Annotated in this window: 101 protein-coding genes, 2 tRNA genes and 1 pseudogene (1 of these 104 running past the window's edge); 43 read left to right on the top strand and 61 right to left on the bottom strand. The window is 62.0% G+C overall.

All coding sequences use genetic code 11. The features are described from left to right. The 8 genes from AC57B1_RS03555 to AC57B1_RS03520 form a co-directional block, all read left to right on the top strand. Window positions 1–2,286, top strand: the 3' portion of a protein-coding gene (locus tag AC57B1_RS03555; RefSeq protein WP_091797295.1) for a sensor histidine kinase. Its footprint begins 129 nt before the window's first position; the window shows 2,286 of its 2,415 coding nt (coding positions 130–2,415); its start codon lies beyond the left edge, outside the window; the stop codon is at window positions 2,284–2,286. Beyond that, entirely contained in the window at window positions 2,287–2,976 is a 690-nt protein-coding gene (esaR, locus tag AC57B1_RS03550; protein ID WP_091797292.1) for a response regulator transcription factor EsaR, read from the top strand. A gap of 116 nt (window positions 2,977–3,092) precedes the next feature. After that, window positions 3,093–3,168, top strand: a tRNA-Phe gene (locus AC57B1_RS03545). Between the two features lie 401 nt (window positions 3,169–3,569). After that, a complete protein-coding gene (queC, locus tag AC57B1_RS03540) occupies window positions 3,570–4,304 on the top strand; it encodes a 7-cyano-7-deazaguanine synthase QueC (RefSeq protein ID WP_408479348.1) in 735 nt (244 codons plus the stop codon). 63 nt (window positions 4,305–4,367) lie between these two features. After that, entirely contained in the window at window positions 4,368–5,000 is a 633-nt protein-coding gene (queE, locus tag AC57B1_RS03535) for a 7-carboxy-7-deazaguanine synthase (RefSeq protein WP_091797286.1), read from the top strand. Between the two features lie 9 nt (window positions 5,001–5,009). Continuing rightward, on the top strand, window positions 5,010–5,453 hold the full coding sequence (gene queD / locus AC57B1_RS03530; protein ID WP_091800899.1) for a 6-carboxytetrahydropterin synthase QueD: 444 nt from the start codon (window positions 5,010–5,012) through the stop codon (window positions 5,451–5,453). A 245-nt stretch (window positions 5,454–5,698) separates the two neighbouring features. Continuing rightward, window positions 5,699–6,481 carry an HpcH/HpaI aldolase family protein gene (locus AC57B1_RS03525; protein WP_496416575.1) on the top strand — a complete coding sequence of 261 codons (783 nt, stop codon included), beginning with the start codon at window positions 5,699–5,701 and terminating at the stop codon, window positions 6,479–6,481. Then, window positions 6,478–7,179: a tetratricopeptide repeat protein gene (locus AC57B1_RS03520; RefSeq protein ID WP_408343818.1), complete on the top strand. Its 702-nt coding sequence runs from the start codon at window positions 6,478–6,480 to the stop codon at window positions 7,177–7,179. Before AC57B1_RS03525 ends, AC57B1_RS03520 begins: the two co-directional genes overlap by 4 nt. Window positions 7,180–7,256: 77 nt before the next feature. Here the strand turns inward: AC57B1_RS03520 and rodA are convergent, their stop codons facing one another. The 5 genes from rodA to AC57B1_RS03495 all read right to left on the bottom strand — a co-directional run bounded on the left by rodA (window position 7,257) and on the right by AC57B1_RS03495 (window position 13,685). After that, window positions 7,257–8,405, bottom strand: a complete 1,149-nt coding sequence (gene rodA, locus AC57B1_RS03515; protein WP_091797276.1) for a rod shape-determining protein RodA — start codon at window positions 8,403–8,405, stop codon at window positions 7,257–7,259. A 10-nt stretch (window positions 8,406–8,415) separates the two neighbouring features. Then, complete coding sequence (gene mrdA, locus AC57B1_RS03510) at window positions 8,416–10,728, bottom strand: penicillin-binding protein 2 (RefSeq protein ID WP_408343816.1); 2,313 nt, start codon at window positions 10,726–10,728, stop codon at window positions 8,416–8,418. 141 nt (window positions 10,729–10,869) lie between these two features. Further along, window positions 10,870–11,382, bottom strand: a complete 513-nt coding sequence (mreD, locus tag AC57B1_RS03505) for a rod shape-determining protein MreD (protein WP_408183993.1) — start codon at window positions 11,380–11,382, stop codon at window positions 10,870–10,872. After that, window positions 11,379–12,488 carry a rod shape-determining protein MreC gene (mreC, locus tag AC57B1_RS03500; RefSeq protein ID WP_496416574.1) on the bottom strand — a complete coding sequence of 370 codons (1,110 nt, stop codon included), beginning with the start codon at window positions 12,486–12,488 and terminating at the stop codon, window positions 11,379–11,381. Before mreC ends, mreD begins: the two co-directional genes overlap by 4 nt. Before the next feature lie 153 nt (window positions 12,489–12,641). Further along, window positions 12,642–13,685, bottom strand: coding sequence for a rod shape-determining protein (locus AC57B1_RS03495; protein ID WP_004189550.1), 1,044 nt, complete (start codon window positions 13,683–13,685; stop codon window positions 12,642–12,644). Between the two features lie 381 nt (window positions 13,686–14,066). Here AC57B1_RS03495 and gatC point away from each other — a divergent pair, with 381 nt between their 5' ends. The 5 genes from gatC to AC57B1_RS03470 all read left to right on the top strand — a co-directional run bounded on the left by gatC (window position 14,067) and on the right by AC57B1_RS03470 (window position 19,328). Next, on the top strand, window positions 14,067–14,366 hold the full coding sequence (gene gatC / locus AC57B1_RS03490) for an Asp-tRNA(Asn)/Glu-tRNA(Gln) amidotransferase subunit GatC (protein WP_496416573.1): 300 nt from the start codon (window positions 14,067–14,069) through the stop codon (window positions 14,364–14,366). A gap of 193 nt (window positions 14,367–14,559) precedes the next feature. After that, window positions 14,560–16,047, top strand: coding sequence for an Asp-tRNA(Asn)/Glu-tRNA(Gln) amidotransferase subunit GatA (gene gatA, locus AC57B1_RS03485; RefSeq protein WP_091797260.1), 1,488 nt, complete (start codon window positions 14,560–14,562; stop codon window positions 16,045–16,047). Window positions 16,048–16,052: 5 nt separating this feature from the next. Then, complete coding sequence (gatB, locus tag AC57B1_RS03480; protein ID WP_496416572.1) at window positions 16,053–17,528, top strand: Asp-tRNA(Asn)/Glu-tRNA(Gln) amidotransferase subunit GatB; 1,476 nt, start codon at window positions 16,053–16,055, stop codon at window positions 17,526–17,528. 134 nt (window positions 17,529–17,662) lie between these two features. After that, window positions 17,663–18,502 carry a PPK2 family polyphosphate kinase gene (locus AC57B1_RS03475; protein ID WP_496416571.1) on the top strand — a complete coding sequence of 280 codons (840 nt, stop codon included), beginning with the start codon at window positions 17,663–17,665 and terminating at the stop codon, window positions 18,500–18,502. A gap of 46 nt (window positions 18,503–18,548) precedes the next feature. Continuing rightward, window positions 18,549–19,328 (top strand): exodeoxyribonuclease III, encoded by a 780-nt coding sequence (locus AC57B1_RS03470; RefSeq protein WP_496416570.1) that lies wholly within the window; start codon window positions 18,549–18,551, stop codon window positions 19,326–19,328. A 98-nt stretch (window positions 19,329–19,426) separates the two neighbouring features. Here the strand turns inward: AC57B1_RS03470 and AC57B1_RS03465 are convergent, their stop codons facing one another. The 7 genes from AC57B1_RS03465 to argB all read right to left on the bottom strand — a co-directional run bounded on the left by AC57B1_RS03465 (window position 19,427) and on the right by argB (window position 26,803). Continuing rightward, window positions 19,427–20,704, bottom strand: a complete 1,278-nt coding sequence (locus tag AC57B1_RS03465; protein ID WP_496416569.1) for a M48 family metallopeptidase — start codon at window positions 20,702–20,704, stop codon at window positions 19,427–19,429. Continuing rightward, window positions 20,701–22,095 carry an AmpG family muropeptide MFS transporter gene (locus tag AC57B1_RS03460; RefSeq protein WP_091797246.1) on the bottom strand — a complete coding sequence of 465 codons (1,395 nt, stop codon included), beginning with the start codon at window positions 22,093–22,095 and terminating at the stop codon, window positions 20,701–20,703. Before AC57B1_RS03460 ends, AC57B1_RS03465 begins: the two co-directional genes overlap by 4 nt. Before the next feature lie 14 nt (window positions 22,096–22,109). Then, window positions 22,110–22,718 (bottom strand): methionine biosynthesis protein MetW, encoded by a 609-nt coding sequence (metW, locus tag AC57B1_RS03455; protein WP_007179691.1) that lies wholly within the window; start codon window positions 22,716–22,718, stop codon window positions 22,110–22,112. Continuing rightward, complete coding sequence (gene metX, locus AC57B1_RS03450) at window positions 22,715–23,860, bottom strand: homoserine O-succinyltransferase MetX (RefSeq protein WP_496416568.1); 1,146 nt, start codon at window positions 23,858–23,860, stop codon at window positions 22,715–22,717. Before metX ends, metW begins: the two co-directional genes overlap by 4 nt. A 293-nt stretch (window positions 23,861–24,153) precedes the next feature. Continuing rightward, complete coding sequence (slmA, locus tag AC57B1_RS03445) at window positions 24,154–24,855, bottom strand: nucleoid occlusion factor SlmA (RefSeq protein WP_496416567.1); 702 nt, start codon at window positions 24,853–24,855, stop codon at window positions 24,154–24,156. Next, complete coding sequence (locus tag AC57B1_RS03440; protein ID WP_408298389.1) at window positions 24,822–25,625, bottom strand: pyrimidine 5'-nucleotidase; 804 nt, start codon at window positions 25,623–25,625, stop codon at window positions 24,822–24,824. Before AC57B1_RS03440 ends, slmA begins: the two co-directional genes overlap by 34 nt. Before the next feature lie 278 nt (window positions 25,626–25,903). Continuing rightward, window positions 25,904–26,803: an acetylglutamate kinase gene (argB, locus tag AC57B1_RS03435; protein WP_007179687.1), complete on the bottom strand. Its 900-nt coding sequence runs from the start codon at window positions 26,801–26,803 to the stop codon at window positions 25,904–25,906. Window positions 26,804–27,068: 265 nt separating this feature from the next. On the opposite strand from argB, the gene AC57B1_RS03430 reads away from it, so the two are divergent. Continuing rightward, entirely contained in the window at window positions 27,069–27,287 is a 219-nt protein-coding gene (locus AC57B1_RS03430; protein WP_496416566.1) for a cysteine-rich CWC family protein, read from the top strand. Between the two features lie 63 nt (window positions 27,288–27,350). Here the strand turns inward: AC57B1_RS03430 and AC57B1_RS03425 are convergent, their stop codons facing one another. Continuing rightward, entirely contained in the window at window positions 27,351–28,988 is a 1,638-nt protein-coding gene (locus tag AC57B1_RS03425) for a hypothetical protein (protein WP_496416565.1), read from the bottom strand. 129 nt (window positions 28,989–29,117) lie between these two features. Between AC57B1_RS03425 and AC57B1_RS03420 the strand changes: the two genes are divergently transcribed. Together AC57B1_RS03420 and AC57B1_RS03415 are read left to right on the top strand one after the other, a co-directional pair. After that, a complete protein-coding gene (locus AC57B1_RS03420; RefSeq protein WP_091797227.1) occupies window positions 29,118–30,428 on the top strand; it encodes an ATP-binding protein in 1,311 nt (436 codons plus the stop codon). Next, window positions 30,425–30,967 carry a response regulator transcription factor gene (locus AC57B1_RS03415; RefSeq protein ID WP_007179684.1) on the top strand — a complete coding sequence of 181 codons (543 nt, stop codon included), beginning with the start codon at window positions 30,425–30,427 and terminating at the stop codon, window positions 30,965–30,967. Before AC57B1_RS03420 ends, AC57B1_RS03415 begins: the two co-directional genes overlap by 4 nt. Window positions 30,968–31,084: 117 nt before the next feature. On the opposite strand, the gene hslU is transcribed toward AC57B1_RS03415, so the two are convergent. The 9 genes from hslU to AC57B1_RS03370 form a co-directional block, all read right to left on the bottom strand. Continuing rightward, window positions 31,085–32,431 (bottom strand): ATP-dependent protease ATPase subunit HslU, encoded by a 1,347-nt coding sequence (gene hslU / locus AC57B1_RS03410; RefSeq protein ID WP_091797224.1) that lies wholly within the window; start codon window positions 32,429–32,431, stop codon window positions 31,085–31,087. Window positions 32,432–32,440: 9 nt separating this feature from the next. Continuing rightward, window positions 32,441–32,977 carry an ATP-dependent protease subunit HslV gene (gene hslV, locus AC57B1_RS03405; RefSeq protein WP_091797221.1) on the bottom strand — a complete coding sequence of 179 codons (537 nt, stop codon included), beginning with the start codon at window positions 32,975–32,977 and terminating at the stop codon, window positions 32,441–32,443. Between the two features lie 406 nt (window positions 32,978–33,383). Beyond that, window positions 33,384–33,803 carry an RNA polymerase-binding protein DksA gene (gene dksA, locus AC57B1_RS03400; RefSeq protein WP_012431412.1) on the bottom strand — a complete coding sequence of 140 codons (420 nt, stop codon included), beginning with the start codon at window positions 33,801–33,803 and terminating at the stop codon, window positions 33,384–33,386. Window positions 33,804–34,475: 672 nt separating this feature from the next. Beyond that, complete coding sequence (locus AC57B1_RS03395) at window positions 34,476–35,564, bottom strand: CobW family GTP-binding protein (RefSeq protein WP_091797218.1); 1,089 nt, start codon at window positions 35,562–35,564, stop codon at window positions 34,476–34,478. Between the two features lie 189 nt (window positions 35,565–35,753). Then, a complete protein-coding gene (locus tag AC57B1_RS03390) occupies window positions 35,754–36,956 on the bottom strand; it encodes a class I SAM-dependent rRNA methyltransferase (protein WP_496416564.1) in 1,203 nt (400 codons plus the stop codon). Between the two features lie 88 nt (window positions 36,957–37,044). Continuing rightward, window positions 37,045–37,968: a tyrosine recombinase XerC gene (gene xerC / locus AC57B1_RS03385; RefSeq protein WP_091797214.1), complete on the bottom strand. Its 924-nt coding sequence runs from the start codon at window positions 37,966–37,968 to the stop codon at window positions 37,045–37,047. 29 nt (window positions 37,969–37,997) lie between these two features. Continuing rightward, the gene (locus AC57B1_RS03380; RefSeq protein WP_408183981.1) at window positions 37,998–38,717 is read right to left on the bottom strand and encodes a DUF484 family protein; all 720 of its coding nucleotides are present in this window, start codon (window positions 38,715–38,717) and stop codon (window positions 37,998–38,000) included. Between the two features lie 57 nt (window positions 38,718–38,774). After that, window positions 38,775–39,662, bottom strand: a complete 888-nt coding sequence (dapF, locus tag AC57B1_RS03375) for a diaminopimelate epimerase (RefSeq protein ID WP_496416563.1) — start codon at window positions 39,660–39,662, stop codon at window positions 38,775–38,777. Between the two features lie 92 nt (window positions 39,663–39,754). After that, window positions 39,755–40,639, bottom strand: coding sequence for a lipid A biosynthesis lauroyl acyltransferase (locus AC57B1_RS03370; protein ID WP_091797208.1), 885 nt, complete (start codon window positions 40,637–40,639; stop codon window positions 39,755–39,757). A 277-nt stretch (window positions 40,640–40,916) separates the two neighbouring features. Here AC57B1_RS03370 and metK point away from each other — a divergent pair, with 277 nt between their 5' ends. Continuing rightward, window positions 40,917–42,107 carry a methionine adenosyltransferase gene (metK, locus tag AC57B1_RS03365; protein ID WP_132376386.1) on the top strand — a complete coding sequence of 397 codons (1,191 nt, stop codon included), beginning with the start codon at window positions 40,917–40,919 and terminating at the stop codon, window positions 42,105–42,107. A 184-nt stretch (window positions 42,108–42,291) separates the two neighbouring features. Here metK and AC57B1_RS03360 read toward each other — a convergent pair whose 3' ends face one another. Beyond that, entirely contained in the window at window positions 42,292–42,657 is a 366-nt protein-coding gene (locus AC57B1_RS03360) for a hypothetical protein (RefSeq protein ID WP_496416778.1), read from the bottom strand. Window positions 42,658–43,118: 461 nt separating this feature from the next. Here AC57B1_RS03360 and AC57B1_RS03355 point away from each other — a divergent pair, with 461 nt between their 5' ends. Further along, window positions 43,119–43,880: a phytanoyl-CoA dioxygenase family protein gene (locus tag AC57B1_RS03355; protein ID WP_496416562.1), complete on the top strand. Its 762-nt coding sequence runs from the start codon at window positions 43,119–43,121 to the stop codon at window positions 43,878–43,880. 70 nt (window positions 43,881–43,950) lie between these two features. On the opposite strand, the gene AC57B1_RS03350 is transcribed toward AC57B1_RS03355, so the two are convergent. After that, the gene (locus AC57B1_RS03350) at window positions 43,951–44,157 is read right to left on the bottom strand and encodes a DUF3185 family protein (RefSeq protein ID WP_091797202.1); all 207 of its coding nucleotides are present in this window, start codon (window positions 44,155–44,157) and stop codon (window positions 43,951–43,953) included. A 215-nt stretch (window positions 44,158–44,372) separates the two neighbouring features. On the opposite strand from AC57B1_RS03350, the gene mgrA reads away from it, so the two are divergent. Continuing rightward, entirely contained in the window at window positions 44,373–45,416 is a 1,044-nt protein-coding gene (mgrA, locus tag AC57B1_RS03345) for an L-glyceraldehyde 3-phosphate reductase (RefSeq protein WP_496416561.1), read from the top strand. Between the two features lie 64 nt (window positions 45,417–45,480). Here the strand turns inward: mgrA and AC57B1_RS03340 are convergent, their stop codons facing one another. Both AC57B1_RS03340 and AC57B1_RS03335 read right to left on the bottom strand, forming a co-directional pair. Next, a complete protein-coding gene (locus tag AC57B1_RS03340; protein WP_091797197.1) occupies window positions 45,481–45,666 on the bottom strand; it encodes a hypothetical protein in 186 nt (61 codons plus the stop codon). Between the two features lie 268 nt (window positions 45,667–45,934). Then, on the bottom strand, window positions 45,935–47,137 hold the full coding sequence (locus AC57B1_RS03335; RefSeq protein ID WP_496416777.1) for an MFS transporter: 1,203 nt from the start codon (window positions 47,135–47,137) through the stop codon (window positions 45,935–45,937). A gap of 265 nt (window positions 47,138–47,402) precedes the next feature. Between AC57B1_RS03335 and AC57B1_RS03330 the strand changes: the two genes are divergently transcribed. Further along, entirely contained in the window at window positions 47,403–47,639 is a 237-nt protein-coding gene (locus AC57B1_RS03330; RefSeq protein WP_496416560.1) for a hypothetical protein, read from the top strand. Window positions 47,640–47,916: 277 nt separating this feature from the next. Here the strand turns inward: AC57B1_RS03330 and AC57B1_RS03325 are convergent. Then, a pseudogene (locus AC57B1_RS03325) lies at window positions 47,917–48,114 on the bottom strand (efflux RND transporter permease subunit); the annotation flags it as partial. A gap of 434 nt (window positions 48,115–48,548) precedes the next feature. Here AC57B1_RS03325 and AC57B1_RS03320 point away from each other — a divergent pair. Both AC57B1_RS03320 and AC57B1_RS03315 read left to right on the top strand, forming a co-directional pair. Continuing rightward, complete coding sequence (locus AC57B1_RS03320; RefSeq protein WP_007179664.1) at window positions 48,549–48,761, top strand: hypothetical protein; 213 nt, start codon at window positions 48,549–48,551, stop codon at window positions 48,759–48,761. Between the two features lie 104 nt (window positions 48,762–48,865). Further along, the gene (locus tag AC57B1_RS03315) at window positions 48,866–49,894 is read left to right on the top strand and encodes a serine/threonine protein kinase (protein ID WP_091800889.1); all 1,029 of its coding nucleotides are present in this window, start codon (window positions 48,866–48,868) and stop codon (window positions 49,892–49,894) included. A gap of 42 nt (window positions 49,895–49,936) precedes the next feature. On the opposite strand, the gene AC57B1_RS03310 is transcribed toward AC57B1_RS03315, so the two are convergent. Then, window positions 49,937–51,838, bottom strand: coding sequence for a DUF3857 domain-containing transglutaminase family protein (locus AC57B1_RS03310; RefSeq protein ID WP_496416559.1), 1,902 nt, complete (start codon window positions 51,836–51,838; stop codon window positions 49,937–49,939). A 326-nt stretch (window positions 51,839–52,164) separates the two neighbouring features. On the opposite strand from AC57B1_RS03310, the gene AC57B1_RS03305 reads away from it, so the two are divergent. Next, on the top strand, window positions 52,165–52,905 hold the full coding sequence (locus tag AC57B1_RS03305; RefSeq protein WP_496416558.1) for a PepSY-associated TM helix domain-containing protein: 741 nt from the start codon (window positions 52,165–52,167) through the stop codon (window positions 52,903–52,905). A gap of 86 nt (window positions 52,906–52,991) precedes the next feature. Here the strand turns inward: AC57B1_RS03305 and AC57B1_RS03300 are convergent, their stop codons facing one another. The 17 genes from AC57B1_RS03300 to AC57B1_RS03220 all read right to left on the bottom strand — a co-directional run bounded on the left by AC57B1_RS03300 (window position 52,992) and on the right by AC57B1_RS03220 (window position 72,926). After that, complete coding sequence (locus AC57B1_RS03300) at window positions 52,992–54,014, bottom strand: XdhC family protein (protein WP_408298410.1); 1,023 nt, start codon at window positions 54,012–54,014, stop codon at window positions 52,992–52,994. Then, window positions 53,987–54,583, bottom strand: a complete 597-nt coding sequence (locus AC57B1_RS03295) for an SRPBCC family protein (RefSeq protein ID WP_496416557.1) — start codon at window positions 54,581–54,583, stop codon at window positions 53,987–53,989. Before AC57B1_RS03295 ends, AC57B1_RS03300 begins: the two co-directional genes overlap by 28 nt. Continuing rightward, on the bottom strand, window positions 54,574–55,851 hold the full coding sequence (locus tag AC57B1_RS03290; RefSeq protein ID WP_496416556.1) for a vWA domain-containing protein: 1,278 nt from the start codon (window positions 55,849–55,851) through the stop codon (window positions 54,574–54,576). The genes AC57B1_RS03295 and AC57B1_RS03290 overlap by 10 nt, the downstream gene beginning before the upstream one ends. 5 nt (window positions 55,852–55,856) lie before the next feature. Next, window positions 55,857–56,744, bottom strand: coding sequence for an AAA family ATPase (locus AC57B1_RS03285; RefSeq protein ID WP_496416555.1), 888 nt, complete (start codon window positions 56,742–56,744; stop codon window positions 55,857–55,859). 213 nt (window positions 56,745–56,957) lie between these two features. Further along, complete coding sequence (locus AC57B1_RS03280) at window positions 56,958–57,755, bottom strand: FAD binding domain-containing protein (protein WP_091797181.1); 798 nt, start codon at window positions 57,753–57,755, stop codon at window positions 56,958–56,960. Between the two features lie 22 nt (window positions 57,756–57,777). Next, window positions 57,778–60,159, bottom strand: a complete 2,382-nt coding sequence (locus tag AC57B1_RS03275; protein ID WP_408479365.1) for a xanthine dehydrogenase family protein molybdopterin-binding subunit — start codon at window positions 60,157–60,159, stop codon at window positions 57,778–57,780. 10 nt (window positions 60,160–60,169) lie between these two features. Further along, on the bottom strand, window positions 60,170–60,700 hold the full coding sequence (locus AC57B1_RS03270; protein WP_496416554.1) for a (2Fe-2S)-binding protein: 531 nt from the start codon (window positions 60,698–60,700) through the stop codon (window positions 60,170–60,172). A gap of 913 nt (window positions 60,701–61,613) precedes the next feature. Then, window positions 61,614–63,005 carry a branched-chain amino acid transporter BcaP gene (gene bcaP, locus AC57B1_RS03265; protein WP_496416553.1) on the bottom strand — a complete coding sequence of 464 codons (1,392 nt, stop codon included), beginning with the start codon at window positions 63,003–63,005 and terminating at the stop codon, window positions 61,614–61,616. A gap of 295 nt (window positions 63,006–63,300) precedes the next feature. Beyond that, window positions 63,301–63,957 carry a response regulator transcription factor RqpR gene (gene rqpR / locus AC57B1_RS03260; RefSeq protein WP_496416552.1) on the bottom strand — a complete coding sequence of 219 codons (657 nt, stop codon included), beginning with the start codon at window positions 63,955–63,957 and terminating at the stop codon, window positions 63,301–63,303. Window positions 63,958–63,967: 10 nt separating this feature from the next. Then, window positions 63,968–64,828, bottom strand: a complete 861-nt coding sequence (locus AC57B1_RS03255) for a sensor histidine kinase (RefSeq protein WP_496416551.1) — start codon at window positions 64,826–64,828, stop codon at window positions 63,968–63,970. A gap of 444 nt (window positions 64,829–65,272) precedes the next feature. After that, window positions 65,273–66,043 carry a ferredoxin--NADP reductase gene (locus AC57B1_RS03250; protein ID WP_091797169.1) on the bottom strand — a complete coding sequence of 257 codons (771 nt, stop codon included), beginning with the start codon at window positions 66,041–66,043 and terminating at the stop codon, window positions 65,273–65,275. A 156-nt stretch (window positions 66,044–66,199) separates the two neighbouring features. Then, window positions 66,200–66,421, bottom strand: coding sequence for a hypothetical protein (locus tag AC57B1_RS03245; RefSeq protein ID WP_496416550.1), 222 nt, complete (start codon window positions 66,419–66,421; stop codon window positions 66,200–66,202). 295 nt (window positions 66,422–66,716) lie between these two features. After that, window positions 66,717–67,676, bottom strand: coding sequence for an ABC transporter permease (locus tag AC57B1_RS03240; protein ID WP_091797167.1), 960 nt, complete (start codon window positions 67,674–67,676; stop codon window positions 66,717–66,719). Between the two features lie 30 nt (window positions 67,677–67,706). Continuing rightward, the gene (locus AC57B1_RS03235) at window positions 67,707–68,678 is read right to left on the bottom strand and encodes an ABC transporter permease (protein WP_091800883.1); all 972 of its coding nucleotides are present in this window, start codon (window positions 68,676–68,678) and stop codon (window positions 67,707–67,709) included. A gap of 55 nt (window positions 68,679–68,733) precedes the next feature. Continuing rightward, complete coding sequence (locus tag AC57B1_RS03230; RefSeq protein ID WP_496416776.1) at window positions 68,734–70,308, bottom strand: sugar ABC transporter ATP-binding protein; 1,575 nt, start codon at window positions 70,306–70,308, stop codon at window positions 68,734–68,736. A 431-nt stretch (window positions 70,309–70,739) separates the two neighbouring features. Next, window positions 70,740–71,759 (bottom strand): ABC transporter substrate-binding protein, encoded by a 1,020-nt coding sequence (locus AC57B1_RS03225; RefSeq protein WP_496416549.1) that lies wholly within the window; start codon window positions 71,757–71,759, stop codon window positions 70,740–70,742. 114 nt (window positions 71,760–71,873) lie between these two features. Further along, a complete protein-coding gene (locus AC57B1_RS03220) occupies window positions 71,874–72,926 on the bottom strand; it encodes a LacI family DNA-binding transcriptional regulator (RefSeq protein ID WP_496416775.1) in 1,053 nt (350 codons plus the stop codon). A gap of 399 nt (window positions 72,927–73,325) precedes the next feature. On the opposite strand from AC57B1_RS03220, the gene AC57B1_RS03215 reads away from it, so the two are divergent. After that, on the top strand, window positions 73,326–74,258 hold the full coding sequence (locus tag AC57B1_RS03215) for an aldose 1-epimerase (RefSeq protein ID WP_496416774.1): 933 nt from the start codon (window positions 73,326–73,328) through the stop codon (window positions 74,256–74,258). Between the two features lie 16 nt (window positions 74,259–74,274). Here AC57B1_RS03215 and AC57B1_RS03210 read toward each other — a convergent pair whose 3' ends face one another. Both AC57B1_RS03210 and AC57B1_RS03205 read right to left on the bottom strand, forming a co-directional pair. Continuing rightward, window positions 74,275–75,072, bottom strand: coding sequence for an endonuclease/exonuclease/phosphatase family protein (locus tag AC57B1_RS03210; protein ID WP_408343768.1), 798 nt, complete (start codon window positions 75,070–75,072; stop codon window positions 74,275–74,277). Window positions 75,073–75,160: 88 nt separating this feature from the next. After that, window positions 75,161–75,751, bottom strand: coding sequence for a hypothetical protein (locus tag AC57B1_RS03205; protein WP_496416548.1), 591 nt, complete (start codon window positions 75,749–75,751; stop codon window positions 75,161–75,163). A 269-nt stretch (window positions 75,752–76,020) separates the two neighbouring features. Between AC57B1_RS03205 and AC57B1_RS03200 the strand changes: the two genes are divergently transcribed. From AC57B1_RS03200 to AC57B1_RS03185, 4 genes are all read left to right on the top strand, one after another. After that, window positions 76,021–76,998 carry an AAA family ATPase gene (locus tag AC57B1_RS03200; protein WP_091797152.1) on the top strand — a complete coding sequence of 326 codons (978 nt, stop codon included), beginning with the start codon at window positions 76,021–76,023 and terminating at the stop codon, window positions 76,996–76,998. A 385-nt stretch (window positions 76,999–77,383) separates the two neighbouring features. Further along, window positions 77,384–78,490 (top strand): NAD(P)/FAD-dependent oxidoreductase, encoded by a 1,107-nt coding sequence (locus AC57B1_RS03195; RefSeq protein WP_408343764.1) that lies wholly within the window; start codon window positions 77,384–77,386, stop codon window positions 78,488–78,490. Window positions 78,491–78,770: 280 nt separating this feature from the next. Further along, complete coding sequence (locus AC57B1_RS03190) at window positions 78,771–79,082, top strand: high-potential iron-sulfur protein (protein WP_091797150.1); 312 nt, start codon at window positions 78,771–78,773, stop codon at window positions 79,080–79,082. Window positions 79,083–79,336: 254 nt separating this feature from the next. After that, entirely contained in the window at window positions 79,337–80,629 is a 1,293-nt protein-coding gene (locus AC57B1_RS03185) for an MFS transporter (protein WP_496416547.1), read from the top strand. Window positions 80,630–80,722: 93 nt separating this feature from the next. Here the strand turns inward: AC57B1_RS03185 and AC57B1_RS03180 are convergent, their stop codons facing one another. Beyond that, a complete protein-coding gene (locus AC57B1_RS03180) occupies window positions 80,723–82,243 on the bottom strand; it encodes an amidase (RefSeq protein ID WP_496416546.1) in 1,521 nt (506 codons plus the stop codon). Window positions 82,244–82,512: 269 nt separating this feature from the next. Continuing rightward, on the bottom strand, window positions 82,513–83,211 hold the full coding sequence (locus tag AC57B1_RS03175; RefSeq protein WP_408187046.1) for a dienelactone hydrolase family protein: 699 nt from the start codon (window positions 83,209–83,211) through the stop codon (window positions 82,513–82,515). A gap of 252 nt (window positions 83,212–83,463) precedes the next feature. On the opposite strand from AC57B1_RS03175, the gene AC57B1_RS03170 reads away from it, so the two are divergent. From AC57B1_RS03170 to AC57B1_RS03160, 3 genes are all read left to right on the top strand, one after another. After that, the gene (locus AC57B1_RS03170; RefSeq protein ID WP_496416545.1) at window positions 83,464–84,567 is read left to right on the top strand and encodes an NAD(P)H-dependent flavin oxidoreductase; all 1,104 of its coding nucleotides are present in this window, start codon (window positions 83,464–83,466) and stop codon (window positions 84,565–84,567) included. 444 nt (window positions 84,568–85,011) lie between these two features. Then, complete coding sequence (locus AC57B1_RS03165; protein WP_408343758.1) at window positions 85,012–86,157, top strand: branched-chain amino acid ABC transporter substrate-binding protein; 1,146 nt, start codon at window positions 85,012–85,014, stop codon at window positions 86,155–86,157. A 146-nt stretch (window positions 86,158–86,303) separates the two neighbouring features. Next, entirely contained in the window at window positions 86,304–87,320 is a 1,017-nt protein-coding gene (locus AC57B1_RS03160; RefSeq protein ID WP_496416544.1) for a cupin-like domain-containing protein, read from the top strand. A 162-nt stretch (window positions 87,321–87,482) separates the two neighbouring features. Here AC57B1_RS03160 and AC57B1_RS03155 read toward each other — a convergent pair whose 3' ends face one another. Further along, a complete protein-coding gene (locus tag AC57B1_RS03155; protein ID WP_496416543.1) occupies window positions 87,483–88,976 on the bottom strand; it encodes a collagen-like triple helix repeat-containing protein in 1,494 nt (497 codons plus the stop codon). A 260-nt stretch (window positions 88,977–89,236) separates the two neighbouring features. Further along, window positions 89,237–90,448 (bottom strand): MFS transporter, encoded by a 1,212-nt coding sequence (locus tag AC57B1_RS03150; protein ID WP_091797135.1) that lies wholly within the window; start codon window positions 90,446–90,448, stop codon window positions 89,237–89,239. 285 nt (window positions 90,449–90,733) lie between these two features. On the opposite strand from AC57B1_RS03150, the gene AC57B1_RS03145 reads away from it, so the two are divergent. The 3 genes from AC57B1_RS03145 (at window position 90,734) to AC57B1_RS03135 (ending at window position 93,643) form a co-directional block, all read left to right on the top strand. Next, on the top strand, window positions 90,734–91,396 hold the full coding sequence (locus AC57B1_RS03145; RefSeq protein ID WP_496416542.1) for a HugZ family pyridoxamine 5'-phosphate oxidase: 663 nt from the start codon (window positions 90,734–90,736) through the stop codon (window positions 91,394–91,396). A 395-nt stretch (window positions 91,397–91,791) separates the two neighbouring features. Continuing rightward, window positions 91,792–92,094: an H-NS histone family protein gene (locus tag AC57B1_RS03140; RefSeq protein ID WP_091797130.1), complete on the top strand. Its 303-nt coding sequence runs from the start codon at window positions 91,792–91,794 to the stop codon at window positions 92,092–92,094. Window positions 92,095–92,401: 307 nt separating this feature from the next. After that, entirely contained in the window at window positions 92,402–93,643 is a 1,242-nt protein-coding gene (locus AC57B1_RS03135; protein WP_496416541.1) for a cation diffusion facilitator family transporter, read from the top strand. A 54-nt stretch (window positions 93,644–93,697) separates the two neighbouring features. Here AC57B1_RS03135 and AC57B1_RS03130 read toward each other — a convergent pair whose 3' ends face one another. The 3 genes from AC57B1_RS03130 to AC57B1_RS03120 all read right to left on the bottom strand — a co-directional run bounded on the left by AC57B1_RS03130 (window position 93,698) and on the right by AC57B1_RS03120 (window position 95,517). Then, complete coding sequence (locus tag AC57B1_RS03130; protein WP_006050474.1) at window positions 93,698–94,156, bottom strand: Lrp/AsnC family transcriptional regulator; 459 nt, start codon at window positions 94,154–94,156, stop codon at window positions 93,698–93,700. Window positions 94,157–94,246: 90 nt separating this feature from the next. Then, on the bottom strand, window positions 94,247–94,876 hold the full coding sequence (locus AC57B1_RS03125; protein WP_496416540.1) for a 3'-5' exonuclease family protein: 630 nt from the start codon (window positions 94,874–94,876) through the stop codon (window positions 94,247–94,249). Then, entirely contained in the window at window positions 94,873–95,517 is a 645-nt protein-coding gene (locus AC57B1_RS03120) for an MBL fold metallo-hydrolase (RefSeq protein ID WP_496416539.1), read from the bottom strand. The genes AC57B1_RS03125 and AC57B1_RS03120 overlap by 4 nt, the downstream gene beginning before the upstream one ends. A 636-nt stretch (window positions 95,518–96,153) precedes the next feature. Between AC57B1_RS03120 and AC57B1_RS03115 the strand changes: the two genes are divergently transcribed. Further along, window positions 96,154–96,756 (top strand): septal ring lytic transglycosylase RlpA family protein, encoded by a 603-nt coding sequence (locus AC57B1_RS03115; protein WP_408298617.1) that lies wholly within the window; start codon window positions 96,154–96,156, stop codon window positions 96,754–96,756. A 122-nt stretch (window positions 96,757–96,878) separates the two neighbouring features. Here AC57B1_RS03115 and rsmI read toward each other — a convergent pair whose 3' ends face one another. After that, window positions 96,879–97,763 (bottom strand): 16S rRNA (cytidine(1402)-2'-O)-methyltransferase, encoded by an 885-nt coding sequence (gene rsmI / locus AC57B1_RS03110; protein WP_091797120.1) that lies wholly within the window; start codon window positions 97,761–97,763, stop codon window positions 96,879–96,881. A 37-nt stretch (window positions 97,764–97,800) separates the two neighbouring features. On the opposite strand from rsmI, the gene AC57B1_RS03105 reads away from it, so the two are divergent. The 7 genes from AC57B1_RS03105 (at window position 97,801) to AC57B1_RS03075 (ending at window position 102,203) form a co-directional block, all read left to right on the top strand. Next, a complete protein-coding gene (locus AC57B1_RS03105; RefSeq protein ID WP_496416538.1) occupies window positions 97,801–98,265 on the top strand; it encodes a YraN family protein in 465 nt (154 codons plus the stop codon). Between the two features lie 217 nt (window positions 98,266–98,482). Further along, entirely contained in the window at window positions 98,483–99,070 is a 588-nt protein-coding gene (locus AC57B1_RS03100; protein WP_496416537.1) for a phosphoheptose isomerase, read from the top strand. Window positions 99,071–99,096: 26 nt separating this feature from the next. Further along, on the top strand, window positions 99,097–99,891 hold the full coding sequence (locus AC57B1_RS03095) for a BON domain-containing protein (protein WP_408298443.1): 795 nt from the start codon (window positions 99,097–99,099) through the stop codon (window positions 99,889–99,891). Beyond that, window positions 99,888–100,238, top strand: coding sequence for a c-type cytochrome (locus AC57B1_RS03090; protein WP_408187036.1), 351 nt, complete (start codon window positions 99,888–99,890; stop codon window positions 100,236–100,238). Before AC57B1_RS03095 ends, AC57B1_RS03090 begins: the two co-directional genes overlap by 4 nt. A gap of 64 nt (window positions 100,239–100,302) precedes the next feature. Continuing rightward, window positions 100,303–100,378, top strand: a tRNA-Ala gene (locus AC57B1_RS03085). Between the two features lie 440 nt (window positions 100,379–100,818). Next, window positions 100,819–101,169 carry a helix-turn-helix transcriptional regulator gene (locus AC57B1_RS03080; RefSeq protein ID WP_496416536.1) on the top strand — a complete coding sequence of 117 codons (351 nt, stop codon included), beginning with the start codon at window positions 100,819–100,821 and terminating at the stop codon, window positions 101,167–101,169. A 98-nt stretch (window positions 101,170–101,267) separates the two neighbouring features. Next, window positions 101,268–102,203: a replication protein RepA gene (locus tag AC57B1_RS03075; protein ID WP_496416535.1), complete on the top strand. Its 936-nt coding sequence runs from the start codon at window positions 101,268–101,270 to the stop codon at window positions 102,201–102,203. Window positions 102,204–104,091: 1,888 nt separating this feature from the next. Here the strand turns inward: AC57B1_RS03075 and AC57B1_RS03070 are convergent. Next, on the bottom strand, window positions 104,092–105,543 hold the full coding sequence (locus AC57B1_RS03070; protein WP_496416534.1) for an IS1182 family transposase: 1,452 nt from the start codon (window positions 105,541–105,543) through the stop codon (window positions 104,092–104,094). Window positions 105,544–105,951: 408 nt separating this feature from the next. After that, a complete protein-coding gene (locus AC57B1_RS03065) occupies window positions 105,952–106,671 on the bottom strand; it encodes a hypothetical protein (protein ID WP_496416533.1) in 720 nt (239 codons plus the stop codon). Between the two features lie 491 nt (window positions 106,672–107,162). Between AC57B1_RS03065 and AC57B1_RS03060 the strand changes: the two genes are divergently transcribed. Beyond that, on the top strand, window positions 107,163–109,886 hold the full coding sequence (locus tag AC57B1_RS03060) for an NB-ARC domain-containing protein (protein WP_496416532.1): 2,724 nt from the start codon (window positions 107,163–107,165) through the stop codon (window positions 109,884–109,886). A 612-nt stretch (window positions 109,887–110,498) separates the two neighbouring features. Here the strand turns inward: AC57B1_RS03060 and AC57B1_RS03055 are convergent. The 4 genes from AC57B1_RS03055 to AC57B1_RS03040 form a co-directional block, all read right to left on the bottom strand. Further along, the gene (locus AC57B1_RS03055; protein ID WP_496416531.1) at window positions 110,499–111,530 is read right to left on the bottom strand and encodes a winged helix-turn-helix domain-containing protein; all 1,032 of its coding nucleotides are present in this window, start codon (window positions 111,528–111,530) and stop codon (window positions 110,499–110,501) included. 986 nt (window positions 111,531–112,516) lie between these two features. After that, a complete protein-coding gene (locus tag AC57B1_RS03050; RefSeq protein ID WP_496416530.1) occupies window positions 112,517–112,915 on the bottom strand; it encodes a hypothetical protein in 399 nt (132 codons plus the stop codon). Window positions 112,916–112,961: 46 nt separating this feature from the next. Then, window positions 112,962–114,173, bottom strand: coding sequence for a S1 family peptidase (locus AC57B1_RS03045; RefSeq protein WP_496416529.1), 1,212 nt, complete (start codon window positions 114,171–114,173; stop codon window positions 112,962–112,964). Next, a complete protein-coding gene (locus AC57B1_RS03040; protein WP_496416528.1) occupies window positions 114,170–114,634 on the bottom strand; it encodes a hypothetical protein in 465 nt (154 codons plus the stop codon). Before AC57B1_RS03040 ends, AC57B1_RS03045 begins: the two co-directional genes overlap by 4 nt. Window positions 114,635–114,762: the final 128 nt, after the last annotated feature.

The raw sequence follows: 114,762 nt of genomic DNA, 5'->3' as shown, positions 1-114,762 counted from the left end.
TTCGACCGCTATTACCAGTGGCTCTACGCCGCCAACCTCGCGGTCGCGATGATCTTTTTGCTGGTGGTCGCGACGCTCGTCATCATCATCATTGCGCGGCTGCGAAAGGGTAAGTTCGGCACAAGGCTATTGGCGAAACTGGCGTTCTTCATGGCGCTGGTCGGCGTGGTGCCGGGCGGGATCATCTACGTCGTGTCGTATCAGTTCGTGTCGCGCAGTATCGAGTCGTGGTTCGATGTGAACGTCGAAACCGCGCTCACGTCCGGCCTGAATCTCGGGCGCGGCATGCTCGACGCGTCGCTGTCCGATCTGCAGACCAAGGGCCGGTTGATGTCGGAACAGTTGGCGAGCGCGGACGCCGCCGGCACCACGCTCACGCTGCTGCGTCTGCGCGATCAGTTCGGCGTGCAGGATGCGACGATCGTCGAACCTACGCGCAGCATGTCCGGTGCGACGCCCGATATGCACGTGGTCGCGCAGGCATCCGGCAACTACGCGACGCTCGTGCCGAACGATCTGCCCACGCCGCTGATGATCGATCAGGCGCGCGGCCGCGGCTACGCGGCGATCGAAGGCGAAGTGGACGGCGATCCTCATGCGCATGGCAGCAAAGGCGTGCTACGGCTGCGCGTGGTGCAGCGCATTCCCGACTCGAACGCCTCGTTGCTGCAACCCACCGAACGCTTCCTGCAACTCACGCAGCCGGTGTCGCCCACGCTCGCGCGCAACGCCGACGCGGTGCAGCGCGCCTATCGCGAGTATCAGGAGAAGGCGCTTGGGCGCACGGGTCTGCGCAAGATGTATATCGGCACGCTGACGCTCGCGCTCTTTCTCGCCACCTTCATCGCGATGATGCTCGCGCTCGCACTCGGCAATCAGCTTGCGCGGCCGCTCTTCCTGCTGGCGCAGGGCACCAAGGAAATCACGGAAGGCGATTACACGCCTAAGCGGGAAATCAAATCGCGCGACGAACTGGGCTTTCTCACGCAGTCGTTCAACGCCATGACGCGGCAGTTGTCCGAAGCGCGCGCGGCGGTCGAGAACAACCGCATTGCGCTCGAACATTCGAAGGCGTATCTGGAAAGCATTCTCGCCAACCTGACCGCGGGCGTGTTCGTGTTCGACCGTCAGTTCAGGCTGACCACCGCGAATCGCGGCGCCGAGCGGATTTTCCGTCAACCGTTCCAGGCATTGATGGGTTCGGCGCTGGATCAGATCGGCGTGCTGAGCGAATTCGGCGGCATGGTCCGCAAGGCGTTTGCCGATCGCGAAGCGGCTAGCGGCGACGGTCACGACGATCGCGGCCACTGGCAGCAGCAGTTTTCGGTGCAGGTGCCCGGCGAAACCGAGCCGCTCACCTTGCTTGTGCGCGGCGCGCGGCTCGTCTCGGCGACGGACCGCGACGCGGAAGACATGCAGACCTCCGGCTATGTCGTGGTATTCGACGATATCTCGGACGTGATCTCCGCGCAGCGTTCGATCGCATGGGGCGAGGTCGCACGGCGGCTCGCGCACGAGATCAAGAATCCGCTCACGCCGATCCAGCTTTCCGCCGAGCGTTTGCAGATGAAGCTCGCCGACAAGCTGTCGCCATCCGACGCGGATGTGCTGAAGCGCGGCGCGACCACGATCGTCAACCAGGTCGCCGCCATGAAGCAGATGGTCGACAATTTCCGCGACTACGCGCGTACGCCCCCGGCAGTGCTCGCGCATTTGCAGCTGAATGATCTGGTCAGCGAAGTGCTCACGCTGTACGGTATCGAAGAAGGCAAAGGCGCGATCCAGGTCGAGCTCGCCACCCTGCCGGCGATTCGTGGCGACGCGACGCAATTGCGTCAGGTGATTCACAACCTGCTGCAGAACGCGCAGGATGCGGTGGCGGACCTCGAGCATCCGCGTGTATTGCTCGAGACGAGGACAGTAGAATACGGAGACCCCGACGCGGAAGGCAAAGTCCATGTCGCGGTGCGTCTGACCGTGACGGACAACGGACCGGGCTTCCCCGCGCGTATCCTCACACGTGCATTCGAACCTTACGTGACGACCAAGGCCAAAGGTACGGGCCTGGGTCTTGCGATGGTCAAGAAGATCGTCGACGAACACGGCGCGCGCATCGACATCCGCAATCGTATGAAAGCGGGCGACGTGATCGAGGGCGCGCAGATTTCGATCCTCTTCCTTCAACTGGCAGACGATGCCGCGACACCTGGAACAGGGCCGCGTCCGGCGCACGGCAGTGCGTCGCATGGAAAGACAAAAGCAACAGTGCAGACAAGGGCAGCGTAAATGGCAACCATCCTGGTGGTAGATGATGAAATGGGCATCCGGGAATTGCTCTCGGAGATCCTGAGCGACGAAGGGCATGTCGTGGAGGCCGCGGAAAACGCGCAGGAAGCGCGCGAATTCCGTTTGCGCCAGGCACCCGACCTGGTGCTGCTCGACATCTGGATGCCCGACACCGACGGCGTGACCTTGCTCAAGGAATGGGCTGCGCAAGGGCAACTGACCATGCCGGTGATCATGATGTCCGGCCACGCCACGATCGATACGGCCGTTGAGGCAACCAAGATCGGTGCACTCAATTTCCTCGAGAAGCCGATTGCTTTGCAAAAGCTGCTGAAGGCTGTCGAGCAGGGCCTCGCGCGTGGTAACGCGGCGAGTGCGCCGGGCGGCGCGGCGGCCAAGCCGGTGTTGCCGGTGAGTGCTTCGGCAGTGGCTTCGGCGGCGTCACTGCCGATGCTTTCCACCGACGGCCTCGGCAGCGGCGCGCTGGCGGCGCAAACGGCCTCGATTTCGTTCGATATTCCGCTGCGCGACGCACGCGACGCCTTCGAGCGCGCGTACTTCGAATATCACCTCGCGCGTGAGAACGGCAGCATGACGCGTGTGGCGGAGAAGACCGGCTTGGAGCGCACGCACCTGTATCGCAAGCTCAAGCAACTCGGTGTCGATCTCGGTAAAAACAAGGGGGAGTGAGCTTGGTGACGAGAGCAAGTGAGCCCGTGCTTTGCGCTCAGATCCCACTTTCACAGATTTTTTCGAGAAGGGGCTTGCCCTGCTGCTGACCCTTTGATATCATTTCGTTCTTCGTTGGCCCGGTAGCTCAGTTGGTAGAGCAGCGGATTGAAAATCCGCGTGTCGATGGTTCGATTCCGTCCCAGGCCACCAGGATTCAGCCCCAGGAAATCGCAAGATTCCTGGGGCTTTTCCTTTTTGCGCCCCTAATGTGTGACGGGCTTGAAGGACATCACGCGTGTCCGCTGCTTCGCCTTGCGCGCGCCGCGTGGCAGCACGCACTCGGCGGTGTTCGGCGCTGCATGATAAAATCGCGCCAGTTCAAGGACTTGCACAGTGAGTGCAGCGCCTGCGTGCTGTGCGGCAACGCCGCCACCTGCACCGAACCCTTCGCCCGACGATTAACGGTATAAGCGCCCAGCGACTCTGCATGCGGAAGGCGCGGCCTATACTGCTTTGGGCCGGCAGCAGTGCCGGCACGCGTCGCGCCGCGTTGCTTGCATGGCGCACCTCGCGCAGCGCGACGTGGCACTCTTCATTCACGGAGTTTCACGGTGATCCGCAACGACGCTAAACGTAGCGCTCTGGTGCTGTTTTCCGGCGGCCAGGATTCCGCCACGTGCCTCGCCTGGGCGCTCGAACGTTATGAAACGGTCGAGACACTGGGCTTCGATTACGGTCAGCGGCACCGCGTCGAACTGGAATGCCGCGAGGGGTTTCGCAACGCTGTCGCGCGTGCATTTCCGCAGTGGGCCGAGCGCCTCGGCGACGATCATATGATCGACCTGTCGGTGCTCGGCGCGATCAGTGACACCGCCATGACGCGCGAGATTGAGATCGAAGCCACGGCGAACGGTTTGCCGAACACGTTCGTGCCGGGCCGCAATCTGATGTTCATGACCATCGCTGCGGCGATTGCGTATCGGCGTGGCCTGCAGGTGCTGGTGGGCGGCATGTGCGAGACGGATTTCTCAGGCTATCCCGATTGCCGCGACGACACGATGAAGGCGTTGCAGGTCGCGCTGAACCTCGGCATGGACACGCGCACGCTGCTCGAAACACCGTTGATGTGGCTCGACAAGGCCGACACGTGGCGCCTCGCGCACGAACTCGGCGGCGACGAACTCGTCGAGCTGGTACGCGTCGAGACGCATACGTGCTACGTCGGCGAACGCGCCGAATTGCATGCGTGGGGCTTCGGTTGTGGCGAATGCCCGGCGTGCCGCTTGCGCAAGCGTGGCTACGAAGCCTATCTGTCGGGTGAGAAGGTCACCGAGGCGCCGGTCTGATAACGCTCGGCAGGACAGCGCACCTCAGGCAATCATTTTCAGGAACATAGGGCACACAGCAGCATGACTTACGCGGTCAAGGAAATCTTCTACACGTTGCAGGGCGAGGGCGCGAATGCCGGGCGTCCGGCTGTCTTCTGCCGGTTTGCCGGCTGCAACCTGTGGTCGGGCCGTGAAGAAGATCGTGCCGAAGCGGTGTGCCAATTCTGCGATACCGATTTCGTCGGCACGGACGGCGAGAACGGCGGCAAGTACCGCACGGCGGAAGATCTGGTGCAGATGATCGCGTCGCAATGGCCGCAAGGCGAGGGCGAGCGTTTCGTCGTGTGCACGGGCGGCGAACCGATGCTGCAGATCGATCAGCCGCTGGTCGACGCGCTGCATGCCGCCGGCTTTGAAATTGCGATTGAAACCAACGGCTCGCTGCCGGTGCTCGAGACGATCGACTGGATCTGCGTGAGCCCGAAGGCCGACGCGCCACTCGTCGTGACGAAAGGCAACGAACTGAAGGTCGTGATCCCGCAGGACAACCAGCGCTTGTCCGAATATGCGAAGCTCGACTTCGAGTATTTCCTCGTCCAGCCCATGGACGGTCCGTCGCGCGACATCAACACCAAGCTCGCGATCGACTGGTGCAAACGCCATCCGCAATGGCGCCTGTCGATGCAGACCCACAAGTATCTGAACATTCCCTGATTTGCCGTGCTGACGATTACACGAAAACTCGAATTCGACGCGGGTCACCGCATTCCTGATCACCGCAGCCAGTGCCGTAATCTGCACGGTCATCGCTACGTGCTCGAAATCACGCTGCAAGGCGATCTGGTCGACACCGAAGGCGCGCCCGATCGCGGCATGGTGATGGACTTCGCCGACGTGAAGTCGCTCGCAGTCGAGCATCTGGTCGACAAGTGGGACCACGCGTTTCTCGTCTATGAAGGCGACGCGCAGGTGCGTGGTTTCCTGGAAACGATGGCCGGCCACAAGACGGTCGTGCTCGATCGCATTCCCACGGTCGAAAACCTTGCCGCCGTGGCGTTCGAGATTCTCGCGAACGTCTACGACGCGCACTACGGCGTGAATCTGCGTTTGCACAAGCTGCGTCTGTACGAGACGCCGAATTGCTGGGCCGACGTGGTCCGCGACTAAATCGAACGCCGCCGCGCGGCTCGCAAAAGTCCCCTTGGGGACCGTCCAACCCTCGCGTTATTGTCACGGTATGATCGCTCCGATAACCACACGGAGCGAGACATGCCGGTCACCGCATTGCGTCGCAGCAGGCATCCGGGCCGCCTCGGCCAGAGCCAACCTCTTTGTTTTTTCCCAGCCCATCGCGCCGGTAGTGCGCACTGCGGTTCAGGCGATGCATTTCATCGCCGCCACGGAGCGCCGCGATGAGCAGCCTGACCAATCCCCTCAAGTCACGCCTCAAGGAAACCGATCCGCTGTTCGGCCTGTGGCTTTCGCTCGGCAGCGACGCTGCGGCCGAAGCGCTCGCGCACGCCGGCTACGACTGGCTGCTGATCGACATGGAGCACGCGCCGAACGATAGCGGCGACGTCGCCTCGCAATTGCGTGCGATCGCCGCCGCGCATCTGCCGAGCGAGCCGGTGGTGCGCGTGCCCGCCAGCGAGGCGTGGCTCGTCAAGCGCGTGCTGGACGCCGGCGCGCGTACGCTGATGTTTCCGAATATCGAGTCCGCGGAAGAGGCGGCGCGCGCCGTGCGTCTCACGCAATATCCGAGCGCCGGAGCGCTCGACGGTGAGCGTGGTGTCGCCGGCGTGGTGCGGGCTGCGGCCTACGGCATGCGGCGCGACTACGTGCAGACGGCCAACGCGCAGATCGCGACCATCGTGCAGATCGAGTCGGCGCGCGGCTTGCAGGAGGTGGAAAAGATCGCGGCGACGCCGGGTGTCGATTGCCTGTTCGTCGGGCCGGCCGACCTTGCCGCGAGCCTCGGTCATCTCGGCGATTCGAAGCATGCCGACGTGCAGGCCGCGATGGCGCGCATCGTCAGCGCGGCGGACAAGGCGGGCATTGCCGCCGGTATTTTTGCCATGGATGTCGCGAGCGCCAAACAGCATCGCGACGCCGGATTTCGTTTTATCGCTCTGGCCGCGGACGTCATGTGGATGTTGCGCGCGACTCGCCAGGCGTTGCAGGAGGTGAGGTCATGAAAGGGATGGTGCAGTGCGTCGTGGTGCGTCTGGCGGTCACGGCGGCGTTGATGGCGAATGTGGCGGCGTATGCGCAGGACCGCGTGGCGAAGTCGAACGATCCGCAGACGCAAACCGCGGTCGCCGACTACAACGCCGGCAATCTCAGCGCGGCGCTGGCCGAGTTCCGCAAGGCCGCGGAGCGCGGCAGCCGGCTCGCCGAGTTCAACTACGCAATGATGCTGCTCAACGGCGAAGGCGGCCCGGCCAATGTGGATGAAGGCAAGAAATGGCTGCGCAAGGCCGCCGACGCCAACATGTCGCACGCGCAATACGTGTACGGCAAGATGTACGACGATGGCGAGTTCGTCGGGCGCGATCCGGTCGAAGCGCACCGCTGGTTCCTGAAGGCGGCGCAGCAAGGGCACGTGCAGGCGGAGTTGGCGCTCGCCAATCAGTTCCTCGACGGACGCGGCACCGAGCGCGACAACAAGCAGGCGTTCTTCTGGTACAAGAAGGCGGCGGAAGGCGGCGACATGACCGCGCAGTACGTGGCGGGCTCGTTTTACGAGCGCGGCGGTGACGGCGTAGACAGGAATCTCAACGTGGCGCGCGCTTATTACGCTGCCGCAGCGGCGCAGGGCGATCCGGCGGCGCGGCTCAAGTATCAGCAACTCAGCGCGCAGTTGCGGGATCAGAAGGAAGTGAAGCCGCAATAAATAAAGAAGGGGCGCTCCGTGATGATGGTGCGCCCCTTCTTCGATTTGCAGCCTTGTTCGCTGACAGCCTCGCCGCGCTAACTCTGCATCAACCGCTTTTGCCGCGCGACGCTCATGATGAGCCCGATGGCCACACCCAGCGTGGTCAGTGCGGTGCCGCCGTAGCTCATGAACGGCAACGGCACGCCGACCACCGGCAAGATGCCGCTCACCATGCCGATATTGACGAATGCGTAGGTGAAGAACGCCATGGTCAGCGAGCCGGCCAGCAAGCGTCCGAACAGCGTCGCACCATTGGCCGCGATATACAGCCCGCGCGCGATCAACAGCATGTATAGCGTGAGCAGCACGACGCCGCCCGCCAGTCCGAACTCTTCGGAGAACACCGCGAAAATGAAGTCGGTGTGCTTCTCGGGGATAAACTCCAGATGCGCCTGCGTGCCCTTCAGCCAGCCTTTGCCAAGCGGACCGCCGGAGCCGATCGCGATGACCGCCTGGATCGTGTGGAAGCCCTTGCCGAGCGGATCGGAGGTCGGGTCGAGCAGCGTGCAGATACGGTGTTTCTGATAATCGTGCATCAGCGGCCATTGCACTTCGGGCTGACAGATCTTGTCCTGAAAGGCGGCGATCGAAGCGACCGCTATGACGCCTGCAATCAGCACCGGCACGATCAGCTTGAAACTCAGGCCCGCAAAGTAAATCACGAAGAAGCCGGCCGCGAACACCAGCACGGCCGTACCGAGGTCGGGCTGCTTGGCGATCAGGCCGACCGGCACCGCGAGAATCAGCAGGCCGACCAGATAGTCGTACCAGCGCATCACGCCTTCGCGGCGCTGGTAGTACCACGCGAGCATGAGCGGCGTGGCGATCTTCAGGATTTCCGACGGCTGGATCACTACCCCGACATTGATCCAGCGCTTCGCGCCCTTGCGCGTGAGGCCGAATAGCGCCACCGCGACCAGTAACGCGATCCCGAACGTGTAGAGCGGGACCGCGAAGCGCATCAGCGTGGTGGGTGGAACATTGGCGAGCGCCCACATCAGCACGAACGTGAGCATGATGTTGCGTAACTGGTCTTCCACGCGGCCGGGGACGTCCAGACTCGCGCTGTACAGCGTGACGATGCCGACGCACAGCAGCAGAAACACGATCAGTGCGAGCGGGCGGTCGAAGCCCGCGAACATCCGCTTGATGCGGTCGAGCCAGGCGCGCTTGTCGAATTGCATGCCTTTCTCCTTACTCGTCGATGCCGCCGGAAACCGGCTGGCGTGGCGACGTGCCCTGAGTGCCGTCTTCGCGCGACGGTGCCGCGGCGGTCGGCACCGGCTCGCTAGCCGGGCGGGGTTTATGCGGGACGCCGGATTTACGCGACGCTGAATTCTTTGCGGCAGAAGTCGCGGACGTCGAGGCGGCCACCGGTGCCGATGCAGCCGCCGGCACGGAAGCCGCGGCCGCAGCAGATGCCGCTTTCGCAGCCGCCGCAGCGGAGGCCGCCGCTGCCGCCGAAGCCGCACCGGGAATCGGCAGGGCAGTGAACCCCGCCGCGACCTTGACCGGCTGCGCCGCATCCTGTGGCGACGGCGCATCGCCGACTTCGGGCGCGGACGCATCCTGGGTCGCCGACGCCGCCGCCTCGATGGCCGCCGCCTGAGCGCCCGGCTTGTTCTTGCCGACGAGGTAGTAGTCGAGCACCTTTCGCGCGATCGGGCCCGCCGATTCCGCACCCCAGCCGCCGTTTTCGACGATCAGCGCGAGCGCGATCTTCGGCTGCTCGGCGGGTGCGAAGGCGATGAAGAGTGCGTGGTCGCGCAAATGCTCGGCGATTGCGTGGCCTTTGTAGTTCGCGCCTTGCAGCGAGTAGACCTGCGCCGTCCCCGTCTTGCCGGCCGCCAGGTACTGGGCGCCGATGAACAGTTTCGACGCCGTCCCATTGGTCACGACGCCTTCCATCGCGCGCTTGATGATGTCGATATCCGATTGCTTGACCGCGATCTTGTCGCTCGGATCGCGCACGACTGCGCGGGTGTCTTTCGTGATCGGGTTTTCGATGTCGCGCACGAGGTGCGGCTTCATCACGACGCCGTTGTTCGCGAGCGTGGCCGTAGCGTGAGCGAGCTGGAGAATCGTGAACGAGTTGTAGCCCTGGCCGATGCCGAGACTGATCGTTTCGCCTTCGTACCAGCGCTGCTGTTCGGGCTTGCGGTATGCCTTGCGCTTCCATTCGGTGGAGGGCAGGATGCCACGCGCCTCGCCCGAGATGTCGATGCCGGTGATCTGGCCGAAACCCCACGGCTTCATGAAGTTGGCGATATTGTTGACGCCGAGATCGTGCGCGAGCATGTAGAAATACGTGTCGTTCGACACCACGATCGCGCGGTTCATGTCGACCCAGCCTTGGCCCGAACGCACGTCGTTGCGGAACGTGTGGCCGCCGAAGGTATACGAGCCCGGATCCTGAAAGCCCCAGCCCGGCGTGCGCTTATGCAGTGTGAGCGCGGCGAGCGCCATGAACGGCTTGTAGGTCGAACCCGGCGGATAAGTGCCGTGCAGCGGCCGGTTGAGCAGCGGGTGGTCGGGCGAATTGTTGAGATCGTCCCACGTCTGCTGATCGATACCGTCGACGAACGAATTCGGATCGAAACTCGGCGCGGACACGAACGCGAGCACGTCGCCCGACGATGGTTCGATCGCGACCAGCGCACCGCGGCGGCCGGCGAATGCCTGCTCGGCGACCTGCTGCAAGCCGATATCCAAAGACAGCACAAGGTTGTTGCCAGGCGTTGCCTGCGTACGCGACAACGTGCGCACGGGGCGGCCGCCGGCCGTCACTTCCACTTCCTCGAAACCGGTCTGGCCATGCAGTTCGGTCTCATAGCTCTGCTCGACGCCGATCTTGCCGATGTAGTCGGTGCCCTTGTAGTTGTTCGCGTCCAGCCGCGGATCGTAGTGGTCCGGATCGCTGTCGTTCTGGTCGCTGGCGTCGTCGATACGGTCCTGATCGCGCTGCGAAATCCGCCCGATGTAGCCGATCACGTGCGCCGCCGTCGGCCCGAGCGGATATTGGCGGAACAGGCGCGCGCGCACTTCCACGCCGGGAAAACGGAAGCGCTGCGCGGTGAAACGCGCGACTTCGTCGTCGGTCAGGCGGGTGCGGATCGGCAGGCTCTCGAAGTTCTTCGAGTCTTCCTGCAGCTTCTTGAAGCGGCGGCGGTCGCGCGCGTCGATCGAAACGACCGTGGCCAGGTTGTCGATCACGTTTTCGAGCGAGTCGTTCAGCTTCGAGGGCGTAATTTCGAGCGTGTAGGCCGAGTAGTTCTTCGCCAGCACGACGCCGTTGCGATCGGTGATGATGCCGCGGTTCGGCACGATCGGCGCGACGGAAATGCGGTTTTCATCGGCCTGCAGCGAATATTTGCTGTAGTGCCAGACCTGCAGAAACAGGAAGCGGAAACCGATCAGCCCGAAGCACACGAACACGAACAGACCCGCCGCCGCGACGCGCAGGCGGAACTTCGAGAGCTGTTGCTGAGTGTCCTTGAATTCGGTCATGCGATTCTGCAAAAGGCCGGTTGACGGCCATCATGAGTGTGCGCCTTTTCCGGCCGGAACCGGAAGGCATGAACAGCGATGCGCGTCGAGCGGGCCGGCAAAGCGGGTTCCATCAGAATGGCCGGCGGGCCCGATGCGTGATCAAATTGGCCGGGTATCGTCCGGGTCGGCCGGGCGGCGCTGCGGCATCAGCAGCAGCACGCTGGTGACCGGCCACAGCGCGGCTTCGACGAAACCGTCGATCAGATAACCCCAACCCGGAAACGCCGCGCCCGTCAGCAGACGGATCACGAACGGCACCAGTTGCGCGACCACAAGCAGCGGCATGACGGCGAAGGTCTGCACGCCGAGCGACATCCACAGCACGCGGCGGTGGATGGTGATCGCGCCGTACGACAACAGCGTGTACGCCAGCGCGTGCTCGCCGAGCAGGCTGGCGTTGTGCACGTCCATCAGCAAACCGAGCGAAAACGCGATACCCATGCCGACTTTGCGCGGCTGGTGCACGTTCCAGAACAGCAGCACGAGCGCCACGAAATCCGGCACGCCGACAAGGCGCCCCCACGGCATCAGATTCAGCAGGAACGCGGCAGCGAGACTGAACGAGATGAAGTACGGGTTGACCGGCTGCAGAATGTATTGCGGACGGTTCATGGCTGTGCCCCCGGCGTGGCTTGCGGCTTCGCGTTCTTCTCAGCGGCCGGTTTCTTTTCGGTGGCGGACTTCTTGTCCGCGGCTGCCGGTTTGGCGGGCGCCTTTTCGGCGGGCTTGGCCGCTGCGGGCTTCTCGGCCGCGGATTTTTCCCCCACCTTTGCCGGCGATTTGTCCGTCGCAGCTTTACCGTCTGCCGGCTTGGCGCCCTTCTTCGCTTTCGCCTCCTTCGCGGCCGTGGCTGCGTCGGGTACTTCGGCGGGACGCGGCGGCACATTGTTCACGTAGTGCAGCACCAGCAACTGACGGGCGCCGCGCACCGGTGCGATCGGCAGGCAGATCACGCGCGCGAACGCCGTATCGGCCTGTTTGTCGACCCGCACCACCTTGGCGACCGGCAACCCCGGCGGATAGACGCCGTCGAGTCCGCTCGTGACGAGTTCGTCGCCGGACTGGATGTCGGCGCTGATCGGCACGAAGCGCAGATCGAGCGTGTCGCCCTTCGGCGTGCCGTAAATCACACTGCGCAAGCCGGTGCGCACGATCTGCACGGGCACCGCCTGGTCCTTGTCCGTGAGCAGGGTCACTTCCGCTTGCAGCGGGAAGACGCGCGTCACCTGACCGATCACGCCGTCTTCGTTGACGACCGGCGAACCATTCTGGATGCCTTGCTGCGCACCGCGGCCGATCACCACCTTCTGCGTGAAAGGATCGCGTGTGTCGTACTGGATCTCGGCGGGCAGAGATTCGGTGGTGGAGCGCTGCGACAGTTGCAGCAGCGCGCGCAAATGGGCGTTTTCGGCGGCCAGCCCGGCTGCCGTATTGGCTTGCTGCGATAGCTGCAGGTCTTTGGTGCGCAGCTTGTCGTTTTCGCTGCGCAGCGTGGCGCTGGTCACGGCCAGGTCGGCGGCGCCCACGAACATGTCGCGAGGCACGAGTGCCGCGCGTTGCAACGGATAAAGACCCGCGCCGAGCACGCCACGCACGATTTCGAGCGTTTTGAAGCGAGCGTCGGAGATCAGCAGGGCGAGCGCCAACACGACGAAAAACACGAGTCGTGCGAGAGCGGACGGTCCTTGCTTGAACAGGGGCGGCGGACTGTATTCCATGGTCGGCGCCGGGGGCGTGAGCGGTTGGGTGAGACGGCGGCGCGCGAGGAACGCGCGTTCAGCGAGCGGAGGCTGGCAGGTCCAGCCAACGGCAAACCGGCCCGCAAGGGGCCGTCTGCCAGATCCGCGCTACTGACATGGAGACGGGCTCGCTTACTCGTACGAGAAGATGCTGCCCAGCTTGTCCATGCGTTCGAGCGCCATGCCCGAGCCGCGCACAACGCAGGTCAGCGGGTCTTCGGCGACGAGCACCGGCAGGCCGGTTTCTTCGGCGAGCAGGCGGTCCAGATCGCGCAGCAATGCGCCACCGCCCGTGAGCATCATGCCGCGCTCGGCGATGTCGGCGCCCAGTTCCGGCGGCGTTTGTTCGAGCGCGATCTTTACCGACGACACGATCTGGTTCAGCGGATCGGTGAGGGCTTCGAGAATTTCGTTGCTGGAGATCGTGAAGCTGCGCGGAATGCCTTCCGACAGATTACGGCCCTTCACTTCCATTTCCTTGACTTCGGAACCCGGGAAGGCGGAGCCGATTTCCTTCTTGATGGCTTCGGCGGTTTGCTCGCCGATCAGCATGCCGTAGTTGCGGCGGATGTAGTTGACGATGGCTTCGTCGAACTTGTCGCCGCCTACGCGCACGGAGCCTTTGTACACGATGCCGCCGAGCGAGATCACGCCGACTTCGGTCGTGCCGCCGCCGATGTCGACGACCATCGAACCGGTGGCTTCCGACACCGGCAGGCCGGCGCCGATCGCAGCAGCCATGGGTTCTTCAATGAGGTAGACCTGCGAAGCGCCCGCACCGTGCGCGGCTTCCTTGATCGCGCGGCGTTCGACCTGGGTCGAACCACAGGGCACGCAGATGATGATGCGCGGCGACGGCGAGAACATGCGCGATTCGTGAGCAGTTTTGATGAACTGCTTGATCATCTGCTCGGTGACGGTGAAGTCGGCGATCACGCCGTCTTTCATGGGGCGGATCGCTTCGATGTTGCCCGGCACCTTGCCGAGCATCTGCTTGGCTTCCTTGCCGACTGCCTGGATGGTTTTCTTACCGTTGGGACCGCCTTCCTGGCGGATCGAGACCACCGACGGTTCATCAAGAACGATACCCTTGCCACGCATGTAGATGAGCGTGTTGGCCGTGCCGAGGTCAATGGCCAGATCGTTGGAGAAGTAGCTGCGCAAAAAACCGAACATTCAAAATCCTGTCTCGCTTGGGGCCGGGCCTCGCAACGTATGCGCAGGGCGGCAGCGGAAAAAATAACAGCTTCAACCGGGCGGAAGCGGCGCCACAGGAACTTGAAGCTGCGAGGGAGTCTACCGGAGGCCGGTGCAAAGCCAGGTCAGAAAAATCCGAACGATCTTGGGGAATAGTTCAGAAAGGCCTTGGTAAGTCGGTCCGGGTTTGGGTCGAACGCGTAATGATACCTTATAATTTTGGATGTTTTGAAGGAAACGGACGGCACTTTTTGCCGCCGCTGGCCCCTTTTTCGAGGGCTTCCTCCAGCGTCGTAACTCGCTGTCGCAGCGCTGTTTTTTGGCGTGCTGCGGCGGTCCACCACATTTTCCGGTGACTGCATGGCTCTGACCCTGACCGATGTAAAACGTATCGCGCATCTTGCGCGGCTCGAACTGGCCGACGCCGACGCTGAGCACACGCTCGTTCAGCTCAACGATTTTTTCGGCCTCGTCGAGCAGATGCAGGCGGTCGATACCACCGGCATCGCCCCGCTTGCCCACCCGATCGAGCAGATCGAAGACGTCGCGCTGCGTTTGCGCGACGACGCGGTGACCGAAACGGTCGACCGCGAAGCTTTCCAGCGCCCGGCGCCGGCCGTGCGGGAAGGCCTGTACCTCGTGCCCAAGGTGATCGAGTAACACCCGCTTTGCGAGCTTGGCGCGGCGTGCGCGCCAGGCGGCTGCCGATATGCCGGCTTGCGGCATATCGACTCGTGGCCCCGGTGCTCGCACGACCGTCGTCGCCGGCTTTCTCGGCTCGGCTTGCCGGCGGGCAGCCGAATGCCTCCACGGCAGCGTGACTGCGCTGCCGCGCTCTTCAGGATAAAACGCAATGCATGAAAAAAGTTTGACCGAACTGCGCGCCGCATTGACGGCCAAGGAATGCTCCGCAGTCGAACTGGCGCAGCTCTATCTGAAGCGGATCGACGCGGCCAACAGCCTGAACGCATTCATCCAGGTCGACCCCGATCTGACGCTCGCGCAGGCAAAAGCCGCGGACGCGCTGCTTCATACCGGCCACGCCGGCCCGCTGGTCGGCCTGCCGATCGCGCACAAGGACGTGTTCGTCACCAAGGGCTGGCGCTCCACGGCCGGCTCGAAGATGCTGTCGAACTACGAGAGCCCGTTCGATGCGACCGTGGTCGCGCGTCTGCAGAACGCCGGCATGGTGTGCGTGGGCAAGACCAATATGGACGAGTTCGCGATGGGCTCGTCCAACGAGAATTCGTACTTTGGTCCCGTGCAGAATCCGTGGGACGTCAAGGCTGTGCCGGGTGGTTCGTCGGGCGGCTCGGCCGCGGCCGTGGCCGCGCGCCTCGCGCCCGCCGCGACCGGCACGGACACCGGCGGCTCGATCCGTCAGCCGGCGTCGTTCTCCGGCATCACGGGCATCAAGCCGACGTATGGCCGCGTGTCGCGTTACGGCATGATCGCGTTCGCCTCGTCGCTGGATCAGGGCGGTCCGATGGCGCAAAGCGCCGCCGATTGCGCCACGCTGCTCAACGCCATGGCGGGTTTCGACGAGCGCGATTCGACCAGCCTCGTGCGTGACGACGAAGACTACACGCGCTACCTCGGCAAGCCGTGGAAAGAAGACGGTGCGGACAAACCGCTCGCCGGCCTGCGCATCGGCTTGCCGAAAGAGTATTTCGGCGCCGGTCTCGCCGACGACGTGCGCGCCTCGATCGACGCCGCGCTCAAGCAATACGAAGCGCTCGGCGCCACGCTGGTCGAGGTCTCGCTGCCGAAAACCGAGTTGTCGATCCCGGTGTACTACGTGATCGCGCCGGCGGAAGCTTCGTCGAACCTGTCGCGTTTCGACGGCGTGCGCTTCGGCCATCGCGCCGCGGAGTATCGCGATCTCCTCGACATGTACAAGAAGTCGCGCGCCGAAGGTTTCGGTCCGGAAGTAAAGCGCCGCATTCTGGTCGGCGCTTATGTGCTGTCGCATGGCTATTACGACGCGTACTACCTGCAAGCGCAGAAGATCCGCCGCATCATCGCGCAGGACTTCCAGGAAGCGTTCAAGCAGTGCGACGTGATCATGGGACCGGTCGCGCCTTCAGTGGCGTGGGATCTGGGCGCGAAGGGCGACGATCCGGTGCAGATGTATCTGGCCGACATCTACACGCTGTCGGTGAGCCTCGCCGGTTTGCCGGGCATGAGCGTGCCGTGCGGCTTCGGCGCGGGCGCGAATGCGCAGCGTCCGGTTGGTTTGCAGATCATCGGCAACTATTTCAATGAAGCCCGGATGCTGCAGGTGGCCGACGCGTTCCAGCGCGCGACCGAGTGGCACCGCCAGGCACCGGCAGGAGTGTGAGCACCATGACCAAGCAATGGGAAGTCGTGATCGGTCTGGAGACCCACGCGCAACTGTCGACCCAGTCGAAGATTTTTTCTGGCGCCTCGACGCAATTCGGCGCTGCGCCGAACACGCAAGCGTGCCCCGTCGATCTGGCGTTGCCGGGCACCTTGCCGGTAATGAACCGCGGCGCTGTGGAGCGCGCGATCCAGTTCGGTCTCGCGATCGGCGCGGTGGTAGCGCCGCGCAGCATCTTCGCGCGCAAGAATTATTTCTACCCCGATCTGCCGAAGGGCTATCAGATCAGCCAGTACGAAATCCCCGTCGTGCAAGGCGGCCAGGTAACGATTCAGGTGCCGGCCAACGAAAAGGCGGGTAAGGAAGCGTACGAGAAGGTCGTCAACCTCACGCGCGCCCACCTCGAAGAAGACGCGGGCAAGTCGCTGCACGAAGACTTCGCGGGCATGACCGGCATCGACTTGAATCGCGCCGGCACGCCGCTGCTCGAAATCGTCACCGAGCCGGAAATGCGTAGCGCGGCGGAAGCGGTCGCCTACGCCAAGACGCTGCATACGCTCGTCACGTGGCTCGGCATCTGCGACGGCAACATGCAGGAAGGCTCGTTCCGTTGCGATGCGAACGTGTCGGTGCGTCCGGTCGGTCAGGCCGAATTCGGCACGCGCGCCGAGATCAAGAACCTGAACTCGTTCCGCTTCCTCGAAGAAGCGATCCAGTACGAAGTGCGCCGTCAGATCGAATTGATCGAAGACGGCGGCACGGTGGTGCAGGAAACGCGTCTGTACGATCCGGACAAGCGCGAAACGCGTTCCATGCGCAGTAAGGAAGACGCGCACGATTACCGCTATTTCCCGGATCCCGATCTGATGCCGCTCGTGATCGATACGGCGTGGGTCGAGCGCGTGAAGAGCGAGATGCCGGAACTGCCGGTCGCGATTCAACAACGCTTCGTCACGCAATACGGTTTGACGCCTTACGACGCCAACGTGCTGACCTCGAGCAAGGCGATGGCGGCGTACTACGAAGCGGTGGTGAGCAAAGTCGGCCCGTCCAATGCGAAGGCTGCGGCTAACTGGCTGATGGGCGAAGTGTCGTCGCAGTTGAATCGCGAAGGCCTCGACTTTGCAGCAAGCCCGGTGTCGTCAGCGCAACTCGCGTTGCTGCTGCAACGTATCGCCGACGGCACGATCTCCAACAAGATCGCCAAGGAAATTTTCCTCGCGATCTGGGAAGAGAAAGCCACCGACGAAGCCGCTGCCGATCGCATCATCGAAGCGAAGGGCCTGAAGCAGATTTCGGATACCGGCGCGCTCGAAGCGATCATCGACGAAGTGCTCGCTGCGAATCAGAAGTCGGTCGAGGAATTCCGCGCCGGCAAGGAAAAGGCGTTCAACGCGCTGATCGGTCAGGCAATGAAAGCGACCAAGGGCAAGGCGAATCCGGCGCAGGTAAACGAACTGCTCAAGAAGAAGCTGTCCTGAGTTGAAGCTGAGTTAAAAAAGCACGGCCTAAGCGTTCGCGCTTTGGCCACCGCGGGCTGTTGCCGGAAACGAAAGTGGGGCAGCGGCCCGTTTCATTTGCGGGACCGTTTAAACGCAGATCACGGAGTGTGTGGATGGCCAGGCAACCTGAACTCGACGACTTCCGCGTGCCGTATTTCGACGACGGCAAGAAGAAAAACAAATTCTCGCTCGACGGTTTCGATCCGGCTGCAAAACCCTTTTCGGCCGGTTCAAAAGACGCCGACAAAGCCCGCCTCCTGGAGATCGGCGAGAAGCTCGACTCCCAGCAGGAACGCCTGCATGCGCAGCAGACGCGCCGCGTCCTGCTGGTGCTGCAGGGCATGGACACGAGCGGCAAGGACGGCACGATCCGCGCGGTGTTTCACGACGTCGATCCGCTGGGTTTGCGCATCGTGCCGTTCAAGGCGCCGACGCCCGTCGAACTCGCGCACGACTTTCTCTGGCGCGTGCATGCACAAGCGCCTGCGGCGGGCGAACTGACGATCTTCAACCGCAGTCATTACGAAGATCTGCTGGTGCCCACGGTGCTCGGCAACCTGGACGCGCCAACCTTCGCGCAACGCTGCCGCCACATCCGCCAGTTCGAAGCATTGCTGGCAGATAGCGGCACGACCATCATCAAGTGCATGCTGCACATTTCGAAAGAAGAGCAGCGTGTGCGTTTGCAGGCGCGTATCGACGATTCGACCAAGCATTGGAAATTCGACGTCGCCGATCTCGAAGCGCGCAAGCAGTGGGACAAATATCAGGTGGCCTATGGCGAGGCGCTCGCCGCGACATCGACCGAATACGCGCCGTGGTACGTGATTCCGGCGGACTCGAAGACGCATCGCAACGTGATGGTGGCTGAGTTGCTGTTGCGCGCATTCGAGACGCTGAAGCTCGAATTTCCGCCTGCCAAAGAATCGCTGAAGGGCATCAAGATCGCGTGAGCGTGCCCCTTTGCTTCAGAAACGAATCGACCATATAAGGAACGACATGTTGCGTGTGATTACCGCCAACCTGAACGGCATCCGTTCAGCGGCGAAGAAGGGCTTTTTCGACTGGTTCGGCGAGCAGAAAGCCGACGTGCTGTGCGTGCAGGAAATCAAATGCTCGCAAGACGACATGACGCCGGAATTCATGGCGCCACACAACTTCACCGGCTATTTCCAGCACGCCGTGAAGAAGGGTTATAGCGGCGCGGGCGTGTACACGCGTCACGAACCGGACGAAGTGGTAATCGGCTTCGGCAGCGACGAGTTCGATCCGGAAGGTCGCTATGTCGAACTGCGTTTCGGCAAGCTGTCGGTGATTTCGGTGTACGTGCCGTCGGGCTCGAGCGGCGACGAACGCCAGCAGGCCAAATACCGTTTCATGGACGAGTTCATGCCGCATCTCGCGGAACTGGCTCAGGAGCGCGAAGTGATCGTGTGCGGCGACGTGAACATCGTCCACAAGGAAATCGACATCAAGAACTGGAAGAGCAATCAGAAGAACTCGGGTTGCCTGCCGGAAGAGCGCGCATGGCTCACCAAACTGTTCGACGAAGTGGGTTACGTCGACGTGTTCCGCACGCTCGACCAGCGGCCGGAGCAGTACACGTGGTGGAGCAATCGCGGTCAGGCGTATGCGAAGAACGTCGGGTGGCGGATCGATTATCAGATCGCGACGCAAGGTATCGCGAGCAAGGCGAAACGCACTGACGTGTTTCGCGATATCAAGTTCAGCGACCATGCGCCGTTGACGGTCGATTACGACCACAAGGTGAAGAAGTAAGCAGGGCACGCGTTCTGGCAGAAGGCGAGGCCAAAGTGGCCTTCCTGCAGGGGCGCGCTTCGACGGACAAGAGCCGCGCCGCGCTCAGCCCACGCCGCTCAGTTGCGGGCCGGTGTGCGGCGCGGGCGGCCCATGCCGCCGTAGTCCGGCAGCGCATCGACCGTTTTCCCGATCGCCTTCGCGTAGAGCGGCAGCATGTCGGGCAGACGTTTGATGATGTCCTGGCGGCGCGCCGGCGTGTACGGATGCACGTAGATGAAGCCCTGATCGCGATTGCTGCGCGTGGCCTGCGCGAGCTTGTCCCAGAGCGTGACCGCCGCGCGCGGATCGAAGCCGGCGCGTGATGCGATATCGCTGCCGATCACGTCGGCTTCGGTTTCATCGGTATTCTCGTATTTCATTTCCAGGAGGCGCGAGCCGATGCCGAGCGGCGCCGCGCCGAGATCGGCGAGCCCGAACAGTTGCGGGATCGTACCCGACGAGTCGAGCTGGCTCGCCTGCAGTTGGCCGAGCCGCTCGCGCGCATGTTCTCGCAGCGCGTGCGCGATCTCGTGGCCTATCAGCATGCCGAGTTCGTTGTCGTTCAAACGCGCGCGGTCGAGCAGCCCGCCATACACGACGATCTTGCCGCCCGGCAGACAGTACATGCGGATATCGGGCGAGCGCACCACCGCCACATCCCACTTCCAGTTCTTGGCCCGCTCGTTCCATTTCAGCGAGTACGGGATCAGCTTGTCGACGATCGAGCGCACGCGCGTGACGTGCGCGTCCGCGTCGCCATACAGCCGGTTCGCGTGCTCGGCGCCGTAGGCGATCTGGTTGAACTCTTCGGCGGCTTGCGCCTCGAGCATCGGCGAAGGAATCAGGTTGCGGAACACCAGATAGCCGCCGTAGCGCAGCTGCGTGTTCGTCGGGCTGTACGGTGCGGACGCCGCGGCAGGCATTGATGTGCCGGCGGGCGCTTTGGCGGCTGCGGACGGCGCCGGCGTCCTTGCCGTGACCGGAGCCGGCGGCGATGGCGTCGACGGCGCCGCCGAGGGCGGTGTGGCAGTGGCGGGCGCACTGCCGGCGCCAACGGCGCTGCCCGCGTTGGTCGTGCCTTGCACCGCCGATGCCGCGCTTTCCGGGCTCGCGGCGGCCGCTGCGGCCTTCGCCGTTGGCGCGGCCGACGTGGCGGGTGCCGGCGCCGCTGCGGGTGCGGCCGTGCTGGTAGCAGTGGCCGGCATGGCGGTCGCGTAGGCGCTCAAGGGCGCGGCCAACGTCAGGCTCACACAGCCGAGGGACCATACCGTGTGCAGAGCCGCGCGTCTCGCGTTGCGCGCAGGACGCCGGGATGTAATCGGGCGCAGTACGGCCTTCGGGAGAAGCGCCTTCACGACCGCGTCCTCCACGGCGCGATACGCAGCAGAAGCACCATGCCGGGCAACGCCAGCGCAGTGCAAACGATGAAGTAATCGAACCAGCCGATCTGCGCGACCACATAACCGCTTGCTGCCGAAGCCAGCGTGCGCGGCACGGAAGCGAGGCTCGTGAAGAGCGCGAACTGGGTGGCCGTGTAGCGGGGATCGGTGGTGCTGGCGATATAGGCGGTGAAAGCCGCCATCGTCAGGCCAGTGGCGAACGTTTCGAAGCCGTAGACGAGCGCTAGCGCAACGGAGCGTGGTTCGAGCTGTACGGCCCAATCGATGCCCACCAGCGCCAGCAGCTTCGTCGTGCCTTGGCTCAGCCAGACGGCGATGTCGTAAATCGCCGCGAGACCGGGCGAAGCCGGCCCGAGATGCGCGAGCCATGCGAAGCCGAGCGTTGACACCATCTGCAGGATGCCGAAGATCCACAAGCCCCGGCCAATGCCGATTTTCATCAGCCAGATTCCGCCGACGATCCCGCCCGCCAGACTCGCGCCGAACGCGGTGGTCTTAGCGATCACGCCGATCTGCGTGCGCGAAAAGCCGATGTCCAGAAAGAACGACGTGGACAGCGTGGTCGCCATCGTGTCGCCGAGCTTGTACAGAAAGATGAAGCCGAGCACGAACAGCGCGCCACGCCAGCCGTCGCGCTGAATGAATTCCTTGAACGGCTGCACGATAGCGTCGCGCAGGTTCTTGGGCGGCGTGCCGTGCACCTCCGGCTCGCGCACTACCAGTGTCATCACCATGCCGGGCAGCATGAACGCGGCGGTGACGATAAAAACGGTGCTCCACGGTAAATGATCGGACAGGATCAACGCGAGCGAACCGGGCACGAGCGCCGCGATCTTGTAGGCGTTCACATGCACCGCATTGCCGAGCCCCTGCTGCGTGTCGCTCAGCAACTCGCGCCGGTAGGCGTCGATCACGATGTCCTGACTCGCGCCGAAGAACGCGACCAGCGCCGTCAATGCCGCCACCGTCCAGATGGAGTCTTTCGGCGATACGAATCCCAACGTTCCGATCGCGCCGGCCACCAGAATCTGCGTGACCAGCATCCAGCCGCGCCGTCTGCCGGGACGCCAGCCCGGAAAACGCGGGACATAGCGGTCCATTAGCGGGGCCCAGATGAATTTCCAGGTGTACGGGAACTGGATCAGCGCAAAGAGGCCGATCTCCTTCAGATTGACGCCTTCTGAGCGTAACCACGCCTGCACCAGATAGACGAGCGTGAACAGCGGCAATCCCGACGTAAAGCCGAGAAAGACGCAGATCAGCATGCGCGTATTCAGGAACGCGCGCCAGCCGGGGTGTTCTTCGTGAGCGGTAAGTGCAGGCGCCTCGTGCGGCGGGTTCGACATGTGGATAACTTGCGTTAGCTTTTCTTGACGCGATAGACCGCAAGACTACCACGCCAGTTCACGCCCCAACGCACGACCTGGCCCTCGTGGAGCACGACCCGGTCGAGAATCTCGATGCCCACTTCCGGCGCGAGCGCCTCGAAATCCTTGATGGTCAGCACGCGCACGTTCGGCGTGTTGTGCCATTGATAAGGCAGCGACTTCGACACCGGCATGCGGCCCCGCAGCACCGAGAGCCGATGCGCCCAGTAGCCGAAGTTCGGGAACGACACGATGCATTCCTTGCCGACCCGCACGGTCTCGCGCAGGATTGCGGCGGTCTGGTGAATGGTTTGCAGCGTCTGCGACAGAATCGCGAAATCGAAACTGCCGTCTTCGAACAGGCGCAGGCCGTCTTCCAGATTCTGCTGGATCACGTTGACGCCGTTTTGCGTCGACGCCAGCACGCCCGCGTCGTTGATTTCGATGCCGTAGCCCAGCACGTCCAGTTCTTCGGTCAGGAGCGAGAGCAGCGAGCCGTCGCCGCAGCCCAGATCCAGCACGGTGGCGCGTGGTTCGACCCAGCGGGCGATCGCGCGGAAGTCCGGGCGCAGCGCCAGATAATCGAGAGCTCGCTGGTTCATGCGTTCACCTCGTTCGCAATACGTTCGTAGTAGGCGCGCATCAGGTTGTGATAGCGCGCGTCGTCGAGCAGGAAGGCGTCGTGGCCGTGTGGCGCGTCGATTTCCGCGTAGGTGACCGTGCGCTTGTGATCGAGTAGCGCCTTCACCAGTTCGCGCGAGCGGGCCGGCGCGAACCGCCAGTCGGTCGTGAAGCTGGCGATCAGATATTTCGCCGTGGTGTGCGCGACTGCCTTCGTCAGATCACCGTCGAAGGCCTTGGCCGGATCGAAATAGTCGAGCGCGCGGGTGATCAGCAGGTACGTGTTCGCATCGAAGTAGTCGGCGAATTTGTCTCCCTGGTAGCGCAGGTACGACTCCACCTCGAATTCGACGTCGAAGTTGAAGTTGTATGCATCCAGCGCGCCTTCCGCGCGACGCAGCGAGCGGCCGAATTTCTCGGCCATGTCGTCGTCCGACAGATACGTGATGTGGCCAATCATGCGCGCGACGCGCAAGCCGCGCTTGGGCTTCACGTTGTGCGCGTAGTAGTTGCCGCCGTGGAAGTCCGGGTCCGACAGGATCGCGGAGCGCGCGACCTCGTTGAAGGCGATGTTCTGCGCCGACAGCTTCGGCGTGGACGCCACCACGATGCAATGCGCGACGCGCTCCGGATACATCATGCTCCACGCGAGCGCCTGCATGCCGCCGAGGCTGCCGCCCATCACCGCCGCGAAGCGCGTAATGCCAAATTGATCCGCGACGCGCGCCTGGGCGTTGACCCAGTCTTCCACCGTCACGACGGGAAACGTCGCGCCGTACGGATTGCCGGTAGACGGATCGATACTCATCGGACCGGTCGAGCCAAAGCACGATCCCAGGTTGTTCACGCCGATCACGAAAAACTTGTCGGTGTCGAGCGGCTTGCCCGGGCCGACCATGTTGTCCCACCAGCCGATGTCCTTGGGATTGTCGGCGTACACGCCCGCCACGTGGTGCGAGGCGTTGAGCGCGTGGCACACCAGCACCGCATTGCTACGCGCGGCGTTGAGCGTGCCGTAGGTCTCGACCATCAGGTCGTAACCGGCCAGCGAGCTGCCGTTCTGCAACTGCAGCGGCTCGGTGAAATGCATTTTTTGGGGAGCGACGATACCGATCGATTCCATTCATTCCGCCATTTAATAAAACAGGGCGGCTAGATGGCGTCGGCGAAGCACGGGGACTATGACTGTGTGCGCGGCTGACGACCTCTTTAGCCGCATTTATAGTGAACCGCGGGAATCATTCCCGGCAGTTCGCGCGCCCGCAATCGAGTCAGCAAATCGGCGCGTAACAGGTTGTCAAGCAGGTGTTCGGGGTGTTGCGGACAGCGGTCCTTGATGGTTCGAGGTGCCGCAGTCAGGCGCAAAGTATAGCGGAAATTTTCGCGCGGCAACGTCGCGGGCACATGCTGCGCGGACTACTGAAGAATCAGCAGCAATTGCGCGTCGGCCTGTTCGGCGGGCGGCCGCGCGAAGCCGCTACGCACATAACGGTGCCAGCGGCCGATGATATAGCTCAACAGCAGACTCGCGCGGATTGCGGGATCGTAGCCGGCGGGCAGCGGGGCGGCGGCGTGCTGCTCGCTGGCGTTGTCGCCCGAACTCGCGCCGGAGTTGGCCTCCATTTGCGCGAGGCGCAGACATTGTTTCAGCGACACCTCGACGCGTTCCAGCATCTGGTTCACGCGCTCGGTCAGCCGTTCATGTTCGCCGACCAGCGCCTCGCAGGTCAGCACGCGCGTCATGCCTGGGTTCTTCGCGGGAAAGTTGAGCAGCATCAACGCGATCGAGCGCGCCTGCAGCACGCCATTGCTTTCCTTGTCGGCAATCTGGTTGATCAGCCCGAAGACGGTTTGCTCGATGAACTCGATGAGCCCTTCGAACATTTGCGCCTTGCTGGCGAAATGCCGGTAAAGCGCGGCTTCCGATACGCCGAGCCGTGCTGCCAGCGCCGCGGTGGTGATCTTTTCGCTCTTGGGCGCTTCCAGCATGGCGGCGAGCGTCTGGAGGATGTGAACGCGGCGCTCGCCCGGTTTCAGGCGCGGCGCGCGCGGGGCGGCGAGCGTGGCGGTCGGTTCGTGTTCGGCTAAGACTTCGTCAGGCTTGTCGATCGGCTGCATGGCTGTCGTCCCGTCTGCTGTCTCTTCAATCGAACCGAGCGGGTGCTCAGTCGTAGCGATTTTAACGAACGAATGCTCCGGTCGACATAGTGCGGCCGGCCGGTGCCCGGCAGGCGCGTCGGCACGCCGTCCGCGTGCGGCTTGCGCGGCAGATGGCCGGTGATCCACACCGTGCGGATGCCGAGACGCCGGTAGTTTTTCAGATGCGAGCGCGTGTCTTCGACGAGGATCACGTCCTTGAGCGACACGTGAGCGTCGCGCATGGCTTTGCGCAGCATTGCGTGGTCGGGTTTGGCGCGCCAGTGGCGGCGATCGCGCATGTGTTCGATGGCGATCACCTGCTCGAACAGGCGCTCGATGCGCAGTTCGGCGAGCACCGCGCGCGCATAGGCTTCGGGCGCGTTGGTCAGCACGATCTTGCGGCCCGGCAGCGCGGCCACGAGGCGCGCGACGCCGCGTTCATGGCGGATCATCGAGCCGAGATCCGGGAAGGTGTGGACGACCTTCAGGAAGTCGTTCGGATCGAGCGGATGGTGGCGCGTGAGGCCGAGCAGCGCCGCGCCGTAACGCTGCGTGTAGCCGGTGCGCAGCCGGTTTGCTTCGTCGATGTCCACTTGCAAGGCGTCGATGATGTACTGCGTCATGCCCTGATTGATCGCCGGAAAGATCGCGTGCGACGCGTGGTGCAGCGTGTTGTCGAGATCGAACAGCCAGACCGGACGGCCACCTGCGATATGCGGACGACGGCGTCGGGAAGTGGGGGTGCGCATGATGGAGAACGCCGTTCAGGCGCGAACAGTCGCCTCGCGCGGCGAACGCGAACGGTTCACGGTGCGGGCGGTGGGTGAAGAGGGGAGCGTGGGCTGGTGCGCCGAGGCGGCGCGTTGGCAGCCGTAGTTGGCGCTGTACGAACTGTGCTCGCTGGAAGAGCGGTATGGGCGGTACGAGCGGTACGAGCGGTACGAGCGGTACGACGGGGGCAGGCAACTGCACGGCACACGCGGCACGCCATGCTGACGTGCCGTGGGTGCCGGGTTTGAGGCAGGAATCAATGCGAGCGGATCATCGTGCCGAACGGCTGCTCGGTGAGAATTTCCAGCAGGACCGAGTGCTCGATGCGGCCGTCGATGATGTGCACCGAACGCACGCCGCTCTTGGCCGCGTCCAGCGCCGACGAGATTTTCGGCAGCATGCCGCCGGAGATCGTACCGTCGGCGAACAGGCCGTCGATTTCGCGCGCCGATAGATCGGTCAGCAGATTGCCTTCCTTGTCCATCACGCCGGGGATGTTGGTCATCATGACAAGCTTTTCGGCGTTCAGTACGACCGCCAGCTTGCCCGCGACCAGATCCGCGTTGATGTTGTACGACAGGCCGTCTTCGCCGAAACCGATCGGCGAGATCACCGGAATGAACGCGTCGTCCTGCAACGCTTTCACGACTGCCGGGTTGATCGCCTCGACTTCGCCGACCTGACCGATGTCGACGTACTGGCCGGGATTGTCGCGATCCGGCATCAGCATCTTGCGGGCGTGGATCAGGCCGCCGTCTTTGCCCGTCAGGCCGACCGCGTGGCCGCCGAAGTGGTTGATCAGCGTGACGATGTCCTGCTGCACTTCGCCGCCGAGCACCCATTCGACGACTTCCATCGTCTCTTCGTCGGTGACGCGCATGCCCTGGATGAAGGTGCCCTGTTTGCCGATCTTCTTCAGCGCCTGATCGATTTGCGGACCGCCGCCGTGCACGATGACCGGATTGATGCCGACCAGCTTCAGCAGGATCACGTCGCGCGCGAAGCCCTGCTTCAGGCGCTCTTCGGTCATGGCGTTGCCGCCGTATTTAATGACCACGGTCTTACCGTGATACTGGCGGATGTAGGGCAGCGCCTCGGCTAGGATTTCAGCCTTCAGGGTGGGCGCGATCTGCGAAAGGTCAGGAAGCTCGGACATGGCGGCAGGCTCAGGCACGGAACAGTTGAATCAGGGCGAATTGTACAGGACTGGCGCGCTGCAACAGGGTTTTCGATACCTGCGCGGGCGGCGGGCGCCGCAGGCTTTGCGCACCGCGCAATGACAGCCCGTGCCCACCAGTCAACGACGAAGCGTAACGTGGTTCGGCGGCACCCGTAAATTAGCCGGATGGACGACTCACCGCGGCTCGCCAGTCGTGGCATCATTTCCTGATCCAGGCTGAAGCGAGACCATCCGGCCCGTCATGAAACCGTCCGTTTCCCGCTCCCAAAGCAGCGCGCGCTGCCCGCGCTGTGGCAGCGTGTTCGATTGCGGCATGCATTCGCAACCGCTCGACTGCTGGTGCCGAAAAATGCCGGCGTTGCCGGCGGACAGGCTCAATCCGACAGGACGCTGCCTGTGTCCCGAATGTCTTGCTGCGGAGATTGCGCGGGCGGCTCAAGCGTCGCCGGCCCGTGATTGATGCGTGTGGTGACAAAAAGATCGCCGCAAGCATCGCTGTTTGACGGAAACGCCAGGGCGCGCCTTACGCCACGCGGTGCCCGGCCGCCAACGCCTTCAGATCACGCGCGACGGCCTCCAGCGCCGGCTCCCATTGACCAAACCGCGGTTGCCGGTACAGCGTGGCGCTCGGATACCACGGGCTGTCACGACGGTCGAGCAGCCAGACCCAGTGCGGGTTGACGTCGAGCAATACCCAGGTGCGCTGGCCGAGCGCGCCGCTCAAATGCGCCGCCGACGTGCAAACGGTGATGACGAGATCGAGCGCGCCCACGAACGCGGCGGTGTCGTCGAAGCTCGCGAATTCGGCGGTGTAGTCGGCCATTGGCAGGCCGGCTGCGCGTGCCGCCGCGACGTCTGCGTCTGCGCCCGGCTGCAACGAATAAAACGCCACGTCCTGCATGTCGCCGAAATGAGCCGCATAGCGTTCCCAACCCACGCGGCGAAATGGATTGCGCTGATGGCCGTGGCTGCCGGTCCATGTCAGGCCGACTTTAAGCCTGGCTTCGCCCGCAAGCCTTTTTTGCCACGACGCCGTGGCGGCCGGGTCCGCGTGCAAATAGGGTACTGCAGCCGGAATCGTTTCTTCCCGTGTCTCGAATCTCAGCGGCAAGCTGAGCAACGGAATCTCGTAGTCGAATGCGGGAAGCGATTCGACGCCGCCGCCGGCTGAAAACTCGTCCGCGTGAGCGCCCAGGCTGCGCGCGAGCAGCGCGCCCATTTGCGGGAACGAGTTCCAAATGAGTCGGCCGCCTTCGCGATGGACGCGCTCAGCCAGCATCGGGATATAGCGGCAGAACTGCAAAACGTCGCCCATGCCTTGCTCGCCCCACACGAGCAAGGTTTTGCCGGCGAGTGATTCGCCGCGCCAAAGCGGTGCGGGCATGACCGGGCGGTTCCCGCCCAACTCAGCGGAGCCGTCCCAGCGCGCCTCGTGCGATGCCCAGCCGTGCGCATAATCGGCCCGAACCAGTTGCAGCATGGACAGATTGGAGCGCAGGGTGGCGTCGTCAGGTTCCAATGCGCAAGCGGTTTGGGCGGCTTGCTCCGCGTCGTCCCAGCGTTGCGCCTCACGCAGCGTCAGCGCATAGTTGTTGTGCGCCAGCGAGCTATGCGGCGCACACTGCACGGCTTGGGCGCCGGCTTCGAGCGCTCGCGGCAGATCCATATTCGCGCGGTACGCGTTCGTCAAATTGGTCCAGCCGTCGCCCTCACCAGGCTCGTCGCGGACCGCACTTTCCAGAAGCGCGATCTGTTCGTTCGCGTCGCCACCCGCGCGCGCCAGTGCGCCGGCGAGATTGCTGCGCAGGCACGGCAATCTTGGATCGATGGCGAGTGCGCGTCGGTAGGGTGCAATGGCCTCGCCATGCAGGTTTGCTATCTGCAACGCATAGCCATGACGAAAGTGCGCAAGAGCGCGGTGCGGATCGAGTTGGGCAATAATGGCAGCGAGTTCGATCGCCTCGCCGACACGGTGTTGTTTGAGCAGCGCGGTAGTGAGCGATGCGAGTGACGCGTCGTCCAGTGGATGGAGTCGCGCCGCGGCGTCGAGACAACCGGCCTCGGCTTGGGCCGTGCCAATGTGCCGGGCTGCCGCGGCTTGTCGCAAAAAAGTCAGGAAAGCTGAAGAGGCATCAGCCTCGCAGTGGGAAGTGGGTAGCATGGATAGGCTGCGCGTCCAGGGAGCCGATGGCGAGAGACCGGTTCGTGCGCGCTGTCGCAAAAAATTTCCATGTTACCGGCGCAAGGTCGCGAGGTAAGTCGGACGAGTCTGAACAGGTAAACTAAAGTCATGCATCGTATAACCAACACCGGCCGCGTCAATCTCGGGCATCTGTTCTGGTTGCGCAGTCTCGCGATCATCGGCCAGTTGATGACGATTGCGTTCGTGCAGACCTTCATCGGCGTGCATCTGCCGTTGCCCGCCATGCTGCTCGTGATCGCGCTGGAAGTGATCTTCAACGGAATCACGTGGTGGCGCGTTTCGCAGCAGCGGCCCGAATCCAACATGGAATTGTTCGGTCAGATCTGGGTCGATCTGGGCGCGTTGTCCGCGTTGCTGTTTCTCTCCGGCGGCACCACCAATCCATTCGTTTCGCTCTACCTGCCTTCGCTCGCCATCGCCGCGGCCGTGCTGCCGTGGCATCTGATGGCCTGGCTCGCGGCGTTCGCGGTAGCCTGCTACGCAGTGCTGGGTTTCGATTCCGTGCCGCTGAATCTCGACAATCCCGCGAACCTGTTCGACTACTATCGCGCTGGCATGTGGGTGAACTTCATGGTCAGCGTCGGGCTCATTGCATGGTTCGTTGCACGCATGTCGAGAGCACTGCGGCTACGTGACGCAGCGCTCGGAGAAGCGCAGCAGCGCTTGCTTCACGATGAACGGGCGGTCGCGCTCGGTGTGCAGGCCGCCACCGTCGCTCACGAAATTGGTACGCCTCTGTCTACAATTGCGATGTTGTCCGAAGAATTGCGCGACGCCGCGCGTTCCGACAAGGGGCTCGCGCCCTACGCCGCCGACCTCGAACTGCTCGAACAGCAGATGACGCTATGTACATCGGCGCTTGCCCGTCTGCGCAGCCGGGCATCGACCAGCGCCAGCCGACAACCGGTCGGCGAGTGGCTCGAATCGTTCGCTGAGCAGTGGCGCTTGCGTCATCCGCATGTGAAGTTCGAGCGGATCGGCGTGCCGCCTGCGGATGTCAGTCTTGACGATACCGTGGCCGTGAGTCAGATTCTCACGATTCTGCTCGACAACGCCGCGCGTGCAAGCCGCGATCACGTCACGCTGTCCTGCGCGCTTGCGGCGCGTGGAGATCAGATCGTCTTCGAGGTCTGTGACGCAGGCCCTGGCATTCCGGCCGCGTTGCGCGGCTCGTTGGGCGCGATGCCGGTCGAGAGTACTCAAGGCGGGCACGGCGTGGGTCTCTATCTGGCTTTTTCGGCGGCGGCGCGTCTGAAAGGATCGATCGAGCTGACTGATGTCAGCACGATCAAGCCGCGTGGTACGCGTGCGGTCCTGAAACTGCCGCTCGCCGCGCGCAAATTTTTTGGCTCGGGCCGTCAAGGCGCCGCACCATCCAACACGGAGAAACAAGTATGAGCGAAATGAATTTTCTGGTGATCGACGACGACGAGGTGTTCTCCGGCATCCTCGCGCGTGGTCTCACCCGGCGTGGCTACACGGTGAGCGAAGCGCACAACGCGGATGAGGCAATCAAGCTGGCGAATCAGCAGAAGTTCAGCCAGATCACGGTGGATCTGCATCTCGGCAATGACTCCGGCCTCACGCTCGTCGCGCCATTGCGCGATCTGCAGCCCGACGCGCGCATGCTGGTGCTGACCGGTTACGCGAGTATCGCCACGGCGGTGCAGGCGGTGAAAGACGGCGCGGATAACTACCTGGCCAAGCCTGCCAATGTGGAGACGATCTTGTCGGCACTGCAAAGTGAAGCAAGCGCGTTGCAAGCAGAAGAGGCGATCGAGCATCCCACGCCGTTGTCGGTGGCGCGTCTGGAGTGGGAGCATATTCAACGCGTGCTGGCCGAACACGGCGGCAATATCTCGGCTACCGCGCGTGCGTTGAATATGCATCGGCGAACGCTGCAACGCAAACTGGCAAAGCGGCCGGTCAAGCAGTAGAAACGGCAGACTCCGCACCGCTTTTGCCGTAAGCAAATGAAAACGGGCTGCCTTATCAAAGGCAACCCGTTTTTTTATGCGTTCACATGTGATCTGATCTGTCTCAAGCGGCGAACATCACAGCACGTAACGCGACAGATCTTCGTCTTCCGCCACTTCGTTCAGCGCGCGATCGACATAAGCCGCGTCGATCTGCACCGTGCGGCCCGAGTGGTTGCCGGCCGCGAACGAGACTTCCTCGAGCAGTTTTTCGATCACCGTGTACAGGCGGCGCGCGCCGATGTTCTCGGTTTTCTCGTTCACCGAGTACGCGATTTCGGCCAGGCGGCGAATGCCGTCGTCCGCGAATTCGAGGTGCACGTCTTCGGTGGCGAGCAGTGCCTGGTATTGCTTGACGAGGCTCGCGTCCGTGGACACCAGAATCGACTCGAAGTCGTTGACCGAAAGCGAATCCAGTTCGACGCGAATCGGGAAGCGGCCTTGCAGTTCCGGAATCAGATCGCTCGGCTTGGCGAGGTGAAATGCACCGCTGGCAATGAACAGAATGTGATCGGTCTTCACCATGCCGTACTTGGTGTTGATCGTGGTGCCTTCGACCAGCGGCAACAGATCGCGCTGCACACCTTGACGCGAGACTTCACCGCCGCCGGCTTCGTTGCGCGACGCGATCTTGTCGATTTCGTCGAGGAACACAATGCCGTTCTGCTCGACGTTCTGCACCGCTTTGGCTTTCACCTCTTCGTCGTTCAGCATCTTGGCGGCTTCTTCGTCGGTGAGCGCCTTCAGCGCTTCCTTCACCTTCATCTTGCGACGCGTTTTCTTGCCGCCGCCGATGTTCGCGAACATCGAACGGATCTGCTCGGTCATGTCTTCCATGCCCGGCGGCCCCATGATGTCCATGCCGACTTGCGGCTGTTCCACGTCGAGTTCGACTTCCTTGTCGTCGAGCAGGCCCTCGCGCAGACGCTTGCGGAATGTCTGACGCGTGGTGCTGCCTTCGTCGACGGTATCAGCGGCGCTCGAGCTTGCGCCGAAGCCGACCGGGCGCGCGCTCGGCAGCAGAATGTCGAGGATGCGGTCTTCGGCCTGATCTTCGGCCTTGGTCCGCACTTTGCGCATTTCGGTTTCGCGGGTCTGCTTGACCGAGATTTCGATCAGGTCGCGCACGATGCTGTCCACATCGCGGCCCACGTAGCCGACCTCGGTGAACTTGGTCGCTTCGATCTTGATGAACGGCGCGTCGGCCAGTTTCGCCAGACGCCGCGCGATTTCGGTCTTGCCGACGCCGGTCGGTCCGATCATCAGAATGTTCTTCGGCGTGATTTCCTGGCGCAGCGGTTCTTCAACCTGCTGACGGCGCCAGCGATTGCGCAGCGCCACGGCCACCGCTTTTTTCGCGCGGCCTTGGCCAATGATGTGTTTGTCGAGTTCCGAGACGATCTCGGCAGGGGTCATGGTGCTCATCGTGGGTCCTTACTCGATCGTCTCGATGACGCGGTTATGGTTCGTGTAGATGCACATGTCGCCGGCAATCTCCAGCGACTTTTCCACGATTTCGCGGGGCGACATCTCGGTGTTGTCGGCGAGCGCTTTCGCCGCGGCTTGCGCATAGGCGCCGCCCGAACCGATTGCGCAGATGCCACCTTCCGGATCGAGCACGTCGCCGTTGCCGGTAATGACGAGCGTAGTGGTGGCGTCCGCGGCGATCAGCATGGCTTCGAGACGGCGCAGCATGCGGTCGGTGCGCCAGTCTTTGGCGAGTTCGACGGCGGCGCGCGTGAGATTGCCCTGATGTTTTTCCAGCTTGGCTTCGAAACGGTCGAGCAGCGAGAAAGCGTCGGCCGTGCCGCCGGCGAAGCCGACCAGCACCTTGCCGTTATAGATGCGCCGGACTTTCTTCGCACCGCCTTTCATGACGATATTGCCCAGCGTCACCTGGCCGTCGCCGCCGAGCGCGACCTTGTCGCCGCGCCGCACGGAGACGATCGTCGTGCCGTGAAATTGCTCCATATGCGTTCCTCTTTGCAAAACGGGTAGGACGCGGCAGCGCGATGCGCCACCGCATGAATCCTGAAAGCGGACGACGCGCGACGCTAAAACCGAACCGGCGGGCGCGCGCTCGTGCAGCGCATGTCCGGTTTATTTTAGGGCGTGCGCGGTCATATCAAGAGCCGGCAAATGGCATAGGACAAAAAACACGCGATTCGGTGCGGGGCGAGGGGTGCGGTGCAGGTCGGGGCCGTGCAGTCTATGAGAATCAGGCGGCGTCGCCCGGTTGCCAGGCGGTTACGCGAAACCATCGCGGCGGCAACGCCCAAAAAAGCGTCACGCAAAAGAAAAAAGGCGCACGGACCACCGTGCGCCTCTCGACGAAGCAGCGTTTTCGGGCGCGGAGCCGAAGCCGCGCCGCAAGCGTTCAGTCGCCGAACAGCTTCTGGCGCAGTTCGCGGCGTTCCTGCGCTTCGAGCGACAGGGTGGCCGTGGGCCGGGCGAGCAGACGCGGAATGCCGATCGGCTCACCGGTTTCTTCGCACCAGCCGTAGTCGCCCGAGTCGATACGCGCGATCGACTGCTGAACCTTCTTCAGCAGCTTGCGCTCGCGGTCGCGCGTGCGCAGTTCGAGCGCATGCTCTTCCTCGATCGTTGCGCGGTCGGCCGGATCCGGCACGATTACGGTCTCGCGCAGGTTCTCGGTCGTCTGGCCGGCATTGCGGAGAATATCCGCCTGCAGCTGTTCGAGCTTGTTCTTGAAGAAGGCGAGCTGATCCTCATTCATGTAATCCTTGTCGCTCATCTTCAGGATTTCGGCTTCGGTCAAGAGTCGTTTCGTCGTCATCTGGCTAACTTCTTCAATGTGAGGCAAAACTCTTACGTCGTGCCCGCACTTTCGTATTGCCCGCAAAGGCACCTCGAGGACGCGGAGCGCCAAGGCGGGCACGGACGGTGGACTGTCGTGACGCCGAAGCGCCTGGCGCCCACACGCCGGGCGTCGCAACGCCAATGCGGGGCCGAACTCCTCTGGAAACCGATTCTCAAATGCTCCTGAGGCATTGCTTGCCGGCAGCGCGTCTTTTCAGACTGTGCCGGCCGGCATTGTCGGCGTATTGTCCGGATTAGATTTTCCGGCGCCGTTTCAGGCCCGGCGCGGATACGCGCTGACCGGGCAATTCGTTCTCATTCTCCAGTGGGCACGTATTGTAACTGAATCACAATCTAGCACCGCAACTGGTGAAAATCCCCCTGCGGTACGCCGATATCCCGAAAATATAACGCGCGCACGGCTAAAAAGCGATGGTCGTGCACGCTTTAATACAGCAGGGTTTTCACGCGCTTTTCATACGCGTGTCTTTTCAACCCGCTTTCGGCGGCCGCCGGTAATATTCAGCAGATGTTTATCTCGGGGCACGTCGCCGAATCGCGCATTGACGCGCAACAGCACGACGCTTCCAGCAAAACCGGTGCCTGCCGGAAAGACAGGCAGCCCCGGCGAGGCCGGGGCGTGCCGCGCTTAGACGAGGCAGGCGTCCAGACCGTCGGTGATCAGGTCTTGCGGCAGTTCGATGCCGATAAACACCATCTTGTTGGTCTTTTTCTCGATCGGCTGCCATTTCGCGGCCAGATCGCTGCCCATCATCTGATGCACGCCCTGGAACACGACTTTGCGGTCGACGCCCTTCATATACAGCACGCCCTTGTAGCGCAGCAGGCGTTCGCCGTAAATCTGCAAAATGCCGCCGAGGAAGTCTTCGAGCTTGTTCGGATCGAACGGACGGTCGTTACGGTAGACGAACGACTTGATCTTGTCGTCGTGGTGCGCGTGGTGGTGATGACCATGATCGTGGCCTTCGTGATCGCACTGGCCGTGGTCGTGATCGCAGTTGGCGTGATCGTCATGCGTATGGCCGTGCTCGTCATGCGCGTGAGCGTGGCTGTGCGCATGCTCGTCTTCCACGAGAAAATCCGGATCGATTTCGAGCTTCGAATTCAGGTTGAAGCCGCGCAGGTCGAAGATTTCCTTGATGTCCGCTTCGCCGAAATTGACGACCTTGATCGCCGCCCGCGGGTTCATGTGCAGCAGGCGGTGGCGCAGATCGGCGAGGTGCTTCTCATCGACCAGGTCGGACTTGGTGATGAACAGGCGGTCGGCGAACCCGACCTGGCGCTGCACGACTTCGTGCTCGTCCAGCTGATGGTTCGCGTGCTTCGCGTCGACCAGGGTGATGATCGCGTCCAGCAGGAATTCGCTGGCGATCTGGTCGTCCATGAAGAACGTCTGCGCGACGGGGCCCGGATTGGCCAGGCCCGTGGTTTCGATCACGACGCGGTCGAAGTCCAGCTTGCCGGACTGCTTCTGCGCCGCCAGATCGCCCAGCACGCGCGAGAGGTCGCCGCGGATCGTGCAGCAGATGCAGCCGTTGCTCATCTGGATGATCTGCTCGCCGGTGTCCTGCACGAGAATTTCGTTGTCGATGTTTTCTTCGCCGAACTCGTTCTCGATCACGGCGATCTTCATGCCGTGCTTTTCATTCAGGATGCGCTTGAGCAGGGTGGTTTTGCCGCTGCCGAGAAAGCCGGTCAGGATGGTGACTGGAATCATAGGGGTCGCCTGTATTGTCGTGAAACGGTGCGTACTCGAAGCCTGAAACGGGCGCGGCAGCCTCCTGGCGCGCTGCCCGGTCCAGCCGGTTATTGAAACATATTCGCCAGGCCGGCGCTGGCGCACGGGTTCGATCCCGCTTTCGCCCGCGCCGGCGGCGCCGGGAAATAATCCCCAAATTATGGGCGATCAGGCGATTTGCAACAGCAGGCCCTTCAGATACTCGCCTTCCGGGAACGCCGTCAGCAGCGGATGATCCACCCCGGCGCCAAGCCGCTTGAGAATCCGGGCGTCCACGCGCGCGTCGGCGGCCGCGCCGGAGACGATCTTCTGGAACAGTTCAGAGTCGATCGCGCCGGAGCACGAATAGGTGAAGAGCAGGCCGCCTGGGCGCAGCAATTTCAGCCCGGTCAGGTTGATGTCCTTGTAGGCGCGCGACGCGCGGTCCACATGTTCACGCGACGGCGCGAATTTCGGCGGATCGAGCACGACCAGGTCGAAGCGCTCGCCCTCGTCGTAGAGACGGCGCAGCGTTTTGAAGGCGTCGGCGTCGAGCCAGGTCGCGCGTTCGGCGTCGAACCCGTTGGCCGCCACGTTCTGCTGGGCGATCGCGAGCGCGTCGCCCGACGAATCGATCGACACGACACGCTTGGCGCCGCCTTTCAAGGCTGCCAGCGAGAAACCGCCGGTGTAGCAGAAGCAGTTCAGCACGTCGCGATCCTGCGCGAGTTGCTGCACCAGCAGGCGGTTGTCGCGCTGGTCGACGTAGAAACCAGTCTTGTGACCGTTGCGCACGTCGACGTGATAGCGCACGCCGTTTTCGCTCGCAATCAGTGCCTCTGACGGCGCTTCGCCCGCCAGCACGCCGGTGATCTGTTCGAGTCCTTCCTTCTGACGAATCGACACGTCCGAGCGTTCGTAGACATTCGGGCAGCCGATCGCGCCGGTCAACGCCGCGACGATCGCTTCCTTCCACGCCTCGACGCCCGCCGCCATGAACTGGCAAACCAGCTGACTGCGCTGGCCTTCGTCCTCGGCGACGTAGTGATCGACGATCAAGCCCGGCAGGCCGTCCGCCTCGCCGAAGATCAGCCGCACTGCGCCGGTGTCGTGAACCATCGTTTGACGATGCGCGATCGCGCGCTGCACGCGGCGCTTGAAGAACGCGTGATCGATCGGCTCGGTTTCGTCGAAGCTCCACACGCGGGCGCGGATCTGCGAATGCGGGCTGTACGCCGCACGCGCGAGGAAACGGCCGTCGTGCGCGCGCACCAGCACGGTGGCGCCGGGTGCGGGATTGCCGTCGATCCGGTCGATCGCGTTGGCATAGACCCACGGATGGCGGCGCAGCAGCGATTTTTCTTTCGACGGTTTGAGCGTAACGGTATTCATCAGATGTCAGAGAGAGCAATGGGCCGCGCGGCACAGCGCACGCGGCGGGTAAAGCGAAGGCGGAGACTGTCTGCCGCGGGTCGCGGCGTCAGTCGCGTTTTTTAGCGCGCGGATGCGCCTGATCGTAGACGTGCGCGAGATGCTGGAAATCGAGCGCGGTGTAGACCTGCGTAGCGGTGATGCTGGCGTGGCCGAGCAGTTCCTGCACCGCGCGCAGATCGCCGCTCGACTGCAGCACGTGCGTGGCGAACGAATGCCGCAGCACGTGCGGGTGCACGTTGGCGGGAATGCCGGCGACCAGCGCCGCGCGCTTCACGCGCTCACGCACCACGTTCGGCGACAGGCGATTGCCTCGCGCCGACAGAAAGAGCGGATGCGGATCGTGCTTCACCATCTGGTCGCGCACGGCGAGCCAGGCGTTCAAGGCCTCCAGCGCCTTGCTGCCGACCGGTACGACGCGGCGCCGGTTGCCCTTGCCGAGCACTTCGACTTCGGCCGAGTCGAGCTTGAGCCAGCCGGCCGAGCGGTAGCCGTCGGCATCGGCGAAACGGGCGTCGAGGCCGACCAGTTCCGCGAGGCGCAGCCCCGACGAGTAGAAGAGTTCGAGCATGGCGTGATCGCGCAAACCTTCGGGCGATGCGGCGGGCGGACTTTCCATCAGCCGTGTGGCGTCGTCGACGGAAAGCGCTTTGGGCAGCGTTTTGGCCTGTTTCGGCGCGCGCACGGTCGCGACCGGATTGGCCGGCAGATCGACGCGGCCGGCGAGCCAGCGGTAAAACGCACGCCATGCCGAGAGCCGGTGGCTGATCGAGCGCGCCGTCAGGCCACCCGCGTGCGCGCGCGAAACGGCGCCGCGAATGTCCACGGCGGTGAGGCTTTCGAGCGGCCGGCCTTTGGCCAGCTGCTTGAGTTCCTCCAGTTCGTGGGTGTAGCCGCGCAGCGTATGTGCCGACAGCCGCCGCTCGTGTTCGAGATTCGACAGATAGGCGGCGATCGGGTCGGTGGCGGTCACGGTGGATTTTCTGGCGGCTTTGGCAGCGCTCAGCGCGGCAGCAGACGGCTCAGCGCGGCGCTTGCGAGCGCGCCGATCTGCGTGAGGAAGTCGGTTGCCATGCCGTCGTGGAAGCGGCGCGCGTCGGGCGACCCCATCACGAGGAGGCCGAAGGTCGGCGCTTCTTCGTTGCCTTCCGGGTCGCGCAGCGCGAGCAAGGCGATCGATTCGGTGGCGTGCGCCGACTCGGACGCCGCGTGGCCCGCGCTGTCGTCGCTGACAGCCGCGACGGAGGGCGCCAGCCACTGCGCGGCTTCGAAGCCGGTGTTCGCGCCGCAATACGGCGTGGTCAGGCTATTGGCGAAGATGCGCACTTCCTCGCCGACATGGCGCGCGAAGTCGGCCTGTGCATAAGGCTCGGCAATGTCCCACACGCGCAGCGCCGCTTGCGGCACGTCGAAAATATCGCGCAGACCGGTGGCGATCGTGCGCGGCAGCGCATAGGGATCGCGTTCGGCCATCACGCGGATGGTCCAGCGGTTGAATTTCGACGCGATGCTGTCGTTCTCATGGCCGTAGCGCAGGAGTTCGGCGAGGCGTCGTTCGAGGTGTTTGTTCTTGTCGCGCAGCATTTCCATCTGCCGTTCCTGCAGCGACACCGCGGCTTTGCCGTGCGGATTCGCGAGCCGGATCGTCGCGAGCATTTCCGCGTGTTCGGCGAAGAATTCAGGGTTGGCGAGCAGGTATTCGGCGACTTCGCGATCGTTCATGGTTTCGGCTAAAGGACTTCGGGGCGACGCCTCGGGGCGGCGCATCGGTCAATGAGGTTATGCGGCCTGCGAATCCGCCAGGGCGTCGGCCAGTTCGATTTCGCCTTCGAAGACGGTCGCGGCAGGTCCGGCCATCAGCAGCGGCTCGTCGGCTTGCGTGCTGTTCCATGTGATGGTCAGTTTGCCGCCATGCGTGTGCACCAGCACCGGCGCATCGAGCAACCCGCGCCGGATCCCGGCCGCGACCGCCGCGCATGCGCCCGTGCCGCACGCGAGCGTTTCGCCCGCGCCGCGCTCGTACACGCGCAGCTTGATCTCGCTGCGACCGACGATCTGCATGAAGCCTGCGTTCACCCGCTGCGGAAAACGCGCATGGCGCTCGATCACCGGGCCTTCGACCAGCACCGGGAACGCTTCGACGTCGTCGACCACCTGCACGGCGTGCGGATTACCCATCGACACCACGGAAATCCAGCGCGTCGTGCCGTTCACGTCGAGCGGCCAAAGCGTATCCGTGCCTTCGCGGCGGCCTTCGAGGCCCTTGGTGGCGAACGGCACGCGCTGCGGGTCGAACACGGGCGTGCCCATGTCGACCAGCACTTCGCCGTTTTCCTGCATGGTTAGCGTGATGGTGCCCTTTTGCACCTGCACGCGCACGCTGCGTTGATCGGTGAGGCCGCTATCGCGCACGAACTTGACGAAGCAGCGCGCGCCGTTGCCGCAATGTTCGACTTCGCCGCCGTCGCAATTGAAGATGCGATATCTGAAATCGACGCCGTCGACGGTGGGCTTTTCGACCAGCAGCAACTGATCCGCGCCGACGCCGAAATGCCGGTCCGCGAGCGCGCGCACCTGCGCCGGCGTCAGGTTGACCGGTTGGGTGTAGCCGTCGAGCACGACGAAGTCGTTGCCCGCGCCGTGCATTTTGGTGAATTTCAGTTTCATCACGCTATTGTAAGTGACGCGCCCGCAGGTGAGCCGAACCCCGCGTCATTTCCACATTCGGGCGCTTTTTTGCGGACCGCGTGGGCGGCGGTTCAATACACGCTCGGATCGCCCGGCGGCCGGGTCTTGAAACGCTTGTGCACCCAGTAGTACTGCTCCGGCATCAACGGAATCTGCTCTTCGAGGAAGGCGTTCATGCGGCGGGCGTCGGCGTCGTCGTCGCCGGTCGGGTAGTTCTCCCACGGCTTGAATACCTTGAGCCGGTAGCCCTTATAGTTCGGCAGCACCTCGCCGATGAACGGCACCACTTGCGCGTGGCCGACCTTGGCAAGACGCCCCACCGCGGTCAGCGTACAGGTCGGCACGCCGAAAAACGGTACGAAGGTCGAATTGCGCGCGCCGTAGTCCATGTCGGCGCCGAGCATGACCGGTTTGCGCTCGCGCAGCCAGCGCAGCACGATGCGCGCGCTGTCGGCGCGGCTCGCCATGTCCGCGCCGAAACGCGCGCGTGCCGCTTTGGCGACTTCTTCCAGCTCCGGGTTCGACATTGGCTGATAGAGCGAGCCGCAGCGGCGCTTGAGCGAATAGTTCAGGAAGATCGAGCCCGCCTCGATGCCGACGAAGTGAAAGCCGAGAAACAGCGTGGGCGGGAGGTTCGGGTCCGTCAGATCGATCGCGCTGTCGAGCTGGATCAATTTCTCGAGTTTCTTCGCCGAGCCGAACCATTGCACGCTGCGCTCCAGGTAGCTGCGGATCGCGTGGCGGAAATGCTTCTGCGCGACGTCTTCGCGGCGCTCGTCGCTCCATTCGGGGAAGCACAGCTTCAGATTGATATGGACGATGCGCTTGCGACGGCTCGGGATCTGATACAGCAACCAGCCCAGCCCGTCGCCGAGACGGGCGATCAGGCCATACGGCAACAGTGCAAACAGTTTCAGCAGCCCGATCGCGAGTTTGGCGCCATAGCGGCTCAGCATGCCGCCTCCTGAAAAGAGGCGCAGCACGTGACGGGCTTCAGGAAAGCGGAAGAATTGACGTAATACCGCACTCGTAGACACTCTGTGACAATCAAAGGAAGTCGCTATAATAAGGGCTTCGCCGAGTTAATAGACAACTTGCGGGGCGAAGCCGGTGGCTGCAAACCATGTGATTTGCGCCTGTCGGTAAGGTAATCCGCTAAAGCGTCGCCGCTTCAAGGCTCCCGAAGCTGGCTACGTGAAACTCAACCGTAACCACAAAACAGGAGTCTGCAACGTGGCAAACGACTATCTCTTCACTTCCGAATCCGTCTCCGAAGGCCATCCCGACAAGGTCGCGGATCAGATCTCGGACGCCATTCTCGACGCCATTCTGGCTCAGGACAAATACTCGCGTGTCGCCGCGGAAACGCTGTGCAACACGGGTCTCGTCGTGCTGGCCGGTGAAATCACCACCACCGCGAACGTCGATTACATTCAGGTTGCGCGCAACACGATCAAGCGTATCGGCTACGACAATACCGACTACGGTATCGACTATCGCGGCTGCGCGGTGCTCGTCGCTTACGACAAGCAATCGCCGGACATCGCGCAAGGTGTGGACCGCGCGCACGACAATAACCTCGATCAAGGCGCCGGCGACCAGGGCCTGATGTTCGGTTACGCGTGCGAAGAAACGCCGGAACTGATGCCGCTGCCGATTCACCTGTCGCACCGTCTGGTGGAGCGTCAGGCAAATCTGCGCCGTGACGGCCGTCTGCCGTGGCTGCGTCCGGACGCGAAGTCGCAAGTCACCGTGCGTTATGTCGACGGCAAGCCGCATTCCATCGACACCGTGGTGCTGTCCACGCAGCATTCGCCGGACATCGATCTGGGCACGCTGCGCGAAGCGGTGATCGAAGAAGTCATCAAGCCGACGCTGCCGGCCGAGCTGATCAAGGGCGACATCAAGTTCCTCGTGAACCCGACCGGCCGTTTCGTGATCGGTGGTCCGCAAGGCGACTGCGGTTTGACCGGCCGCAAGATCATCGTCGATACGTACGGCGGTGCCGCACCGCACGGCGGTGGCGCGTTCTCGGGCAAGGACCCGTCGAAGGTCGACCGTTCGGCGGCTTACGCCGGCCGTTACGTCGCGAAGAATATCGTGGCCGCGGGCCTCGCTTCGCGCTGCCTGATTCAGGTGTCGTACGCGATTGGCGTTGCCCAGCCGACTTCGGTGATGGTCAACACGTTCGGCACGGGCCGCGTGTCGGATGCGACCATCACGCGTCTCGTGCAGGAGCATTTCGACCTGCGTCCGAAGGGCATCATCCAGATGCTCGACCTGCTGCGCCCGATCTACGAGAAGAGCGCGGCCTACGGTCACTTCGGCCGCGAAGAGCCGGAATTCACGTGGGAATCCACGGACAAGGCTCTGGCGCTTGCCGAAGCCGCCGGCACGGAGCCGGTTGCCGCGCTCGCCGAGTAAGCGCGCGCCGTCCGTATCAGCAAAAAACCCCGCCGGCGCGAGCCTGCGGGGTTTTTTATTGCCTTTGCCAATCGATAAACCGCGTTGCCACGCGATCATCCGAAGGCTTCACCAGCGGCGAAGCCTTCGTGTCGTGAATGCGGCGCATGAGTCGCGCCGGCTCAGCAAGGCGTTCTGAATCGCCTCAACGGCTCGCAAACGCGAACGCGAACCAGCCGGTGCTGCCGTTCGTCGACATGCGACGCGGACGGCGGCTCGTGTTGTGCGGCACGGCGACCGCTGCGCGCGGCGCGGCGAGGCGCAGCGGCGTCGGTTTGCGCAGCAGCGTACGCAGCGAGAAGCGGCGCGAGCTGCCTTGCAGGCGCAGCGCGGAGAAGAACGTATTGAACCAGGTGCGAATGCCGTCGACGGCTTTGGCATCGCGCCATTGTTCGCCTAGCGCGCGAGTGCGCGTGGCATGGTGACGCAGCGCGCGCACGACATGGCGACGCGCCGGACGTGCCGCTGTGAGTGCGGCGCGGGTAAGACGGGTGCTCAGGAGAGTATGCATGGCTTCACTGGTAGGCAACGTGTCGCGCGACGGGATGTGCGCCATGAGGAGCACCAAATGTGCCAATGGCGGCGTCGCAATGAACGGCGCGAAAGCCTAAAATTCGACGGAAAAGTGCACGGAATACAGCGGAGTCGGCCTTGGCGGCCTCGACGCGGCGCAATAGTGCGGGAATGACGATCAACATGCAGCGCAGGTTACACGCGATTCATGACGTCAGAAAGTCGGTTTTTACCCTGCGAATAGGGGTTTTTACGGAGCAAATCCCGATTTGCCGCGGCACCGGTCGCGCCCTTTGAGGGCGATTATCGTGCGTGCTTGCCCATTCAATGTGCCGCGCCGTTGCGCACCCGCATGAAAGTAGTGCGTAAGACTGCCGCTTCCGGATAGTGAAACAGCACACTGCGCGATCGCGCCCGTTTTACAATCGAGCATCAGCTAGTCGACAGTAACGGAACACCATGTCATTCCATTCCAAGAAAGAGCAGATTCAAACGTTGCGGGAGCAGGGTTTTGTCGTGGTGCCCGGATTGGTGTCGCCCGAGCGCTGCGAAGAACTGAAACAGATCGCGCAGCGCCAGTTGGAGGAAGCGGCTGCACCGATCGAGTTCGAAGCGGATCTGCAGTATCCCGGCGCGCCCACGTCCAAGCAGGCACCTGGCGGCCATACGGTGCGGCGGCTGCTGGATGCGTACGGACGCCATCCTACCTTTGCGCAGTGGGCGACCGCGCCGGAAATTCGCGGCTGGATGGAATTGTATTTCGGCGAGGAGCCGCGCCTGTCGCGCGCGCACCATAACTGCATGATGACCAAGCATCCTGCGTACGGCAGTTTGACCGGCTGGCATCGCGACGTGCGGTATTGGTCGTTCGAGCGCGACGATCTGGTTTCGGTGTGGCTCGCGGTCGGTTCGGAGACGGTGGATAACGGCGCGCTGTGGATGGTGCCGAAGTCGCACAGCGCCGCATTCACATCCGACAGGTTCGATCAGGCCAAATTCTTCCGCTCCGATCTGGAAGAGAATCAGCAATGGATTCGCACTGCGGTCTCACCTGAACTCAAAGCCGGCGACGTGGTGTTCTTCCACTGCAATACGCTTCATTCGGCCGGCAAGAACATCACCGATCAGGTGAAGTTCTCGCTGGTGTACACCTATCACGGTGCGAGCAATGTACCGTTGCCGGGGACCCGTTCGGCCGCGAAGCCCGAGGTGGCGTTCTAGTTGTTGGGTCCTGACGGCGCCTTGGGTTTTCGTTCGCGAAGCCTGAAGCGCCGCGTGGCCGCGCCGGCCGTTATCGCTTGCGGCCCGACAAAGCCATGCCGGTCAATCCGGCGATCGTGGCGATAACGCCGCCCACGATCAGCATGATCGCCTTGTTGCTCGGCGAACCGGTAAAGACGCGCGAGACGTCGCTGCTCACCGAATTGAACGCCTGCCCGCCGAAATACAGCAGCACGATACCGCCGACAATCAACGCGATGGAAATCGCCTTTGTCATCTACCTCTCCCATGGGCCTGAATCGGGCAAAGTGTAGGGGAGCCGCAAGCAATCGTCCATCCCGCATACTGGGCGTCTGCATGCTTCACATTGATTCGCTAACATAGCGGTCTGGCCGCATCCCCACTTACAAAAACAGAGCGGCACGCCTCCCGCAGCATGCAATTGCCCATGCCCGCACCGGTCGGGCGCCTTCAACATCAAGGACACTAGCAATGGCTTACGAAGCAGCTTCAGAACGCTATTCGGACATGCAGTACCGCGTCTGCGGCAAGTCGGGTCTCAAACTGCCGGCGCTGTCGCTCGGTCTGTGGCACAACTTCGGCGACACCACGCCGATCTCCACGCAGCGCGACATCCTGCGCACGGCTTTCGACCTGGGCATCACACACTTCGACCTCGCCAACAACTACGGGCCGCCGTACGGTAGCGCCGAAACCAATTTCGGCCGCCTCTTCAAGGACGACTTCAAGCCGTATCGCGATGAACTGCTGATTTCGTCGAAGGCTGGTTGGGACATGTGGCCGGGTCCGTATGGGCAAGGCGGCGGTTCGCGCAAGTACGTGCTCGCGAGTCTCGATCAGAGCCTGCAACGCATGGGCCTCGATTACGTCGATATTTTCTACTCGCATCGTTTCGATGCCGATACGCCGCTCGAAGAAACCGCGGGTGCGTTGGCGAGCGCCGTGCAGCAGGGCAAGGCGCTGTACATCGGTATCTCGTCGTACTCGGCCAGCAAGACGCTTGAAATGACGAAGCTGCTCGCCGAATACAAGGTGCCGCTGCTGATTCATCAGCCCGCGTACAACATGCTCAACCGCTGGATCGAACACGAGCTGCTGGATACGCTGGAGAAGGTCGGCGCGGGCTCGATCGCGTTCACGCCGTTGGCTCAGGGTTTGCTCACCGGTAAATACCTGAACGGCGTGCCGGAAGACGCGCGCGTCAACAAGCCGGGCGGCGGTTCGTTGAAGCAGGAGCATTTGAGCGCGCAGAACATCGAGCACGTGCGCAAGCTCAATGACATCGCGCAACGTCGCGGTCAGAGCCTCGCTCAGACGGCGCTCGCGTGGGCATTGCGCGATCCGCGCGTGACTTCCGTGCTGATCGGCGCGAGTCGTGCGGAGCAGGTGCGTGAGAACGTGGGCGCATTGAAGAACCTCGCGTTCTCGAAGGACGAGCTCGCTGAGATCGACCGCTACGCGACCGAAGGTGGCATCAACTTGTGGGAAAAGCCCTCCACGGATCAGGCGATCTGATCCCCGCGCCTTTGTCGTTCACGCCATAGAAACAGTCAAGCCGCCCACGGGCGGCTTTCTTCATCTAGACGAGCGCCGGCAAACCTTCGACCAGCACGACCGCGAACACCACGCCGAGCAGCGCGCCAAGCACGCGCAGCGCGTTGTGCCGGAATTCCGTCTTGCAGGGAAGCGCACCGACAAACAGAGCCCCGGCCAACGCCATCGGAATGACCAGGATGAAATCGCCGATCGTGAAGTAGGTCGTCATTCTCGTCTCCTTATAATTACCGGCGAAGACGGCGGCTCGATTTATGGAGTCATGCACCGCCCACGCTCGATTTGAGTATAGGAGACAGTTAGGTCGCCGTAGCGACGCTTTGCGGCGCTACGGCGGCTATTCGCAAGCCGCTGAACCCTGTGCCGCTTAGGCCGCGACGATTGCCGCGTCGCAGCAAATACGCTCAAAAAATTGAAGTGTTTGCTTACGACGGCCTTACTTTTCGGCGTCTTTCAATGCGAGTTGGGTCATCAAGCCATCATGTGCGAGCTTGTTCGTGTCCGCGCAAACGTGCGGCTGCAATGAGGCCGACGACGAGCAAAGCGCCGACCAATCCGACGACGCCGTTCCATCCGTAATTTGCCCACACGTGGCCGCCATACGAGCCGACCACGCTCGAACCGATGTAATACGCGAGCAGATACAGCGCGGCGGCCTGGCCTTTGGCCTCTTTGGCAAGACGTCCGACCCACCCGCTCGCCACTGAGTGTCCGGCGAAAAAGCCGAACGTCACACACGCGATGCCGGCCGCAATCGCCGTCAGCGGATGCAGCATGGTGAGCGCGACACCGAGCGCCATCACTAGCAAGCTGCCGGTGAGCACGCGCGCGCGGCCGAACGCGTCGGCCATGCGTCCCGACCACGGCGAGGCGACCACGCCGGTCAGATACACGATGAAGATCGCGCCAATCTCCGTCTGATCCAGCCGGTAGGGCGGCGCCAGCAAGCGGTAACCAAGGTAGTTGTAGAGCGTGACGAAGCTGCCCATCAGCACGAAGCCGAGCAGGAACAGCAAAGGCAAGCCGGGTCGCCTGAATTGCTTGAAGAGGGCGGTTCGGTGGTGCGTGAAACCGAGTCCGCGCCGCGGCACGAAATGACGCGACGGCGGCAACAGCGTGCGAAACGCGAGCATCGACAGAAGGCCGAGTACGCCGATCGTGCCGATCGCGACGCGCCACGAAAACAGATCCGCGACGACGCCGGTAATCACACGCCCGGCCATCCCGCCGATCGCCGTGCCGCCGACGTAGAGCCCCATCGCGAGGCCGAGACCGTCGGGGTGCACTTCTTCCGCGAGATAGGCCATCGCGACGGCGGGCACGCCGCCGAGCGCGAGACCTTCGAGCGTGCGCAGCACGAGCAATTGATGCCAATGCGGCGCGATCGACACGCCGATAGTCGCGAGCGCGGAGAGGGTGAGCGACAGCGTCATCAGCTTGTGACGACTCCAGCCTTCCGAAATGAAGCCGGCCGCGAACACGGCAACCGCCAGCGCTGCAGTGGTTAGCGAAAGCGACAGGCTGCTCTGTGCCGGCGTCACGTTGAACGCCGTCGAAAACGAGGGCAGCAGGGGCTGCACGCAGTAAAGGAGCGAGAAGGTCGCGTAGCCGGCGAACAGCAGCGCGATGCTGGCGCGCCAGTACGCGCGCGTGCCGCGTTCGAGGTAGGGGATGTCGGACAAAGCGGAAGCGGTTGAGGAAATGGACGAAGCGGAAGCCGCCGAAGCAGAGGTTTGGGGAGAGTCCGTTTGGGGAGAGTCCGGAAGCGGAGTCACGAAACAATCTCCTCGGGCATGCAGCTGACACAAAAGAGTTAAGGATACGCTGAAAAAGCCGCGCGCGTCGCGTCGCCGTGTTCGAGCAACTGCTCGCGCGCGAAGCTGATGACGAGAATCGAGTTGGCGGTCGTGATGCCGATACACGGTCTGCACCTGACCGCACACTTCGATGGTCGAGTTCTTCGGCAGATTGGCCTTGACGTCGTCGATGATCTTGCGGATGTCGTTGGACACCGGCCGAGATCGCGGCCGTGGCGGTGCCGGTGCCGAAAATATCGATGGTGGTCTGCGCGTTGTAGCGCGTGAGCGTCGCGTTGCCCGCTTCGCGCATCATGGTGGCAAGCGAACCGAGACCATTGCTGCGTCCGTTCGCGGTCAGTGGAATGTTCGCGAGCGATTGCAGTGAATCGATCGTGTATTGCGGCGCTTCGATGATCACGTTATCGCTCCCGCCGTTGCGCGGATTGAGCCAGAACGTCGGCGTGCTTTGCTGGCTGGCGGACAACGTGATCAGCAGATTGCTCGCGACGTCGCGTTGCGAGAAGCCGGCTTGCTGTGCACGCGTGCGGTCTTGATGCCTGAAACCGGCAAGCCGATGTTGTCGATGATCGAATGCAACTCGCCGGCCGCTATCAACTGACGGATGCGCGTATCGACACGCGAGAAACACCAGAATGCGCACCGAGCGCAAGGCCGCCGAGCGTCATGATGTTGATGGTTTCGCAAAGCATGGAGAGCGCGATGATCGACGTGATTATCGACAGCGGTATCGACACGGTGATGATCGGCGTGGCGCGCCAATTGCCGAGAAGCAGCAGAATCATCAGACCTGTCAGGCATGCCGCAATTAGCGCCTCGCGCAGCACGCCTTGCACCGAAGCGCGCACGCATAGCTATCGACCATGATCGGCCGCTACTTGCCGCCGTATGGCAGCGGCGCGTGGCGGCCGTGACGTGTGCCGCAATGACCCGAGCCGGCTGGCTCGGCGGGCCGATCGAACAAATGGTCCAGTTGGTGCACGATTTTGATATCTCACCCCAGCAGGGTTTATGATGGTCTCGTTGCGACGCGTTACGCTCGGAATCTTCGGTCGGTCGCGCCGTAATGGGAATAGGGCGAAACGACGGGTAAAGACCTTCAAGTTCGCGCTCTCCCCGGCCCCGCAAAACGGGAACAATGACTCGAACCTCTCACGCGTATCTCGCGCAGCAGATTGGGTGCGTACGCAACGTTATCGGCGGAGCGACGCTTTTATCATCACCTTGACCGGCATGGAAACCATAAAGCCGGCTATGGGAGAAACGGGGAAACATCATGCAAATCGGTTCCATTGTCCGATCGGTGCATATCGCCGTGCCGCAAGGCGCGCGCGGGATCGTCATGCGCATTCTCGGCGACATGGCCATGGTGGCGTGGTACGCCGGCGAGCCCGGCGCTTCGCTGCAACTGAACACTGAACCCTTTTTCCTTGAAGACCTGATCGATACGGGCGAGTTGGTGCGACCGTCGAGCGCGCAGATGCATTGAAGGCAGTTTGAGTGCACGCCGTGTGCAAGTTGTAAGCCGCGAGTGGTTCCGCGTTGTGTGCTGTCGCCCTCGTCTTTGACGGCGGCGCGGCGCACAATGCGGGCATGAACGACGACATCCTCGATCCACAGGACAGCGCTAGCAGCGCTGTACCTTTCGCGCGGCTCAAGCCGGAAATCGTGCTCGACGCGCTCGACAGCGTGCTCAGCACGGTCGGCGTGCGAACCGACGGTCGCATGCTGCCGCTCAACAGCTACGAGAACCGCGTGTACCAGGTGGGCGTGGAAGACGGCCCGCCCGTGGTCGCGAAGTTCTACCGCCCCGAGCGCTGGAGCGACGCCGCCATTCTCGAAGAACATGCCTTCGTTGCCGATCTCGCCGCGCGCGAGATTCCGGCAGTGCCCGCGCGCGCTTTCGAGGGCCGCACACTGCATACCTTCGACGGTTTTCGCTTCTCCATCTTCGAGCGTCGCGGCGGCCGCGCGCCGGATCTCGACCGGCCCGACACGCTCGAATGGCTCGGGCGGTTCATCGGCCGCATCCATGCGGTCGGCCAGACGCAGAACTATATCGAGCGACCTACGCTCGATATCAACACGTTCGGTTACGAGCCGCGCGACTTCCTGCTCGCCCACCGTTTCGTGCCGGACGACGTGCGCACTGCGTGGGAAACCGTGGTGAATCTCGCGCTCGAAGGTGTCGAGCGTGCGTTCGAACGAGCGGGCGACATCCGCATGTTGCGAATGCATGGCGACTGCCATCCGAGCAATGTGCTGTGGACCGACGCGGGGCCGCATTTCGTCGACTTCGACGACAGTCGCATGGGACCGGCGGTGCAGGATTTGTGGCTGTTGCTGCCGGGCGAGCGCGCCGAAGCGTCGCGCGCGCTGGCGGATCTGCTCGCCGGCTATGAAGACTTCTGTGACTTCGAGCCGCGCGAACTCTATCTCGTCGAAGCGTTGCGCACGCTCCGGCTGATTCACTATCAGGCCTGGCTCGCGCGACGCTGGGACGACCCGGCATTTCCCGCGGCGTTTCCGTGGTTCAACACGCAGCGTTACTGGGAAGAGCGCATCCTCGAGTTGCGCGAGCAACTCGGTGCGATGCAGGAAGGGCCGCTCTGGCCCGTTTGAACGCAGCGCCGCTTCATGGCATGCGCTAGCTGTCGCGGGCGCTCAGGGCGCCTGCGACGCAACGCTCGACGACTCCACCAGCGTCGATCTGACAATCACTTCCGCCCGCACATCGCGCCCGATTGCTTCGATCGCGGGGCGCATCTGCGCGAAGTCGTCGGGCGTGCAGACGTCGCTATCGAAATGCGTGGCGCCGTCGCGCGTCATCGTGACGACGTTGCTGGGCTGATCGAACGTGTACTGCGACTGGAAGTCGACAAAGCGGCCTTGGGTGCGTTTTGCTTCCGGCATGTCGAGCACGCGAAAATTGGCGGGTAACTCGATGCGCGCGCGTTCATGCAACGCCAGGTTATGGCAAACGAACGGCTGCGTGCGCTGGCGTTCGCTGAGCCAGTAACGCGTATCCGCCGCGAAGCCGCCTGCGAGACTCGTCAGCGCCGGAATCGATGCCGCCGCGCCAGGCACCACGAGATTTTCCAGGGTGCCTTTCATCGTGATGATGAGCGGGCCGTCGGCGACGGTGAGGTCGTTCGTGGTGAGCGTGGCGGCGCCGCGCAGATTGGCGCCGCGTAATTCGGCCTGGATCGACTCCTCGCGTTGCGCGGGCGTCTGCGTGCGCAGCATGGCGCGCGTCTGTTCGGTGGAAGCGCCGGCCGCCTCCAGCCGGTAGGTGAAGCTCGCCGAGCCATCCGGTTCGACCTTGATCGATAGATCGGTGCTGCGCGTCATGGTCGCGGTGGCGGGCGTACGCGAGAGCACGCCCTCGCCGACGAGCACGGTCGGCCGGTTCATATCGGACGACGGCAGGAAACCGAACTCGACATTCGCTGCGGTCGAGTCCGCGTATTGCTGCAAATCCGGTAGCCACGTGATGACGTGATTGATGACGCCGTAGCCCGGCACGCTCGGCAGCGTGTAGATCGTGCCGTTGCTGATCAAGGCCGGTTCGTTGCGCACGCCGGCCGCGTCGAGCAGCGCGCCGTAGAGCGCCACGTGATCCTTGCAATCGCCGTAGCGGTTCGCGAGCACCGCGCTCGCGCTGTGCGGCACCACCGCGCCGCGTCCGACGTTGATCGCCACGTAGCGCACATTGCGGCGCACCCAGTCATACAGCGTCTTGGCCTTGTCGCGCGGCGTGCGGTCGTGCGCGGTGAGCTGCTGCGCGAGACGCACGACGGCGGCGTCTCGCGCGCCCGCGTCCGTCGCCGATTCGCGGTAGGTTGCGGCGAACGCGGCATAGTCCGGGAAGGTCGAGACCATCAGCCGGTCGCCATACGACACGTAGGCAACCGAGCCGCGTTCCAGCCGGCTGAAATGGGCTCTGTCGTAGCGATATTCGTAGCGCGTGCGGCCGTCGCGCGTCACGGGTTGTACAACGGTGAAGCCGCGCGCGTCCGCGTAAAGCGGCTTGCCGGCCGGGAGATCGTAGATCAGGCGGAAGTTGAGAGTTGGCGCGAGATCGGGCGGCGTGAAGTCGCTGAATTCGCCGGGCACGATCGGCTGCTTCTGCGTCTTGCGATAGGTGAGATGTACGCGCGCGCCCGGCTCCACGGCGGGAAACACGATCACTTTTTCCTGGATGTCCTGAAACATCGGCGCGTCGAACGAGCGCGCTTCCTGCACGTCGCGGATCTGCTCAGGCTGCACGTCGTGACGTAAGCCGTCGGCGGTGGTCGTGTAGGCCTCCAGGATCTGTACGTCCGCCATGTTGCGGTTGAACCAGACATATTGCTGCGCCACCCGCGCGACGCCCGCTTCGGTATTCACGTGCAGCGTCATCGAATCGAGCTTCGAGTAGGAGCCGTCGGCGTTCACGGTAAAGGTCTGCGTCTCGCCTTCGTTGGTATAGGGATCGTCCAGCCTCGCCTGAACGCTCGCGCCCGCGCCGGGGATGCCGACGAGCAAGCCGATAGAGGCAAGACAGACCAGAGAAGAGAGGCGCATGGCAGGCAGGTATCCGAACGTGGCGTCGACGGGATCGCCAGTTAGAGTCGGTTTGCGCCGCGCCAATGTCAAGCGGATCTCGCGCGTTGGGATTGAGCAAATACCCTGTTTGTGTAATGATATCCATTCTCAATTAAAAGGCGTCGCCAGCTTCCTGTCACATTTCTCCTCTGTGACTGCCAGCCAGCCTCTCGGCCGGAGCTCTGGCCCGCAAGCCGGGTCGTCCGGCCCTTCCTTTTCGACACCTCTTTGACCGCCGCCGGTGAGCGGGCGCTTTGTCGCCGCGTGCCCGCGACGGATCATCTTGCTGCGCCTGGAGCCTGGATTTGAACGCGCCTGAATCAATCGATATGCAACCCGCCGCTGGTCATGGCGCGCAATACGCCGCTCACACGCCGGAACGCTGCCATCATCTGATGGACGACGCCGAGCAGGCCGCGCGGCGCCAGCGTTCGCGCCGCGCGAATTTCATCAAGTGGTTGCGCAAGGTGCATGGCTGGGTCGGTCTGTGGGGCGCGGTGCTGGGCCTGCTGTTCGGCGCGACCGGGTTCCTCCTGAACCACCGCGGTGGCCCGTTGAAGGTGTCGTCGGGTGAGCCGCAGGTGGAAGAAATGCAGATTCCCGTGCCGCACGAACCGCTGCGTTCGCCGATGGAGATGGCGAAGTGGCTCAAAGCCGAACTGAAGATCGACGGCAAGCCGGGCAGAATCAGGCGCGAGCCGGCGCATCCGGTGGCGTGGGGCGATCGCAGCACGATGCAGCCGGAATTCTGGCAAGTCGGCATCATGGGACCGTCGCGGAGCGTGCAGGCCGAATACTGGGTGGGCAACGGCTTCGTCGCGGTGAAACGCACGCACAACTCGTTTCTCTCGACGATGAACAACCTGCACAAAGGCGTGGGGCTGAGCGTCGGCTGGGTGCTGCTGATCGACACGATCGCCGGCAGCATGATTCTGCTTTCGCTGACCGGTGTCCTGCTGTGGACCGAGTTGAACAAGCGCCGCGTGGTGGGCGTCGTGCTGGTGGGCGGGTCGATGATCGCCGCAGTGGTCTGCGGCTTGATGTAAGCGGGTTGTTGCGCCTCGCGGCGTCGCGGTGCGCGGCTACGCGCAGCGGCGGCTGGAGGCAGCGCCGCGCGCAGACAGGATTCCCGTTAAACGCTACACGCCGTTCCGCCGGAAGCCGCAATCTCCCGCGCAGCCTTGGCTCCTTCGACCTGGAGCAAGGTGGGCAGAGAAACACCGTTCTTGGCCGCCGTCACTTCGGCAAGAATCGAAACCGCGATCTCAGGCGGCGTTCTGCTGCCAATATAAATCCCCACCGGTCCATGCAAGCGGGCCAACTCGGTATCGTTCAGATCGAACTCCTTGAGGCGTTCGCGCCGCGCCTGGTTGTTCCTGCGCGAACCCAGTGCGCCGACGTAAAACGCCGGCGTCTTCAACGCTTCCATCAGCGCGAGATCGTCGAGCTTCGGGTCGTGCGTCAGCGCGATCACCGCGCAGCGCTCGTCGAGCTTCATCTCGATCACCGTATCGTCGGGCATGGTCCGCACGATCTTTGTGCCGGGGATGTTCCACTCCTCGGTGTATTCCTCACGCGGGTCGCACACGGTGACCTGATAATCGAGCCCGACTGCGATATGGCACAGATAGCGCGACAACTGCCCCGCGCCGATCACCAGCATGCGGTAACGCGGGCCGTGAATCGTCAGCAGACGTTCGCCGTCGAAATGCACGCCGTCCGTTGCCTGCGCGTTTTCCAGCCGCACCGCGCCGCTCGCCATGGTCACTTCGCGGGCGACGAGGCGGCCGTTCTCCACGGCGCTGCACAGTTCGGCAATGCCGCTTTGCGCCGTTAACGGTTCGAGCACCAACTGGATCGTGCCGCCGCACGGCAGGCCGAAGCGGTGCGCTTCCTCCGCGGTGATGCCGTACTTGACCGCTTCGGGTAGCACCTGCTCGATACCGCGTTGCCGCACGCGGTCGATCAGATCGTCTTCGATGCAACCGCCCGACACCGAGCCCACCACGAGCCCATCGTCGCGCACCGCGAGCATCGCGCCCTCGGGACGCGGCGACGAGCCCCATGTCTTCACCACCGTGACCAGTAGCGCGCGATGTCCTTCTTCCAGCCAACGTGCGCTGGACTTCAGGACTTCGAGATCCACGCTGTCCATGATTTCTTCCTTTTCGTTGCGTCGCCGCCGGACTCGCCGTCCGCGGCTTCATTCGATGCTGTATTGTGCGGCGCCGTTTGATCGGCTGCATTTTCATCGCCGTCCGGGGCCGCCGTGCCTTCGCCGTCGGCGCCTAGCCGCGCGCCGAAGCGCTTGAAGAATTCACCCGCGATTTTACGCGCGGCGCCGTCGACGAGCCGCGAGCCGATCTGCGCGAGCTTGCCGCCGACCTGTGCGCTCGCCGAATAGGTGAGCTTCGTGACGGCCTCGCCGTCGGCTTGGAGCGAAACGTGCGCGTTGCCCTTGGCAAACCCCGCTGCGCCGCCCTGGCCTTCGAACACGATGCTGTACGAATTGGGCGCCTCGATGTCGATGAGTTGCATGCGTCCCTTGAAACGCGCCTTGACCGGGCCGACCGCGGCGCTCAGCGCCACCAGGTAGGCGTTCTCACCGTCCGGATCGATGCTCTCGCAGCCGGGAATGCAGCCGCGCAGAATCTCCGTGTCGTTCAGCGCTTCCCATGCGCGTTGCTGCGAAACGGGAAGCGTATGGGTTTCGGTCAATTCCATGGTGTCGCTCCTGCGGCAGCCCCGACGCCGGCGCTGCGACGAGGCGCGCGCGTGAGTTGCGCGAGGTCGCGGCCGAACGCCGTCAGACTGTCTAGATTATGAACCGGACGATGCGCGTCGACATACGGCAGGATGGCCTGCACGCCGCGCGCCTTCGGAGAAAAGCCGCTGAAACGCAGCAGCGGATTGAGCCACACGATACGGTGTGCGAAGCGGTGCAGGCGGGCCATCTCGGTGTCGAGCACATCGATCGCTTCGTGATCGAGGCCGTCGGTGACGAGCAGCACCGTTGCACGACCGGTCAGCACGCGCCGTGCCCAGCGGCGGTTGAATTCGGCGAGCGCCGCGCCGATCCGCGTGCCGCCGGACCAGTCGACCACCTGCTCGGTGAGCGTCGCGATCGCCACGTCGGGATCGCGCTCGCGCAGCGCGCGCGTCGCGTTGGTGAGGCGCGTGCCGAACAGAAACACCTGCAGCCGTTCGCGCGACTGCAGGAGCGCATGGCAGAAATACAGCACCGCGCGCGAATAGCTGCTCATGGAGCCGGAGATGTCGAGCAGCAACACGAGCGGCGGTTTGCGCTCGACCACCGCGCGATACTTCCACACCGTCCAGTCGCCGCCCGCGCGCACGGCGTGCCGGGCGCTCGCGCGCAAGTCCGCATGCGTGCCGTGCGAAGCGGCTTTCAGGCGGCGCGTCGGCTCGGTTGCGAGCGGCAGACGCTGGCCGCGAATCAGATGACGCAAGGTGCGCCATTCGTCGGCGGAAAGCGTATCGAAATCGCGATGACGCAGGCGCTCTTCCGCGCTGAACGTGACGTGCGCACGCAGTTCGTGTTGTTCGGTTTCCTGTGGCGCCTTGCTGTGCGGTGACGGCGGCGCGCGCACGGCCAGCGCGTCGGCGAGACGGTTGTTGCGTTTGGGCGGCGGCAGACCGTCGCGCACTTTCGGCAGTAGCAGCGCGCGCAGCTTGCCTTCCCAATCGGGATCGCGCCAGAACAGGTCGAACGCGGCGTTGAACAGATCGCGTTCGTCCGGCGCCGAGACCAGTGACGCTGCCAGCGCGGCGCGCACGTCGTCGCGGCGGCCCAGATCGATCCAGTGCAGCGCGGCGAGCGCGTCGACGGCTTGGGCGGGCGACATCGGCAAGCCCGCGCCGCGTAGCAGCCGTACAAAATGGACCACGTTGCGGGCGAGCGTGGGTGTGTCGTCGAGCCGTGAGCCATGGCCCGAGGCGCCGCTGTTACCTGCGTCGAATGAGTTCGTCATGCTGGCTATCCAGGCGCGGCGAGACATTGCGCGATTTGCGCGGCATCGACCCGCGCCAGATCATCCTGATACTTGAGCAGCACGCCGAGCGTGTTGTGCACGGATTGCGGATCGAGCTCGGTGACGGATAGCGCCTCCAACGCGCGGCACCAGTCGATCGTTTCGGCAATGCCGGGCGCCTTGAACAGATCCATGCCACGCAGCTGATGAACGAAATCGACCGCCCGCCGCTGCAATTCCGCCGAGGTCTGCGGCGCTCGAGCGGCGACGATCTCAAGTTCCCTATCGCGGTCCGGATAGCCGATCCATTGATACAGGCAACGGCGCTTCAACGCGTCGTGCACTTCGCGCGTGCGGTTCGAGGTCATGACGACGAGCGGCGGCTGCTCCGCGCGGACCGTGCCGTATTCGGGAATCGATACCTGGAAGTCCGAAAGCAATTCCAGCAGAAAGGCTTCGAACGGTTCGTCGGCGCGGTCGATCTCGTCGATCAGCAATACACGCCGTGCGCCAGGATGATTTTCATCGGGCATCAGCGCTTGCAGCAGCGGACGCTTCAGCAGGAATTCGCCGCGATACAGCGTGTCGTTGTCGGGACGCTCACCGGCGGCTTCGGCAAGACGCAGCGCCATGATCTGCCGCGGATAGTCCCATTCGTAGAGCGCGCTCGCCGTGTCGAGACCTTCATAACATTGCAGCCGCAACATCGAGGTGCCGAGCATGCCCGCCGCTGCCTTGGCGAGTTCGGTCTTGCCGACGCCCGGCTCGCCTTCGACGAACAACGGCCGTTCCATGCGCAGCGCGAGATACAGCGCGGTCGCCAGCTCGCGGCTGGCGAAATAGCTCTGGGCGGCGAGTTGGGCGAGGGTGTCGTCGATTGAAGCGGGCTGCATGGAGTTCCTGAATCTGCGCAAGGAGGGGTGGCTGGAGAAACGTGACCGATGAAGCGAAGCCAACGAAACGAAGCCAACGAAACGAAGCCGCCGAAGCGAAGCCGATCAAGCGAAGTAACGAAGCGACGTGCCGCGCCGTCAGCGCACCTGAGCGAATGCGGCTGACGTGCCCGTGCGAGCGCAGGCACGTCAGCCGCGAGCAGCGATGAGCAGCTAAGCGTTCGCCTTCGTCACCGCGCGCGCGGCCAGCACCGGAATCAGGTGCGCGCGGTATTCGGCGCTCGCGTGCATGTCGGTGTTCAGGTCGGCGGCCGACACAGTCACCGCGCGTGCAGCCTCGGGCGTGAAGTTCGCCGACAGCGCGCTTTCCAGTTCAGGCACACGAAACACCGAAGACGCCGCGCCCGTCACCGCGACGCGCACACCGCTCGCAAACTTCGCGACGAATACGCCGACCAACGCGAAGTGCGAAGCGGGATTGCGGAATTTCTCGTACGCCGCGCGCTCCGGCACTGGAAACTCCACGGCGACGATCAGCTCGTCGGGCGCCAACGCCGTCTCATACATGCCGACGAAAAAGTCGCTCGACGCAATGCGCCGTCGGTCCGTCACGATCGTCGCGTCCAACGCCATGGCAGCGGCCGGATAACAGGCGGCCGGATCGTTGTTGGCGAGCGAGCCGCCTATCGTGCCGAGCGCGCGCACCTGGCGATCGCCGATATGCGCGGCGAGATCCGCGAGCGCCGGGGATACGCGCCGCAGTTCCGCGTGATCCGCGACGTCCGCATGGCATACGGCGGCGCCGATCGTCACCGTTTTTCCGTCGACGGTGATCGACTTGAGCGCGGGAATGCGTGTCACGTCGATCAATTGTGACGGCTGCGCGAGACGCAGACGCATGGTGGGCAGCAGGCTTTGGCCGCCGGCCAGAAACTTCGCGTCGCTGTCGGCGGTGAGGAGGGCGGCGGCCGCTTTGGGATCCGTCGCGCGTTGATACTCGAATGAATACATGTCGAATGCTCCGCTCAGGATCTCAATGGGGTTGCTTGGCCGCGTGAATCGCGGACCACACGCGATGCGGCGTCGCCGGCATTTGCAGGTCGGTCACGCCGAGCGGCGCGAGCGCGTCGAGGATCGCGTTGATCACCGCCGGCGGCGAGCCGATCGCGCCCGCTTCGCCGCAGCCTTTCACCCCGAGCGGATTGTGCGTGCACGGTGTGCCCTTGGCGGTTTCGACGGTGAAGTTCGGCAGATCGGACGCATGCGGCATTGCGTAATCCATGTACGAGCCGGACAGCAACTGGCCGCTCTCGTTGTCGTATACGCAGCGCTCCAGCATCGCCTGGCCAATGCCCTGAGCGAGCCCGCCATGCACCTGACCTTCGACGATCATCGGATTGATCACGTTGCCGAAGTCGTCCACTGCGGTGAACTGCTGGATGCGGCACACGCCTGTCTCCGGATCGACTTCGATCTCGCAGATGTACGCGCCCGATGGATAGGTGAAGTTGGTCGGATCGTAGAACGCGCTTTCTTCAAGGCCTGGTTCGAGTACGTCGAGCGGATAGTTGTGCGGCACGTACGCGGCGAGCGAAATCTCGGCAAACGCCTTGGTGCGATCCGTGCCCGCGACGCGGAATACGCCGTCCTTGAACTCGATGTCTTCTGCCGCGGCTTCGAGCAGGTGTGCGGCGATCTTCTTCGCTTTGGTCTCGATCTTGTCGAGCGCCTTCATGATTGCCGAGCCGCCGACCGCGATCGAGCGCGAGCCGTACGTGCCCATGCCGAACGGAATGCGGCCGGTGTCGCCGTGGACGATCTCGACACTTTCCAGCGCAATGCCGAGCCGGTCGGCCACCACTTGCGCGAAGGTTGTCTCGTGTCCCTGCCCGTGACTATGCGAACCTGTGAACACGGTGACCGAACCGGTGGGATGGACGCGAATCTGACCGACTTCGAACAGCCCGGCCCGCGCGCCCAATGCGCCCGCGATATTCGACGGGGCGAGACCGCAGGCTTCGATGTAGCACGAATAGCCGAGGCCGCGCAGCTTGCCGTTCTTTTCGGATTCCTGTTTGCGCGCGGCGAAGCCTTTGACGTCCGCGAGTTCGAGCGAACGCGCGAGGATCGTCTCGTAGTCGCCGGTGTCGTAAGTGAGGCCGACGGGCGTCGCGTACGGAAACTCGCGGATGAAATTGCGGCGGCGAATCTCCGCCGGATCGAGCTTCATTTCGCGCGCGGCGGTTTCGACGAGGCGCTCCACGACATATGTCGCTTCGGGGCGGCCCGCGCCGCGATAGGCATCCACGGGAACGGTGTTGGTGAACACCGCTTTCACTTCCGCGTAGATCGCGGGCGTGGCGTACTGACCCGCGAGCAGCGTCGCGTACAGAATGGTCGGCACGCTCGACGCGAACGTGGACAGATACGCGCCCATGTTGGCGGTCGTATGGATGCGCATGCCGAGGAACCTGCCGTCCGCGTCCAGCGCCAGTTCGGCTTTGGTCACGTGATCGCGGCCGTGCGCGTCGGAGACGAACGCTTCCGAGCGCTCGGCCGTCCACTTGACCGGGCGGCGGATTTTCTTCGACGCCCAGGTGAGCGCGACGTCTTCGGCATACAGGAAGATCTTCGATCCGAAGCCGCCGCCCACGTCCGGCGCGATCACACGCAATTTCGATTCCGGTAGCGAGAGCACGAATGCGGCCATCAGCAGGCGCTCCACGTGCGGATTCTGATTCGCGACGTAGAGCGTGTAGCTGTCGTCCTGCACCGAATAGCTCGCGTTGACCGCGCGCGGTTCGATTGCGTTCGGAATGAGCCGGTTGTTGACGATGTCGAGCGTGGTGACGTGCGCGGCTTTGGCGAAGGCGGCGTCGGTTGCGGCTTTGTCGCCGTGGCCCCAGTTGTAGCAGACGTTGTCCGGGACTTCGTCGTGAACCGCGGGCTGGCCGGCGTCCGCTGCATGCGCGGTGTCCACCACGGCGGGCAGCACGTCGTAGTCGACTTCGATCAATTCGGCGGCGTCTTTCGCGGCCTTGATCGAATCGGCGATCACGAGTGCGACCTGGTCGCCGACGTGACGCACTTTCGTATGCGCGATGATCGGATGCGGCGGCTCGTTCATCGGTTTGCCGTCGGTGCTGTGAATCAGCCAGCCGCACGGCAGCCCGCCGACGTTGTCGGCCGCCATGTCCGCGCCGGTGAAGATCGCGACCACGCCGGGCGACTGTTTGGCCGCGGCGGTATCGATGCTGTTGATCTTCGCGTGCGCGTAGGGCGAGCGCAGGAACACGGCGTAGGTTTGCTGGGGCAAGACGATGTCGTCGGTGTACTGGCCGTTGCCGGTCAGGAACCGATAGTCTTCCTTACGTTCGACGGAAGCGCCGATCAGATGGGTTTCGGGTGCGTTCATCGTCGGCTCCTCAGGCAGTGGCCGGTGCGTTGGCTTGCGCGGCGGCGTTGGCGGCGGCGTTGGCCGTGCCGGCGGACTTCATGCCCTCGGCGCCTTCGAGCACTGCCTTGACGATGTTGTGATACCCCGTACAGCGGCACAGATTGCCGTCGAGTTGGGCGCGCACGTCGTCGCCGGTGAGATTCGGCTGGCGCTGCACGAGCGAAACCGCGCTCATCACCATGCCGGGGGTGCAGAAGCCGCATTGCAGTCCGTGGCAGTGTTTGAAGGCTGCCTGCATGGGATGCAGCGCACCGTCTTTGGCGAGTCCTTCGATGGTGGTGATCTCCGCGCCTTCGGCTTGCACTGCGAGGATGTTGCAGGCTTTGATCGCGCGTCCGTTCAGATGGACAGTGCATGCGCCGCACTGGGCCGTATCACAGCCGACGTGCGTGCCGGTGAGCCGGAGTTGATCGCGAAGGAACTGGACTAGCAGGGTGCCAGGGTCGATTGAGGCGCTGATGGGCGCGCCATTCACCGTCAGACTGATGCTGATCGCCATGAAGTTGTCTCCTTATGGGGTGAGACCGGACCTTCCGTTTTGTTGTTCGCCTTCAGCTGCCTGTTCGTGGGTCCGATGAGGGTGCTGCGGTTTTTTTATGGGGCTGCCGAAAAGTAAAGCACAAATTGGGCTGGGGCGCTATGAGGGGTTTTTTGTCTGCTCGGCGGGTTGTGGTGGGTTCTTTCGGGTTTTGGCCTTTCCTTGAATTCCTGGTGGTCTATTGGCGTTGCCCCTGTGCGGGGCGGCACTTACTTTCTTTGCATGCCGCAAAGAAAGTAAGCAAAGAAAGCGGCTTCACACCGCCAGCCCATAAGCGGGTCCCCTGGCTTGGAGGAGGTAGTGGTGCATCTGGAATCCGTGCTCTCGCACATTCGGCGTCAGTGACAAGGCCGTCATCCTTCCCGCCTCGCGCTCCGCGCGCGACGGAACGGTTCGCTTCAGGAGGCTTCGTTTGTGCATTGCGGGAGCCGTCGGCTTCGCCTCGGCGTGACGCCTTAATGGGCCGTGGTCTTGGAGACGCTACTGACCCAAGTCATGGCCTGAAATTTGAGGAGCGCCGCTGACGCAACAGACGGCAACCGCTGAGAAATGCCGCGGGCGCGCGCCCCGACTGGCGGTTGTTGAAGTACCGCGACGGCGCGCGGAGCGCCGCCGGAAGAATGACTGCCTTGTCACTGGGGCGGAATGTGCGAGGGCACGGATTCCAGATGCACCACCACCTGCTCCAAGCCGGGGGACCCGCTTATGGGCTGGCGGTGTAAAGCCGCTTTCTTTGCTTACTTTCTTTGCGGCAAGCAAAGAAAGTGAGTGCCGCCCCGCACAGGGGCAACGCTAATAAACCACAAGCAAAACAAGGAAAGGCCAAAACCCGAAACAACCCACCCACAACCCGCCGAGCAGGCAAGAACCCCAATCACTTGCTCAACTTCGAATGCCTCCGCGAATACCCAAAATAAATAACCAACCCGATGAGCAACCAAACAACAAAAGCCACCCAAGTAACAGCCTGAAGATTAACCATCAAAAACAGACAGGACGCAACAGCCAGCACCGGCACAACCGGCACCCCAGGACACCGAAACGCCCTCGGCAATTCAGGATGCGTTTTCCGCAAAACGAGAACCGCAATCGACACCATCGAAAACGCGGCCAACGTGCCGATATTGATCAGCTCAGCCAACACGTTCAACGGCACCAGCGCCCCGATCAGCCCAAAGAAGATCCCGACGAGCCACGTAGTAAAAAACGGCGTAGCAAACCGCGGATGCACGCGCGAAAGCCGCGCAGGCAACAAACCATCGCGCGACATGGCGAAAATGACCCGCGTCTGGCCATAAGCCATTACGAGAATCACGGTCAACATACCCAGCACGGCGCCGAGATCGATAAAACCCGCGACCCACTTTTGACCCGCCACCTGCAACGCATACGACACCGGGTGCGAAATATTCGCAAACTGCGCCGACGGCACAATGCCGGTGACGACAGCCGCCACCGCCACGTACAACACTGCACAAACGCCCAGCGACGCGATGATCCCGATCGGCAGATCGCGCTTCGGATCCTTCACCTCTTCCGCCGCGGACGACACCGAGTCGAATCCGATGAACGCGAAGAACATCACCGCCGCCGCGCCGAACACGCCGTTCCAGCCGTTCGGCATGAACGGATGCCAGTTGGGCGGCGTCACGTGAAATACGCCCACGCCGATCACCAGCAACACCACGACCACCTTGATCGCGACCATGACGTTGTTGATCCGCGCCGACTCGCGCACACCTACCGACAACAGCGCGGTGATCGCCATCATCACGAGGAACGCGGGCAGGTTGAAGAGCGTATCGTGGCCGGGCAATGCACCCGGCGCCGCCGTCAGCGCAACCGGCAACGAGACGCCGAAGCCCGACAGCAAAGATTGCAGATAACCCGACCAGCCCACCGATACCGCGGAGGTGGCGAGCCCGTATTCGAGCATCAAGTCCCAGCCGATGATCCACGCGGCCAGTTCGCCGAGCGTCGCATACGAGTAGGTGTAGATGGACCCCGCCACCGGAATCGTCGAGGCGAATTCGGCGTAGGCGAGCGCGGCGAAACCGCAGGCGATCGCCGCGATCAGGAACGAGATCATCAGCGCCGGGCCGGCCTGCACGGCGCCCGTGCCGGTCAGCACGAAAATGCCGGTGCCGATAATGGCGCCGACCCCGAGGAAGGTCAGATCGAGCGCGCCGAGCGCTTTCTTCAGGCCGGCGTTCTGAGCACTTGCGGCGATCATGTGCTCGACGCTCTTCTTGCGAAACAGGGACATTGGCGGGGGTCTCCAGTAGTGCACGCGTGTTGCGCGCCGAATGTCGGGAAACCCACGATTTTAACGGATACGTTCCGCGCCCCATTCCGGCACGGGCATTTTGCGTCATAGGCGCGGGGCTGAAAATTCCCGGCAGGCCAGGCTCGTGCGGCATGTTCGTCGGCTGCGCGGCCATTGGCCGCAAAGCTTTCGCTCGATGCTCTGCCAATCGGGAGGAATCGCTCTCTCGCAATCTCATCATGCGAGCGTGCGAGCTATTCAGCGCGCACTGAGCAATGCAGGCGGCAAGAGGCCGTCAGCCCGCCATAGCGGGATTCAGATCGATGAGCCGGTTGCTCATCACGTAGAAGGTCAATTCGGCGTTATTGCGCAGCTTCATCTTCTCGAGCAGGCGGGTGCGGTACACGCTGACCGTTTTCACCGACAGTGAGAGCGCCACGGCGATATCCGTCAGGCGCTTGCCCGAGGCGAGCATGCACAGCGTCTGATATTCGCGGTCCGAGAGCTTTTCGTGCGGCAACTGTTCGCCGTCGAAGGAAACGTAGTCGGCGAGCGCCTCGGCCATCGCCGGGCTCACGTATTTGCGGCCTGCCGCGACCTGCTGGATCGCGCCGATCATCTGCGCGGCGTCGACGGTTTTCGACAGGTAGCCGGCGGCGCCTGCTTTCAGGGCGCGCACGGCGTATTGGTCCTCGCGATACATCGAGAACATCAGCACGGCCACGCGCGGCGCTTTGCGCTTCATACGCTTGAGCACTTCGACGCCGTTCATGTCGGGCAGCGAAATGTCGAGCAGCACCACGTCGAAGCTGAATCGGGCGACGGCGTCGAGCGCTTCGGCGCCGCTTTGAGCTTCGGTCACGTCGCGCGCCACGCCGCGGTCGAGCAGCAGCTGACGGACGCCCTGGCGCACCACGGCGTGGTCGTCGACGAGCAGAATGCGCAAGCTCATGACGGCGTGCTCACGATTGCAGCGCCTGCCGCCGGGCGCGCGGCGCATCCGCCAGCATGGCGTCCCAGGCAAAACGCGCCCGAACGAGGGTGCCGCGCGACGGCATGCCGTTGCCGCTGTCGCCGCGCCCCGTAGCGGCACGGCGTGCGCTTACGCGCAGCGTGCCGTCGAAGGCCGCGCAACGCGCCTGCATGCTGCTCAGGCCGAAATGGCCGCGGCGGCTGCGGGCGTTATGCGTGATGCCGCTGCCGTCATCGACGACGATCAGCGTGAGGTGACGGCGGCTGGTCTCGATCCGCACGTCCGCGGATTCGGCGCGCGCGTGCTTGGCAATGTTGTTCAGTGCTTCCTGCGCGACGCGGAATACGGCCAGCGCGGCGTCGGCGGGCAGGCGGGTGAGGCGCACATCGGCGGCGCAGACGAAGCTTGTGCGCAGTTGCGTGCGAGCGGCGAAGTCGCCGGTCCAGTGAGCTAACGCGCCGACAATGCCTGCTTCGAGCGATGGTGCATGCAGTTCCGCGACAGCCTGGCGGCTGGCTTCGCAAACGGCGTCGAGCGAGCGGTTGGCCACGGCGAGCGCGGCGGAACATTGCGGCGCTGCATCGGCGGGCAGCCAGGTTTCGACGCCGGCAAGCGCAAAACGCGTCGCCGTCAGTTCGGCGCCTACGCCGTCGTGCAGCTCGCGCGCCACGTGGCGGCAAGCGGCTTCCTGCGCCTGCACGAGTTCGGCCGAGAGTTCACGGACCCGGGTGCGCAACCGTGCGATTTCCTGTTCGACCGAGGTAGACGGCGTAGCGGACGCGTCGAACCCTTCACGTTCCGGTGACGCAGGAAGATGGGCGGCGAACGGGACGACAGTCGACGTATCCATGACCTTCGTTCTCAGAAAGCCGTACGGACGGCGGAGCGGGTGCGCATCGGCGGCGCGAAGACGAAAGAACGCATACGGGTCTCAGGCCTCCAGGTGCAAGACGTCGCGCTCAGGACGCAACGGGCGAATCGCTAACAGTATGACGTAACGAAATTTACATTCAGTAACATGGCGCTTAGGCCATGCAGCCGCGTCAATTCGACTGATGATGCGCCGCGATGATATCTCATAAAAAGAAAAAAAGCAGTTGCAGCAAGGCTTGGCGGCCCGATTTCAAGCAAGGGTTGATCATTCGCAACACTGCTTTTGTAGGAAGAATACCGACAACGAATGTTAGATCGTCGGCGCCGATTTGTAACGTGAAAATAAAAAAGGAGCCCGAAGGCTCCTTTTCGCTGATTTTGCGGCGCGAGCCGCAAAAATCGTAACGCAGTGGAAGGTAACTTAGCCGACGAAGGCCTTTTCAACCACGTAATGACCCGGCGCGTTGTTGCTGCCTTCCTGGAAGCCCAGGTCGTCCAGCAGCTTGCGCGTGTCGCGCAGCATGTGCGGGCTGCCGCACAGCATGATCCGGTCGTTTTCGAGCGAGAAGCCCGGCACGCCGAGGTCGGCGAACAGCTTTTCGGTTTCGATCAGTTCGGTGATCCGGCCGCGGTTCTGGAACGCTTCACGCGTGACGGTCGGGTAGTACAGCAGCTTTTCCTGAACCAGCTCGCCCAGGTGCTCGTGCGCCGGCAGGTGGTCCGTGATGTATTCCTTGTACGCCAGTTCGTCGACGAAACGGCAGGTGTGGGTGAGCACCACGCGCTCGTAGCGGTCGTAAATGTCCGGATCCTTGATGATCGACATGAACGGCGCGAGGCCCGTGCCGGTGGACAGCAGCCACAGCGTCTTGCCCGGCAGCAGGTTGTCGGCCACCAGCGTGCCGACCGGCTTCTTGCCGATCAGAACCTCGTCACCGACCTTCAGATGCTGCAAACGGGACGTAAGCGGGCCGTCCTGCACCTTGATGCTCAGGAATTCGAGGTGCTCTTCGTAGTTCGCACTCGCGAGGCTGTAGGCGCGGATCAGCGGCTTGCCGTCGACTTCGAGGCCCACCATCGTGAACTGACCGTTTTCGAAACGGAACGACGGATCGCGCGTGCAGGTGAAGCTGAAAAGCGTATCGGTCCAGTGATGGACGCTCAGGACGGTTTGTGGATTCAGGTTGCTCATGGCTTCTTGGATAGTGCGAAAACAAAGGCGGCCAGTCGTTTTGAGCCGGCCGGCACGGCAAGGGCGATGCTGCGCTAACCCATATGGGAATCACGCGCAATCCGCTATTTTACCGCGCCCGCTGCCGGAAGGCTGCGGCGCGGCGGTTGAGCGTGGTCAAGCGGATGACCGGACCCGGAAGCGTCGGCGCCGGTTGTCGGTAAAACCGGGCGCCGCGAAGTACGTTGGCAGGGCTGCGGCCGCGCTTCGGCAAGGTACGGCGATGGGCGAAAAAACCGCGCATGGCGGCGCCATCGGCTGTCCGGCATGCGCCGGATAGGCGCGCCGCGCGGGCAACATTTTCAGGATGATACCGAAACCCGCCATGCGCTGCAGCATTGACCCTGCTGATAAAACTGGCAAGAGCGGCGCGAACGGTGGGCGGATGGCTGGCGGCGAGACGTACGGTGTGCGCGTGGCGGTGTTTTCATCCGATCCGCGCCGACCTTGTCAGGGTTGGTACACAAAGAGGGGCAAATCGTCGCTAGATACGTCTGAATCCAAATTGGAATAAGGCTTTCCGCATGTGCCGATTTGATTACTCCGAAACGCTCAAAGTAGGCGCGAGCGGCAGCAAACCTGAACCGCCGCCCTTCGCTCCGTATCGATCGGCGCGACCCCGTGAATGCGCCGCTCACGCCGGCGCCGCGACCCGTTTTTTCCCGCGTTGCTTCAGCACACGAGCCTGCAACACGATCACGAGCAGCAGGAACACGCCCCGAATCACGGACTGCCAGTACGCCGACAAGCTGATGAAACCCAGCCCGTTTTCGAAGTTCAGCAGGTTGAACACCAGGCCGAGCAGCAATACGCCGGCAATCGTCATCGCAATCGAGCCTTCGCCGCCCGTGAGCAACGTGCCGCCGAGCACGACCGCCGAGATCGCGAACAGCTCCCAGCCGACGCCTTCGTTGGGTTGTCCCGCGCCGAATTGGGCGGCGAGGATCACGCCCGCCATGCCGGCGAGCAGGCCGCTCACCGCATAGGCCATCACTAGCGTGCGGTCGACGTTCAGGCCCATGAGCCGCGCGGCTTCCTCGCTGCCGCCGATCGCCAGCGAATGCCGCCCGAAGCGCGTGCTGCGCAGCGCGAGCCAGCCGGCCAGCGCCGCCGCCACGGCGACGATGCCCGGAATCGGCAGCCCGAACAGATCGCCCTGACCGAAGTTGCCGAAGTTCGAGTCGGCGGAAATCGACACCGCATCGTTCTTGCCGAGCAGCAGCGCGACGCCGTGCGCACCGAGGCTCGTCGCGAGCGTGACGATGAACGGCAGGATTTTCAGGCGCGTGATGATCAGTCCGTTCAGCACGCCGACCGTGAGTCCCGCGGCGCAGCCCGCCAGCACGGCGACCCAGCCGCCGTACACGCTGGTCAGCGCGGCAACGACGCTTGCCAGCGCGGCCACCGTCCCCACCGACAGATCAATGCCGCCGGTGATGATCACGAACGCCATGCCCACCGAGATCAGCGCGAACATCGAGTTGTAGCGCCAGAACGACGTGATGTTGTACGCCGAGCCGAAATGCTCGTAGCGCACGAGGCCGAAGATCACGAGGGCGGCCAGCGCGAGCAGGATAGGAAGATTCTTTTTCATCGTATCGAGTCCGGGAATGTCTCTGCCGCGTTAGCGCGAGCGCCGCTGCACATAAACGGCGGCGACGATAATGCCGGCCTTGACCACCAGCGCCGCCGCGTCGGGAATGCCGTGCGCGAGCAGCGTATAGCGCAGCAACTGGATGATCAGCGCGCCGATCAGCGTGCCGCCGATATAGGCCTTGCCGCCCGTCAACGCCGTGCCGCCGACGGCCACCGCCGCGATCGCGTCGAGCTCGACGCCGAGTCCGACCACGTTGGCATCGGAGGACGAATTCACCGAGATCGAGATCAGCCCCGCCAGCCCCGCGAGCGCCGCGCACAGCGTGTAGGCGATCAGCTTCACGGTGGCGGTCGGCACGCCGCACAGATAAGCGGCCTTTTCGTTGCCGCCGGTAATCAGCAGATACTGGCCGAACAGCGTCTTGCGCACGACCCACACGAACACGGCGACCAGCGCCAGCATCAGCAGCACCTGGAACGGCACGCCCGCGACCTTGCCGAGCGCGATCCACTGAAAGGCGGGCGTGCTGAACGCCTGCAGGCTGCCGTCGGTGACGACCTGCGCGATGCCGCGTCCGGCGATGAACAGCACCAGCGTCGCGACAATCGGCTGGACGGATAACCTCGTCACGAGGAAGCCATTGAAGACGCCGCACAACGCGGCGGCCAGAACCGGCAGCACGAACGCGAGCGCAATCCCGGTGGGGCCGGCAATGTTCAGGAACAGCATTGGCGCCAGCGCGCCGGAGATCGCCATCGACGCGCCGACCGACAGATCGATGCCGCCGGTCGCCACTACCAGCGTCATGCCGATGCCGACGATCACGATCGTCACCACCTGCGTCATGTTGACGTTGAAGGTTTGCAGCGACCAGAAGTGCGGCGTGAAGAACAGGTTGAACAGCACCATCGCGAGCAGGACGATGACTTCGCGCTGCATAGCGAGGTGGCGCCATTTACGCACGCTCGTGGCCGGTGTGGCGCGCGGCGCGGCCGTCATCTGCTGGGCGGTTTCGCCGAGCCGCGGCTCGGTATGCAACGTTTCAGTGTGCAACTTAAGCGCCATGACGGTCGCCCTCCAACGCGTCTTCGATATGTGCGGCGTTTGCCGTTTGCGCGGCTTCGGCCAGTTGCGAATGGCCGTCGCTGCCGTAGGCAATGGCGTCCATGATCGCGGTCTCGCTCATGTCGGCGCCGTTCAGTTCGGCGACCGTGCGGCCGTCGCGAATCACCACCGCGCGATCGGCCACGGCGGTCAGCTCTTCGAGCTCGGAGGCGGACAGCAGCACGGCGAGACCCGCGTCGCGCAATTCGCGCACGATCTTCGCCACGTCCGCTTTGGCGCCCACGTCGATACCGCGCGTCGGTTCGTCGAGCAGCAACAGCGACGGCTCGGCGGCCAGCCAGCGCGCCAGTAGCACCTTCTGCTGATTGCCGCCGGACAGTTCGCGTATCGGCTGATCCGGCGAACGCAGCTTGATACCGAGCGACGCGATGAAGCGATCGACGATCGCCTGCTGTTTCTTCACGTCGACCACGCCGTTTTTCGCCAGCGTGCGCAGACAGACGAGCGTGAGGTTGTCGCGCACGGAGAGTTCGGGGACGATGCCTTCGGCCTTGCGGTCTTCGGTGAGATAGGCGAGGCCACGCGAGATCGCGTCCTGCGGAGATTTCAGCGCCACGCTTTCACCGCGGATCGCGAGCGACCCTTGCTCCAGCGGATCGGCGCCGAACATCAGCCGCATGGTTTCCGTGCGGCCCGAGCCGAGCAGTCCCGCGAGACCCACTGCCTCGCCGGCGTGCACTTCGAGCGAGACGTCGCTCACCTTCGGATGCGCGCTCAACTGCGTCGCTGCGATCATCTGCTTGCCGCGCCGCGCGAGGTTCGCTTCGCGTGCCGCGGTGCCGTCCTGCACGACGGCGGCGAGCGTGCGGCCGAGCATCGTCGTGACGAGTTGCAGTTTGTCCATCTCCGCCATCGTGCTTTGCGCGACCGTCTGGCCGTCGCGCATGACGGTGACACGGTCGCACAGCGCGTACAGTTCGTCGAGCCGGTGCGACACGAAAATCACCGCGCGGCCGTCGTCGCGCAGCTTGCGCACCACGGTGAACAGCAACTCCACTTCGCGTTCGTCGAGCGACGAGGTGGACTCATCCATGATGACCATCTTCGCGTCCGACGACACCGCGCGTGCGAGCGCCACCATCTGCTGGATCGCGGTCGAATAGCGGCCGACGGGTTTCTTCACATCGATCTGCAAGCCGAACGATTCGAGCAGCGCGGCGGCGCGTTGCTGCACCGCGCGCCAGTCGATCAGGCCGAAACGGCGCGGCTCGCGGCCGAGGAAAATGTTTTCCGCCACCGAGCGGAACGGCACCAGATTGATCTCCTGATAGATCGTGCTGATGCCGGCTTCGCGCGCCTCTTTGGGCGTGCGGAAATCGACCTCGCGGCCTTCGAAGCGCACGCTGCCCGAGCCGCGCCGATAGGCGCCTGTCAGGATCTTGATCATGGTCGATTTGCCCGCGCCGTTCTGACCGATCAGCGCATGCACTTCGCCGGCGGCGACGCTCAGGTTGGCGCCGCGCAATGCGGGCACGCCGCCGAAGCTGATGCCGATGTCCTGCATCTCGAGCAGCGGCGAACGGGTAAGGGGGGAGTGTGGCGTCTCTTTGCCGGATTCCGTCACGGGTGTCCTCCTGATGCGGGTGCTGCCTTGATTTGCCGCGTGCGCGCCATGCCGTGCACGTGCGGGCCGGTGCGGCCCTTCGTTTGGGCTCTTATGCGGGTCGTGGCGTCGAACCACGGTACGACGCATAAAAGCGAAGCGACGGCTCGTGCTGCCACGAGCGCGTCGCTCCGAACCCTTCCCGTCGCCCGCCCCCCGAGGAGACGGATTCGGGGCGGTGACGTCCTGCGCGGCAGTCCCTCGGTCCCGACTTCTCGCAGAGCAACGGCTTCGGGGCGGGGGACTTCCATCGGGGCGCTGTCGGAGCGTGCGGACGCCCTGCTACGGCAGCGCTCAAACTTCAAAACTGCGCGTACAGCAAGGCTTCGATCTCAATAGCCGTACTGCATGTTCTGCTGCACGTTGCTCTTGTCGTAGAACTTGTCGGACACCTTGACCCACGTCGGGATCTTTTCGCCCTTCGCGTAACGCTGTGCGACGTCGCAGGCGAGCGGGCCGAAGAACGGGCTCGACTGCACGCTCGCGCCGAGTTCGCCGGCCGCGATCGCGTCCATGCCGCCCTTGGTGCCGTCGATCGTCACGATCTGGATATCCTTGCCCGGCTGCTTGCCGGCGGCCTTGATCGCGGCGATCGCGCCGAGCGCCATTTCGTCGTTGTGCGCGTAGACGGCGGTCACGTCCGGATGCGCCTGCAACAGCGTTTCCATGACCTGGCGACCCTTGTCGCGCGCGAAGTCGCCGCTTTGCGACGCGATGATCCTCATGCCCGGATTCTTCGCGATGATTTCGTCGAAGCCCTTCTTGCGATCGTTCGCGGCGGATGCGCCGGTGGTGCCCTCGAGTTCGATGATCTTCGCCTTGCCGCCCGTCGCCTTGACGAGCCAGTCAGCGGCGCGATGCCCCTGATCGATGAAGTCCGAACCGATGAATGTGATGTAGTCGCGGCCCGCCTTGGCGACGGATTGATCGACGTCGCGGTCCACCAGAATCACCGGAATGCCGGCCTTTTTGGCTTGCAGCACGACCGGTGCAAGCGGCTTTTCTTCGCGCGGCGGGAACACCAGCAGATCGACGTGCTGCGCGATCATGTTCTGGATGTCGGACACCTGCTTGGAGTTCGAACTATTGGCGTCGGTCATGACCAACTGCCAGCCGCACTTCGCAGCGACTTCCTTGAAGCTCTTGGTTTCCGCGAGACGCCACGGATTGTTGCTTTCGGTCTGCGCGAAGCCGACCTTCAGGGGAGTCTTGTTGGACAGCTTGGGCAACGCGTCGTCGGCGTGCGCGGTGGCGACGCCGAAACCGATTGCCAGAGCCAGCAGCGAACCCGCCAGCGGACGAATCTGCTGCTTGCGCGCGTGAGCGCGCGACTGCGTGTTGAGCGACGCCATGTCTTCCTCCAGTACCTGGTGAGGTAGGTGTATTTGCTTTTAGTGTTTCTCATGCCGGCCGGCGATGTTCGCCTGACTCGACGTGCCGATTATTTCACTCGGAATTATTATCGGTCAATCACTAATAATATTAATTATTGGCTTTTTTGCCTCGGTAATTACCCTGACCGAGCCGCGTTCGACGAGTGGACCGTCGAGTTTGACCATGCGATGCCGAACCGGCGCACCGGCCGCACGATTGTGTTCTTCCTGCAGCAGGGTTTCGACCGCCCAACGCCCCAGTTCGTAGTTCGGCAGCACTACGGTCGAGAGCGGCGGATGCGTATGGCGAGCGATTTCCTGGTCGTCGTAGCCGAGCACGGAGACGTCTTCGGGCACGCGCAGGCCGAGTTGTTTCAAGGCTTCGATGGCGCCGATCGCGGTGAGGTCGTTGGCGCAGAAAATCGCGGTTGGCGGATTGGGCTCGCGCATCAGCGAGAACGTCAGTTCGAAGCCAAGGCCCGAACTCCAGTCGCCGTCGCGCACCAGTTCCGGCGCGAAGGGCAGGTCGGCGGTGGCGAGCGCGGTGCGGTAGCCTTTCAGGCGATCTTTCGACGCATCCTGCCAGGGTTCGCCGTTGATATAGCCGATCCGCCGATGTCCGGCCTGCAACAGGTAGTCGGTCGCCAGATGGCCGCCGGCGACTTCGGCGGGCACCACCGACGAAAACCCGCCTTCTCCCGTATAGCAATTCAGCAGCACGGTGGGCACCTGCGAGAGCGCCGCCGGGGGCGTCACCTTGCGCGTATAGACGGTCGCGTAGATCACGCCGAACACGTGGGGATTCGACAGCGTGGCGTCGAGGACCTGCTTCTCGATGTCTGCGTTGCCGTGCGTCGAATAGACCGCCAGCATCTTGCCGCTCGCGTAGGCCGCGTCGCGCGCGCCGTCGACGTTGACGACCGGATGCGGACTGGTGGAAATCTCGTCGGCCAGATAGACGATCAGATTGCGTTCGTCGCTCGAAGCCGAGACCGGTTCGCGCAGCGACAGCCGGTAGCCGAGGTCGTGCGCGGCTTTCAGCACCTTGTTGCGGGTGGCCTCGGAGAACTTCGCGCCGGTCGCGTTGTTCAGCACGAGCGAGACAGTCGATTGCGACACGCCAGTGAGCTTGGCGATGTCGGTCATGGTCGGACGGCGTTGAGTCGATTTTTTCATTGTGCGGGCCGCACTACCGCGGCGCTAAAGCTGGGGCATGCCATGGGCATCGTGGTGCTGACGGTACCACTAATAATATGCACGCGGCAACGCACGCTAACCCGTCATTTGGGAGGCCGCGATCGCCGCTTGCACAAGATGGATCGGTCCACTTTATTACTAATAATATTGACGGGTTTGCTTTGGCGTGCGATTCTCGGTCGCGCGGACCTGGACGGTCCGCCGGCCGCGCGCTGTGCGCGGCTCGCAATTGGAGACACCGAGGGAGACACCGATGCGCGTTGATGCCGCCATCCGCCCGAGCTCCCGTCTTTTCTGACCATGCACGATGTTTCCTTGAATTCGATCCCGCCACGCGTGACTGGACTCATGTGGCTCGACGATCCCGCGGTCGTCGCCACGGTCGTCACGCTATCGGCTGGCGCATTGCGCGCCGTGATCGCCCCCGACGTGGGCGGCGCGCTGGCGGCGTTCTACGAAACGACGCCCGGCGGCCCGCTGCACTGGTTGCGGCCCGCCGCGCCCGTAGCCTTCGCTGAACGCGATCCGCTGCGCATGGCGAGCTTTCCGCTCTTTCCCTACTGCAACCGGATTCGCAACGCGCGTTTCGAATTCGACGGCGGCACGATCGACCTCGCCGGCAACGACACGCGTTTCGCCCACGCGCTGCACGGCAATGCGTGGCGGCGCGCATGGCAAGTGGGCGCGCGCACGGAAAGCTCGGTGGAATTGCACTTTGAACACGAACCGGATTCGCGCATACCCGGTGACTGGCCGTTCCGTTACCGCGCGCAGCAGCGTATCGAGTTGAGCGATGGCGCGTTGCGCATTACGTTGTCCGCGCAAAACCTCGCCGACCGGCCGATGCCGTTCGGCATGGGCCATCACCCGTACTATCCGCGCACCGCGCAAACCCGCGTGTACGCCAAAGTAGAGGCCATGTGGCACGCCGACGCCGACGTGCTGCCGACGCATCTTGGTCCGCATCCGGCGGTGGACGCGTTGCGCGAAGGCATGTCCGCCGACGCCTACGACCTCGACAACAACTTTGCGAACTGGTCACGCGAGGCGACCATTGCATGGCCCGACGAACGCCGTCGACTGACGATGATCGCCGACGCGCCGTTCGATCACATGGTGGTGTTCGCGCCGGCCAACGACGCGCAGCTGTGCGTGGAGCCGGTGACGAACACCACCGATTGCTTCAACGCGGTCGGCATGCGTGAGCAGGTGGGCGGCTGCGTGTTGCAGCCGGGCGAGGAGCTCGCCGCGACGCTGCAATGGACGCCGCACAAAGACTAGCGTGCGGCGCCGGCGCTCAATCGATTCGCAAGCGCGCCATATACGGCAGGTGATCGGAGAGCCACGCGGTTTCCTGCGTCGGCTGGATCCATTCGACTGGCTTCATGCCGCGCACGAACATCTTGTCGAGCGCAAGCGCGGGCGAGAAAGCGGGAAAGGTGCGGCCGGACTCGCCGAGCAGCGTGGCCACTTCCTGCAAACCATGTTCGCCGAACAGCGGCACCGAATCGTTGCGCCAGTCGTTGAAGTCGCCGGCCAGCACGAGCGGACCTTCCGGTGCTTCCTTCGCGATCCAGTGAGCGATCCAGTTCATCTGACGCAAGCGGGCCGAGCGCGTCAGCGCAAGATGCGCGCACAACAGCGTGACCGAGTGACCGCCGAAGGTGGCGCGCGCAACCAATAGTCCGCGCTTTTCGAAGCGATGCGCGGAGATGTCCCAGCGTCCGCCGAGATCGAGCGGGTGCGGCGACAGGATCGCATTGCCATGCCGCCACGACGGTTTGAAGACGTTCGGTCCGAGTGCGATTTCGAGTTCCAGCGCGCGCGCGATTTCAGTGGCCTGGCAATGCCAGACATCGCTCAACGGATCAGCGAGCGGTGCGCCGAAACTGCTCGCCAGCACCGGCGACGGCATGCGCCGCGCCATCGCTTCCTGTAAAAAATACGCGTCCGCGTGGGTGGATTGCACCCAGCGCTGCATGGCCTGCCAGGCCTGGAAGCCGAGCGGCGTGCGGCCTTTGTGCAGGTTCCAGCTCACCGCAATGAAATCCTTGGGCGCTACGCTCTCGCGGATCAATTCTTCAGGGTTTCGCATGCCGCGTTGTCCACGTGTTCTGTTTGGGGGCGTCGGTTAGTCGCGCGCTGCTTGCGTGTTCTCTTGCGTGTGCTTTGCATCGGTTTGATCAGTTTGCCGTGCTGGTGCTCTCCGCGAGACTTGCACGCACGCGGTAGACCAGGTTCGGATCCTTGTCGACGATCGTCCAGCTGGCCCATTGCCCCGGCGTCACCTTCAGACCGGGATGGCTCGCGCTCACCTGGCGCGGTTGCGGCGGCAGCTTGCAGCCGGTGTCCGTTTGTCGCGCGGCGTTTTCCTCGAACGTTTCCTGTGCTTCGATCGACAACGTGACGCCGCTCGCATCTGCCTGCAGCGGCGAGACGGTCAACGTACGCGCCAGATCGATACTACCGCCGGGCTGATCTTTACAGCCGACGTTGTGTTGCACCATCTTGTGATGCGTGTCCGTACGCGCCTGGCCGACGGTGGTGGTGCCGTCGAACGTGTCGATCTGCTGGCCGTCGCGCATGACCTGCAATTGCCATTGCACGACCTGCTGCGCCGGCCGTTGCTGTGCGCTCTGTGGTGCGCTCTGTTGCGTGGCTGGTTGCGGGCTTTGTTGTGCGCTTTTTTGTTGTGCGGGTTGTTGTGCGGGTTGTTGTGCATTAGCAAGCAACGAAGTGCCGAGCAACACAGCCACGATACTGGTTTTCCACATAGAAAAAGTCTCCGGTCACCGGATCCGGCGGCATGGTCAGAGGGCCATCTTACGCCTGATGGGCGCAACGCCTTTCTGACACTTCAAACGGGGCCGGGTTCAGCAACAATCCATTTCAGATAGGGTTGGGAATCGCCAAAAACAACCCGCTGTTAGCAGCAGAGCGGCACGACTGCTGGCTTGCACGTGAATATGTCCTCGCTACACTGGACTTGAAACGGCGCCATACAAGGGGCCGCAGCAGCAGGACCAGCCAGACGGGGTGAGCGATGACAACAGCAATGGTCAAACAGGAAATCGCCGTGGCGTCTTTCAGTCGGGTGTACGACCTCGATCAGGTCGAGACCGCGCTGAACGATCTCGGTGACGGCGCGAACGAGGCATTGCGCGCGACATACGAAAAGATGCTGAAAACCGGCAATCTGCGTTTTTGCGTGAAGCCGAACCGCATGCCGTCGATCGACGATCTGATCGACGCGCTGCCCAACTTTTCAGCACCGCTCGACGACATCCGCAAACAGGTCGCCTTGTGTCTGGAAACCGAAGACCGCCTCGAACTGATGCCGATTCTGCTGCTCGGCGATCCCGGCATCGGCAAGACTCACTTCGCGAAGCAGTTGGCGCGCCTGCTCGGCACCGCGTATCAATATGTGGCGATGAGTTCGCTGACGGCGGGCTGGATTCTGTCGGGCGCGTCTTCGCAATGGAAGAACGCGAAGCCGGGCAAGGTGTTCGATGCGCTCGTGAACGGCAGCTACGCGAACCCCGTGATCGCCGTCGACGAAATCGACAAGGCGACCGGCGATTCGCAATACGATCCACTCGGCGCGTTGTATGCGCTGCTCGAGCACGATACGGCGCAGACCTTTATCGACGAATTCGCCGAGATTCCGATCAATGCCGGGCATGTGATCTGGATTGCGACCGCGAACGACGAGCGCTCGATTCCCGAGCCGATCCTGAACCGGATGAACGTGTATGAAATCCCTCCGCCGGATCATGACGGTGCGCGCCGCATCGCCCAGGCGATCTACGACGAGATCCGCTCGGCGCACAACTGGGGCCTGCGCTTTCCCGACGTGCTCGGCGACGCCGCGCTCGATGCGCTGATGCGCGCGTCGCCGCGTGAAATGCGCCGGGCGATTCTCAACGGCTTCGGCGCGGCGCGCATTGACGGGCGCGACCGGATTGAGGCCGGCGACATTCGCCTGGATTACGGAAATCGACGAAAACCGATTGGTTTTTGAGGTTTTTGCCGCTTTCTGGTGGAAAAACGCGCCTCTTCGAGTTTTTTTCACAGCCAGAACGGAAGTCCGTACCGAAAATGGAGTGAATGCCGTGGCAATTATTGCTGCGAATGACCTGGCAACAGGCGAGCGTTGTCACCTTCGACGGCGTACACTGATTTAGTCCGGCCGTTACGTGTAGGATCTGCGCAAGACCGAGTGCCCGCAGTGGTTGCCGACTGCGGGCATTTCTGTCTGTACGGCGTTGCACACTCTGGCGTAGCGGTTGCGAATGGACAGGAGCGTTCGACAGCGCGCGGTGTTGCGCACGCGTCAGCCGCATCCTGTCTTCATCTTGATCGGGCGAGCGAGGCAGCGCGCGGCGAAGTTGGCCGCGTCAAGGGACATGGACCAAATCGAATGTGTAGTGATCGGCGCAGGCGTGGTCGGTCTTGCGGTGGCGCGCGCACTGGCGGCGCGCGGGCGCGAGGTGATCGTGCTGGAAGCGGCGGAGGCGATCGGCGTGGGCACCAGCTCGCGCAATAGCGAGGTGATTCACGCGGGCATCTACTACCCGCGCGGCTCGCTCAAAGCCGCGCTTTGCGTGCGCGGCCGCGAGATGCTTTACGACTACTGCGTCGAGCGCAAGGTGCCGCATTCGCGCTGCGGCAAATTACTGGTCGCCACTTCGCGCAACCAGATTCCTCAGCTCGAAAGCATCATGGCCAAAGGCCGTGATAACGGCGTGCTCGACCTGATGCGAATCACCGGCGACCAGGCGCAAGCGCTCGAACCCGCACTCGAATGTGTCGAAGCGGTGTTCTCGCCGCAAACGGGTATTGTCGACAGTCATCAGTTCATGTTGGCCCTGCAAGGCGACGCCGAACGCGATGGCGCAGTGTGCGCGTTTCACGCGCCAGTGCAGGCAATCGAAGCGAACAACGGCCGCTTCATCATCAAAGTAGGCGGCGACGCGCCGGCCACGATCAGCGCCGCCTGCGTGATCAACAGTGCTGGTTTGCAGGCGAATGCACTAGCCCGCAAGATTCGCGGACTCGATGCGCGGCATGTGCCGCCGCTCTATCTCGCGCGCGGTAACTACTTCAGCATCTCCGGGCGCGCGCCATTCAGCCGTTTGATTTATCCGATGCCGAACGAGGCCGGTCTTGGCGTGCATCTGACCATCGATCTGGGCGGCCAGGCGCGTTTCGGTCCCGACGTCGAATGGGTGGATACGATCAATTACGACGTCGATCCGCGTCGCGCGGAATCGTTCTACGCGGCGATTCGCGCCTATTGGCCCGCGCTTCCGGACAACGCATTGCAGCCCGCGTATGCGGGGATTCGTCCGAAGCTTTCGGGCCCCGGCGAACCCGCTGCCGACTTTGTGATCCAGGGGCCGGCCGCGCACGGCGTGCGTGGGCTGGTCAATCTGTTCGGCATCGAGTCGCCGGGATTGACGGCCTCGCTCGCCATCGCGCAGCGGGTGTGCGAGTTGAGCGGACGCGGGTAATTCACACCGGGTCGCGCGTGTTGCGCATCCCTGCGAGTTCGCTGCGGACTAACCGTGCGCACACAGCCGGGGTTCGCCGCTGCGAACTAACCGCAAGCTCACGGCGGGCGCTCGACTCGCGCGCGAGCCGTTCCCCTCGCACGCGACACTTAGGCGCGCAGTCGTACCAATTCGGTTATCTCTATCATTTGAGTCGTCACGCGCGGCGGCTTCATTGATATCCTTGGGGACCGCTGTCATCAGAACGGCGATCAGTTCAATATAAATGGAGTGAGTCCCCATGAAATCTTCCCGTCGTACGTTTTTGATCACCAGCATTGGTGTGGCATCCACCTTGGCGCTGTCGCGGCAGGCTTTCGCCGATGCACCGAAAGTCTCCGAAAGCGATCCGACTGCGCAAGCACTCGGCTACAAGGCAGACGCGAGTAAAGTCGACAAAGCGAAATTCGCCAAGTACGCACCCGGCCAGGACTGCGGCAACTGCAGCTTCTACCAGGCCAAGGCGACTGACGAGTACGGCCCGTGCCCGATGTTCGCCGGCAAGCAGGTCGCGAGCAAAGGTTGGTGCAGCGCATATAACAAGAAGGCCTGATTACCCGTCAGCCGCGCACACCAAAGGTGTCGCGCAAAACGCGCCGCAACATGGCGGCGCGCCACTACGGTCGAATCATGCAGGCGTCTGCCGTCCCGCGCGGCAGACGCCTTTTTGCTGCTTGAAAACAGCTTGTGCGCTCTTTACACTCCAATGCGACCTCAGCGGCTCGCGGCCCCTTTCTTGCTCGCACTTTCATGCCATTGCACTAAAACGACGCACTACGGGATACTTTTCGCAGGCTGGAGATTCGAATGACACCAGCGTCAAGGAGCCTTCATACGCGGGCCGTCGTCGCGGCTGTGATCGGCAATGCGCTCGAGTGGTACGACTTCACCGTGTTCGGTTTTCTGACGGTGGTGATCGCCCCATTGTTCTTCCCGGACGGCAACGATTACGCGTCGTTGCTGCTCACCACCGCGACGTTCGGCGTCGCGTTCGTCATGCGGCCGATCGGCGGCATCGTGCTCGGACTCTACGCAGATCGCGCGGGACGCAAAGCGGCGTTATCGCTCGTCATCGCGCTGATGACGCTCGGCATTCTGGTGCTCGCGATCGCGCCACCGTATTCCGCAATCGGCATTGGCGCACCGTTGATGATCGTAGGCGGACGCATGTTGCAAGGCTTCTCCGCCGGCGGTGAATTCGGCAGTTCGACGGCATTGCTGATCGAAGCGGCACCGTTCTCGAAGCGCGGCTTTTACGGCAGCTGGCAAATGGCAAGTCAGGCGGCGGCGCTGCTGCTTGGCGCGCTGGTAGGCGCCCTGATCACGCGCGGGCTGTCGCCCGAGGCGTTGAAATCCTGGGGCTGGCGCGTGCCGTTCATCCTGGGTTTATTCATCGGGCCGATCGGTTTTTATATCCGCCGAAACCTCGCTGATTCGGAAGCGTTTCTGCTCGCGCAAAAAACCGCGCGGCGCGCGACGCTCGGCGAAGTCTTCAGAGGTCATAGCCGCGACGTGCTCTGCGGACTCGGCTCCGTGATCGCACTCACGGTGACGATCTACGTGTTGATCAGCTATCTGCCCACCTTCGCCGTCAATCAACTGAAACTGCCCTACGCACAGTCTTTTTCCGCGGTGATCGTCGGCAATCTGCTGTTGACGGTGCTCTCGCCGCTGACCGGCGCGTGGTCGGACCGGATTGGGCGCAAGGGCCTGTCGCTGTGGTCGCTGGTCATCACGCTCGTGATCATTTATCCGCTGTTCGCATGGCTCGCGGCGGAGCCGAGCGTATCGAAACTGATTCTCGTGCAGGCGCTGCTGTCGATTACGCTGTCCGGCTATTACGGGCCGTTCGGGGCGCTGATCGCGGAGCTGTTTCCGGCGAACGTGCGCTCGACCGGCTTATCGCTCGCCTACAACATCGCGGTGATGGTGTTCGGTGGCTTTGGGCCGTTTATCGTGACGTGGCTCATCAACACCACCGGCTCGCCGCTCGCACCGACGTACTACGTAATGGGCGGACTGGCGCTCTCGATCGTCGCGCTCGCCTGCATTCCGGGCAAGCGTCACGCCGATCTCGACGCGCAGCGCAAACCGGCCTGACCTGCGGCCCGGATTCGGTCTGCATCGGCCCCTGCTGCCTAACCTCAACGACACTTCGCGCCAACAGCTTCTCCGCCGGCGACGCGTCTTCGTTCAACTGCGTGCGGGCATCAAAGGCGGCCGCCTGTCGAACCAAGGCCGCGCCGTTTCGAGCTGTGCGGCCAGACGCAGCAGCGTGGTTTCGCCGCCCTCGCGCGCGGCGAATTGCACACCGATCGGCAGCCCGCGCGCATTCCAATAGAGCGGTACGGACATCGCCGGCTGACCACTCAGATTGAACAGTTCGGTGCAACCCGCCCAGGTGAATGCCTTGTTCGATGCTTCCGTCAGCACCTTCTTCATTAGCGCTTCGAGCGGCATGGCGGTGACGGCGCGCATCTGCATGCGTTCGGCAGCAGTGGGCTGCATCTCGCCGATTTTGATCGGCGACGAGGCCAGCGTGGCGCACAGAATCACGTCATAGCGATTCATCAGGTCGGCGAGCCGTTCGGTGATGCGCCGCTGTTCTTCGAGCGCGGCGGGCAGGCCGCGTTCGCCGAGTTTGCGGCCCACGTGCGCCATCGCCCACGTCGAAATTTCGAATTCCGTGCGCAGCGGCTTGCGGCCGCTGATCCGCTCGGCATTCAGCACGAGATCTTCCGCGGTCACGGACCAGAGCGTGAGGAATGCATGCCGAACCGCCGCGAAGTCGATGCCGAGCGACACCGGTTCGATGTTATGGCCGAGCGAACTGGCGAGTCGCGCGGCGTCTTCGAGCGAGGCGCGCGCGTCGGCGGAAAGGGCGGGCGCCAGCATCGGGTCAGTGACGTATGCAATGTTCAGCGGCTTGCACGGCTCGCGGCTCGCGCTCAAAAACGTGCCCGGCGCACCGAGCGGTCTGTCGGCATTGCCCGCAATCAGATCGAGCAGCAACGCACTGTCGCGCACGCTGCGCGACACCGCATGATCGACGCCGAGGTCGCCGGCCGCTGCCGCCGCAGTTGCGCGCGGTACGCGTCCGCGTGAAGGTTTGAGGCCGAAGAGTCCGCAGCATGACGCCGGAATGCGGATCGAACCACCGCCGTCCGAAGCATGCGCGAGCGGCACGATGCCGGCGGCAACCGCAGCCGCCGCGCCACCGCTGGAGCCGCCCGGCGTATGGTCGAGATTCCATGGGTTGCGGCACGCGCCGAACAGTTCGGGCTCCGTATAAGGCATCTGGCCGAGTTCGGACGTGCTGGTCTTGGCGAAGATATTGAGACCGGCGGCTTTCGCGAGCGCGACCACGGGCGCGTCTTGCGCAGGAATGAAATGGCGATAGTGGCGGCTGCCCATCGCCATGCGCAGACCGGCGACCGGCGCGCCGAGATCCTTGATCAGATAGGGCACGCCTGCCAGCGCTAATTGCGCGCTGACGCTGTCCGCACCGTTTGCGCCGTTCGCCCGGTTTGCATCGTCGCGGGACGCACGCTGACGCGCTGCATCGTAGTCCTTCAGGACAATCGCATTGATCGCGGGATTGACGGCTTCAGTGCGCGAGATCGCAACGTCGAGCAACTCGCGCGCGCTCGCCTCGCGCTTGCGTATCAGTTCGGCGAGGCCGGTGGCGTCATGGGCGAGATAGTCTGAATGCACGACGGATGAGCCCTCGCAATCGAATGTCGGGTCGGCGGGTGGTCCATGCTCGCGATACGCCATTTTGCAGGAGATCACGTCGCCCGGATTGATCGCTGGACATGGAAGAAGACGGCATGCCGGTGACAAGCCGTCTTTGAGAGAGTAACTGAGTTACGCGCGTGAGTTACTGACGCAAATAAAAAGCACCGGCAAAAAGGCGCAATTGCCGCGCGCGGATGGGCCGCGCGACGAGCGGCACAAACGGGCGCGGCAACGGGAAGTGCGAGTTACAGACGCTCGCCGAGGAAGGTCAGCGTGCGGCCATGCGCCAGCGCGGCGGCGCGCTGGTTGTACGAGGCGCGGTCCGAGCAGTTGAAGCCGTGATCGGCATTCGGATAGATGTTGAATTCGGCGTCCGTGCGGCCGGCGAAGCGCTCCTGGATCTGACCGACAGCCGAGAGCGGGATATGCGCGTCGAGTTCGCCGTAGTGGAATTGCATCGGCACCTTGATCTTCGCGGCTTCTTCCAGCTGGTTCTGGATGCCGCCGCCGTAGTAGGCGACCGCTGCGTCGAGCGTGCCTTGCGCCGCAGCCAGATACGCGAGCCGGCCGCCGAAGCAATAGCCGATTGCCGCGACCTTGCCGGTCACTTCCGGCATGGCGCGCAACGCGGCGGCCGCGGCGCCGATATCGGCCACGGCCTGATCGACATTAGTCTTTTGCATCAACTCGATGCCCTTCTCGCGATCAGCACCTTCATACGTCAATTCCACGCGCGGCTGCACGCGCCAGAACACGTCCGGCGCGAGCGCGACGTAGCCGTCTTGCGCATACTGATCCGCTACCGAACGGATATGGCTGTTCACGCCGAAGATTTCCTGAATGATGATGACGGCCGGTCCCTTGCCGCCTTTGGGCAGCGCCAGGTAGCCGCCAAAACTGTCGTTACCGGCGGGAATATCGATCCATCGGGAAGTGGTGCTCATGTTGCTCTCCATTGACTCGCGCGGCTGTGCGAGGTCGGTCTGAATAAATGCCAGAGGCCTGAATACCTGAAGCGGGGGCGGTCAGTTTGCCATCAAAAGAAACGCGCTGCAGAGCAGGCCTGTGCGGCGGAAATCTCGTAAGGCGATTGAAACGTTCTCGATAATTCATTTCTCCGGCGCGGATCGCCTCGGTACAGTCGAGCGTATCGGCTCGTCCCTGTGGCGAGCGCATCGCCCGAAAAGGAATCCATCATGAGTGAAGTCAATTTTGTGACGCCGTTTGCAGAACGTTTCGGGTTGCGCGTGCCAGTCGTGCAGGCGCCGATGGCGGGCGGTGCGACGACGCCGGCCATGGTCGCCGTGGTGTCGAACGCGGGCGGTCTCGGTTTTCTGGCGGGCGCGGCGCTCTCGCCCGAAAAGATCGCGAGCGAAGTCGCGGCGATCCGCGCGCTGACGAATCGTCCGTTCGGCGTGAATCTGTTCGTGCTCGATCCGGCCACGCCGGACGATGCAACTGTGCGTACCGCGCTCGAAGCGATCGACCCGCTGCGTCACGATCTCGGTTTGCCGCCGGGTGCGCCGCTCGCACGCTACGCGCCGGACTTCCGCGCACAACTGGAGATGCTGATCGAATTGCGCGTGCCGCTGGCGAGCTTCACGTTCGGACTGCTCTCTGCCGCCGACGTCGCCCGGCTGCATGCCAACGGTCTATATGTAATAGGCACCGCGACGCATGTCGCCGAAGCGCTGGCCTGGCGCGACGTGGGCGCCGATGCGATTGCCGCGCAAGGCGCGGAAGCGGGCGCGCATCGCGGCACGTTTATCGGCGCATTCGAAGACGCACTGGTCGGTACGATGGCGCTCGTACCGCAACTCGTCGACGCAACCGACCTGCCGGTGCTCGCCGCCGGCGGCATCATGGATGGACGCGGCATCGTCGCCGCCCTCGCGCTCGGCGCACAAGCCGCGGTAATGGGCACCGCGTTTCTCACCTGTCATGAAAGTGCGATACCGCAGGCATGGAAAACCCGCGTGCGGTCCATGTCCGACACATCGACCTCGGTCACGCGCGCGATCACCGGCCGCCATGCGCGCGGCATACGCAATCCGTTGATGCAGCTTTTGAGCGAGACACCGCAGAAGATCGCGCCGTATCCCGTGCAAAATGCGTTGACGCAGGAACTGCGGCAAACCGCGAGCCGCGCGGAAAACGGCGACTATCTTTCTCTGTGGTCGGGCCAGGGTGCGCCCTTGGGTCGTGCTCGCCGCGAAGGTCTCGGCGCGGCCGAACTGATGAGTCAGCTCGAACGCGAATGGCGCGAAGCAACGGCGCGTATCGCCGCCCTCCAACGCTGATTCAGCATGATTCAGACGTAACCGAGGCGCGCCAGGCATCACCTTCGGCGCGCCTCCTTTTTAGGCAAAAAGCCTATTCGCATGATTAACGGTTTAACGCGCAAAAACCTTTAGGCCAAGCTGTTAGACGGAAGCCTCACATAGCGGAAACCCGCATGGGCTGGTGCTTTCGAGTCAGTCTTTCCAGCCGGAATCGGCCCCTGTTGGATAAACGCTATTAGTGTTCATCCCACTTCCTCAAAAAAGCCCCACAAATTAATTTGATGGCCTACACTTGCGCGCAAGTACGGTTTGCCGCCTGCCACAAACAGTCCGGTGAGCGTGCTGGCCAAGTGCATGAACGATGCAACCGGCGTGGTCGTCCACGGGACTGAGCGACACGTGTTGGGGAAGCGGGGGCACAGGGCGATTACGTTGTTTTTGGGACCGAAACTGGAGACTTACATGAACATCAAGATTCAAAAGCTGTTGCCGATCAGCGCTGCCGCGATGCTGTTCGCTACGTTGGCAACAACGGCTGCAGCCGACACGGTCGTCAAGATCGGTCACGTTGCACCGCTGACTGGCGGTATCGCTCACCTGGGTAAAGACAACGAAAACGGCGCGCGCCTGGCAGTTGAAGAAATCAACGCCAAGGGCCTGACGATCGGTGGCCAGAAGGTCACGCTGCAACTGGACGCACAGGACGACGCAGCCGACCCGCGCACGGCAACTCAAGTCGCGCAGAAGCTGGTCGACGACAAGGTCGTCGCAGTGGTTGGCCACTTGAACTCGGGCACGTCGATTCCGGCTTCGAAGATCTATAGCGATGCTGGCATCGTGCAGATCTCGCCGTCGGCAACGAACCCGGCCTACACGCAACAAGGTTTCAAGACGACGTACCGCGTCGTCGCGACCGATGCACAACAAGGTCCGGCACTGGCTAACTACGCAGCGAAGGGTCTGAAAGTGAAGAGCGTCGCGATCGTCGACGACTCGACCGCTTACGGCCAGGGTCTGGCAAACGAATTCGAAAAGACCGCCAAGTCGCTGGGCCTGAACGTGATGTCGCATGACGCGACAAACGACAAGGCTGTCGACTTCCGCGCGATTCTGACGAAGATCAAGGGCGAAAACCCGGACGCGATCATGTACGGCGGTATGGACGCAACCGGCGGCCCGTTCGCCAAGCAAGCCAAGCAGCTCGGCCTGCGCGCGAAGGTGCTGGCAGGCGACGGCGTGTGTACCGACAAGCTGTCGGACCTGGCTGGCGACGCAACCGACAACATCGTCTGCTCGGAAGCCGGTATGGCGCTCGAGAAGATGGCCGGCGGCTCGGCGTTCCTCGCCAAGTATCAGAAGCGTTTCGGTCAGCCGATCCAGATCTACGCACCGTTCACGTATGACGCTGTGTACATCATCGTCGACGCTATGAAGCGTGCTAACTCGACCGATCCGGCGAAGATCCTGGCAGCAATGCCGAGCACGGACTACAAGGGTGTGATCGGTGAAACCACGTTCGACTCGAAGGGCGACCTTCAGCACGGCGTGATCTCGCTGTACAACTACAAGGCAGGCAAGAAGACGCTGCTCGACGTAGTGAAGATGTAAAAATCGCGTGAGCGAAGGCAGCGTTGGTCTGTCTTCGGTCGCATGATTAAAAAGGCACGCGCGCCGCGAGGTACGCGTGCCTTTTCTTTTAGCCGATTCTTTTAGCCGATATTTTTTGTGTAGCCGCACTGTTCGGAGACCATGCCGTGACTACCGTGACCCGCTCTTTCGACGACGCATGGCGCCGCTGGATTGCCGAGAATCTGCTGCTCGACGCACCGCCGTCCGCGCTGCATGGCGTGCTTGTCGGCCACGGTTTCGACGCGGCCGATGCCACTCGAGAAATCAAAGCGGCACTTGCGAGTCCTTATTTTCATGGTGCGACGCGCTTGCGCAATCGTTTGCGCAAGCGCGAATGGATATTGTCGGTGTACAGCGAGCTGAATCGCATGCGCACGGCAAGCGGATTGATAGAGCGGCGCGAACGTTTATCGCGCGACGCGTTCTTTGAGCAGTACTACTCTCAGAACCGGCCGGTCATCATCACCGGCGCATTCGATTTCTGGCCCGCACGTTCGCGGTGGCATTGGGACTACTTCCGTGAGCGTTGCGGCGATTGCGAAGTGGAAGTGCAGTTCGGCCGCGAATCGGATGCGAATTACGAAATCAATCAGCCCATGCTCAAGCGCATGATGCGCTTTGCCGATTATGTGGATCTCGTCGAGCAGAGCGGGCCGACCAACGATTTCTATATGACCGCCAATAACACCTCGCACAATCGCGCGGCGCTTGCGGCGTTATGGTCCGATGTGCCGCCAATCGACGAGTATCTCGACGCCGCTTCGCCCGATACCGGCTTCTTCTGGATGGGACCGGCAGGAACCAGGACACCGTTTCACCATGATCTGACCAACAACTTCATGGCGCAGGTGATTGGCCGCAAACGGATCAAACTCGTGCCGCTATCCGACACGCCTCATATGGCGAACCATCTGCATTGCTATTCGCAAGTGGACGGCGGCGCGATCGACTACGACAGTTTCCCGTCGATGCGGCAAGCGCAATTGCTCGAATGCACGCTCGCGCCAGGCGAATTGCTGTTTCTGCCGATTGGCTGGTGGCATTACGTGGAAGGACTCGACGCGTCGGTGACGATGACGTTCACCAACTTTCTCCGGAGTAACGACTTCTCGCGTCACTACGATACGTATCACGAACTGTGACTTGCGGGTGATAGCGCGCCGCTGTCTGAAACGGTGCGGTCGGCGGGTGATGCGGGTGGCAAGAAGCGCGGATAAAAAAACAGCGAGCCGGTTACCCGGCTCGCCGCCCCCCTTCGACGCTTGTTTTTTTGCGCCGTTATTTGCTGTCGTTATCTTTGTTCGTCACTTCCTGGTCGTCGTCAGCGCGCCGAGGCCGCCGAGCAAACCGCCGCCCGTCGTGCCGCCGGCGGACGTCGTCGCGCCGCTCAAGGCACCGGTGACCGTGGTCAACAAACCGGTGATCGGTGCAAGCGGGTTGGCCGTGCCGCTGCTACCCGACCCCGTGGCCGAGCCTAGCGCGCCGGTCAGCGACGACACGGCCGAGGTCACCGGCGCGAGCGGATTGCTGCCGCTGTTCGTCGCGCCACTCAATGCCCCGGTGACCGAACTCACGACGCCGGTGAGCGGCGCAAGCGGACTGCCCGAGCCCGTGCCGCTGAGGCTGCCGGTCAAGGTGCTGACGACATTGGTCAACGGCGCGAGCGGGCCGCCGGTGCCGCTGCCGCCTGTCAGGCCGCCGCTCAAGGTGCCGGGCAGCGCGGTGAGGATGCTGGTCAGCGGTGCGAGCGGCGAGCCCGTGCCGCCGCCGCTGCCCGGGTTCAGAATGCCGGTGATGCCGCCGAGCGGATTGCCGCTGCCGGCGGCACCCGCTGTGAGCAGGCCGCCGGCGGACGTAACCGTATCGCCGAGCTTGGTCACGACGTTGCCGAGGTTCTGGCCGATCGGATTGCCGGTCGCGCTGCTGAGCTTGCCGCCGGCGCTGTCGAGTCCATGACCGATCGTCGAGAGCAGGCCGTTCAGCGGTGAACCGAGGCCGGTCGTGTCGCCGACGGTTTGGGTCGTCTGCGCGAGCGTGCTCGTGATCGGCGTGATCGCGGTGGAGACCGTTTGAGTGACTTGCTGGATCGGGCCGTTCGTCAGTTGCGAGCCGAGTTGGGTGCCAAGGCCAGTGACCGCGTTGCCGAGCGTCGAGACCGTACTGCCGAGCGGCGTGGTCAATGGGCTCAGCGGTGCAGTGGGGCCGCTGCCGAGGCTGGTCACGAGCTGGCCGGCGCTGTTGACGGCCTGGCCTGCGTTTTGGACCAGATTGCTACTGCTGGCGAGCGTCGTGCCGAGTGGATCGGTGGAGTTGCCAAGCTGGCCGAGGCCGCTCGCCACGCCGGTGCCGACGGTCGTCACGCCGTTGCCGAGATTCGACACGACGTTGCCGAGCGCCGTGGTGGTCGCCGGATTCGCGCCTGGAATCGGCGTGAGTCCGATCTGGCTGCCGACAGCGGAGACGGTCTGGCCGGCGGCGGTGACCACGTTGCCGGTGTTTTGCACGACTACGCCGATGGGGTTGGCGCTGGTCGGCGTTGGTGTGGGTGTCGGCGTCGGCGTTGGTGTGGGCGTTGGCGTCGGTGTCGGTGTCGGTGTCGGTGTCGGTGTCGGCGTTGGCGTAGGTGTCGGCGTTGGTGTGGGCGTCGGCGTCCCGCCACCCGAGCCAGAACCGCCACCCGATCCGCTTCCTGCGCCACCCGCCACGCTCGGCCTGTTCAACGTGCTTCCGCATCCCGTCAGGATGATCATCGACGTGACGCACATGGCGATCGCCGTCAGCTTGAATTTACGATTCATGGTCTACTCCCCCGTAGTTTTGGACACTGCCTGGGGAGCTAACTGCAAGGCCTATGCCATTTTTGTTCGCACGATGGATGCGACAAGTAAACGTATATGAATCAATGTGTTGGCGGCGCGCGCGCCACGACGGGAGTGCCTTCGTTCAATCGACGTGTTCCGGAACACAGCCATGCTCGTGCGGCGCGTAACGTAACGTGAGGGCGCACGCGCTTCGTATGGCGTCGTACGCACAGACGCGGCAACGGCGTGCCTTCGCGTCAGATCTTCAAACGCCGCAGCACCTTCGGGCCCGCGACTGCGATCGCGGCGGAACAGATGGCGACCACCGAGAGGCCGATTGGCAAACTGCTCACCTGGGTCACCGCGCCGATGATCACCGGACCGAGCAGCAGCCCGAAGTACGCGAGTCCGGCAACATGCGCCAGTCCCTCCGCCGCATGAATGCCTTTTACGCTGGCAGCCGCAGCGAACAGCACAGGCATCATGTTCGCCAGACCGAGACCCATCAGCGTGAAACCGATCAGTGCCGCCACCGCATTCGGCAGCAACAGCGCGCCGACCATCCCGACGCAGGCGAGCGTCGCGCTCGCCATCACCAGTTGCGGAGCGCCGAAGCGGGCGCGCACCGCGTCGCCGGCAAATCGCGCGGCCGCCATGCCGCCCGAAAACGCCGCGTAGGCCGCGCTCGCGAGCGCCGGCGTGGCCAGCACCACATCGCGCATATAGACGGTGGCCCAGTCGTACATCGCGCCTTCGGCGATCAGCGCGACCAACGCCATCGCGCCGAGCGCCCACAATGCCGGCGAGCGCCAGCGGTTGGCGCGCGGCGTGGCGGAATCGGGATGGTCGGCGTGCGGCACGTGCGGCAGCACGGAAGGACAGGCGGCAATCAGAACGAATGCACTGACCGCGGCGGCTAGCGCCAGATGTACCGCGGGCGCCATGCCGCGCGACAGCAACGCGCCGCCGACCGCCGCACCGGCCATCCCGCCGACGCTGAACATGCCGTGCAACGACGACATGATTGGCTTGCCGAGCGCTTTTTCGACGGCGCTGGCTTCGGCGTTCATCGCGACGTCGAGTGTGGCCATGCCCGCGCCGAAGGTGGCCAGCACGACCAGCAGCAGCCAGTAGGTCGGCACGACCAGAATCAGCGCCGCGCACACGGCCATCACGAGGCCGCCGGTGAGGCAGGCGCGGCGCGTGCCGACGCGCGCAATCCAGGAAGCATTGGCCGCCATCGCGCCGATCGAGCCGCCGGCGACGGCCAGCAGCGCGAAAGAGAGCATCGCCGCATTCAGATGGAAACGGTCGCGCACCGTCGGCACGTGGACCCCCCAGGACGCGTACATCATGCCGGCGATGAAGAACACCGCCATCGTGGCGATGCGGGCGCGCTGCCGTGCGGTATCGGACAGGTCGCGGTGAGCGGCGGGGAGGGCGGTGACTTCGGGAGAGCGGTCTGACACGGAAATCTCGAGGAGGGAACGCGGAAGAAAGCGCGTTGAAAGCGAAATTCCGATTCTAACGAAGCGTGCTGTTTTATGCTGGAAGGTGGAATCCGCATAGTTGCGATGGTTCGGCAGGGCTCGGCTCGAGTTTGGTTCGTGCTCAACTCGGCCCGGCGCGCTCCGTTCGGTTCGGTTTGGGGCGTCGCGGCCTCGGCGCGACAAGCGCCGAATGCGCCGAATGCGCCGAATGCGCCGCTCCCCGGTTTTTTGTGATTCGCCACTGTCCTATCCAGGAACGCACACTTGAACATTCCCGCTCACGCTCCGCTGCATCTGCTGCACACGGCCGCCGTCGGCACGCTCGCCACGCACGCGCGCCAGCCGGAAGGCTTCCCTTATCCGTCAATGCTGCCGTTCGCACCGGACCCGCACCATCGGCCGACGATCCTGGTGAGCCGACTCGCCGAGCACACCCATAACCTGCACGCCGACCCGCGCGCCGGCTTTCTCGCCGTCGATGCACCTGACGGCGACGTACTGAGCGGCCAACGCGTCACGTTGCTGGGCACCTTCGAACCGGTCGACTCGACGCCTGAGGTCGTGCAGCGCTATCTGCGCTACCACCCGGAGGCAGAGCGCTATCTCGTGCTCGGCGATTTTACGTTTTGGACAATGCGGCTCGAAAGGTTGCGTTATATCGGCGGTTTCGGCGCAATGGGGTGGCTGGACGGCGCCGAACTCGATCCATTGCCGCCACTTGCTTTCGATGAAGAGAACACGCTCATCGAACAATTGGCCAGTCACTCTGGACGCGCGAGTGGACTTCAACTGCTCGGCGTCGACCGATATGGCGCGGACCTGAAAATGAACGGCGTGCGTAGCCGTTTTGCTTTCGACGACGCGAAACTCAATTCCGGGAACTTGCGCGCGGCGCTCGAAGATTGCATGCAGCGCTACGCTAATTAGGTTTTTAGCACCGTTTGCGGGAAAACGACCGTGTGTAATAACCGCACGGAACGCGTGCGGCAATATGTTACGACGTTTCATGTGAAAGCTATCATCGCATGAAATGTTGTCGGAAAATGACGATCTTAATTTTCATTTTGTGACAGTTAAATTGATAATTACCGATGCCGCCTGCAGTTTTCAGCAAAATCCGAAATCAGCTATTTGAAAGGGAGTGCGGACATCCGGTGGTGGATGGAAATTTTTTGAAACGAATTCGGATTAATTCAACGCTCGCGCTTTTGTAGTCTTTCTATTTTGTGTTAATCTCGCTATCAAATTCCGAGGCATGATCACCTTCAAAGGGCAAGCTGGCTTAAGACCGGCAGTCATTTATCCAAATCACAAGGGAACCTATGTCTTCCTACAAGGAACTACTCGCTCAGCGCGAGAAGCTCGAAAAGCAGATCGAAGAAGCGAAGTCGCGCGAGTACGCGGAAGTATTGAATGAGATCAAGCAGAAAATGGCCGACTACGGCATTTCTCTGACCGAACTCGGCGGCGGTCGTGCTGCCAAGGGTGCTAAAGCCGCTCGTCCGCGCGCAGGTGTCGCACCGAAGTACCGCGACCCGGATAGCGGCAGCACGTGGTCCGGCCGCGGTAAGCCGCCGCGCTGGATCGCAGGTCTGGATCGCGAGAAGTTTCTCATCGAGAAGTAAATACTTTGGGCAGCGGGTAATGCTTTTGCCCGGCTTCTGTCCATCAGTTAATACGAATGGCTTCAATCAGATGCGCCCATCGCGTCTGACGTTGCAAGAGAGAACCGCGTACCGTCGAGGGCGCGGTTTTTTTATTGCCGCGACAAAATGCCTTGTAGCTGTCGCATGTACTCCGCGCAACTTGAACGCGAATGCTTTTCGTTTAGATAAGCGGCTGATTTAAAAGGAATTTTTTGGGCGTCTGCCACGCGTCTCCTGATGTGCCGGGTAGAATGCAGGGATTGAACTTTTCCAGTCCGCTTCTCAGATGCCTGCCGCCGCCGCTTCCCAGTCCGCCGAAAAACATCGCATTGCGCGCAAAAGTACATTTGTCAGTATTGCGCTTAATGCGGTATTGATGACGCTGCAAATCGTCATCGGCGTGTTCGCCCACTCTCAGGCATTGGTCGCCGACGGTGTCCATTCCCTCGCGGATCTGGTTTCCGATTTTGTGGTGTTGATCGCCAATCGGCACAGTGGGGCAAAACCCGACGCGGATCACAATTACGGGCATAGCCGCTATGAAACCGTCGCGTCGTTATTTCTGGGCGCACTTCTGATCGCGGTGGGCGTCGGTATGTTGTGGCGGGCCGGAACGCGCCTCGCCGATCTGCAAAATATCCCCGCGGTTCATATGAGCGCGCTCGCGGTCGCGGTGCTGGTTCTGATTTCCAAAGAGAGTCTGTTTCGCTACATGCTGCGCGAAGCGCAGCGTGCGCGTTCGGCCATGTTGATCGCCAATGCCTGGCATGCGCGTTCCGATGCGGCGTCGTCGCTGGTGGTCGCGATCGGTATTGTCGGCAGCCTCGCTGGCGTGCGCCTGCTCGACCCGATTGCCGCGGCGATCGTCGGCTTCATGGTGGCGCGCATGGGGTGGATGTTCGGCTGGGACGCGCTACAGGACCTCTCCGACCGCGCGCTCGACGACGCCGCTACCGCGGACATGCGTACGTTGCTGCTCTCGACACCCGGCGTGCGCGACGTGCACGAACTGCGCACGCGCAAAATGGGCGACTTCGCGCTCGTCGACGCGCACATTCTGGTCGACCCGCTGATCTCCGTGTCAGAGGGACACTACATCGCCGAGTCGGCGCGTCTGCGGGTGTTGACGGACAGCCGCGTGCTCGACGCATTGATTCACGTCGATCCCGAAAACGATGCGGTGGCGCACCCGCCAGTCGATTTGCCTACCCGCGAGCGAGTCACCGCGGAAGTGAGCGCGGCGCTGGTGCCTCTCGGCATGAAGGCGGCGGCGGTGAACATCCACTATCTGAGCACGGGCCTCGATGTCGAAGTGGTGTTGTCAGATGGGCCGCGCACGCTGGGCAGCGAATCGCAACGACTGGGGCGGCTTGACCTGGCCGCGCTCAAGGCGCGCCTGGGCGCTCGCAAACTGGACGTATTACAGGAACTGGGCGCCTGGCCGGCCGACACCGCGCCGACAATCGAGGCAAACATTGGCTTGGCCACTGATCATGCGAAAGCGACGGAGCCGCACAGCGCCACCTGATTTTTGCGCCGCGCCACCATGCGGCTTCACGACGTGCGTCGAATGGTCAACGCCTCACAACGGCAATTGCGTATCGAATTTGATTTCGCGTAGCACGACGCTCGTGCGAACCTGCGCGACGGCCGGAATCTTGAAGATGCGTTCGTGCAGGAAGGTGTCGTACGCCTTGATGTCCGGTGCGACGATCTTGAGAATGTAATCGGACTCGCCGGTCGTGCTGTAGCACTCGGTGACTTCCGGGCAGGTAGCAATTTCGCGCTCGAACTGTTCGACACCGCCTTCGGTGTGGCGCGTGAGGTGAATATGCGCGAGGGCGCAGACGTGCAGCCCGAGCTTTTCCCGATCCAGTAGGGCGGTGTAGCGCTGGATCACGCCCGATTGTTCCATGTCCTTGATGCGCCGCCAGCATGGCGTGCTCGACAGGCCGACCTGGTCGGAAATCTCTTGCACCGAGCGGCGTGCGTCGAGCTGCAGCAGGCGCAGGATTTTTTGAGAGAACGTATCGAGTGTCAACTGCGCCTCCGTTTGCGTCGCCGTATCAACGCATGGTAGAGGGGGCGAAAACGAAACGCAATGTAAAACGGCCTCGACGAGGGAGATTACCTAATTTGCCGGTTCCTCAGTAGTATTTTGTCCTGAGTCGTCCCCATCTTTGCCGGCCGCAAGCGTGATCGCCTGACTTGCGCGCAGATCCTTCAACATGTTGCAGAAAAGCGCGCCTTGTTCGATCGCGTCATCCAGCGCGACGTGCGTATGCGGATGTTCGTCGAACCAGTGCTTCGGAAAGCGCGGCTTGATGTTCTTGCGGTAGGGCAGGCCGGTCATCGCGAAGGCCAGGGTCTTGATGTCGAGCGCCGACCAGGAAAACGGACAGCGGCCGACAAACCGCATCATGTACCAGAACATATAAGTGAAGTCGAAACCAGCCGGCATCGCGACGAACACCGGCTTGCCCGGCAACGCTTCGACCCATTCGACATACGCCGTCAACGCGGCCAGAGGCGGTTGCAAATCCTTGCGGCAGGCTTCCCATGCTTCGGGTTGCGTCTTCCACCATGCTTCCTGAACGGGATGCGGCTTGGCCCCCTCGAGCAGTTCGAGATTCGCGGAGAAGGTGGCGATCAGGCGCTTGTCTTCCGTGTAGGCGGCGGAGGCGAAACTGAGCATGGAGTGCGGACCGGGAATCGGGCCATCCGCTTCGACGTCGGTGCTCACATAGATTTCGCTGCTCATGCCTCGACTCCATCGGCGACATACGGATTGGTGCGGCGTTCGGCGCCGAACGTCGAAGTAGGCCCGTGGCCCGGAACGAAAGTGACGTCGTCGCCGAGCGGCCAGAGTTTTTCGCGGATCGAGCGCACCAGATCCGCGTGGTTGCCGCGCGGAAAATCCGTGCGCCCAATCGAGCCGGCGAACAGGACGTCGCCCACCATCGCGAGCCGATGCGCGCGGCTGAAGAACACCACATGGCCGGGCGTGTGGCCCGGACAGTGATAGACCTCGAGGATTTCTTCGCCGAACTGCACGGTTTCGCCGTTCTGCAACCAGAGGTCCGGTTCGAACGCCTGGGCGGCGGGAAAGCCGAAGCGTGTGCTTTGATCCGGCAGCTTGTCGAGCCAGAAGCGCTCGTCTGGATGCGGGCCTTCGATCGGTACACCATAGTGCGCGGCCAGCGTCTTTGCGCCCGCGCAGTGATCGATGTGGCCGTGCGTCAGGAACACTTTTTCGACCGTCACGTTCTGCCGCGCGACTTCGCCCTGGATGATGTCGAGGTCGCCGCCCGGGTCGACGACCGCCGCGCGTCCGGTTGCCTCACAAACGAGCAGCGAGCTGTTTTGCTGGAACGGCGTGACGGGGATCAAGGTGACTTTCATGGATGACGGCGCCGCTGGAAAAACGTTGATTGTACCGGCGTCTAGCCCGCGCTCACCGAGGGGCTGAAGCCCCGTCCCAGCGGGCTTTCCTCTGCTCACTTTTGCAGCAGGCGTGAAAATTCATCAAGGTTTTCAATCGCTTGTCATCCCGAAATTTTGTTTTAGGTATAATGGACCCCATGCACAGGGAACTGTGCTGCCACAAGGCGATGCGTCCCCATCAAAAATGGGCACGCGGATCGCCACTCAAGTATGGGCTGTCGCACTTCCGGGCGGCCATCAGGTATCGATGCATTCGATGCACACGTCTTGCCCAGCCAGGCGCCGCGCGCCTGCTACGGACTTAACTTCCGTGACGCTGGGTGGGGCCTACGCCGCCGTTCCTGCGCGCTGAGTTACGCGCGCAAGAACGTGTTTGCCACGTTCGATGGCGGCATGTGGGGTCTGGTCAGGCTGCCGGGGACAGGTTGCGCCAGACGTGAAAATTAACCGTGCGGTAGCGGCTGAATGAGCCGCATCCGGGCTTTGACGTACTGCGCTCAACTGCGCGGCGCGTTGTCGTCCATTGCCGCCGGAGTCGCAGGCAACACGCTCAACTTTTGCGTGATGCGGCTCGACAATGTGATTGCACGTCTTATGAAAACTCGGTTATCCCGTGGTCTGGGGACTCTTTTTGCCTTTTTTGTGCTGGCGGGTTGCGCCACGCCTCCGGGCGCAGGCAACACGTCGGATAGCGGCGTGCCGCAGAGCACAAAATTGACGCAGGCGGGCTCCTTCGGACCGCAAGCTTTTGGTAGCGCGCCGGCTTCAGACGCGACTGCACAAGGCTCGTCGCTGGCCGATGCAAAGCCTCTTACGGATGAAGGTTCGGGCATTTCGGACTTTCATCAGACCGGCCGCGCTTCGTGGTACGGCCGTGGCTTCCATGGCCGCCGCACCGCCAATGGCGAACGCTACGACATGCACGCGCTGACCGCGGCGCATCGTACGTTGCCGCTCGGCTCCTATGTGCGCGTGACCAATCCGGCCACGTCGCGCTCGGTCGTCGTGCGTATCAATGACCGCGGCCCGTATGCGCGTGGCCGCGTGATCGATCTGTCCATGGCCGCCGCGTCCGTGCTTGACATGCGCCACGCCGGTACGGCGCGTGTCCAGATCGAGGGACTGACGCAGCAGGAAGCGCGTGCTGCGCGTGATGAAATGCTGGCGTCGAACTCGGATTCGACCGCCCAGAAGTAATGTAGCGGCGGCGGGCGCGTTTCAGGCGCGCTTTCCGTATCGCCGTGCGGCATGACAGCCGCTCGCATCGTGTCTGCAGAGAAGAGGAAGGGCCGCATCGCGCGGCCTTTTTCGTTTGTCCGTCAGCTTTGTTCTTCGTCCTTCTTCAGCGCCAGCGCGCGCGTGTACAGCGTGTTGCGCGACGCTCCGGTGATAGCCGCGGCCACTTTGGCGGCGCTGCTCACCGTCAATTCTTCCAGCAGAATCTCTAATAGCGCGTCGTGATCGTGTTCGCCGGCCGTTTCCGGTTGCGCACCTTCCACCACCAGCACGAATTCGCCGCGCTGCCGGTTCGGATCGGCAGCAAGCCACGTTGGCCCTTCGGCCAGGGTGCCGCGGTGCAGCGCTTCGTGTAACTTCGTCAATTCCCGTGCGATGAGCAGCTTGCGCTCGCCGCCGAATGCGTCGGCCAGTGCCTGCACGGTTTCGACGATCCGGTGCGGCGCTTCGTAGAACACCATCGCGTGAGGGTGGTTCGCGAGCGGCTGCAGCGTGGCGGCGCGCGCTTTCGCTTTCGGCGGAAGGAAGCCAAGGAACGAGAATGTCGCAACCCAGTCGCCGGCCGCGCTCAATGCGGTCGCGAGGGCGCTGGCGCCGGGCAACGGAATGACGGGAAAGCCGGCTTCACGGACCGCATCGACGAGCTTTGCGCCGGGGTCCGAGATGCCCGGTGTTCCCGCATCGGACACGTAGGCCACGCGCTCGCCCGCTTGCAGGTGCTCGATCAGGCGCAGTGCAGCGGCCCGTTCGTTGTGCTGATGCACCGCGACGAGCGGCTTCGAGATGCCGTAACGCGCGAGCAGTTGGCCGGTGTTGCGGGTGTCTTCAGCCGCAATGCGGTCCACCAGTCCGAGCACATGCAACGCGCGCAGCGTGACGTCGGCAATGTTGCCGATCGGCGTGGCCACCACATACAGCGCGGCAGTCGGGTACTGCTGCCCTTGCGCGAGTTCGGAGAGAGGAGTCATGAGGCAGAAGACGCAAACAGACGGAACGAGGCCGCCATTGTGCCACGCAGTGCCGCGCGAGCCGGGTGGCAGGGAGACGGCGCACCCGGCGGCGCCGCTCGGCGCATCCATCTCGGCGCACAACTTTTCGAGACTCGTCGGGTCCAAACTCGTCGGCGCGGCTTTCGAGGCGCGTGCGCAGGAGTTTTTGCAACGGCAGCGTTTGGGGTTCGTCGAGCGCAATGTGTCGTGCCGTGGCGGCGAGATCGATCTCGTGATGCGCGAGCGTGACGGCGCGCTGGTGTTCGTCGAAGTGCGTGCTCGCGCGCAGCGCCGGTACGGCGGCGCGGCGGCGAGTATCGGCTGGCAGAAGAAGCAGCGCATCGTGCGCGCCGCGCAGCACTATCTGGCGACCCGCGCTTCGCAGTGGCGCGTTCAGCCCGCTTGCCGGTTCGACGTGATCGCGTTCGAAGCCGGCCGGCTCGTGTGGTTGCGCGATGCGTTTCGTGCCGACGAAGTCTGACGCCGTGCGCGGAGAACGCGTGCGAGTGCGATAAACTTGCGCTCGCGTGCAGGCCACGGGATAACGCCGGCAACACACGAAGCGGCGCAATGCGCGATGGTTTTGCATTCATGCACTGCGTTGCCGGCCGGGTTTATCGGAGCGGCACGACTTCGCCATACGACTTCACAACACGGCCGCGCACTGCGGTCTACTCGCGGTAGAAAATAGAGACTCGATGTCAGTCGAACGTATTCAACAACACTTCCGCGACAGCGCGGCAGTCAAACTCGAAGCCCTCGAAACCCTGTCGATGCCGATCGCCGTCGCGATCGACACGATGTTCGCCGCACTTGCCAACGGCAATCGCATTCTTGCGTGCGGCAACGGCGGATCGGCGGCCGACGCGCAACACTTCGCCGCCGAACTGATCGGCCGCTTCGAGCGCGAGCGGCCAGGCTTGCCGGCGATCGCGCTGAGCACCGACACGTCGGTGCTGACAGCCATCGCCAACGACTATTCGTTTGAACAGATTTTCTCGAAGCAGGTCTGGGCGCTCGGTCAGCCGGGCGACGTACTGCTGGTGATCACCACGTCGGGCAATTCCGCCAACGTGCTCGCCGCGATCGAGGCCGCGCACGAGCGCGAAATGATCGTCGTCGCGCTGACCGGCAAGGGCGGCGGACGCATGCAGGAAGTGTTGAGCGACACCGATATCCACGTGTGCGTGCCGTCCGATCGCACCGCGCGTATTCAGGAAGTGCATTTGCTGACCATCCATTGTCTGTGCGACGGCATCGATGCCATGTTGCTGGGCGAAGACTGAGACCGATTCCGAAGGAGAGCTAGTTGATGAGCGTATTCCGCGTCAAGAAGACACTGGTGAGAACCGTGCTGGTGATTGGGTTCGCGGCGGGGCTGTCCGCAACATTGCAGGGTTGCTTTCTGGCCGTCGCCGGCGCGGCGGGCGGCAGCGCGCTGGTGGCGACCGACCGGCGCACGCTCGGCGCGCAGACCGAAGATCGCGAGTTGCAGGTGAAGGCGCTCTCGCAGATCAGCCAGAACCTGCCTGACAACGCGCACGTCAACGTGGCGGTGTTCAACCGCCGCGTGCTGCTGACGGGCGAAGTAGCCGGGGACGTGTCGAAGCAGCGCGCGGAGACGATTGTGCGTGGCTTGAACAACGTCAGTACGATCGTCAACGAACTGACGATCATGCCGGCGAGTTCGTTCTCGTCGCGCACGAATGACACTTACCTCGAAACGCGTGTGAAGACCGCGCTGATCGCCGAGAAGAACATTTCGGCGAACAACTTCAAGGTGGTCGCCGAGCGTGGCTCGGTGTATCTGATGGGTCTCGTCACCATGGACGAAGGCAATCGCGGCGCGGACGTTGCGAGCCGCGTGCCGGGCGTCGTGCAGGTCGTGAAGGTGTTCCAGTACATTCAGCCGCAGGAAGCGGCGGCGGCAGCCGCGGCGGCGGGGACGGCGCCTGTGGCGGCTTCGCAACCGGACGCGAGTGCGCCGACCGTGGGCGCTATTCCTGATTCGTCGGTGAGCTCGCGGCCGTTGGAGCAGCAGGCGCCCGCGCCGGTCAGCAATTCAAGCTCGGTGCATCCGGGTAATCCGAAGGCGACGACGCCATGATGCGCGGTGTTGCCATTGCCGTGAGCGCGCTGATGCTTGGCGCGCTGACGGGCGTTGCGGCACCGGCTGCTCAAGCGGCGGATGCGCCAAGTGGGCAACGGGTTGCCAACTCCAATGCTTGCATGGGATGTCATGCGGTGGACCGCAAACTGGTCGGTCCGTCGTTCCAGCAGATCGCCGCAAAGTACAGGGGCGATGCGCAAGCGCCGGCGAAGTTGTCGCGCAAGGTGAAGGAGGGCGGATCGGGCGTTTGGGGCATGATTCCTATGCCCGCGCATCAATCGATGAGCGACGCGGACATCCGCGCGGTGGTGGATTGGGTGCTCGCGGGGGCGCCATCCAGGTGATGTTTTGCTGCCTCGTGCGGCTTGGCAAATCGGAAAATGCCTGTGCTAGAATTGTTTGCACGTTGGGGGGGTAGCTCAGCTGGGAGAGCGTCGCGTTCGCAATGCGAAGGTCGGGAGTTCGATCCTCCTCTCCTCCACCACGAAATCCTTTAGAACCGGCCACTTAGGCCGGTTTTTGTTTTTATCCTTCCATGCTTATTTGGGTCAATTTTGGTGTCGGGCTGTCCCAAATTTGTCCCTTGCAGTCCATATCTTCAGGCGACAAGTCTTGACTGCCCCGAGCAGACCAAAGACAATCCAGCACGTAGTTATCCTGCATCCATGAGCCTTGACCTAGATCGGGAGATCTAGGGCCCGCGCGGGCAAGCACCTTCCGCGTGTGGTTAACGGCATGCAAACCGGCTGATACGGACGGAGTCGGGGCGGCGCAAAAACAAAAGCCCGCGCGCATGTCGAGGAATCGCCTGTGGGCCACTCGGCCCGCCATTTGGTACAACACTGAGGTGTCTGGGCCGGTGGTTGGTGCGCACGTTCGGTAGCTCATGCGCTTTCACAGCGTGTGGGTCGCCGGAGCTTGCCCATGCCAACAGAGTTGCTTGTTGAATTGCTGACGCTCAGTCAGCTGTGTCCTCTCCTCCATCGCAAACCAGCCACGGTTTACGCCGATATCGCGGCGAAGCGGTTTGACCGTTTGCCGCCGCTTGTTCGATTGCCGGGGCAGCGGAAGCTCCTGTGGCGTAAGCAGGACGTTTTCGAATGGATCGAACAGCACGTTCAGCCTGCAGTGGCGGCTGTTGCCGATACGCGCAAACCCACGAGTGCAAAGACTCAGCTGAACGGAATTGATCCATCTGAGCAACGCAGGCAAATCGGTCGCCCGACCAAGCGGCAACAGCTCGAGCGTTTAGCCGCCGCGCGGGGTGCCAGGTGAGTTTCCCCTCAGACAAACTAGCCAGTTCGCAAAGGAATGGCGTTGGGACACCCATAAAGCGAGTCTCTCCCGTTCAGCCAGGTGGAAGCAATATATGCTTGCCGGCTGCCTGTGAAGGAGGAGTTCGCCCACGTGGCCGACGAGATATCTCGCAGCGGCACCGCGACCTCATAGAAGAGGCCCTCCGAATCGAGCAGGAAGAGGCCGGCGTTGCCTGCGCGACGGGCTATCTTGCCCGCACGCTCGCGCAGGCGACGCTTCCGCACTCAGATCCGAAATTGACACCAGGCCAGATATATAGCAGAGACACCGGCAAGCTCACGCTCACGGTCAGTCCTACCAGCAAGCGTCACGGCATACCTTATGGCTCGATCCCGAGGATGATCCTCGCCTGGATCTGCACAGAAGCCGTGCTCACCAAGGAGCGCACGCTTTCGCTAGGCCATAGTCAGTCGGATTTCCTTAAGAAGGTCGGGCTTCACAACAACGGGCGTGATATCCGTCGCTTTCGAGAGCAGAGCCTGCGATTGTTCAAAGCGGTGATCTCTATCGAGCATGCCGACGACTACGTAGATGCATCGAAGCGGCTGATGATCTCCGACCAATCACATGTTTTCTGGCATCCGAAAGAGGCTGACCAGTGCGCCTTGTGGGAGAGCACCCTCGAGTTATCACAGCGCTTTTTCGACGAAATTCGGAGCGCACCGGTACCGATTAAGCTGGAGGTTTACTACTCTCTCAGCAAATCGCCTCTTGCGATGGATATTTACGCTTGGCTTACCTATCGCATGTACGTTCTGCGGGTCTCTGGACGAAGAGATGCACTTATCCCCTGGGTCAGCCTCAGGCATCAGTTTGGTGCCGGTTATGCCGACAAGCCTGACAGCAATCAGGGGCTCTACGACTTCAAGTCAAATTTTAGGAAGCGGTTGCGCGAGGTCCTTAACTTCTACAGGGAAGCAGAGGATCACGTCGAGGACACTGGGCCTCATCTTCGCCTTACTCCGTGCAAGCTGCATATTCCAGCACGCTGAGGAGGCGTGCATCCTTCCGACACCGGGGCGTCGAGCGTCCCGGTTTCTCGAAGCCGGAATCAACGAGGTTCGCTCCATTGCATTTGTGGATAAGTGCACATGTCCACGTGTAATTGCTCAGACGACCTGTCAGCCTTGTTCCGCAAGGGATCCAGTGGGAGCAGCGCGAGTTGTCCACGTGCAATCGCTCAGATATGAACGTGTAATCGCTCAGGCCTTTGCGTGTAATCGCTCAGTTTTCCGATACGTGCAATCACTCAGAATCCCTGTTGGGTAAGGGGTTTCGGACAGACGTTTCGTGCAGCAAGTAGTGTTTTCAAGTAGCTTTTCAGGTATTTTTTATACAGGTAGTTAGCAGTCTTTGATTGTGGACAACGCTGTCACCTGGTTTTTGTCATCACTTCCTTCATTTTTCGCCTTGAGCGCGACCAAACAACCTCCGGTACGTGGCGCCATTCAATCGCCGCACGTGGTCTTAGCGCTCGTCGCGGCAAGCCATGCCGATCGCTAAGACCGGGATAAATCCCGCTCGTTGCGTGCTGCTTCGCAGACCGCAACAACCTGGATACCCGACTCCCTGTGAGGGCCATTGCGACCGCACCGTGGTTCACACAGTTCCGAAAAATTTTGCAGAATGGCGATACCGCTATGCGGCTGGCGATTTGCTTCCTCGACCGGAATCCGGTGTGGAAAATTCGTTAGATCTAGTGCTGTCGACGCGAGATCAGTCGTCGGGCGTCCAATTCGTGATGGGAGAAATAGGCGCGCGCCTGTCGCGCGCAATCAACCCCTGATAAAAGCACAGCGGCTCAACAACCGCCCAGCCGGATTGCCCGGCCTTGGAGGCCGGTCGGCGCTCTCCCACCGCCCTGCGGGCGGCGGTGCCCGTGCGCCTCAATCCGGGCTCGTGGCACTCGCGATGCCGCATCGTCGATCAACGGCTTGGGCTTGCAGAGAGGGGCCTATGGTCGGCGGACCTTATCACTAAGGCAAGCCGCATCGCGGCGCGTCAGGCCGAAGGCAACGTTCGTGGGGAGCCGGTGGGCGGGTGCAGGACGCCGGCTACCAGGCCGGCGCTGTCCACGCCCTTGCGGTGTGGGCAGTGCTTCCGTCCACGGGCGGGCGCGGAACAACCACTGCCGCGCGAATTGACGGTTCGACTGGTCAAGCTAGCACAGTGCCGAGATGTCGTTTTCTGGGTGAGTCGCGACCAAATAACCTCGGCATACTTGCGAGAACGCAGAGTGGTAGGCTGCTGTCAAATGTTTCACGGAAGAATTCGAAATTTCCCCAAACGCCCGTCGCAAAAGACTTTGCGGCGGTCGGGGGCAAACATGTTCCACGCACCCACTGAGCGCTTGGCCCTGTCAACGAAGTCACTCTGACATAGTAACGCTTATGTCAGATTTGGCCGGCTGAACGTCATAGAGATGACGTTGTACGTAATCATGAGTCGGACCCGTGTGGCGAATCGGGAGGGCTGCCGGGCGCTTCGAGGTGGCATATGATCGGCCGTTTGGTGAGGTTATCTGGTCGCGCTTATCGTTGGTTGCGTGGGAACGCTGTCACGAGACGCGGGGAACAGAATTCGTTGGACTCGGCGTCATCAAAAATCGGGGACTCGCCCACAAATTCGGGCGCGCGCCAGATGACGCGGAACCGAATAACCTGGACACGCCGGATTTATGACGCGAATTCGTTGGATTTGCCTGAGTGTGAGAGCGGTCAGCATTGCGCCGATTGCGAAAGACTGCGTGCGGCCGAGGCCGTGTAAAAACGCGTGAGCCGGCAGTCTGTCGAGCGACTGGTTAGGCTGCGCCTTCGCAGCTTCCTGCTTTCTACGACTGAACTGATTGCGCCACGCCAGCAAGCATAGGCAGGTGTGAGATTACGCGCCTGCGAGCTTCATCGCTCGCAGTGTCTTTGCAAATCCGAGGATCTTCATGACGCGTTTGAGGTTGTACGCCAGCACATGCAAACTCATTTCAGTCGAGACGTTCCCAAGCCTGCGCATCTGGAAGTGGGTTGAGCCCATCCAGTGCTTCAGCGTGCCAAACACGTGTTCGACCGTTCGCCGCCGTATTGTCATCGCGTCAAGCTGACGATCCAGTCTGCGTTGCATTCTGTCGAGTACCGCTTCGTGTTCCCATCGGCGAATGCGCCGATACGGGGCCGACGTGCACTTTTTTCTGAGTGGACAGTGTGGGCAGGCACTGCTCCAGTAGGTCCGCAATTTCAGCAGATTGGCACTCTCCAACGAGGTGTAGCGGTATATCGCGCGTTGCCCCGCCGGACACAGATACTGGTCGTCTCTGCCGATGTAAATGAAGTCGGCCCGGTCGAAGCGGCCGTCAGCCTTTGCCCCGGAGGTTTGTGATTTGGGCACGAGGGCCGCAATACCCGCGTCGTCGCATGCCTTGATCTCTGGTGCGCTGAAGTATCCACGGTCTGCCAGTGCCTTGATTTTCTTCTTGCCCATCGCGTCGCGCGCTGCTTTGGCCATTGGGCTCAACTGCGTCCGGTCGTTGCCGACATTCGTGACTTCGTGGGTAACAATGAGATGGTGCCGGGCGCCGACAGCGACCTGAACGTTATAGCCAACCACGCCCGTACCCTTGGCTTGAGAGATCATCGAGCGTGAGTCCGGGTCGGTCAGCGAGATCTGCTTTTCCGGCAGATCGTTCAGAAGCTCAGCAGCACGATTCAGATCACGCATCTGTTCACGCAACGTTTCGATCTTCTCCCGTAGCCGTTCAGTCTTCGCTTCTACCTCGGCTGGTTGGGTACGATCGGCGGTCTCCAGCGCGTCCAGATAACGCTGGATGCTTTGCTCGATCTGCTCCTGACGTCGTGCAATCTTGTTGGGCGTGAAGTTGTTGTCGCGGCTGTTGACCGCCTTGAACTTGCTGCCGTCGATGGCGACGACCGCTTGTGTGAACAGCTTCAGGTCCCGGCATATCATCACGAAGCGACGGCACACGTTGCGAATGCCTTCGCCATTGCTTCGCCTGAACTCGGCAATCGTCTTGAAGTCTGGCGCAAGCCGGCCGGTCAGCCACATCAATTCAACATTGCGCTGGCACTCCCGCTCCAGGCGTCGGCTAGACTGCACCCGATTGAGATAACCGTAGATATAGATCTTGAGCAGCACGCCCGGGTGGTAAGAAGGTCGGCCGGTGCTCGCCGGCGTGGTTCCTTCGAATCCGAGGGACGCCAGTTCGAGTTCTTCGACGAATGCGTCAACAATCCGTACAGTGTTGTCTTCAGCGATGAAGTCATCGAGACACTCTGGCAATAGTGTGGTCTGACTGCGCTCCGCACCTTCGCCAAATCGCCCCATCTGCGCCTCTCGTTTCAGCAGGTTGATTCAGTCTAGGTGATCACACGCGTTTTTACACGGCCTCGGCCATGAGCGGTCATTCGACACGGAACCACGAATCGCGGACAATCGACCATACGCCCGCCACCACCTCGTATGGATCATGAAGCAGCGTGTTCGGATCAGGCTTGTTCAGAGGCAACAAGCCCAGTGTCATGCGGCCGGCAAGCCTGCACCCAGAGCGAAGGGATATTTGGAAGGTGACTATCGGTCGCGACTAGCCGCTATCTACCGACAACACAAAGAGATGTTCAAGCGATTAGAAGACGCGTGAGCACGAGAAGGCGACATTGGGCCGCGTTCCGTCTCGTCAAAACAGCGGCTGACACGCCGCACGGCCGCGGGGAAGAATGTTGAGACAAAGGTAGCCTATGGCGAAGCTTTCTGCGGTAGGCGCTCCCCAAACGCGTTCGAAGCGGTGTCAATAATCTTCCGGTAGCACTCTTTGACGTGCTTATCCCGTGCGCCAGGGTGGAATGTCCTAAAACACTCGATGCCATTCGACCGGAAGTGCCAAAGAGCCTTTGGCTCGACCTTCACAGTCTGACGCTCCGGAAGCACAGCTTTCAAGGCGCGATCGTACGTGTGACCGCTACCGAAGATGATTAGATCTGGCTTAAGCAATTCGATTTCGAACTTGACGGCTGCTACCGAAAAATCAAACAAATGAGCGGAATGCCCGATCGAGGTCCTGGAGTAGCCGCGTTTCGGGCGGTGCCAGTCCATCTTCATTAGGTTGTTCCAGCAGACAGCCGCTCGATCGCCTCCAGCGAACGCATCGGCGAACCGCTTCCACTGCCGCAGTAACTCACTATTACCGGTGCCACAGGCGTGTTGATTCTCGTAGCGAGCCTTCGCGATGTCGATCCTGTCTGGACGCTCGTAGAAGGCTCCCAGCGTGCTACACCAACCGTTAGTTTCCTTCCCAATGAACATGACTCGGACGGGCGCATCGAGGTAAGCCTGAGATACACTCAGGAGAAACGGCGCCGACAACGCGTGAAAATGTTGAGTCAAGCCGGACTTGGCCGCCGCAAGTGCCCCGACATAATAAGTATCCAAGACCGCTTGAACATCGTCTTTGGGCATGGTTGCACCGGATGGTATGCGTTGGCGGCGGCCCAGCCCTTCGCCTTCAGCTTTAGGTTCGGCGGCAATTGTGGCATAAGTGATCAGATGTCGGCGGAACGCACGGGCGACCCTATGGCTTTCCGCGACGGGCTCTTCTGGGTCGGGGCGGTGCGTTGCCGTCAGCCCGGATCCGGCCAGTTTCTGCCGCTCACCTGAGTCAGGCAGTGGTCACTCGAACGGCCGGTTCACTCCGAAATCTGTCCAATGCGCGACACGCGCTTTTCGACCTTAGCGGACATTGGGGCATGCTCACTTCTACGTCCGCAACCTCGCTAACAGATGTCCTTCAGACGGGCAGTCGGTGCGGCAGCACAACATGGCGATTAGGAAATGCCCAGTTTATTGCTGGCAAGGGACTACACGGCTATGATCTGTCCCACCAACTGCGCTGACAGCCTACGCGTGACCGAAAAATCACGTCCAAACTTCCATCTGATACAAAATTCAAAATGAGTGGATTTGCTGCGACCCGCAATACGTGCTTTGCTCTAATTTCTGCGATCGAGGATGATTTCCGCACCCTTTGTGTCGCACTTGGCGGCACTGAGCAATTGCTTCCCGCTGATGTACGTGAAAATTCCGTCAGGAGGAGAAGTGCCGACCTACGAATGGATGCCGATGCGGCGCCTGTTTCGGATGCCGAGCTACTGCCTTACATCGATTTTGCAGATATTTCGAAAATTATTGAATCATCAATCACGTCAAAACAGGAATCGCACAAAGATTGGTTGATTCAGGCATCAAAAAGATTGCTATCGCTCACGCAGACCAGGAATAGAGTTTGCCATTCTCGCCCATTAGAAACAACAGACTTACCGGCATTGGTTGATTTTGCTGATTATCTAACAGGCTCATCGTCGCCATTCCATTTTTCGCTGCTGATTCAAACGAGAAATAAACTTGCTCACGATCCAAGCTTTGCCCTGACACTTCAAATTCCGAGTTTCTGGGTAGAGAAATCTAAAATTCACCACAATCTACCGCTTCCTGAATTCGACGATACGGGCTTTGTCGGGAGACATGGTGATAGACTGCAAGTTTTAAAACTGATTAAGTCACATTATCCGGTCGTAACTTTGGTTGGTGAGGGTGGGATTGGAAAGACTGCTTTGGCGCTTCGTTGCTTGTACGATGTCCTGGACGAGGGTCAGTCGTACGACGCCATAATCTGGATCTCGCTGAAGAATGCCGCCTTAACCGCTGCGGGAGTGCGACAACTAAATGGAGTTATTACTGACACCTTGGGTTTGCTATCCGAGCTTGCTAGGCAATTGGGAGCAGGCATTATCCCCGGAAAAACTGAGGAGGAGTATATCGAGGAAATTTCCGAGTATATGTCTCTCTACAGGATATTGATAGCAATTGACAACTTAGAGACGATTTCCGTAGGACCGCTTCGAGATCTTCTGTTAAGAGTCCCGAGCACGTCCAAGGTATTGCTGACGTCCCGAATTGGTGTCGGTGAATTCGAGGCTCGTTATCCTCTGCAGGGCCTTGAAGAAAAGGCGGCGGTTACATTAACTAGAGCATTCACCAAAGTATTAGGCGTAACAGCACTGCAGCGCTTCGACGACGGAAATATTAAGGGTTTTTGTCGCAAGCTTTTTTTTAATCCGCTGCTTATCAAATGGTTCGTGGCTGGAACCGCACATGGGGGAGACCCTAACACTCTTTTGAGCAAGAGCGGTGAAACATTTTCTTCCGCAATTTCCTTCTGCTTCCAAAATCTTTACGATCGTCTTGGTGCGCCGGAACGGTCGGTGATAAGTTGCCTGGCAAGTGCTCGCAAACCGCTAACTTCTGCCGAACTCCATTTTCTCATGCCTCAAATTTCGACGCTAGAATTGGAAATGGCGTTAGTAGCATTACATAACTCCAGCATTGTAATGCGAAATAAGAAGGGAGCTGACGGATTTGAGTATTCTCTAACCGATTCAACCACCGCTTTTGTTGATCGTCACGCACCTCCCACGACACAATTTTTCAAAGATATACAAACCAGGCTGCGCGATTTGCGAGCTGTTTTGATGCAGGAAACCATTCTCGAAGATCGCTACGAATATGATCCTTATTTCGTTCGTACGGGTAGTAGTCGAGACGAGAGAGTTTGCGCGACCTATCTACGGCGTGCTCTAGATGCTTTAAAGAGACATGAAGTCGATGTTGCCCGCCGTGAGTTGGAGGAGCCGCGTCGTTTAGCACCGCAAAGTGGTGAAGTATGGCGAATTATGGCGCTTGTAGAGGAGGCGGCGGGAGATCACTATAAAGCATTCCAAAACTATGAGGAATCTATTGAGCTCGATCCGAAGTCGCGCATTTCTCGCTATTCCTTCGGCATGTTTTTGATGACCGACATGGATGAATTGCCTGGCGCGCTCGAACAGTTTGAAGCTGCGCTGATCCTAGATCCGAAACACCCGACGCTCATGACGGCAAAAGCTATGGCGTTGAACAGGTCTGGTCAGTTTAAGGAAGCTACGGAAATACACGAGATACTATTGACGTCGATAGGTGAGCGTGAGAGGCGGTGGCGACTGACCGGTGCCGACCAGGCGGCTGACTGCTATCGTCGTTGGGGTTTTCGTGCGTGGGAGCAACGAGAATATACTCTTGCAAAATCGCATTTCAAACGCGCAATGCAGATAGTCGTGGGTTCGGCAGAGCGCGGAGATTTAGACGAAAAGCTGCTCCAGCGGATCGCCAAGATTATTTCTGATTCAATAGGACGAAAGGAACTGTCAGAGGACTTGAATTTTGTGGAGTCACTGATTTCGAATGCGGAAATGGTTCAAGAAAACAGCGGAAAGTCCATTCCAATCATGATGAATGCGCGTATCGCGCTTCGAAATATTGAAGGTGATTTACAACGTCGATTGATGGATCTGGATAAGGCCCACTTCGACAGTGAGGCAATACAACGGGGCCTTGCAGAGATGTCCAATCTTGTTGAAATATCGGAAGATGGACGTCGCACGGGCGTGGTGCACAATCTGCAGAATAGCTATGGATTCATTGTTGGCCGAGATGGCGCACGGTCGTTTTTCCATCGACGCCACGTTCTACCGTCCCTTGTATTTGAAGATCTTCAAGTAGGAACTCAAGTTACTTTTTCGTTGGGAGTTAATGAGCATGGTGAATGTGCCGTTGATGTTGGGCCCGTTAGCGTACAATGACGATCAAAATGGTCTAACATTTGTTTCTGAATATAATTGCTAGTTTTCATTAAGCTTCATTTCGGTCATTCGCGATGTGTTTGTAGGATGGCCGAAATGATTGTGGACGCGACATACATCTTCTATCGTCCAATGACCGCTGGCAGAGAGAGCTAGTCGCACCAGTGTCCAAAAACATTGTGCAGCACCAGTAACTCTTTCTGATCGCTTGTAGGCAATGCTTCAGTGTTAGCTGAATACCGGCCATTGAGCGTGAGCGGACGTAGACCTTGGACATTCGAATTTCATCGCGACCTAAATCGACAACATGTGGCCGCAAATACTCATTCGCTCGCAACGAGCCTAGACATTCGATGCGACAACGGCGCGAACGGCGGCAGAGTGTCGATTAACTGCCTCACTGGCGCCGGCACTCTAGCGTCAGCATGGCCGAACTGCCGTATTTCAATGCGAGCCCGCAGACGTCCGTTGTACATCAGAAGCCGCCCGATTTGTCATGTCCAGTTGATTGGCCGCAGTGGGTCGATACTGCACCCTGACGTCGGCGCAATTACCGCTGCCATCGCATCAGGCAGCTGTCGCCTCATCATGGCACCTCATGGCCCTGTGGATTCAGTTCCGGCGTCTGGTAATCAGGTCGGCTACGCCTGCATGTATGGCAATCTCCCGGATATACCCTCGCGAGTATTCCACACCCAGGCGCTGTTGAACCACTGCGCGCAGGCGCGCGTTGTTCCAATGGTCGCCGTCCATGCCGTGCTCCCGGGGTGACTGCTTCACAGTCATGGCTACCCACGAAAGTACCTCATCGCTGATTGTGCGACGTGTTTCGGTGCGGCGTTTCGGTGGACGCATGCGATGTGCAAGTCCCAGCTTCGAAACCAGCTGGCGAACGTATCCATTGGAATGGTCGATGTCAAACCTGCGTTTGATTAGCGCCTGCACATCGCGATTTCTCCACAGTTCCGACTCGAAACCATGGGCGCGTGGCTCTTTTTCCAGAGCAGCTTTCAACCATTTAAGCGCTTTCGGATCAAGAGTGGAACGATGGCCGTGGCTAGTCAACCGATCCAGTGCTTTAAGCCCTTTCGTGGCCACCATCGATCCATAAGCCTTGACAGTTCGCAGGCCGATACTCAGTGCTTCCGAGACCTCCTCCGCACTCCGGCCCGCCAGGAGCATCTCAGCGGCGGCTCGTCTTCGGGCCACATCCCGGGCGCTGACAGGCCTCTGTCGTCGTTGGGCCTGTGCGTCAGCAGCCGGATAGGTGAGGCGATAGGCAAGTCCGCATTCCCGGACTATGTGAGCGACGTACGATGCGGAATAGCTAACGCCGAAACGTTGCAGAATAAGCGCGCGTACCTGCTCGATCGTCCAGGCAGGTGCTGCAATGCCGTGATGCTTTGGGGAATGTTTGACAGCGCTGGCGAGCCATTTCAGAGCTTGTTCATCCAGCTGTGATTTCGAGCCGTACTCCTTCAGTTGCGCAAGCGCGTCCGGGCCCTCACTTTCCAGCAGCGCCCTGTATTTCCGTATGGTAGGAAAACTCAAGCCAGTCTTACGGGAGATGTCCGTGGGACGCACTCCCTTCAAAAGCAATTTTGCCGCCAGTGCCCTGCGACGTCCGAGTGGAGTCCGTTCCATGCGGTCGAATTTTTTCAGTGTGCGCTTACTTTTATTGAAGCTACCCGGACATTCTAAGCGCGCAAACGCACGTCATGGAAGCGCACGGATGGAATTTCCGGTGCAGTTGGAGCGCATTCGAACATCCGCCGGGCATGATCGAATGCGCTGCATGCCCAGCCATGCGACGGCTGCCGACGGTACTGCTGACGTCGTGAGTCGCTTCCGCATATCTCCAACGGGTCGAGATCCGGCCGCAAAAACGGCCTGACCCAGACCGATGATCTGTTCGGCATAGGACAGGGTTCGGCCATTTACGGACGTTACACTTGCTTTGGCTGTGGTATTCAAAGGTCGCATCCTCATGAGTCACCGGCCATTCAATGTGGCTCCGACAAGCGGCCGTTCCGCAACGGTAAAGGCGCTCGGGGGGAGTTCAATGCCACGTAATTCATTCTATATAACATGCATTGACAGATATACTGTCTATCTTTGGAGGTCCGACCGGCTTGACTGGCGGGTACTTAAACTCAATGTCCTCCTCCATGTCGTCGTCACCTTGTTCTAATCTTATTGTTTCGAATGAAGCGAAGGGAAACCGTGTATCGACCGGGACCGGCGGCGGTCCTCCAGGAAAGGTCGCGCCCGGTATCTGCGCTGCAAAACTACCAGACACAAAGTACGAAATAACGCGGGTTTCACTTTTCAAGTTGGCGAACGCTTTTATCTTTAATGAAACGCTGTGATCGCTATAGGAAGAGGATAGAACTCGGACTCGGGCGACGCACGGATCGGCCATTGCCGAGTTGGCGAGAGAGGTTGCAAAGACCATGAACGAAAACAACATTCTCATCGCGCACCCCGTAATTTTCGAATACCTCTTCATACGTCCATGCCGCTTCTTCCGTGACCAATTCAAACTACATTCCAGTGGCAAAATGGCCGTCGAACGAAATCTCGTGATCATTAATCTGTGGTTGCGATGTTCGCTCGAAATTGCCTAGGAGCTATTGGACGAAGCATCCATTGACGATTATATTGTTTACCTTTGGCGGCGCTATTGGCCGAAGTGGCACCGCAACCGCAATTTGGTCCTCCGCGTCGTCGTCCCCTTGATCTATTTGAATCGACTCACTGGAATTGAAGAAGGATCTTGTGTTAACAGGCGGAACACCCAACCCATCGTCACCGGGGATCTGTGCGCCATAGGTTCCAGAAAAAGAATAAAAGACCGTTCGAACTTCCTCTTTTTTGTTTGCAAACACCTTTACTTTGAATGTGAGGGTTTGTTCCGTAAAACCCGATGACTGCACCTTCACCCGAGCGGTGCAAACATCCGCAGTTGCGGAATTTACGTATCCGAGCGTGCATACCATGCATAACACCGTGCGCGTCTCCATGCTCATGTGGCCTCCTCGATTGAAAACGTGGATATCGGAGTTATTGTTTTTTTCAGAACAAATCGCTTTTTTGTGCAGGCCCATCGTGCAAGCGGATTAGATGATTAATCGCAGAAGCAACTCGGCCCGATGCATCGGCATCCGCAAAAAACCATGGCCAGATGCGCGTGTTATTCGTTTTGTCGTCTACAAGCACCTTCGTTTCCGTCACAGTTTCTTTCAGAAGTTTCGTTGAAACGCAGGAGCGGTCAACAGGGCATTTTACAAGCACAAAATATCCGGATTTGTCTGTGAGATATCTTTCGTCCGAAACGGCACTGGCTGCGTCGGGCAAGGAAATAGTCGTAAGAGCGCGATAATACTCGCCGAGATACGAATAACGCGTGGCGAAGGAAACGGTCTTGGTAGCTTCATTGTAGGACGCGCGAGATTCGGTCACATGTATCGGGAGTCCTTGTTTATCAGCGTTTCGCGCACCATCATTGGTCCATTTAGCATTTATCCACGCGACCGTGTCGGATATGCTCACATCTTTAGGTACGCCGAAACTTCGCCATTGACTGTTGGTGGGCAATCCCGTCCACGAGATGGAACGAATGTCCTTCGGCCATGTACTCGGTTCATGCATCATTTTTTCTATTGCTTTGGCAGGAATGCTCCATGCCAAGCTGCCGCCAACGTTAAGACTTCCGGAAAGTAGGCCAATGACGTCTCCGTTTTGATCGATAACTGGTCCTCCGCTCATGCCGTTGTATACCGTAATATTCAAAGGGATCACGTCGAAATTTTGTGAATATATAGGCTTGCCCTGCGTGTCAGGAATCGATATTGAGCTGGCGAAACCGTCCTGCGTCGTCTGAGCACTTAATGTTTGGAATTTGAATCCATTAGGATGGCCTATGATCTTAAGTTGAATGCCGGACTTCGGCGTGGCGCTATCCAAGTTAAAATGATTAGGAGTTTTTGTATTAATTGACAAAAGGGCGATATCATCTTTTGCATCAAGATTTATAACCTGTATTTTGTTATTTTCGCTTGTATATGGATTATTTTGCGCATCCCAAATTGTCACTTTTCTTGCGCCCATCAGCACGTGGTAGGCTGTAACGACCATTCCGCGGTCGTCGATAAAAAAACCGGTCCCAAATTCTACGCTACCCGTTCGTTCCGCCATGATAAAGACAGTTGCCGCAGTGTCGCCTGCAGCGACGCAAACGATTTGGTGCGCCATCGCGAGAAATGCGATCGCTAGGCGCCTAGTCATTTTTCATCCTTTTCAGATTGATCTGTGCGGAGTTGCTCGACAAGTTTGTCGTAAGCCTTGTCCTTAGTTATAAATCCTTGCCCGACCAGTGCTTGGATCGAATCAATCTCTTTCAACGTCTGTCCGCGAAGATAAGGAGGATTTTGCGTGTCAGATCCGCCGGTCGTGGCCTTGGGGTTGCCCGCGCCGAGTTGGACCTCTGCTCGTGGACTCAACCACCTGTATTGAACACAGAGGACGCCTAGTACGATACCGACAGCGCACGACGCTGATATTGACAGAAGTGAAAGATACGCGACTTTACGTTGATCCGGAGCGAGCTTTTGACCGAAGGTAACAAGCGATCCCCCGAATAGGGCAAAGAAGAGAGGAACAACTATTCGTGCCATGTGATCGGAAGAAAACGCCGTCATGATGCCCACGAGAAAACCTGTGCTGGAAAATGCGAGGACAAGGAGCATGGCTGGTCTCAAGATGAGTATCGGTTACTTCGTCACAATTAGAATAGGCGCTCTGAGAGCAGGGCGCCAGACAATCGGGAAAGCCGAGGTGAGGCGGCATACGGCATCGGTGCTTATTCAAACGGTTC

The sequence above is a fragment of the Paraburkholderia sp. BGA-UO-ETr-F21 genome (genome assembly GCF_059567925.1).
Note: the sequence above shows the minus strand (reverse complement) of the source record. Positions and strands in the feature narration are given on the sequence as shown.

Excerpts from the sequence above, each read along its gene's own strand:
- mreC (WP_496416574.1), bottom strand. The coding sequence starts at position 12,488 with ATGGAATACAGTCCGCCGCCCCTGTTCAAGCAAGGACCGTCCGCTCTC.
- AC57B1_RS03220 (WP_496416775.1), bottom strand. The coding sequence starts at position 72,926 with ATGACCGACATCGCCAAGCTCACTGGCGTGTCGCAATCGACTGTCTCG.
- AC57B1_RS03125 (WP_496416540.1), bottom strand. The coding sequence starts at position 94,876 with ATGAGCAGCGAAATCTATGTGAGCACCGACGTCGAAGCGGATGGCCCG.
- argB (WP_007179687.1), bottom strand. The coding sequence starts at position 26,803 with ATGTCCGAGCTTCCTGACCTTTCGCAGATCGCGCCCACCCTGAAGGCT.
- AC57B1_RS03415 (WP_007179684.1), top strand. The coding sequence starts at position 30,425 with ATGAGCGAAATGAATTTTCTGGTGATCGACGACGACGAGGTGTTCTCC.
- AC57B1_RS03115 (WP_408298617.1), top strand. The coding sequence starts at position 96,154 with ATGAAAACTCGGTTATCCCGTGGTCTGGGGACTCTTTTTGCCTTTTTT.
- AC57B1_RS03215 (WP_496416774.1), top strand. The coding sequence starts at position 73,326 with ATGTGGCTCGACGATCCCGCGGTCGTCGCCACGGTCGTCACGCTATCG.
- hslU (WP_091797224.1), bottom strand. The coding sequence starts at position 32,431 with ATGAGCACCATGACCCCTGCCGAGATCGTCTCGGAACTCGACAAACAC.
- metW (WP_007179691.1), bottom strand. The coding sequence starts at position 22,718 with ATGAACCAGCGAGCTCTCGATTATCTGGCGCTGCGCCCGGACTTCCGC.
- queE (WP_091797286.1), top strand. The coding sequence starts at position 4,368 with ATGACTTACGCGGTCAAGGAAATCTTCTACACGTTGCAGGGCGAGGGC.
- AC57B1_RS03060 (WP_496416532.1), top strand. The coding sequence starts at position 107,163 with ATGAGTGGATTTGCTGCGACCCGCAATACGTGCTTTGCTCTAATTTCT.
- dapF (WP_496416563.1), bottom strand. The coding sequence starts at position 39,662 with ATGAAACTGAAATTCACCAAAATGCACGGCGCGGGCAACGACTTCGTC.
- AC57B1_RS03355 (WP_496416562.1), top strand. The coding sequence starts at position 43,119 with ATGTCATTCCATTCCAAGAAAGAGCAGATTCAAACGTTGCGGGAGCAG.
- esaR (WP_091797292.1), top strand. The coding sequence starts at position 2,287 with ATGGCAACCATCCTGGTGGTAGATGATGAAATGGGCATCCGGGAATTG.
- AC57B1_RS03380 (WP_408183981.1), bottom strand. The coding sequence starts at position 38,717 with ATGAACGATCGCGAAGTCGCCGAATACCTGCTCGCCAACCCTGAATTC.
- slmA (WP_496416567.1), bottom strand. The coding sequence starts at position 24,855 with ATGCAGCCGATCGACAAGCCTGACGAAGTCTTAGCCGAACACGAACCG.
- AC57B1_RS03370 (WP_091797208.1), bottom strand. The coding sequence starts at position 40,639 with ATGCTGAGCCGCTATGGCGCCAAACTCGCGATCGGGCTGCTGAAACTG.
- AC57B1_RS03275 (WP_408479365.1), bottom strand. The coding sequence starts at position 60,159 with ATGAACGCACCCGAAACCCATCTGATCGGCGCTTCCGTCGAACGTAAG.
- AC57B1_RS03310 (WP_496416559.1), bottom strand. The coding sequence starts at position 51,838 with ATGCGCCTCTCTTCTCTGGTCTGTCTTGCCTCTATCGGCTTGCTCGTC.
- AC57B1_RS03135 (WP_496416541.1), top strand. The coding sequence starts at position 92,402 with ATGCCTGCCGCCGCCGCTTCCCAGTCCGCCGAAAAACATCGCATTGCG.
- rqpR (WP_496416552.1), bottom strand. The coding sequence starts at position 63,957 with ATGAGCTTGCGCATTCTGCTCGTCGACGACCACGCCGTGGTGCGCCAG.
- AC57B1_RS03175 (WP_408187046.1), bottom strand. The coding sequence starts at position 83,211 with ATGAGCACCACTTCCCGATGGATCGATATTCCCGCCGGTAACGACAGT.
- AC57B1_RS03140 (WP_091797130.1), top strand. The coding sequence starts at position 91,792 with ATGTCTTCCTACAAGGAACTACTCGCTCAGCGCGAGAAGCTCGAAAAG.
- AC57B1_RS03420 (WP_091797227.1), top strand. The coding sequence starts at position 29,118 with ATGCATCGTATAACCAACACCGGCCGCGTCAATCTCGGGCATCTGTTC.
- AC57B1_RS03425 (WP_496416565.1), bottom strand. The coding sequence starts at position 28,988 with ATGCTACCCACTTCCCACTGCGAGGCTGATGCCTCTTCAGCTTTCCTG.
- AC57B1_RS03320 (WP_007179664.1), top strand. The coding sequence starts at position 48,549 with ATGCAAATCGGTTCCATTGTCCGATCGGTGCATATCGCCGTGCCGCAA.
- AC57B1_RS03170 (WP_496416545.1), top strand. The coding sequence starts at position 83,464 with ATGAGTGAAGTCAATTTTGTGACGCCGTTTGCAGAACGTTTCGGGTTG.
- AC57B1_RS03205 (WP_496416548.1), bottom strand. The coding sequence starts at position 75,751 with ATGTGGAAAACCAGTATCGTGGCTGTGTTGCTCGGCACTTCGTTGCTT.
- bcaP (WP_496416553.1), bottom strand. The coding sequence starts at position 63,005 with ATGTCCCTGTTTCGCAAGAAGAGCGTCGAGCACATGATCGCCGCAAGT.
- mgrA (WP_496416561.1), top strand. The coding sequence starts at position 44,373 with ATGGCTTACGAAGCAGCTTCAGAACGCTATTCGGACATGCAGTACCGC.
- AC57B1_RS03290 (WP_496416556.1), bottom strand. The coding sequence starts at position 55,851 with ATGACGAACTCATTCGACGCAGGTAACAGCGGCGCCTCGGGCCATGGC.
- AC57B1_RS03065 (WP_496416533.1), bottom strand. The coding sequence starts at position 106,671 with ATGCCCAAAGACGATGTTCAAGCGGTCTTGGATACTTATTATGTCGGG.
- mreD (WP_408183993.1), bottom strand. The coding sequence starts at position 11,382 with ATGAACCGTCCGCAATACATTCTGCAGCCGGTCAACCCGTACTTCATC.
- AC57B1_RS03255 (WP_496416551.1), bottom strand. The coding sequence starts at position 64,828 with ATGGATACGTCGACTGTCGTCCCGTTCGCCGCCCATCTTCCTGCGTCA.
- AC57B1_RS03270 (WP_496416554.1), bottom strand. The coding sequence starts at position 60,700 with ATGGCGATCAGCATCAGTCTGACGGTGAATGGCGCGCCCATCAGCGCC.
- AC57B1_RS03165 (WP_408343758.1), top strand. The coding sequence starts at position 85,012 with ATGAACATCAAGATTCAAAAGCTGTTGCCGATCAGCGCTGCCGCGATG.
- AC57B1_RS03190 (WP_091797150.1), top strand. The coding sequence starts at position 78,771 with ATGAAATCTTCCCGTCGTACGTTTTTGATCACCAGCATTGGTGTGGCA.
- AC57B1_RS03055 (WP_496416531.1), bottom strand. The coding sequence starts at position 111,530 with ATGGAACGGACTCCACTCGGACGTCGCAGGGCACTGGCGGCAAAATTG.
- AC57B1_RS03250 (WP_091797169.1), bottom strand. The coding sequence starts at position 66,043 with ATGAGCAACCTGAATCCACAAACCGTCCTGAGCGTCCATCACTGGACC.
- AC57B1_RS03185 (WP_496416547.1), top strand. The coding sequence starts at position 79,337 with ATGACACCAGCGTCAAGGAGCCTTCATACGCGGGCCGTCGTCGCGGCT.
- AC57B1_RS03240 (WP_091797167.1), bottom strand. The coding sequence starts at position 67,676 with ATGAAAAAGAATCTTCCTATCCTGCTCGCGCTGGCCGCCCTCGTGATC.
- AC57B1_RS03155 (WP_496416543.1), bottom strand. The coding sequence starts at position 88,976 with ATGAATCGTAAATTCAAGCTGACGGCGATCGCCATGTGCGTCACGTCG.
- AC57B1_RS03210 (WP_408343768.1), bottom strand. The coding sequence starts at position 75,072 with ATGCGAAACCCTGAAGAATTGATCCGCGAGAGCGTAGCGCCCAAGGAT.
- AC57B1_RS03295 (WP_496416557.1), bottom strand. The coding sequence starts at position 54,583 with ATGGAATTGACCGAAACCCATACGCTTCCCGTTTCGCAGCAACGCGCA.
- rodA (WP_091797276.1), bottom strand. The coding sequence starts at position 8,405 with ATGCAATTCGACAAGCGCGCCTGGCTCGACCGCATCAAGCGGATGTTC.
- AC57B1_RS03040 (WP_496416528.1), bottom strand. The coding sequence starts at position 114,634 with ATGCTCCTTGTCCTCGCATTTTCCAGCACAGGTTTTCTCGTGGGCATC.
- AC57B1_RS03100 (WP_496416537.1), top strand. The coding sequence starts at position 98,483 with ATGTCAGTCGAACGTATTCAACAACACTTCCGCGACAGCGCGGCAGTC.
- AC57B1_RS03330 (WP_496416560.1), top strand. The coding sequence starts at position 47,403 with ATGGTCGAGTTCTTCGGCAGATTGGCCTTGACGTCGTCGATGATCTTG.
- AC57B1_RS03070 (WP_496416534.1), bottom strand. The coding sequence starts at position 105,543 with ATGGGGCGATTTGGCGAAGGTGCGGAGCGCAGTCAGACCACACTATTG.
- AC57B1_RS03360 (WP_496416778.1), bottom strand. The coding sequence starts at position 42,657 with ATGCATACTCTCCTGAGCACCCGTCTTACCCGCGCCGCACTCACAGCG.
- AC57B1_RS03045 (WP_496416529.1), bottom strand. The coding sequence starts at position 114,173 with ATGACTAGGCGCCTAGCGATCGCATTTCTCGCGATGGCGCACCAAATC.
- AC57B1_RS03285 (WP_496416555.1), bottom strand. The coding sequence starts at position 56,744 with ATGCAGCCCGCTTCAATCGACGACACCCTCGCCCAACTCGCCGCCCAG.
- AC57B1_RS03195 (WP_408343764.1), top strand. The coding sequence starts at position 77,384 with ATGGACCAAATCGAATGTGTAGTGATCGGCGCAGGCGTGGTCGGTCTT.
- rsmI (WP_091797120.1), bottom strand. The coding sequence starts at position 97,763 with ATGACTCCTCTCTCCGAACTCGCGCAAGGGCAGCAGTACCCGACTGCC.
- AC57B1_RS03470 (WP_496416570.1), top strand. The coding sequence starts at position 18,549 with ATGTTGCGTGTGATTACCGCCAACCTGAACGGCATCCGTTCAGCGGCG.
- AC57B1_RS03080 (WP_496416536.1), top strand. The coding sequence starts at position 100,819 with ATGCCAACAGAGTTGCTTGTTGAATTGCTGACGCTCAGTCAGCTGTGT.
- AC57B1_RS03460 (WP_091797246.1), bottom strand. The coding sequence starts at position 22,095 with ATGTCGAACCCGCCGCACGAGGCGCCTGCACTTACCGCTCACGAAGAA.
- metX (WP_496416568.1), bottom strand. The coding sequence starts at position 23,860 with ATGGAATCGATCGGTATCGTCGCTCCCCAAAAAATGCATTTCACCGAG.
- AC57B1_RS03200 (WP_091797152.1), top strand. The coding sequence starts at position 76,021 with ATGACAACAGCAATGGTCAAACAGGAAATCGCCGTGGCGTCTTTCAGT.
- AC57B1_RS03440 (WP_408298389.1), bottom strand. The coding sequence starts at position 25,625 with ATGCGCACCCCCACTTCCCGACGCCGTCGTCCGCATATCGCAGGTGGC.
- AC57B1_RS03280 (WP_091797181.1), bottom strand. The coding sequence starts at position 57,755 with ATGTATTCATTCGAGTATCAACGCGCGACGGATCCCAAAGCGGCCGCC.
- gatB (WP_496416572.1), top strand. The coding sequence starts at position 16,053 with ATGACCAAGCAATGGGAAGTCGTGATCGGTCTGGAGACCCACGCGCAA.
- AC57B1_RS03340 (WP_091797197.1), bottom strand. The coding sequence starts at position 45,666 with ATGACGACCTACTTCACGATCGGCGATTTCATCCTGGTCATTCCGATG.
- AC57B1_RS03120 (WP_496416539.1), bottom strand. The coding sequence starts at position 95,517 with ATGAAAGTCACCTTGATCCCCGTCACGCCGTTCCAGCAAAACAGCTCG.
- AC57B1_RS03235 (WP_091800883.1), bottom strand. The coding sequence starts at position 68,678 with ATGACGGCCGCGCCGCGCGCCACACCGGCCACGAGCGTGCGTAAATGG.
- dksA (WP_012431412.1), bottom strand. The coding sequence starts at position 33,803 with ATGACGACGAAACGACTCTTGACCGAAGCCGAAATCCTGAAGATGAGC.
- AC57B1_RS03430 (WP_496416566.1), top strand. The coding sequence starts at position 27,069 with ATGAAACCGTCCGTTTCCCGCTCCCAAAGCAGCGCGCGCTGCCCGCGC.
- AC57B1_RS03315 (WP_091800889.1), top strand. The coding sequence starts at position 48,866 with ATGAACGACGACATCCTCGATCCACAGGACAGCGCTAGCAGCGCTGTA.
- AC57B1_RS03300 (WP_408298410.1), bottom strand. The coding sequence starts at position 54,014 with ATGGACAGCGTGGATCTCGAAGTCCTGAAGTCCAGCGCACGTTGGCTG.
- AC57B1_RS03050 (WP_496416530.1), bottom strand. The coding sequence starts at position 112,915 with ATGAGCATGGAGACGCGCACGGTGTTATGCATGGTATGCACGCTCGGA.
- hslV (WP_091797221.1), bottom strand. The coding sequence starts at position 32,977 with ATGGAGCAATTTCACGGCACGACGATCGTCTCCGTGCGGCGCGGCGAC.
- AC57B1_RS03225 (WP_496416549.1), bottom strand. The coding sequence starts at position 71,759 with ATGGCGTCGCTCAACACGCAGTCGCGCGCTCACGCGCGCAAGCAGCAG.
- AC57B1_RS03350 (WP_091797202.1), bottom strand. The coding sequence starts at position 44,157 with ATGACAAAGGCGATTTCCATCGCGTTGATTGTCGGCGGTATCGTGCTG.
- AC57B1_RS03475 (WP_496416571.1), top strand. The coding sequence starts at position 17,663 with ATGGCCAGGCAACCTGAACTCGACGACTTCCGCGTGCCGTATTTCGAC.
- AC57B1_RS03520 (WP_408343818.1), top strand. The coding sequence starts at position 6,478 with ATGAAAGGGATGGTGCAGTGCGTCGTGGTGCGTCTGGCGGTCACGGCG.
- AC57B1_RS03390 (WP_496416564.1), bottom strand. The coding sequence starts at position 36,956 with ATGAATACCGTTACGCTCAAACCGTCGAAAGAAAAATCGCTGCTGCGC.
- AC57B1_RS03395 (WP_091797218.1), bottom strand. The coding sequence starts at position 35,564 with ATGATTCCAGTCACCATCCTGACCGGCTTTCTCGGCAGCGGCAAAACC.
- mrdA (WP_408343816.1), bottom strand. The coding sequence starts at position 10,728 with ATGACCGAATTCAAGGACACTCAGCAACAGCTCTCGAAGTTCCGCCTG.
- gatA (WP_091797260.1), top strand. The coding sequence starts at position 14,560 with ATGCATGAAAAAAGTTTGACCGAACTGCGCGCCGCATTGACGGCCAAG.
- AC57B1_RS03090 (WP_408187036.1), top strand. The coding sequence starts at position 99,888 with ATGATGCGCGGTGTTGCCATTGCCGTGAGCGCGCTGATGCTTGGCGCG.
- AC57B1_RS03495 (WP_004189550.1), bottom strand. The coding sequence starts at position 13,685 with ATGTTCGGTTTTTTGCGCAGCTACTTCTCCAACGATCTGGCCATTGAC.
- AC57B1_RS03230 (WP_496416776.1), bottom strand. The coding sequence starts at position 70,308 with ATGCAGGACATCGGCATCAGCTTCGGCGGCGTGCCCGCATTGCGCGGC.
- AC57B1_RS03245 (WP_496416550.1), bottom strand. The coding sequence starts at position 66,421 with ATGCTGCAGCGCATGGCGGGTTTCGGTATCATCCTGAAAATGTTGCCC.
- gatC (WP_496416573.1), top strand. The coding sequence starts at position 14,067 with ATGGCTCTGACCCTGACCGATGTAAAACGTATCGCGCATCTTGCGCGG.
- AC57B1_RS03525 (WP_496416575.1), top strand. The coding sequence starts at position 5,699 with ATGAGCAGCCTGACCAATCCCCTCAAGTCACGCCTCAAGGAAACCGAT.
- AC57B1_RS03095 (WP_408298443.1), top strand. The coding sequence starts at position 99,097 with ATGAGCGTATTCCGCGTCAAGAAGACACTGGTGAGAACCGTGCTGGTG.